At 64.7% G+C, this 111,626-nt stretch carries 113 protein-coding genes, 1 tRNA gene and 1 other RNA gene (1 of these 115 running past the window's edge); 55 read left to right on the top strand and 60 right to left on the bottom strand.

Annotated elements, in window-relative coordinates:
- Nucleotides 1-1,314: the beginning of a DEAD/DEAH box helicase family protein gene (locus ABIB56_RS08845; RefSeq protein WP_354568824.1), read on the bottom strand. Its footprint begins 1,623 nt before the window's first position; the window shows 1,314 of its 2,937 coding nt (coding positions 1-1,314); its start codon is at nt 1,312-1,314; its stop codon lies off the left edge, out of view.
- Complete coding sequence (locus ABIB56_RS08840) at nt 1,311-3,221, bottom strand: site-specific DNA-methyltransferase (RefSeq protein ID WP_354568822.1); 1,911 nt, start codon at nt 3,219-3,221, stop codon at nt 1,311-1,313. Before ABIB56_RS08840 ends, ABIB56_RS08845 begins: the two co-directional genes overlap by 4 nt.
- A gap of 127 nt (nt 3,222-3,348) precedes the next feature.
- Between ABIB56_RS08840 and ABIB56_RS08835 the strand changes: the two genes are divergently transcribed.
- Nucleotides 3,349-3,660, top strand: a complete 312-nt coding sequence (locus tag ABIB56_RS08835; RefSeq protein WP_354568820.1) for a helix-turn-helix domain-containing protein — start codon at nt 3,349-3,351, stop codon at nt 3,658-3,660.
- Here the strand turns inward: ABIB56_RS08835 and ABIB56_RS08830 are convergent.
- The 5 genes from ABIB56_RS08830 to ABIB56_RS08810 all read right to left on the bottom strand — a co-directional run bounded on the left by ABIB56_RS08830 (nt 3,657) and on the right by ABIB56_RS08810 (nt 7,142).
- Nucleotides 3,657-3,953, bottom strand: a complete 297-nt coding sequence (locus ABIB56_RS08830; protein WP_354568818.1) for a hypothetical protein — start codon at nt 3,951-3,953, stop codon at nt 3,657-3,659. The two genes, ABIB56_RS08835 and ABIB56_RS08830, sit on opposite strands and share 4 nt — an antisense overlap.
- 107 nt (nt 3,954-4,060) lie before the next feature.
- Nucleotides 4,061-4,837, bottom strand: a complete 777-nt coding sequence (locus ABIB56_RS08825; protein WP_354568816.1) for a hypothetical protein — start codon at nt 4,835-4,837, stop codon at nt 4,061-4,063.
- Complete coding sequence (locus tag ABIB56_RS08820; RefSeq protein WP_354568815.1) at nt 4,834-5,592, bottom strand: ABC transporter ATP-binding protein; 759 nt, start codon at nt 5,590-5,592, stop codon at nt 4,834-4,836. Before ABIB56_RS08820 ends, ABIB56_RS08825 begins: the two co-directional genes overlap by 4 nt.
- On the bottom strand, nt 5,592-6,407 hold the full coding sequence (locus tag ABIB56_RS08815; protein WP_354568813.1) for an ABC transporter permease: 816 nt from the start codon (nt 6,405-6,407) through the stop codon (nt 5,592-5,594). The genes ABIB56_RS08820 and ABIB56_RS08815 overlap by 1 nt, the downstream gene beginning before the upstream one ends.
- A 42-nt stretch (nt 6,408-6,449) precedes the next feature.
- On the bottom strand, nt 6,450-7,142 hold the full coding sequence (locus tag ABIB56_RS08810; RefSeq protein WP_354568812.1) for a phosphocholine cytidylyltransferase family protein: 693 nt from the start codon (nt 7,140-7,142) through the stop codon (nt 6,450-6,452).
- A 254-nt stretch (nt 7,143-7,396) separates the two neighbouring features.
- On the opposite strand from ABIB56_RS08810, the gene ABIB56_RS08805 reads away from it, so the two are divergent.
- From ABIB56_RS08805 to ABIB56_RS08785, 5 genes are all read left to right on the top strand, one after another.
- Entirely contained in the window at nt 7,397-7,864 is a 468-nt protein-coding gene (locus ABIB56_RS08805) for a hypothetical protein (RefSeq protein ID WP_354568810.1), read from the top strand.
- A 19-nt stretch (nt 7,865-7,883) separates the two neighbouring features.
- Nucleotides 7,884-8,861, top strand: a complete 978-nt coding sequence (locus ABIB56_RS08800) for an ATP-binding cassette domain-containing protein (RefSeq protein ID WP_502917585.1) — start codon at nt 7,884-7,886, stop codon at nt 8,859-8,861.
- A complete protein-coding gene (locus ABIB56_RS08795; protein WP_354568808.1) occupies nt 8,837-10,408 on the top strand; it encodes a hypothetical protein in 1,572 nt (523 codons plus the stop codon). Before ABIB56_RS08800 ends, ABIB56_RS08795 begins: the two co-directional genes overlap by 25 nt.
- 88 nt (nt 10,409-10,496) lie before the next feature.
- Nucleotides 10,497-10,757, top strand: coding sequence for a DUF3039 domain-containing protein (locus ABIB56_RS08790; protein ID WP_354568806.1), 261 nt, complete (start codon nt 10,497-10,499; stop codon nt 10,755-10,757).
- 208 nt (nt 10,758-10,965) lie between these two features.
- Nucleotides 10,966-11,943, top strand: a complete 978-nt coding sequence (locus ABIB56_RS08785) for a hypothetical protein (RefSeq protein ID WP_354568804.1) — start codon at nt 10,966-10,968, stop codon at nt 11,941-11,943.
- Nucleotides 11,944-11,997: 54 nt separating this feature from the next.
- Here ABIB56_RS08785 and ABIB56_RS08780 read toward each other — a convergent pair whose 3' ends face one another.
- Nucleotides 11,998-13,299 (bottom strand): nicotinate phosphoribosyltransferase, encoded by a 1,302-nt coding sequence (locus tag ABIB56_RS08780; RefSeq protein ID WP_354568803.1) that lies wholly within the window; start codon nt 13,297-13,299, stop codon nt 11,998-12,000.
- Between the two features lie 62 nt (nt 13,300-13,361).
- Between ABIB56_RS08780 and murI the strand changes: the two genes are divergently transcribed.
- The 5 genes from murI to ABIB56_RS08755 are packed head-to-tail and all read left to right on the top strand — an operon-like array spanning nt 13,362 to nt 17,419.
- Nucleotides 13,362-14,234, top strand: coding sequence for a glutamate racemase (gene murI / locus ABIB56_RS08775; protein ID WP_354568802.1), 873 nt, complete (start codon nt 13,362-13,364; stop codon nt 14,232-14,234).
- On the top strand, nt 14,234-14,968 hold the full coding sequence (gene rph / locus ABIB56_RS08770) for a ribonuclease PH (RefSeq protein WP_354568801.1): 735 nt from the start codon (nt 14,234-14,236) through the stop codon (nt 14,966-14,968). Before murI ends, rph begins: the two co-directional genes overlap by 1 nt.
- Nucleotides 14,965-15,591 (top strand): RdgB/HAM1 family non-canonical purine NTP pyrophosphatase, encoded by a 627-nt coding sequence (gene rdgB, locus ABIB56_RS08765; protein ID WP_354568800.1) that lies wholly within the window; start codon nt 14,965-14,967, stop codon nt 15,589-15,591. The genes rph and rdgB overlap by 4 nt, the downstream gene beginning before the upstream one ends.
- 20 nt (nt 15,592-15,611) lie before the next feature.
- Entirely contained in the window at nt 15,612-16,844 is a 1,233-nt protein-coding gene (locus tag ABIB56_RS08760; RefSeq protein ID WP_354568799.1) for an Nramp family divalent metal transporter, read from the top strand.
- Nucleotides 16,845-16,873: 29 nt separating this feature from the next.
- The gene (locus tag ABIB56_RS08755) at nt 16,874-17,419 is read left to right on the top strand and encodes a HEAT repeat domain-containing protein (protein ID WP_354568797.1); all 546 of its coding nucleotides are present in this window, start codon (nt 16,874-16,876) and stop codon (nt 17,417-17,419) included.
- On the opposite strand, the gene ABIB56_RS08750 is transcribed toward ABIB56_RS08755, so the two are convergent.
- From ABIB56_RS08750 to ABIB56_RS08740, 3 genes are all read right to left on the bottom strand, one after another.
- The gene (locus ABIB56_RS08750) at nt 17,416-18,138 is read right to left on the bottom strand and encodes a DedA family protein (RefSeq protein WP_354568796.1); all 723 of its coding nucleotides are present in this window, start codon (nt 18,136-18,138) and stop codon (nt 17,416-17,418) included. The genes ABIB56_RS08755 and ABIB56_RS08750 overlap by 4 nt on opposite strands.
- 80 nt (nt 18,139-18,218) lie before the next feature.
- Nucleotides 18,219-18,300: transfer RNA gene (locus ABIB56_RS08745), tRNA-Leu, on the bottom strand.
- A gap of 108 nt (nt 18,301-18,408) precedes the next feature.
- The gene (locus ABIB56_RS08740; protein WP_354568795.1) at nt 18,409-19,605 is read right to left on the bottom strand and encodes an MFS transporter; all 1,197 of its coding nucleotides are present in this window, start codon (nt 19,603-19,605) and stop codon (nt 18,409-18,411) included.
- Between the two features lie 63 nt (nt 19,606-19,668).
- Between ABIB56_RS08740 and ABIB56_RS08735 the strand changes: the two genes are divergently transcribed.
- From ABIB56_RS08735 to ABIB56_RS08675, 13 genes are all read left to right on the top strand, one after another.
- Complete coding sequence (locus ABIB56_RS08735) at nt 19,669-20,340, top strand: GntR family transcriptional regulator (RefSeq protein ID WP_354568794.1); 672 nt, start codon at nt 19,669-19,671, stop codon at nt 20,338-20,340.
- 109 nt (nt 20,341-20,449) lie between these two features.
- Nucleotides 20,450-21,655: a cytidylyltransferase domain-containing protein gene (locus ABIB56_RS08730; protein ID WP_354568792.1), complete on the top strand. Its 1,206-nt coding sequence runs from the start codon at nt 20,450-20,452 to the stop codon at nt 21,653-21,655.
- Entirely contained in the window at nt 21,625-22,497 is an 873-nt protein-coding gene (locus tag ABIB56_RS08725; protein WP_354568790.1) for an N-acetylneuraminate synthase family protein, read from the top strand. Before ABIB56_RS08730 ends, ABIB56_RS08725 begins: the two co-directional genes overlap by 31 nt.
- Complete coding sequence (locus tag ABIB56_RS08720; protein ID WP_354568789.1) at nt 22,494-23,741, top strand: DUF6716 putative glycosyltransferase; 1,248 nt, start codon at nt 22,494-22,496, stop codon at nt 23,739-23,741. Before ABIB56_RS08725 ends, ABIB56_RS08720 begins: the two co-directional genes overlap by 4 nt.
- 93 nt (nt 23,742-23,834) lie before the next feature.
- Nucleotides 23,835-25,067: a TadA family conjugal transfer-associated ATPase gene (locus tag ABIB56_RS08715; RefSeq protein ID WP_354568787.1), complete on the top strand. Its 1,233-nt coding sequence runs from the start codon at nt 23,835-23,837 to the stop codon at nt 25,065-25,067.
- Nucleotides 25,064-25,930, top strand: coding sequence for a type II secretion system F family protein (locus ABIB56_RS08710; protein WP_354568785.1), 867 nt, complete (start codon nt 25,064-25,066; stop codon nt 25,928-25,930). The genes ABIB56_RS08715 and ABIB56_RS08710 overlap by 4 nt, the downstream gene beginning before the upstream one ends.
- Nucleotides 25,918-26,865: a type II secretion system F family protein gene (locus ABIB56_RS08705; protein ID WP_354568783.1), complete on the top strand. Its 948-nt coding sequence runs from the start codon at nt 25,918-25,920 to the stop codon at nt 26,863-26,865. Before ABIB56_RS08710 ends, ABIB56_RS08705 begins: the two co-directional genes overlap by 13 nt.
- A gap of 20 nt (nt 26,866-26,885) precedes the next feature.
- The gene (locus tag ABIB56_RS08700) at nt 26,886-27,062 is read left to right on the top strand and encodes a hypothetical protein (RefSeq protein ID WP_354568782.1); all 177 of its coding nucleotides are present in this window, start codon (nt 26,886-26,888) and stop codon (nt 27,060-27,062) included.
- Between the two features lie 4 nt (nt 27,063-27,066).
- On the top strand, nt 27,067-27,468 hold the full coding sequence (locus tag ABIB56_RS08695; protein WP_354568781.1) for a TadE/TadG family type IV pilus assembly protein: 402 nt from the start codon (nt 27,067-27,069) through the stop codon (nt 27,466-27,468).
- Complete coding sequence (locus ABIB56_RS08690) at nt 27,440-27,895, top strand: hypothetical protein (RefSeq protein ID WP_354568779.1); 456 nt, start codon at nt 27,440-27,442, stop codon at nt 27,893-27,895. Before ABIB56_RS08695 ends, ABIB56_RS08690 begins: the two co-directional genes overlap by 29 nt.
- Complete coding sequence (locus tag ABIB56_RS08685) at nt 27,892-28,347, top strand: pilus assembly protein TadG-related protein (RefSeq protein ID WP_354568778.1); 456 nt, start codon at nt 27,892-27,894, stop codon at nt 28,345-28,347. Before ABIB56_RS08690 ends, ABIB56_RS08685 begins: the two co-directional genes overlap by 4 nt.
- Nucleotides 28,348-28,396: 49 nt before the next feature.
- A complete protein-coding gene (locus tag ABIB56_RS08680) occupies nt 28,397-29,533 on the top strand; it encodes a geranylgeranyl reductase family protein (RefSeq protein WP_354568777.1) in 1,137 nt (378 codons plus the stop codon).
- Between the two features lie 44 nt (nt 29,534-29,577).
- On the top strand, nt 29,578-31,554 hold the full coding sequence (locus ABIB56_RS08675; protein ID WP_354568776.1) for an acyltransferase family protein: 1,977 nt from the start codon (nt 29,578-29,580) through the stop codon (nt 31,552-31,554).
- Here ABIB56_RS08675 and ABIB56_RS08670 read toward each other — a convergent pair.
- Nucleotides 31,547-32,791 carry an MFS transporter gene (locus ABIB56_RS08670; protein WP_354568775.1) on the bottom strand — a complete coding sequence of 415 codons (1,245 nt, stop codon included), beginning with the start codon at nt 32,789-32,791 and terminating at the stop codon, nt 31,547-31,549. The genes ABIB56_RS08675 and ABIB56_RS08670 overlap by 8 nt on opposite strands.
- 75 nt (nt 32,792-32,866) lie before the next feature.
- Between ABIB56_RS08670 and prfB the strand changes: the two genes are divergently transcribed.
- Nucleotides 32,867-33,982 (top strand): peptide chain release factor 2, encoded by a 1,116-nt coding sequence (prfB, locus tag ABIB56_RS08665; RefSeq protein ID WP_354568774.1) that lies wholly within the window; start codon nt 32,867-32,869, stop codon nt 33,980-33,982.
- Between the two features lie 36 nt (nt 33,983-34,018).
- Here prfB and ABIB56_RS08660 read toward each other — a convergent pair whose 3' ends face one another.
- From ABIB56_RS08660 to ABIB56_RS08650, 3 genes are all read right to left on the bottom strand, one after another.
- Nucleotides 34,019-35,029, bottom strand: a complete 1,011-nt coding sequence (locus tag ABIB56_RS08660) for a LacI family DNA-binding transcriptional regulator (protein ID WP_354568773.1) — start codon at nt 35,027-35,029, stop codon at nt 34,019-34,021.
- A gap of 99 nt (nt 35,030-35,128) precedes the next feature.
- Nucleotides 35,129-36,370 carry a Gfo/Idh/MocA family protein gene (locus ABIB56_RS08655; protein ID WP_354568772.1) on the bottom strand — a complete coding sequence of 414 codons (1,242 nt, stop codon included), beginning with the start codon at nt 36,368-36,370 and terminating at the stop codon, nt 35,129-35,131.
- 327 nt (nt 36,371-36,697) lie between these two features.
- A complete protein-coding gene (locus tag ABIB56_RS08650) occupies nt 36,698-37,648 on the bottom strand; it encodes a sugar kinase (protein ID WP_354568771.1) in 951 nt (316 codons plus the stop codon).
- Nucleotides 37,649-37,799: 151 nt separating this feature from the next.
- On the opposite strand from ABIB56_RS08650, the gene ABIB56_RS08645 reads away from it, so the two are divergent.
- From ABIB56_RS08645 to smpB, 4 genes are all read left to right on the top strand, one after another.
- Nucleotides 37,800-38,465, top strand: coding sequence for a bifunctional 4-hydroxy-2-oxoglutarate aldolase/2-dehydro-3-deoxy-phosphogluconate aldolase (locus tag ABIB56_RS08645; protein WP_354568770.1), 666 nt, complete (start codon nt 37,800-37,802; stop codon nt 38,463-38,465).
- 149 nt (nt 38,466-38,614) lie between these two features.
- Nucleotides 38,615-39,394 carry a cell division ATP-binding protein FtsE gene (gene ftsE, locus ABIB56_RS08640; RefSeq protein WP_354568768.1) on the top strand — a complete coding sequence of 260 codons (780 nt, stop codon included), beginning with the start codon at nt 38,615-38,617 and terminating at the stop codon, nt 39,392-39,394.
- Nucleotides 39,391-40,305, top strand: coding sequence for a permease-like cell division protein FtsX (gene ftsX, locus ABIB56_RS08635; protein ID WP_354568767.1), 915 nt, complete (start codon nt 39,391-39,393; stop codon nt 40,303-40,305). The genes ftsE and ftsX overlap by 4 nt, the downstream gene beginning before the upstream one ends.
- 122 nt (nt 40,306-40,427) lie before the next feature.
- Nucleotides 40,428-40,904, top strand: a complete 477-nt coding sequence (gene smpB, locus ABIB56_RS08630; RefSeq protein WP_354568766.1) for an SsrA-binding protein SmpB — start codon at nt 40,428-40,430, stop codon at nt 40,902-40,904.
- Here the strand turns inward: smpB and ABIB56_RS08625 are convergent, their stop codons facing one another.
- Nucleotides 40,905-41,582 (bottom strand): SIMPL domain-containing protein, encoded by a 678-nt coding sequence (locus tag ABIB56_RS08625; protein ID WP_354568764.1) that lies wholly within the window; start codon nt 41,580-41,582, stop codon nt 40,905-40,907. It lies immediately after the preceding gene.
- Between the two features lie 204 nt (nt 41,583-41,786).
- Here ABIB56_RS08625 and ssrA point away from each other — a divergent pair.
- Both ssrA and ABIB56_RS08615 read left to right on the top strand, forming a co-directional pair.
- Nucleotides 41,787-42,196, top strand: a transfer-messenger RNA (tmRNA) gene (gene ssrA / locus ABIB56_RS08620).
- Between the two features lie 237 nt (nt 42,197-42,433).
- Nucleotides 42,434-42,730 carry a hypothetical protein gene (locus ABIB56_RS08615; RefSeq protein WP_354568763.1) on the top strand — a complete coding sequence of 99 codons (297 nt, stop codon included), beginning with the start codon at nt 42,434-42,436 and terminating at the stop codon, nt 42,728-42,730.
- A 20-nt stretch (nt 42,731-42,750) separates the two neighbouring features.
- On the opposite strand, the gene ABIB56_RS08610 is transcribed toward ABIB56_RS08615, so the two are convergent.
- The 6 genes from ABIB56_RS08610 to aroA form a co-directional block, all read right to left on the bottom strand.
- Entirely contained in the window at nt 42,751-43,113 is a 363-nt protein-coding gene (locus ABIB56_RS08610; RefSeq protein ID WP_354568761.1) for a hypothetical protein, read from the bottom strand.
- Nucleotides 43,114-43,314: 201 nt separating this feature from the next.
- Nucleotides 43,315-43,890, bottom strand: coding sequence for a septum formation family protein (locus ABIB56_RS08605; protein ID WP_354568759.1), 576 nt, complete (start codon nt 43,888-43,890; stop codon nt 43,315-43,317).
- A 138-nt stretch (nt 43,891-44,028) separates the two neighbouring features.
- The gene (locus tag ABIB56_RS08600) at nt 44,029-44,523 is read right to left on the bottom strand and encodes a DUF2781 domain-containing protein (RefSeq protein WP_354568758.1); all 495 of its coding nucleotides are present in this window, start codon (nt 44,521-44,523) and stop codon (nt 44,029-44,031) included.
- 56 nt (nt 44,524-44,579) lie between these two features.
- Nucleotides 44,580-45,407, bottom strand: coding sequence for an inositol monophosphatase family protein (locus ABIB56_RS08595; RefSeq protein ID WP_354568757.1), 828 nt, complete (start codon nt 45,405-45,407; stop codon nt 44,580-44,582).
- 72 nt (nt 45,408-45,479) lie between these two features.
- Nucleotides 45,480-46,505, bottom strand: a complete 1,026-nt coding sequence (gene rsgA / locus ABIB56_RS08590; RefSeq protein ID WP_354568756.1) for a ribosome small subunit-dependent GTPase A — start codon at nt 46,503-46,505, stop codon at nt 45,480-45,482.
- 2 nt (nt 46,506-46,507) lie between these two features.
- Entirely contained in the window at nt 46,508-47,911 is a 1,404-nt protein-coding gene (gene aroA, locus ABIB56_RS08585) for a 3-phosphoshikimate 1-carboxyvinyltransferase (RefSeq protein ID WP_354568754.1), read from the bottom strand.
- A 122-nt stretch (nt 47,912-48,033) separates the two neighbouring features.
- Here aroA and ABIB56_RS08580 point away from each other — a divergent pair, with 122 nt between their 5' ends.
- Nucleotides 48,034-48,702: a sigma-70 family RNA polymerase sigma factor gene (locus ABIB56_RS08580; RefSeq protein WP_354568753.1), complete on the top strand. Its 669-nt coding sequence runs from the start codon at nt 48,034-48,036 to the stop codon at nt 48,700-48,702.
- Nucleotides 48,699-48,941 carry a zf-HC2 domain-containing protein gene (locus tag ABIB56_RS08575; protein WP_354568751.1) on the top strand — a complete coding sequence of 81 codons (243 nt, stop codon included), beginning with the start codon at nt 48,699-48,701 and terminating at the stop codon, nt 48,939-48,941. The genes ABIB56_RS08580 and ABIB56_RS08575 overlap by 4 nt, the downstream gene beginning before the upstream one ends.
- 27 nt (nt 48,942-48,968) lie before the next feature.
- On the opposite strand, the gene ABIB56_RS08570 is transcribed toward ABIB56_RS08575, so the two are convergent.
- A complete protein-coding gene (locus tag ABIB56_RS08570) occupies nt 48,969-52,805 on the bottom strand; it encodes a multifunctional oxoglutarate decarboxylase/oxoglutarate dehydrogenase thiamine pyrophosphate-binding subunit/dihydrolipoyllysine-residue succinyltransferase subunit (protein ID WP_354568750.1) in 3,837 nt (1,278 codons plus the stop codon).
- 152 nt (nt 52,806-52,957) lie between these two features.
- On the opposite strand from ABIB56_RS08570, the gene guaB1 reads away from it, so the two are divergent.
- From guaB1 to ABIB56_RS08555, 3 genes are all read left to right on the top strand, one after another.
- Nucleotides 52,958-54,397, top strand: coding sequence for a GMP reductase (gene guaB1 / locus ABIB56_RS08565; protein WP_354568749.1), 1,440 nt, complete (start codon nt 52,958-52,960; stop codon nt 54,395-54,397).
- Between the two features lie 120 nt (nt 54,398-54,517).
- Nucleotides 54,518-55,837, top strand: a complete 1,320-nt coding sequence (locus ABIB56_RS08560; RefSeq protein ID WP_354568748.1) for a hemolysin family protein — start codon at nt 54,518-54,520, stop codon at nt 55,835-55,837.
- Nucleotides 55,834-56,871, top strand: coding sequence for a hemolysin family protein (locus tag ABIB56_RS08555; RefSeq protein ID WP_354568746.1), 1,038 nt, complete (start codon nt 55,834-55,836; stop codon nt 56,869-56,871). The genes ABIB56_RS08560 and ABIB56_RS08555 overlap by 4 nt, the downstream gene beginning before the upstream one ends.
- Nucleotides 56,872-57,096: 225 nt before the next feature.
- Here ABIB56_RS08555 and ABIB56_RS08550 read toward each other — a convergent pair whose 3' ends face one another.
- A complete protein-coding gene (locus ABIB56_RS08550) occupies nt 57,097-58,182 on the bottom strand; it encodes an NADH:flavin oxidoreductase/NADH oxidase (protein ID WP_354568745.1) in 1,086 nt (361 codons plus the stop codon).
- A 2-nt stretch (nt 58,183-58,184) separates the two neighbouring features.
- Nucleotides 58,185-58,805 (bottom strand): HAD family hydrolase, encoded by a 621-nt coding sequence (locus ABIB56_RS08545; protein WP_354568744.1) that lies wholly within the window; start codon nt 58,803-58,805, stop codon nt 58,185-58,187.
- A gap of 39 nt (nt 58,806-58,844) precedes the next feature.
- On the opposite strand from ABIB56_RS08545, the gene ABIB56_RS08540 reads away from it, so the two are divergent.
- Genes ABIB56_RS08540 through ABIB56_RS08525 form a run of 4 tightly spaced genes read left to right on the top strand, consistent with a single transcriptional unit; the run spans nt 58,845 to nt 62,636 of the window.
- The gene (locus tag ABIB56_RS08540) at nt 58,845-59,663 is read left to right on the top strand and encodes an ADP-dependent NAD(P)H-hydrate dehydratase (protein ID WP_354568743.1); all 819 of its coding nucleotides are present in this window, start codon (nt 58,845-58,847) and stop codon (nt 59,661-59,663) included.
- A 43-nt stretch (nt 59,664-59,706) separates the two neighbouring features.
- Nucleotides 59,707-61,065, top strand: coding sequence for a hypothetical protein (locus tag ABIB56_RS08535; protein ID WP_354568741.1), 1,359 nt, complete (start codon nt 59,707-59,709; stop codon nt 61,063-61,065).
- Between the two features lie 10 nt (nt 61,066-61,075).
- A complete protein-coding gene (locus ABIB56_RS08530; RefSeq protein WP_354568739.1) occupies nt 61,076-61,384 on the top strand; it encodes a thiamine-binding protein in 309 nt (102 codons plus the stop codon).
- A gap of 19 nt (nt 61,385-61,403) precedes the next feature.
- On the top strand, nt 61,404-62,636 hold the full coding sequence (locus ABIB56_RS08525) for an MFS transporter (RefSeq protein WP_354568738.1): 1,233 nt from the start codon (nt 61,404-61,406) through the stop codon (nt 62,634-62,636).
- Between the two features lie 35 nt (nt 62,637-62,671).
- Here ABIB56_RS08525 and ABIB56_RS08520 read toward each other — a convergent pair whose 3' ends face one another.
- The 11 genes from ABIB56_RS08520 to ABIB56_RS08470 form a co-directional block, all read right to left on the bottom strand.
- Nucleotides 62,672-63,343, bottom strand: coding sequence for a response regulator (locus ABIB56_RS08520; RefSeq protein WP_354568736.1), 672 nt, complete (start codon nt 63,341-63,343; stop codon nt 62,672-62,674).
- Nucleotides 63,344-63,379: 36 nt separating this feature from the next.
- Nucleotides 63,380-64,645, bottom strand: coding sequence for a hypothetical protein (locus ABIB56_RS08515; RefSeq protein ID WP_354568734.1), 1,266 nt, complete (start codon nt 64,643-64,645; stop codon nt 63,380-63,382).
- Nucleotides 64,642-65,820, bottom strand: a complete 1,179-nt coding sequence (locus tag ABIB56_RS08510; RefSeq protein WP_354568733.1) for a sensor histidine kinase — start codon at nt 65,818-65,820, stop codon at nt 64,642-64,644. Before ABIB56_RS08510 ends, ABIB56_RS08515 begins: the two co-directional genes overlap by 4 nt.
- 124 nt (nt 65,821-65,944) lie before the next feature.
- Nucleotides 65,945-66,946: a sodium:calcium antiporter gene (locus ABIB56_RS08505; protein WP_502917584.1), complete on the bottom strand. Its 1,002-nt coding sequence runs from the start codon at nt 66,944-66,946 to the stop codon at nt 65,945-65,947.
- 337 nt (nt 66,947-67,283) lie between these two features.
- A complete protein-coding gene (locus ABIB56_RS08500; RefSeq protein ID WP_354568730.1) occupies nt 67,284-67,952 on the bottom strand; it encodes a response regulator transcription factor in 669 nt (222 codons plus the stop codon).
- Between the two features lie 93 nt (nt 67,953-68,045).
- Complete coding sequence (gene metX / locus ABIB56_RS08495; RefSeq protein ID WP_354568728.1) at nt 68,046-69,251, bottom strand: homoserine O-acetyltransferase MetX; 1,206 nt, start codon at nt 69,249-69,251, stop codon at nt 68,046-68,048.
- Nucleotides 69,252-69,322: 71 nt separating this feature from the next.
- The gene (locus ABIB56_RS08490) at nt 69,323-70,360 is read right to left on the bottom strand and encodes a hypothetical protein (RefSeq protein WP_354568727.1); all 1,038 of its coding nucleotides are present in this window, start codon (nt 70,358-70,360) and stop codon (nt 69,323-69,325) included.
- Nucleotides 70,350-70,982 carry an ATP-binding cassette domain-containing protein gene (locus ABIB56_RS08485; RefSeq protein ID WP_354568725.1) on the bottom strand — a complete coding sequence of 211 codons (633 nt, stop codon included), beginning with the start codon at nt 70,980-70,982 and terminating at the stop codon, nt 70,350-70,352. The genes ABIB56_RS08490 and ABIB56_RS08485 overlap by 11 nt, the downstream gene beginning before the upstream one ends.
- On the bottom strand, nt 70,973-72,079 hold the full coding sequence (locus tag ABIB56_RS08480) for a peptidoglycan-binding domain-containing protein (RefSeq protein WP_354568724.1): 1,107 nt from the start codon (nt 72,077-72,079) through the stop codon (nt 70,973-70,975). Before ABIB56_RS08480 ends, ABIB56_RS08485 begins: the two co-directional genes overlap by 10 nt.
- A complete protein-coding gene (locus tag ABIB56_RS08475) occupies nt 72,072-72,593 on the bottom strand; it encodes a hypothetical protein (protein WP_354568723.1) in 522 nt (173 codons plus the stop codon). Before ABIB56_RS08475 ends, ABIB56_RS08480 begins: the two co-directional genes overlap by 8 nt.
- Nucleotides 72,594-72,650: 57 nt before the next feature.
- Nucleotides 72,651-73,979 (bottom strand): bifunctional o-acetylhomoserine/o-acetylserine sulfhydrylase, encoded by a 1,329-nt coding sequence (locus ABIB56_RS08470; protein ID WP_354568722.1) that lies wholly within the window; start codon nt 73,977-73,979, stop codon nt 72,651-72,653.
- Nucleotides 73,980-74,131: 152 nt separating this feature from the next.
- Between ABIB56_RS08470 and ABIB56_RS08465 the strand changes: the two genes are divergently transcribed.
- The 3 genes from ABIB56_RS08465 (at nt 74,132) to ABIB56_RS08455 (ending at nt 77,164) form a co-directional block, all read left to right on the top strand.
- On the top strand, nt 74,132-74,704 hold the full coding sequence (locus ABIB56_RS08465; protein ID WP_354568721.1) for a PadR family transcriptional regulator: 573 nt from the start codon (nt 74,132-74,134) through the stop codon (nt 74,702-74,704).
- Nucleotides 74,704-76,266 (top strand): MFS transporter, encoded by a 1,563-nt coding sequence (locus ABIB56_RS08460; protein ID WP_354568720.1) that lies wholly within the window; start codon nt 74,704-74,706, stop codon nt 76,264-76,266. Before ABIB56_RS08465 ends, ABIB56_RS08460 begins: the two co-directional genes overlap by 1 nt.
- A gap of 121 nt (nt 76,267-76,387) precedes the next feature.
- On the top strand, nt 76,388-77,164 hold the full coding sequence (locus tag ABIB56_RS08455; RefSeq protein WP_502917583.1) for an SDR family oxidoreductase: 777 nt from the start codon (nt 76,388-76,390) through the stop codon (nt 77,162-77,164).
- Here ABIB56_RS08455 and ABIB56_RS08450 read toward each other — a convergent pair.
- A complete protein-coding gene (locus ABIB56_RS08450) occupies nt 77,148-78,383 on the bottom strand; it encodes a M20 metallopeptidase family protein (protein WP_354568718.1) in 1,236 nt (411 codons plus the stop codon). The genes ABIB56_RS08455 and ABIB56_RS08450 overlap by 17 nt on opposite strands.
- A gap of 10 nt (nt 78,384-78,393) precedes the next feature.
- Nucleotides 78,394-79,869 carry an MFS transporter gene (locus ABIB56_RS08445; protein ID WP_354568717.1) on the bottom strand — a complete coding sequence of 492 codons (1,476 nt, stop codon included), beginning with the start codon at nt 79,867-79,869 and terminating at the stop codon, nt 78,394-78,396.
- 189 nt (nt 79,870-80,058) lie between these two features.
- Here ABIB56_RS08445 and ABIB56_RS08440 point away from each other — a divergent pair, with 189 nt between their 5' ends.
- Genes ABIB56_RS08440 through ABIB56_RS08430 form a run of 3 tightly spaced genes read left to right on the top strand, consistent with a single transcriptional unit; the run spans nt 80,059 to nt 81,826 of the window.
- Entirely contained in the window at nt 80,059-80,535 is a 477-nt protein-coding gene (locus tag ABIB56_RS08440) for a phosphoribosyltransferase (protein ID WP_354568716.1), read from the top strand.
- A 9-nt stretch (nt 80,536-80,544) separates the two neighbouring features.
- A complete protein-coding gene (locus ABIB56_RS08435; RefSeq protein ID WP_354568715.1) occupies nt 80,545-81,228 on the top strand; it encodes a uracil-DNA glycosylase in 684 nt (227 codons plus the stop codon).
- 19 nt (nt 81,229-81,247) lie between these two features.
- Complete coding sequence (locus ABIB56_RS08430; RefSeq protein WP_354568713.1) at nt 81,248-81,826, top strand: GNAT family N-acetyltransferase; 579 nt, start codon at nt 81,248-81,250, stop codon at nt 81,824-81,826.
- A gap of 218 nt (nt 81,827-82,044) precedes the next feature.
- On the opposite strand, the gene ABIB56_RS08425 is transcribed toward ABIB56_RS08430, so the two are convergent.
- Nucleotides 82,045-82,842 (bottom strand): SDR family NAD(P)-dependent oxidoreductase, encoded by a 798-nt coding sequence (locus ABIB56_RS08425; RefSeq protein WP_354568712.1) that lies wholly within the window; start codon nt 82,840-82,842, stop codon nt 82,045-82,047.
- A 31-nt stretch (nt 82,843-82,873) separates the two neighbouring features.
- Here ABIB56_RS08425 and ABIB56_RS08420 point away from each other — a divergent pair, with 31 nt between their 5' ends.
- Complete coding sequence (locus tag ABIB56_RS08420) at nt 82,874-83,239, top strand: hypothetical protein (RefSeq protein ID WP_354568711.1); 366 nt, start codon at nt 82,874-82,876, stop codon at nt 83,237-83,239.
- Here the strand turns inward: ABIB56_RS08420 and ABIB56_RS08415 are convergent, their stop codons facing one another.
- The 3 genes from ABIB56_RS08415 to ABIB56_RS08405 are packed head-to-tail and all read right to left on the bottom strand — an operon-like array spanning nt 83,240 to nt 85,095.
- Nucleotides 83,240-84,466 (bottom strand): LCP family protein, encoded by a 1,227-nt coding sequence (locus tag ABIB56_RS08415; protein ID WP_354568710.1) that lies wholly within the window; start codon nt 84,464-84,466, stop codon nt 83,240-83,242.
- 9 nt (nt 84,467-84,475) lie between these two features.
- The gene (locus ABIB56_RS08410) at nt 84,476-84,742 is read right to left on the bottom strand and encodes an ATP-binding cassette domain-containing protein (protein ID WP_354568709.1); all 267 of its coding nucleotides are present in this window, start codon (nt 84,740-84,742) and stop codon (nt 84,476-84,478) included.
- Nucleotides 84,739-85,095 (bottom strand): GntR family transcriptional regulator, encoded by a 357-nt coding sequence (locus tag ABIB56_RS08405; RefSeq protein WP_354568708.1) that lies wholly within the window; start codon nt 85,093-85,095, stop codon nt 84,739-84,741. Before ABIB56_RS08405 ends, ABIB56_RS08410 begins: the two co-directional genes overlap by 4 nt.
- Before the next feature lie 131 nt (nt 85,096-85,226).
- Here ABIB56_RS08405 and ABIB56_RS08400 point away from each other — a divergent pair, with 131 nt between their 5' ends.
- The gene (locus ABIB56_RS08400) at nt 85,227-86,645 is read left to right on the top strand and encodes an amidase (RefSeq protein WP_354568707.1); all 1,419 of its coding nucleotides are present in this window, start codon (nt 85,227-85,229) and stop codon (nt 86,643-86,645) included.
- Nucleotides 86,646-86,658: 13 nt separating this feature from the next.
- On the opposite strand, the gene ABIB56_RS08395 is transcribed toward ABIB56_RS08400, so the two are convergent.
- Nucleotides 86,659-87,036, bottom strand: a complete 378-nt coding sequence (locus ABIB56_RS08395; protein WP_354568706.1) for a hypothetical protein — start codon at nt 87,034-87,036, stop codon at nt 86,659-86,661.
- Between the two features lie 13 nt (nt 87,037-87,049).
- On the opposite strand from ABIB56_RS08395, the gene ABIB56_RS08390 reads away from it, so the two are divergent.
- Entirely contained in the window at nt 87,050-87,193 is a 144-nt protein-coding gene (locus ABIB56_RS08390; RefSeq protein ID WP_354568705.1) for a hypothetical protein, read from the top strand.
- A 168-nt stretch (nt 87,194-87,361) separates the two neighbouring features.
- A complete protein-coding gene (locus ABIB56_RS08385; RefSeq protein ID WP_354568704.1) occupies nt 87,362-87,718 on the top strand; it encodes an SIP domain-containing protein in 357 nt (118 codons plus the stop codon).
- Between the two features lie 11 nt (nt 87,719-87,729).
- On the opposite strand, the gene ABIB56_RS08380 is transcribed toward ABIB56_RS08385, so the two are convergent.
- Genes ABIB56_RS08380 through ABIB56_RS08370 form a run of 3 tightly spaced genes read right to left on the bottom strand, consistent with a single transcriptional unit; the run spans nt 87,730 to nt 89,857 of the window.
- On the bottom strand, nt 87,730-88,569 hold the full coding sequence (locus ABIB56_RS08380) for an SDR family NAD(P)-dependent oxidoreductase (RefSeq protein ID WP_354568703.1): 840 nt from the start codon (nt 88,567-88,569) through the stop codon (nt 87,730-87,732).
- A 17-nt stretch (nt 88,570-88,586) separates the two neighbouring features.
- On the bottom strand, nt 88,587-89,429 hold the full coding sequence (locus tag ABIB56_RS08375; protein ID WP_354568701.1) for an SDR family NAD(P)-dependent oxidoreductase: 843 nt from the start codon (nt 89,427-89,429) through the stop codon (nt 88,587-88,589).
- Nucleotides 89,426-89,857, bottom strand: coding sequence for a hypothetical protein (locus ABIB56_RS08370; protein ID WP_354568700.1), 432 nt, complete (start codon nt 89,855-89,857; stop codon nt 89,426-89,428). Before ABIB56_RS08370 ends, ABIB56_RS08375 begins: the two co-directional genes overlap by 4 nt.
- 122 nt (nt 89,858-89,979) lie before the next feature.
- Between ABIB56_RS08370 and ABIB56_RS08365 the strand changes: the two genes are divergently transcribed.
- The gene (locus ABIB56_RS08365) at nt 89,980-91,209 is read left to right on the top strand and encodes a glycosyltransferase (protein ID WP_354568699.1); all 1,230 of its coding nucleotides are present in this window, start codon (nt 89,980-89,982) and stop codon (nt 91,207-91,209) included.
- 91 nt (nt 91,210-91,300) lie between these two features.
- On the opposite strand, the gene ABIB56_RS08360 is transcribed toward ABIB56_RS08365, so the two are convergent.
- The 9 genes from ABIB56_RS08360 to ABIB56_RS08320 form a co-directional block, all read right to left on the bottom strand.
- Nucleotides 91,301-92,707 carry a dihydrolipoyl dehydrogenase family protein gene (locus ABIB56_RS08360; protein ID WP_354568697.1) on the bottom strand — a complete coding sequence of 469 codons (1,407 nt, stop codon included), beginning with the start codon at nt 92,705-92,707 and terminating at the stop codon, nt 91,301-91,303.
- A gap of 97 nt (nt 92,708-92,804) precedes the next feature.
- Nucleotides 92,805-93,608, bottom strand: a complete 804-nt coding sequence (locus ABIB56_RS08355) for a crotonase/enoyl-CoA hydratase family protein (RefSeq protein WP_354568696.1) — start codon at nt 93,606-93,608, stop codon at nt 92,805-92,807.
- Nucleotides 93,609-93,692: 84 nt separating this feature from the next.
- Nucleotides 93,693-94,514 (bottom strand): arginase family protein, encoded by an 822-nt coding sequence (locus ABIB56_RS08350; RefSeq protein ID WP_354568695.1) that lies wholly within the window; start codon nt 94,512-94,514, stop codon nt 93,693-93,695.
- 36 nt (nt 94,515-94,550) lie between these two features.
- Nucleotides 94,551-95,192, bottom strand: coding sequence for an NADPH-dependent F420 reductase (locus tag ABIB56_RS08345; protein WP_354568694.1), 642 nt, complete (start codon nt 95,190-95,192; stop codon nt 94,551-94,553).
- Nucleotides 95,193-95,254: 62 nt separating this feature from the next.
- Nucleotides 95,255-95,992, bottom strand: coding sequence for a PspA/IM30 family protein (locus ABIB56_RS08340; RefSeq protein ID WP_354568692.1), 738 nt, complete (start codon nt 95,990-95,992; stop codon nt 95,255-95,257).
- Nucleotides 95,993-96,031: 39 nt separating this feature from the next.
- Nucleotides 96,032-97,948 carry a TPM domain-containing protein gene (locus tag ABIB56_RS08335; protein WP_354568691.1) on the bottom strand — a complete coding sequence of 639 codons (1,917 nt, stop codon included), beginning with the start codon at nt 97,946-97,948 and terminating at the stop codon, nt 96,032-96,034.
- A 158-nt stretch (nt 97,949-98,106) separates the two neighbouring features.
- The gene (locus ABIB56_RS08330) at nt 98,107-98,865 is read right to left on the bottom strand and encodes a hypothetical protein (RefSeq protein ID WP_354568690.1); all 759 of its coding nucleotides are present in this window, start codon (nt 98,863-98,865) and stop codon (nt 98,107-98,109) included.
- Nucleotides 98,849-99,409: a sigma-70 family RNA polymerase sigma factor gene (locus tag ABIB56_RS08325; protein WP_354568689.1), complete on the bottom strand. Its 561-nt coding sequence runs from the start codon at nt 99,407-99,409 to the stop codon at nt 98,849-98,851. Before ABIB56_RS08325 ends, ABIB56_RS08330 begins: the two co-directional genes overlap by 17 nt.
- Before the next feature lie 76 nt (nt 99,410-99,485).
- Nucleotides 99,486-101,354 carry a phosphoenolpyruvate carboxykinase (GTP) gene (locus tag ABIB56_RS08320; protein WP_354568688.1) on the bottom strand — a complete coding sequence of 623 codons (1,869 nt, stop codon included), beginning with the start codon at nt 101,352-101,354 and terminating at the stop codon, nt 99,486-99,488.
- Between the two features lie 119 nt (nt 101,355-101,473).
- Here ABIB56_RS08320 and ABIB56_RS08315 point away from each other — a divergent pair, with 119 nt between their 5' ends.
- Nucleotides 101,474-102,904: a helix-turn-helix domain-containing protein gene (locus tag ABIB56_RS08315; protein WP_354568687.1), complete on the top strand. Its 1,431-nt coding sequence runs from the start codon at nt 101,474-101,476 to the stop codon at nt 102,902-102,904.
- 121 nt (nt 102,905-103,025) lie between these two features.
- Here ABIB56_RS08315 and ABIB56_RS08310 read toward each other — a convergent pair whose 3' ends face one another.
- Together ABIB56_RS08310 and ABIB56_RS08305 are read right to left on the bottom strand one after the other, a co-directional pair.
- Nucleotides 103,026-104,129, bottom strand: coding sequence for a glycerate kinase family protein (locus tag ABIB56_RS08310; protein ID WP_354568686.1), 1,104 nt, complete (start codon nt 104,127-104,129; stop codon nt 103,026-103,028).
- 7 nt (nt 104,130-104,136) lie between these two features.
- Nucleotides 104,137-105,147 (bottom strand): LacI family DNA-binding transcriptional regulator, encoded by a 1,011-nt coding sequence (locus ABIB56_RS08305; RefSeq protein WP_354568685.1) that lies wholly within the window; start codon nt 105,145-105,147, stop codon nt 104,137-104,139.
- Between the two features lie 156 nt (nt 105,148-105,303).
- On the opposite strand from ABIB56_RS08305, the gene ABIB56_RS08300 reads away from it, so the two are divergent.
- Genes ABIB56_RS08300 through ABIB56_RS08290 form a run of 3 tightly spaced genes read left to right on the top strand, consistent with a single transcriptional unit; the run spans nt 105,304 to nt 108,493 of the window.
- The gene (locus tag ABIB56_RS08300) at nt 105,304-106,446 is read left to right on the top strand and encodes a Gfo/Idh/MocA family protein (RefSeq protein WP_354568684.1); all 1,143 of its coding nucleotides are present in this window, start codon (nt 105,304-105,306) and stop codon (nt 106,444-106,446) included.
- Nucleotides 106,443-107,609: a dihydrodipicolinate synthase family protein gene (locus ABIB56_RS08295; protein WP_354568682.1), complete on the top strand. Its 1,167-nt coding sequence runs from the start codon at nt 106,443-106,445 to the stop codon at nt 107,607-107,609. Before ABIB56_RS08300 ends, ABIB56_RS08295 begins: the two co-directional genes overlap by 4 nt.
- Nucleotides 107,606-108,493 carry a sugar phosphate isomerase/epimerase family protein gene (locus ABIB56_RS08290; protein WP_354568681.1) on the top strand — a complete coding sequence of 296 codons (888 nt, stop codon included), beginning with the start codon at nt 107,606-107,608 and terminating at the stop codon, nt 108,491-108,493. Before ABIB56_RS08295 ends, ABIB56_RS08290 begins: the two co-directional genes overlap by 4 nt.
- Here ABIB56_RS08290 and ABIB56_RS08285 read toward each other — a convergent pair whose 3' ends face one another.
- The 3 genes from ABIB56_RS08285 to ABIB56_RS08275 all read right to left on the bottom strand — a co-directional run bounded on the left by ABIB56_RS08285 (nt 108,494) and on the right by ABIB56_RS08275 (nt 111,517).
- A complete protein-coding gene (locus ABIB56_RS08285; protein WP_354568680.1) occupies nt 108,494-109,504 on the bottom strand; it encodes an N-acetylglucosamine kinase in 1,011 nt (336 codons plus the stop codon).
- The gene (locus ABIB56_RS08280; protein ID WP_354568679.1) at nt 109,492-110,751 is read right to left on the bottom strand and encodes a 6-phospho-beta-glucosidase; all 1,260 of its coding nucleotides are present in this window, start codon (nt 110,749-110,751) and stop codon (nt 109,492-109,494) included. The genes ABIB56_RS08285 and ABIB56_RS08280 overlap by 13 nt, the downstream gene beginning before the upstream one ends.
- 259 nt (nt 110,752-111,010) lie before the next feature.
- Nucleotides 111,011-111,517, bottom strand: coding sequence for an ROK family protein (locus tag ABIB56_RS08275; protein ID WP_354568862.1), 507 nt, complete (start codon nt 111,515-111,517; stop codon nt 111,011-111,013).
- Nucleotides 111,518-111,626 lie beyond the last annotated feature (109 nt).

Below are 111,626 nucleotides of genomic sequence, written 5' to 3'. Positions count from 1 at the left end.
TTCGAACTGCTCCTCGAGCATCTTCAGCTTGGTAAGGCCTGCCCGTATCATGATGCGCTGACCTTCAGAAAGCCCGGTAACCTGCCCCCTGTCATCGCGCTCGGCGCGGAAGTCCAGATCATCGTTCGCTAATGCGGCTATCTCTTTTCGTTTGTCCAGCGCGAGGGCCTTGACGAGCCCTTTGCTCATGGCCTCTTTGAGATCGAAATCGACAACGATGTGCGGGAAGAATTTCTTTCCCCGATTCTTGCCTGAGCCGCTTTCGTTGTAGGGCGTGGCCGAGAAGTCGATCTGCACGAAACGTCGACCCTTGGTCAGCGCGATCTCGCTCAGGCTCTTCTGCCATTCGACCTCAGAGCTCTCCTGCCCCTTTTTGAGACTGTGGATGTGGTGCGCTTCGTCATTGAAAACCAGCAGATGCGGTAGATCGACAAGCCACTGAAGCGCCTCACCTCGTCGAAAGCGGCGATCGAGTACATCAAGCGAATTGCCGGTCGAGGTTCCAGGAGTGAGGGGGACGAAGCTCGATGCAGCGGCTGCGGCGTCGATTTCTTGACCAGGAGCTTCGGTATCGTCCTCGTCAACAAACAGCGGGTCTTCGACCCCGGCGAGCAGATGCCAGTTGGTGATGGCGACTATGCCGGAGCCGGTTACCTTATTGCCGATATCGCTCTTGGTGACGATCGACGACTGCAGGAATCCGAAAACCTGTTGACGGTAAGTGTCAGGGATGAAGAGCTCGCGTTGCGAATAAATGTCGCTCGTCTGGAAGTCGCGTTGCTCGCCTCCTCGGCGCTTGCCCTGGAAAGAGTCGAGCAGCCGGTCGTAGACGATGAGTCCTGGGGCGACGACGAGGAAGTTACTGGTGAAGCGCCCATCGTCGGTGTTCGCGATGTGATTGAGGTACTGCCAGACGAGCAGGGCGTTGAGTACCCAGGTTTTGCCGGTTCCCGTAGCCATTTTGGCGGCATATTTCGGGTGTGCGTTGCGAACATTGCTGACTTCGCCGAGCAATTCGCCTTCGAGCATCGCTTCAAGCGCGACTTTCTGGTAGAGGTCAAGGAGGCTCGTACTGCCGAGCACCTCGTGTGCATAGATGATCGAGAGGATGGCATCACGCTGGCCGTCATGGAAGTTCAGCGGTCGAACGTCGCAATAGTCGTCTTGGAACCACCATCTGAGCAGTTCGGCAGTGATGGTCGTGACCTTTTCGGCCAGGGCGTTAGGGGCTCCTGCGCGGAGGGCTGGAACGTCTTCGATGTAACGGAGAGCGAGATTCTCGGCGAGAGGGAAGACATCGCGCAGGATGCTCATGCTTGCATCGCAGGAAGATCAAGCACGACTTCGGATTCGAACCCGAATACGTCAACTGCGCGAACGCATACGAGACGCGCATCGTCGTGCCGAACCGTTGTGAGATGCGCGCGAGTTACCGTGCGGAGTTCGTCGCTGTCGTTGGCCGTGTTGCCGCGGTAATCCTGCCAGGTCGAACGAAATACCACTCCGTCATAATCGGGATCGATTGCCCAATACTCGATGAGGGCGAGGGGCTCACGATTCATCACCTCAATCACCGCTGGTCGATCCTCTTCAGTGAGGCTGATCGCATCCGGCGAAAGCAGCACGTAGTTGTCGAGCACGATTTCCAGTTCTTCGCCATCCGCATTTTGGTGCCGAGATTCGATATGTGCCTCGAGGTACTGCAAGGTGGAGAATCGGATATTGCCAGCCAGGCTCTCTTTGCCGCGCTTCTTGAGGCGGTCGAGTAAGTCTGGTGGAATGACTCGGACATCGAGTTTCTCGTCGTTCAAAGCGGTGAGGTCGTGGCCGATGCTCGCCGAAAAGTTCCAACCGAGCACGATCACCTTGTCGAAGCCGCCGAGCTTGCTATCGCGGTAACCCTGTGCGCGCAGCAACGTCGAGGTGGAAGTCAGACGCGATGGGCTGTCGACGTAGATCAGAGTCTTCTGGTTTGTCAGCCGCCCGAGTGAACCGTTCACGTTCTCCTCGGGTGGCAGGGGAAGAGCGCCGTAGATGCCGAGCACCGTCTGCGCGAGTTCGCCGACCCTAAATTTACGTCCTAGGGTGCTGCGCGCCTGTTCGACTTGATAGTCACCGATCGCCTGATAGAGGAACGGCTTCGCATTCTGATCAACGAGTCGCTTTCGCGTGATCATCACCGCGGGCTTACCGAGATCAGTAGTAATCCATCGACGGCCAATGCGTTCCGCCGTTGCAGCGGTAGTGCCTGATCCAGCAAAGAAATCAGCCACCAGACCCCCTTCTGGCGCGGAGGCATTAATTATTCGCTCCAATAGCTGCTCGGGCTTTTGCGTGCCGTAGTCGAGACGTTCTTTAGCCATTGGGTTCACTGGAGGTATGTCGTCCCAATATGAGGGGACGATGTCGCCGGCGACATCATCGAGGTAGATCTTGCGGGTACCTCCACCGCTGGGATTGACATCCCCGCGATAGAGACGGCCGCTTTCATCTCGTTTGAAACGCTTGAGATAGTCAGGCGAGTGAGGGCGATACTGCGTTCGCCAGTAGTGGTTCGGCGCCTTCCTGTAGATGAAAATGTTGTCGTGTTTGCGTGGAAAATTGGACGAGGTGGACCGTTTGAAGCCGAAATAGGTCCAGATTGCTTCATTGACGAAGTTCGATCCTCCAAACACATCGTCAAGCACTATGCGTATGTAAGGCGAGACGTGCCAATCGAGATGAACATAGATCGACCCGGTCTCAGCGAGCAACTCACGCATAAGCACGAGTCGGGGAGTGATCATCTCCAGATAGGAGGCGGTGCCATTTGCCCAGGCGTCGGAATAGGCGAATTGTTCGGCAACGGTCGGACGTTGATCGACGGTTGCCCCTGGCAACGTGATCTTCGTTCGATAATCCGCCTTGGAGTCGAACGGCGGGTCTATATAGATGAGATCGACCTGGCCACGCAGGCTTGGCGTCTGCTCATCGCCCGCGAGCAGCGCTGCCATTGCGAGCAGGTTATCGCCATAGATGAGACGGTTGGGGGCATCCGGAATGCTGGCTGAGTCGTTCGCCCCGTACAAATCGAAACCTGCGGTGTCGCGTGCAGGTATGACCAATTCGCGCGTCTGCAGGGACACCTTGTTCGGTCCCTCAAGTTGTTCGAGGATCTGCTGGGCCTGCCTCTTGCCTGCGGCGACGATACCGGGAAGTTGTTCGAGCAGGGATCTTGCCATGCGAGGGTTTTCCGTTCGTCCACAGGAGGCTTGCATGATCGCAAAACAAAGCATTAACCCCTGAGGCATTTATACCTCACTGCTCTGACATCTGGTCGTTCGACGATGGGGCAAGTAGCAATGAGGGATGTCAGAACCGATCTCAGATGCCGCCCGGATACTGGGCGAACGCCTCCAGGATCGCCGAAACAAGCTGGCTCTCAGCCAGGAAGAGATCGCCAATCTGGCAGGAATGAATGTTTCGAATTACGGCAAGATCGAACGTGGCCTTGGCAACCCAAATTTTCATACTCTAGTGCGAATCGCATCCGTGCTCGGGGTTGATCCGGGGAACCTGATCGCGAATATTGAGGCGAGTTCGTTGCCCGAGCGACGAGAGGTCTTCACCGCCGCCGACTTCGTGCGCGAGCGGCGTGCCCGCGAATCGCGGGACCGTTAGAAGCTCACCCGCCAGAGATACTCTTCCCCACCCGGGCGAAACCAGCGCACCACCAGAATGGTGCTGCGCGCCAGGTCGCGGCCTGAGATCACCACCTCGAGAGTCTCACCCGGCTGGAGGGTCGACGGTGCGCTGGCGGGCATCACACCGGCGCCCAGCAGGTTGAGCGTTACGCCGTCGACTGTCTCGCTGCCGCGATTGGTGAGCAGGTATTTACGCGGCCCGGCATCCCTCTCGACATGGAAGGGCACGGGGTAGGCGGAATCGAATGAGGGGGAGCGTGGGCCGGTCATGCCCGAAACGTAGCGAGCGCGACCGACTATTCAGGCCGAGAAATTCCGGCAATGGCCTCACCTGTCAGGAGGTCGGGGGATCAGCGGGTGTGGAGGGGTGGAGCGGGCTATTCCTTAGGCACCTTACTGATGAAACGCGGCAGGCTGATCCGCGCACGGGCGGTGCGCACCTTCACTGGATGGATGACCGGTTCGAGTACGAGGGGGAAAGCCTCCGGGGCTGGCCCGAAGGCTTCACGTGAGCTCGACACCACCTTGCGACCGAGCATATGGTTGCCGGTACCGCCGATCACGGCGCCGATGCCGAACGGAATTGCACGCCCGATGATGCTCGCACCCTGCGTCGTCACGAATCGCTTGACGAAGGCACGCTTCACGCGGTCCCCGATCTGCCCCATCGCGGCCTGCGGCAGACTCTTGGTGACGAGTTCGCCCCAGAACCGCCCACGGGTGGGACCGACGCCGGCCGCCTGACCAGCGAGCTGCTTCACCAGGTCCGAGCCTGCGGTACCCAGCATCATCGCCATCACCAGGGTCCTGGCACGCTCCGGGTCTTCGACGGCGATCCCGTGCACCTCGGTGACCGACTGCGCGAAGAGGGCGCTGGCTTCCAGGAATCCGGCCGTCTCGACTCCGGAGAGGGCCAGCGAGATCCCGACCCCGACCCCGGGAATGACTGCGCTGGCACCTACAGCCGCTCCGCCCGTGGTGACGGCAGTGAGGTAGTGACGCTCGAGGATCGTGATGACCTGGGCCGGCGTTGCATCCGGATGTCGGCGACGGATGCTGCGCACCTCTGCCAGTACTACGGGCCGCTGCACAGACAGCAGCCTCTCGATGCCCTTCTCGACCTGGATGGGAGTCTTGCCACGGACCAGCGTCATGACTTCACGCCGTACTGCGCGTTGTACCGATCGAGCACCTGATCGATCGGGGCATCGAGCACGAGCGCACCCTTATCGAGGTAGAGGCCGCGGGTGCAGAAACGTCTGAGGTCTTTCTCACTGTGTGACACAAAAAACAATGTACGCCCGCCAGCCAACAGCTCCTCGATGCGTCGGTAGCACTTCTCCCGGAAGGCCTTGTCGCCCACAGCGAGCACCTCGTCGACGAGGATGACCGGCTCTTCGAGGCGGGAGATCACGGCGAAGGCGATGCGCACCTTCATTCCGCTCGAAAGGTGCTTATAGGGGGTATCGAGAAAGTCGCCGATCTCGGAGAAGGCGATGATCTCGTCGAACCGCGCGTCGATCTCCGAGCGCTTCATTCCGTGAAGACCCGCGGTGAGGTAGACGTTGTCACGCACGGTGAGGTCATCGACGAAACCTCCGGTGATCTCGATGAGGGGGGCAACGCCGGCGTTCACGGCGACTCGGCCTTCGTCGGCGAACACCACCTCGGCGACGAGTTTCAAGAGGGTCGACTTGCCCTGGCCATTCCGGCCGACGACGCCGATTGCTTCTCCAGGCTGAACCGAGAACGAGACGTGGCGCAGCGGCCAGAACTCGTCAGGCCTGCTGCGCCGCTGGGAACCGGCGAAGAGGTCTTTGAAGCTGCGATGCGAACGGCGGTTGCGCTTGAAACGGATGCCGGCATCCGTGACGGTGATGACCGGCGCGACGATGCTCTGGTCGGCCATCAGATCTCCTTCAGCACGGTCTTGATGGTGCGCTGGAAGACGAGCAGGCCGATCCCGAGGATGACGACGCACATGACGGCGCTCACAGCGACATTGAGCCATTGGAGCTCACTCGGAAAGAAAGCTGCTCGGTACAGCGACAGGATGCCGGAGAGAGGATTGAAAGCGAGTATGGGGCTCAACCATCCGGGCACGTCGGTGAGGCCGTAAACGATCGGGGAGGCATAGAAGAGAAAACGCAGCGCCAGTTTCACCGCGCGTTCAAGGTCGCGGAAGAACACGACGAGCGGAGCAACGATCAGGCCAACGCCAAGAGTCAGTATCGCCTGCATCACGATGGCCACCGGAATGAAGATGGCCTGCGGGTGAATCTGTGCGGGGTCTGGAGTCGCCAGGGAGATCAACGCGAAGAAGATGATCACCGGCAGGCTGACCACGAACTCGATTCCTTTGGACAAGACGAGACGTGCAACCCAGATGGTGCGCGGGATCTTGGTCGACCGGATGAGCTTCGCTTCTTTGCTGAAGGCTCGCGTGGCATCCGAAACTGCACCGTTGAACCAGGTCCACGGGAGCAGCGCCGTCAACAGGAAGACAATGTAGGGCTGTTCGCCCACATGGCCTCGCTGGAAAATTTGGGTGAAGACCACCCAGTAGATCGAGGCCATCACCAGCGGGTCGAGAATCGACCAGAAGTAGCCGAGGAACGATGTCGAGTACCGAACCCTGAGGTCACGCGTCGTCAAAAGCCAGAGCGAGTGGCGGTACTGGGCAAATGCCGAGCGCGCAGGACGAACCTGAATAGCTGCACTCACGCGATGGGGTCCTTAACCGTCAAGCATCCCCGGTGCGACGCTTCAGACGAAGAGGTTTGCCCGCTCAAGGTCTTCGGCGAAGTCGATCTCCACGGCGTAGAGGTCGGAGATGTCTACCGGCTCAAATCGTAGCTTGTCCTGTTCGATTGCCAGTTCAATGCCGCGCTCGAAATAGTCCTGATCGCCGACACGGTTCAGCTGGCGCACCAGCGCCGCCTTATCGTTGCGTGCCACGTAGTTGATGCCGACAGCCTCACCGAGACCGCCCTTGACGGTCTTGGAAAGTTCATTGATGAAGCCCTCGGCGTCGACGGTGTACTTGACCTCTTCATCCGAAACCTTCGCGGTGTTGACCGAGACGAAGGACTGGTCGCGGGCAACCATCTTGGCTGCGCGGTCGAGAGCTTCTGGGTCGAAGACGACGTCACCGTTCATCCAGAGCACGCCGCCGTTGCTCGACGCACGCAGGGCGCGCATGAGGCTCTTGGAGGTGTTGGTCTGGTCGTACTGCTCGTTATAAACATAGGAAGCGTTGGGGAAGGCCTCGATGATGTGCTCGAGCTTGTAGCCGACGACGATCGTCACCCTGGCGTCTTTGCCAAACGCGTGATGGATGTTGTCGAACTGCTGCTGCATGATCGTGCGGCCGTCGCTGAGTTCTGTCAGCGGCTTCGGCAGCGAGCGGCCAAGTCGGCTACCCATGCCAGCGGCAAGAATTACGATCTGCGTGCTCACGATTGGTCTCCCTGTTTGACTATGGACGGACTGGGGTTCGATGACCGTTTTCGGATCATATTCGGCACTCAATTGCTGTGAGGCGCGAAGGTTCATCGTCTGTTAATCCCCAGACTCTTGTCTGGACACATCGTTGTGCTTCCACAACCTTACCCGGCGCCCCCTTTTCGGGACAGGGAGATTCCTGTTGATGTTCTCAATTCGTGATGGAACGTAAAGGTTCTGTACAGGCCCGGCGACAGGGATTGGTACGGTTGACGCGTGGATTCAGAACCCGAGGAGAAGCCAGTACCAGCCCGCAGGGCACCGGTCCGGAAGACACCAGCGAGCACCGACGGAACAGCCGCCAAACCCGCTCCGAGAGCCACAGCTCCGGCTTCCGCTACAACCTCCGCGACGGCCTCGAAATCGACGGCCAGGACACAACCAGCGGCGCGTACGAAGCCCACGACGGATGCCGCTGCAACTCCGCAGGCGCAGCCTCCCGCGTCCAGGCCGGCACCTCGAACCGGCGCCGCCGCCGGGCAGAGCAAGGCCGGTACGGCCGCGAGCAAGCCGACATCTGCAGCTGCCAAATCAGCGGCAACGCCCAGCAAATCGGCAGTGCCCAGCAAATCGGCAACGCCGGGAAAATCTGCCGTGCGGCGCCGGCCTGCCGCTCGCAAACCGACAGTTCGATCGACCCGTGCGGCGTCGGCAGGGGCTGCCGAAGCCGTTCCTGAATTCGCATCGTTGCCCGACCTGGTCGTCGAACCTTCCGCCGAGGTCGTGCTCGAACCACAGGTTGCGATCGCGACCCAACCGGTCGTCGCCCCCGAACCGGTTGCGGTACCCGGGCCCGAGGTAGAGGCCCCTGCATCGACGGCGCGCCCCACCCCAGCCGTGCCAAAGATCCCGCGCAAGACCCCCGCGCGAAAACCGATCGAACGCACGACACCGGCCGCCGCGCCCACCGAGCGCGAGACCGTGCTGGTGATCAAGGACCTGGTCAAACGCTTCGGCGATACCGTAGCGGTCGACCACATCAGCCTTTCCGTTCCCGCCGGCTCGATCTTCGGGATCGTCGGCCCCAACGGCGCAGGCAAGACGACAACTCTCTCGATTGCGACGGGCCTGTTGCGTCCCGACGCCGGGACGGTGACGGTGCACGGTGCGGATGTCTGGACCGACCCGGTCGTGGCCAAGCGCAATATGGGTGTGCTGCCCGACCGGTTGCGGCTGTTCGATCGGCTCACCGGCAACCAACTCCTCTACTACGCGGGAACCTTGAGGGGGCTCGACGCGAAGACCGTCAAACAGCGCTCCGCCGATCTCGCTGCGGCCTTCGGACTCGAAGACGCTCTCGATCGTCTGGTCGCGGACTACTCCGCGGGCATGACGAAGAAGGTCGCGCTCGCCTGCGCCATGATCCATTCGCCTCGGGTGCTCATCCTTGACGAGCCGTTCGAATCTGTGGACCCGGTCTCCGCAGCCAACGTCACCGAGATCCTGCAGAAGTATGTGGCCGCCGGCGGCACCGTCGTGTTGTCCAGCCACAGCATGGACCTCATCCAGCGCATCTGCGATTTCGTCGCGATCGTGGTGAGCGGCTCCGTTCTCGCGTCAGGCACCATGGACGACGTCCGTGGTGTCGGCTCCCTCGAAGAGAAGTTCGTCGAGCTCGCCGGCGGACGCAAGACCGCGGAGGGCATGGAGTGGTTGCACAGTTTCTCGGACTGAAGCTCCGCCTGCTCGCGAACACGTTCCGGCGCAGCCCCATTCAGGTCGTCGGGATCGTCATCGGTCTCATTTACGGCCTCGGTGCGGCAATGGTCGCCGTGATCGGCCTGGTCGGATTGCGTTTCATCGAGGTCGGCCTGGCCGGGAGCATCACAGTGACGCTCGGGGCGGTGATCGTTCTCGGCTTTCTGCTCGTACCGCTCGCCTTCGGTGTCGATGACACCCTCGACCCGCGCGCCTTCTCCCTTTTCGGTCTTTCCACGACGAAACTCGCAACCTCGCTGGCCATCACCGCCCTGATCGGAGTGCCGGCGCTGGTCATTGCGATCATCGCGGTGGCGCAGGTGTTCACCTGGGCGAGAAACCCGCTGGCTGTGGTGCTGGCGGTGATCGGAGCGGTGGTGATCGTGGCGACCTGCGTGCTCGGTGCGCGAGTCACGACATCCGTTGCCGCTTTCCTGTTGGCTACCCGACGGTCGCGAGAAATCACGGGACTGATCGCGCTGCTCGTGGTCGTGTCCCTCTCACCGTTCGCAGCAGTTCTCGCCACCATGGACTGGGGAAAGAACGGCCTGAAGGTTCTCGCGTCCATCGGCGGGATCCTCGGTTGGACTCCGCTGGGTGCCGTCTGGTCGGCCCCCTTCGAAGCTTCAGCCGGTTCGCCAGGACTCGCGGTTCTCAAAGCACTCATCGGTATCGCGTTCGTGCTCCTGCTCTGGGTGGTCTGGCGGGCACTCGTCGGACGGATGCTGGTGACGCCCCAGCGCGAAGGACGACGCAAGAGCTACGCCGGCCTCGGCTGGTTCCGGTTCGTGCCGCACACTCCCGCCGGAGCCGTTGCGGCGAGAAGCCTCACCTACTGGCTGCGCGACGCGAGGTATCACACCTCGCTCGTCGCTATCCCGATCGCACCGTTCATCTTCGTGATCGCGCTGGCCGTCGCCGGCGTACCCGGAAACATCCTCGCGCTCATCCCGGTGCCGGCCATGTGCCTGTTCCTGTCGTGGTCGGCGCACAACGATATCGCCTACGACAATTCGGCGATCTGGTTGCATCTGGCATCCAACACGTCAGGACGCGCGGATCGCTTCGGCAGGCTGGTGCCTGCCCTTATCCTCGGAATCCCACTCGTGATCGTCGGATCGCCGATCTGTGCCTGGCTCTACGGGGACTGGGCGGTGCTGCCATCCATCATCGGGGTGAGCTTCTGCCTTCTCCTTGCCGGACTCGGCCTCTCGAGTGTGATCTCCGCCCGCTTCCCCTATCCCGCCGTTCGCCCCGGTGATAGTCCATTCGCGCAACCCCAGGCCAGCGGCACGGCGGCGGGCCTCATCCAGTCCCTGTCGTTCTTCGCGGCGATCGTGATCGCTGTGCCGCCTCTGGGCCTGGCGGCACTGGGTCTTCTGTTCGGTGGCGGCTGGAACTTCGCAGCTCTCATCGCCGGGGTGGTGCTCGGGATCGCCGATATCTACCTCGGGGTGCTCTGGGGTGGTGCGATCTTCAGGCGGAGGGCGCCGGAACTGCTGGCTTTCACTCTGAGGAACTAACTTTCACTCCCAGGACTTAGCCTTCGCTCCCGGGACTTAGCCTTCGCTCCCGGGACTTGGATTGGCCCACAGGAACTAAAATCGAAACATGAGCGGTGACACACAGCAAGGCGGCGGCACAGACACCCTTGAGCGCGAACTCGAGGAACTCCTCAACCAGGAGCAGCTCGAAGACGGCGACCACGAGCGCTTCTCGCATTACGTTCAGAAGGAAAAGATCCTCGAATCGGCGCTGAGTGGGAAGCCGGTGATCGCACTCTGCGGCAAGGTCTGGACGCCAGGACGCGACCCGGAGAAGTTCCCGGTCTGCCCGACCTGCAAAGAGATCTACGACGCGATGACGAAGTAGGCTCTCACCCTCGATCGGCTGGTCGGCTGGTCGGTGGCCAGCTGATCGGCTGGTCGGCTGCCGGCTGATCGGTGGCCGGTCCGGTGGCCGGTGGGGTGGCGAAAGTCGCCAAGTTGCCCTTCAGTCGGCCTGGACAGGGCCATTTGGCGACTTTCGGCGGTTGTGGATGATGTCCACGGGATCAACGCGCTATTGGCAGGGTTGACGGATGCCGAAACGTGCACCACTTCCTGAAGCGTTCCAGGGCGTTCCGTTTTCTCGCCAGGCGGCACTTGAGGGCGGGATCAGCGCCAAACGGCTCCGCGGACGCGACCTGCGCGCCGAATTCCACGGTGTGCGCGCCCAGCAGGGCGTCGCCACCGACCTGAGCTGGAGATGTTTCGCCTATACACGGCGGCTCCGCCCCGGCAATATGTTCAGTCATCTGACGGCCGCGCGTCTGTACGGTCTTCCGCTGCCCCTGTATGTGAGGCCCGATGACGCGATCCAGGTCTGCTCGCCGGCCGCGATTACCCCACCGTACGGTGTCGGCATTCGGGGCCACCGACTCGCGGGCGAGAAGTGGCGAGTGCGCGACCTGGTGATTCGTGATACCTCCACCGGGGAGATGTTCGTATTGCCGGTCGCCTCGCCTGAACTCGTCTGGGCGCAGTTGGCATCCACCCTCGACATCGCTGATCTGATAGCGGTTGGCGATGCGATTCTGGCTGGGGGAATGCCTCTGGCGACGATCGCGGACCTCACATCCATAGCTGGGCTGTTCGCCGGAAGTCGCGGCTCGGCCCAGATGACCGCCGCGCTGCCAAGACAACGCGTGGGGTCGCGTTCACGTACGGAGACGCTCACCAGGCTGATGATCGTCGATGCCGGACTTCCTGAACCCGAGCTCAATATCGGCGTGCACGATCTGCAGGGCGGAGAGATCGCGACCGCCGATCTCGTGTGGCGGCGCTATCGGACACTGAGCGAATATGAGGGCAACGGTCACCGCTCGCCGGGCAAGTTCAGATCCGATATCACCCGCTTCGAGCGTTACGCCGATAACAACTGGTCAGCGCTGCGCGTGCATGCCGACGACCTGTTTGTCGATCCGAACCTCTATTTGGCGCGCCTCGGACGCCGTTTGAGTTCCCGGGGATGGCCAGGCCAGGTCGAAAGTCGCCATATTGCCCCTGCGCGCCGCTGATAAGGGCCATTTGGCGACTTTCGTGAGGCGCGGGCGCGCGGCGCGGCGCGGCGCTCAGGCGTAGCGGGTCGGGATGACCGGGTCGCCACGGCCCAGACGGAACGCCTCGGCAGGTAGCTCGGCGATCGCGGCGGCGCGGTGCTCACGGGCGAGAACTGTTCCGGCGGCGCCGCGGAAGCGATCAACCAGGATACCGTCAGTCACCAGCGGGACGAGCAGTGGGCGGTGCTGCTGGGTCGCGGTCTCCGGGTCGCCGACATGGATGACCTCCGCGATGGCCTTTCCGCTGTCGTCCAACTCGCGGACGGGAAACTTACGACCGCCTACGGAGACCTTCTGCGGTGACTTCTTGGCCACCGAAACCCAGGCGCCCGCGGCATCCTTTCTCGCTACGAGCTTGTAGACCATGCCGGCCGCAGGGGAGCCTGAGCCGGTGACGACCGAGGTGCCGACACCGTAGGAATCGACGGGGGCGGCGCGAAGGGCCGCGATGGTGAACTCGTCGAGGTCGTTGGTGACGGTGATCTTCGTGTCGGTGGCCCCAAGGCTGTCGAGCTGCTTGCGAACTGCCGCAACCTGCTCCGGCAGGTCACCGCTGTCGATGCGCACGGCACCGAGCTTCGTGCCCGCAACCTTGATGGCGAGATCGACGGCTGTCGGCACGTCGTAAGTGTCGACGAGGAGGGTCGTCTCCGGGCCGAGGGCTGCGACCTGGGCGCGAAAGGCCTCCTCCTCGCTGTCGTGCAGGAGGGTGAAGGAGTGCGCGGCGGTACCCATGGTCGGGATGCCCCAGCTGCGTCCAGCCTCGAGGTTGCTGGTTGCACCGAAACCGGCGATGAAGGCAGCCCGCGCGGCGGCGACGGCGCTCCGTTCGCCGGTGCGGCGCGAACCCATCTCGGCGAGCGGCCTGCCACTCGCCGCGGAGACCATCCTGGCCGCCGCGCTGGCGACCGCACTGTCGTAGTTGAGCACGCTGAGCACCAGGGTTTCGAGGATGACAGCCTCGGCAAAGGTTCCCTCGACGATGAGGATGGGGGAGCCAGGGAAGTACAGCTCGCCCTCCTGGTAGCCGGTGATGGTTCCGGTGAAGCGGTAGTCCGCCAGCCAGTCGAGGGCCTTGTCGTAGACGACGTCGTTGTCTCTCAGCCAGCCGAGTTCGGCATCCGTGAACCGGAAATCGGCGATGAGGTCGAGCAGGCGGCCGGTGCCTGCCACGACTCCGTAGCGACGGCCGCCCGGAAGGCTTCGCGCGAAGACCTCGAAGACGCTCTGCCGATCGTGGGTGCCTGCGCGGATGGCGGCGTCGATCATCGTGAGTTCGTAGCGGTCGGTGAGCATCGACGACACGGTTGTCATGCACCGAGCCTAGCCAGCGGCGTCGCCGCTGTGCGCGGTGGGCGGGACTAAACTCGACTCCCGTGACTGACGCCCCGATTGGAATCTTCGACTCAGGGGTGGGTGGGCTCACGGTGGCCCGTGCGGTCATCGACCAGCTGCCGAACGAGTCGATCCTGTACGTGGGTGACACGGCGCATTCGCCCTACGGGCCGAAACCCATCGCCGACGTACGTCGCTACACTCTCGCCGTGCTCGACGACCTGGTGGCCCAGGGCGTCAAGATGCTCGTGATCGCCTGCAACACCGCATCCTCGGCGATGCTGCGCGATGCCCGCGAGCGCTACACCCAGGCGCTCGGTATCCCCGTGGTCGAGGTGATCCAGCCGGCTGTGCGCGCGGCGGTGCGACAGACCCGCAACGGACGGATCGGCGTGATCGGCACCGCCGGCACCATCAGTTCGAGCGCCTACGACGACGCGTTCGCCGCGGCCACCCACCTCTCCATTTTCACCAAGGCCTGCCCTCGGTTCGTCGAATTCGTCGAAGCCGGCGTGACCAGCGGGGATGAGCTGTTCGCCGTCGCGGAGGAGTATCTCTCGCCGCTTCGTGAGGCGCAGGTCGACACCCTTGTTCTTGGCTGCACCCACTATCCGCTCATGTCGGCCGCCATCCAGTACGTGATGGGCGAGGATGTGACGCTCGTCTCGAGTGCCGAGGAGACGGCGTTCGACGTGTACCGCACACTCGTGAAGTACGGCATCCAGCACGGTACGACCGCTCGCCCGACCTACGTGTACGAGGCGACGGGCGAGAGTAAAGCGGAGTTCACCTCCCTGGTGCGACGCTTCCTCGGGCCGGATATCGAGACCGTTGAACTCGTCGAGACCGGAACGCTGACACTCATCGAAAATCCGGCATTCATCGAAAATCCGGCACTACCAGAAGGGCGATAATGACCGACATCACGCGCAAGGACGGCCGGACGGTCGACGAACTGCGTCCCATCACGATCGAACGTGGCTGGAGCGAGCAGGCGGAGGGCTCGGCCCTGATCTCCTTCGGCCGCACCAAGGTGCTGTGCACCGCATCCTTCACCAACGGCGTGCCGCGTTGGATGGCTGGCAAGGGCAAGGGCTGGGTCACCGCCGAATACTCGATGCTTCCGCGCTCCACCAACGACAGGATGGATCGCGAAGCGGTCAAGGGCAAGATCGGCGGCCGCACCCACGAGATCTCGCGCCTGATCGGGCGTTCGCTGCGTGCTGTGGTGGATATGAAGTCGCTCGGCGAGAACACCATCGTGCTCGACTGCGACGTGCTGCAGGCCGATGGCGGCACCCGCACCGCGGCGATCACCGGCGCCTACGTGGCGTTGGTCGACGCGCTCGAGTGGGGCCGTTCGAAGAAGTTCATCGGCCAGAACGCGAAGCCACTCATCGACAGTGTGTCCGCTGTGTCCGTCGGCATCATCGACGGCGTTCCGATGCTCGACCTCGCCTATACCGAGGATGTGCGGGCCGAAACCGACATGAACGTGGTCGTCACCGGTCGCGGACTCTTCGTTGAGGTGCAGGGAACCGCCGAGGGAGCACCGTTCGACCGCTCCGAGCTCAACTCGCTGCTCGATCTCGCGCTCGGCGGCACTGAGGATCTGGCTCGGTTCCAGACGGAGTCGCTCAGCGCATGAAACTCGTGCTCGCCACCCACAACGCGCACAAGGTCGAGGAGCTGCGTCGTATCCTGGGCGACCAGTTGGAGGGGATCGAACTCGTCGGCTACGACGGTCCTGAGCCTGTCGAGGATGGCGACACCTTCGAGGCGAACGCCCTGATCAAGGCGCGGGCGGCGGCAGAGCACACCGGCCTTCCGGCGATCGCGGATGACTCGGGGATCAGCGTCGATGCGCTCGACGGTGCGCCGGGCATCCATTCTGCGCGCTATGCGGGCACTCGTGACGATGAGGACAACCTGCGCCTGCTGTTGACGAACCTCGAGGGCACGGATGACCGCGCCGCTCGTTTCGTCTGCGCCGCGGCCCTCGTGGTGCCGCCGCCGGTTGGCGCGCTCGGGCCGGACGGCCCACCCGACGCGGCGGAGAGTTTCGAGCATGTCGAACAGGGAAACTGGCCGGGCACCGTGCTGCGGGAAGCTGTTGGTGGGGGAGGGTTCGGCTACGACCCGATCTTCAAGCCTGCTGGCTACAGTGTGTCGGCGGCGGAGCTCACCCCGGACGAGAAGAACGCTGTCAGTCACCGCGGTCTCGCCTTCGCTGCGCTGATGCCCGTTGTGCGCGAGCAGCTGCTGGGCTGAGCTCCGCGTAAAGTTTGGGTGTGACCACAACCGCCGGGACCAAGCGCCCGGCGGCTCGGGGCCTGCTGCTGCTCGGGCCTGCTCTGGTCGCGGCGATCGCCTATGTGGATCCGGGTAATGTCGCGGCGAATCTCACCGGCGGCGCTCGTTACGGCTATCTGCTCGTCTGGGTGCTCGTTGCGGCCAACCTCATCGCGGGACTCGTGCAGTACCAATCGGCGAAGCTCGGCCTGGTGACCGGGCGCACGATGCCCGAACTGCTCGGCGATCGCCTGCGCCCGGCAGCACGACGCGCCTTCTGGGCTCAGGCGGAACTGGTCGCTGCGGCGACCGATCTCGCCGAGGTGATCGGCGGCGCGATCGCCCTCAACCTGTTGTTCGGGCTCCCGCTCTTTCTCGGCGGGATCATCGTCGGCGCCGTATCGATGGGCTTGCTCGCCATGCAGAGTCGCTTCGGCCAGCGACCGTTCGAGCGGGTCGTCATCGGGCTGCTCGCGATTGTGGCGATCGGGTTCGTGGCCGGCCTGTTCGTCAATCCGCCCGACGCTCTCTCCATTCTCGAAGGATTGGTTCCGCGGTTCTCCGGCAGCGGGTCGGTGCTTCTCGCGGCCAGTATGCTCGGCGCGACGGTGATGCCCCACGCGATCTATGTCCACTCGGCTCTTGCCAGGGACCGTCACGGTCGTGCCGAGACCGCGAATGACCGCACCCGTCTCTTGAAAATCACCAAGATCGACGTGGTCGTCGCCCTCGGTATCGCCGGCGTCGTCAACGTCGGAATGCTGCTGCTCGCCGCGGTGAACCTTCGCAACGTCGATAACACGGACTCGATCGCGGGAGCGCACGCCGCCATCGGCGCTGCCCTCGGCCCCGGTATCGCCCTCGTGTTCGCGATCGGCCTGCTCGCTTCCGGACTCGCCTCCACCTCCGTGGGCAGCTACGCGGGAGCCACCATCATGGCGGGGCTTCTGAAGCGACGCATCCCGGTATTTCTGCGGCGGTTCATCACCCTGATCCCGGCGCTGGTCATTCTCGGCCTCGGGGTTGATCCGACCTGGGCCCTGGTGATCAGCCAGGTCTTCCTGAGCTTCGGCATCCCCTTCGCACTGGTGCCGCTGCTACGGCTCACCAACGATCGGGCCGTGATGGGCGACCAGGCCAACGGCGGCTTCGTGCGCTGGGCGCTCGGTGTGATCGTGGTGCTTGTCGTCGTACTCAACGTCGCGCTCATCGCGCTCACGATCCTCGGCTGAGCGACAACCGGGGTACGGTTGAGCACGCTATGAACCCCGAACCTGACTCCGCCGTATCCATCGACGACTCGCCCTCCGAGAGGATCGCAGACGCCGTCGCGCGGTTCGGCGAGCAAATCGTCGCCGAGCGCGCCGCGTCGCTGCTGATGGGCGGCAATGAGGGCGATGAGTTTCTGCTCTACGTCGGTGGTCGGCACGCGCAGGGAGTGCTCGATGGGGCACCGCCGCTGTACTGGCCTGAGGTGTGGGGCGCGCGGGCGTTGACCTTCGCCTGGGATGAGTCGGCGACATCCGCTGTCCATCGCGGACTCGGTGACCAGGCCTGGCGCGTGCGCGAGATGTGCGCGCGTGTCTGCTTCATGCGAAGGCTCCCCGAGACGGAGGCCCTGATCGCGCTGCTGGCGGATGAGGTCGCCAGGGTACGTGCGGCCGCAGCACGGGCGCTCGCCGAGATCGGTGATGTCAGCCTCACTGAGGCGCTGACGGCGCTGCTGCAGGATCCGGAGAAGGAAGTACGGCGTGCAGGCCATGACGCGATGGTGCGCATCGCCAAGCGGGCTGGGAACGCTCGTTAGTCTTTCTTCTGGTCGAAGTACTTCTGATCGACGGTGACTTCGGCATCCGTCGGAACCGGCGCCGGTGCGGCGCCTGACCTGCTCGCCTTGATGCGCGTGCGTACGTAGTGGAAGACGGTGGGGATCAGCGTGAGCAGAACCACGCCGATCAGGATCACGTCGATGTACTTGACGACGAAATCGGCGACCGGAGTGATGTTGCCGAGCAGGAAACCGACCAGCGTGACACCGGCACCCCAGATGAACGCCCCGATGGCGTTGTACAGCGAGTACTTGCGGTAGTTCATCTTGCCGATGCCGGCGGCGATCGGAGCGAAGGTGCGAACAACCGGTACGAAGCGCGCGATGATCACGGCCAGGCCGCCGTACTTCTTGAAGAACGAGTTGGTCTTTCGCACGCTGTCCATGCTGATGATGCCGGTCTCTTTGCGCTCGAAGATCGCCGGGCCGCTCTTCTTACCGATGTAGTAGCCCACCTCACCACCGAGGAAAGCCGCAAACCCGATGGCCAATCCGACCCACCAGATGTCGACCTGGATCACGTGCCGGAAGGTGAGGAGCCCGGTGATGAGAAGCAGGGTGTCGCCGGGGAAGACGAATCCGATGAGGAGTCCGGTCTCGGCGAAAATGATGGCGCACACCAGCAGAAGCGCCCACGGACCGGCGCCCTGGATGAGGGCATTCGGGTCGAGCCAGGGGATCAAGGCGAGGTGGGTCACGAAGCAGCTCCAGTTGTCTGTTGTTGACAGGCTAGCCGGTGGACTTTGCCGAAAGTATGGGGATAGCCCCCCAAAACTCGTGCGGAAGAAGGGACTTGAACCCTCACGCCTTGCGGCACAGGAACCTAAATCCTGCGTGTATACCAATTTCACCACTCCCGCGAGTGCGGCTCAATTGTAGCGGGGACGGCTCCGGCTGGCAGATTCCTGCGGCGTCATCTGAGAACTAGTTAAAGGACAGGCTGGTAGAAATCGCTCGGACGCACTGTGTCAGAGGTGGTCTCGCTCCGCGGCCCTGTTAGGGATGAGGGGGATAGCCAGTGCCGGGAAGATCGCCACAACCACGAAGGCGAGCGGGTAACTGGCCACGCCGATGAGGGCACCGAGCAACGGACCCACCGCGGATGCCGCGATGTACTGCCCGGTGTTCTGTACGCCGAGCGCCCGCCCCGCCCAACTCGGACCGGTCATTTCGGCGATAGAGGTGAAAGCGAGTCCGTTGTCTGCCACGGTCACGGTCATCGCGATGAGGAGGACTAACGCGCCGGCCTGCCAACCCTCAGCGCCGAAGGCCGCGAGCAGCAGCATCACCGCGCTGGCCGAGACGGCGACCCAGCGCAGTGGTCGCACACGGCTTCCCACCCGGTCGCTCAGCACGCCCATGCCGATCCGTCCGACGGCACCGACGAACTGGGCCACACCGACGACGACACCCGCTCCGAGTGCGGGAAAGTGCAGTTCGGTGACCAGCCAGACCAGCCCGAATGTGGAGAGGGTGAACTGGGGAACGACGAGCAGGATCGAGACGAGGTGGATGCGCCAGAGGAATCCGCTCGCCCGGTACGGATTGCGCGGTGCTGCAGCCGTCGTCGATGCCGCCGGTCGCGGTGGGTTGACGATGCCGATGGCGCAGGCCACGGCGAGCACAGCCGTGAGGATGAGCGGAACCAGCAGGGCGGCACCGATCCCACCGGCGCTCGCCAGCGAAGGGATGGTCAGGGCCGCGACGGTGATGCCGAGCGGCTGCGCCATTTGCCGCACGCCCATGGCCAGCCCGCGGCGATCCTTGGGAAACCAACCGACGACGACCTTGCCGCTCGCCGAGTTGGTGCTGGCGGACACCATCCCGCCGAGCAGGAAGAAGATGCCGAGGGCGACGTAGCCCTGCGCCGCGATCGCACCGACGGTGGCGAGCGCGGTGAGAGCGAGACCGCCGGCGATGACCCATTTCTCGCCGAAACGGTCGGCGAGAGCGCCCCAGAGCACGAGGGTGACAACAAGTCCCATAGTCGGGGTCGCCGCAAGAAGGCCAGCCTGCGCGAGGCTCATGCCGCGCTCAGTGTGGAGCAGCGGAATAAGGAAGGCCGGAGTGGCCACGAACACGGTGCCGGAGGTCTGGGCAGCCACACCGAGGGTGAGAGCGGTCCAGGCCTTGGTGGCGTTTGGAAAAGGCGCCGTGGCGGTCATTTCGCTCTCCTTCACGATCGGTTACTATCTCGGTATACCAAGACGGTATCCCAAAATGAAAGCATGGTTGACATGTCGCAGACCATCCAGCTCTACGACCGGGTGCGGGCGGCGATCCTCGCCCTCGACCTGGCCCCGGGAGAGCGGCTGACCGAGCGCGGTCTCGAGGCTGAGTTCGCGGCATCCCGCACGCCGGTGCGCGCCGCGCTGATGCGCCTCGACTCCGAGGGACTCGTGCAGCGCGAGGGGCGAGGCTGGATCGTCGCTCCCATCGACACCGCGGAGATCAGCGCGCTGGCCGAACTGCGCGAGGCTGTCGAGTCGGCAGGGGTCCGTCTCTCGGTGCAGCGGGCCTCGGACGCTGATATCGAGGCGATCGCCGAACTCCTGAATGCGGGCCGTCCAGCCGCCGATGAGGAGCAGGGTGTGAGGGCCGGCGGCGATTTCCATATCGAGCTCGCCCAGCTCTCCGGTAACGAGTTCATGGTGGACACCGTACGTAGTGCGATGACCCGACTGTCGCGTACCCGGTGGCTCGAGGTGCGCACTTCAGAGGCCCGGGAGCAGGCCTGGCGGGAACACCGGGAGATCGTGAGGGCGATCGCCTCGCGCGATGCCGACAGTGCTTCGTCCCTGGTCATGCACCATATCCGCGGAACCAATGAACGCCTGCTCGACTCCCTCGCGGCTGACCGACAGCGCCTGCGTGGGCATGGTATGTCGATACTGCAGTAGAGCGCCGTTTCGTCAGCCCCCGGACGACCGCCGTTCACCCATCGTCCAACTGCCTGCCGTTTCGACTTCCTAACCTCGCTAGAACGCGTGGCAGGGAAGGGGGCAGATGATGAGTGTTGTTGCGATCATTCCTGCCAGGGGCGGATCGAAGGGTGTGCAGGGCAAAAACCTGCGCCGGGTCGGCGGTGTTCCGCTCATCGTGCGTGCGGTGGATGCCGCCCGGTCGAGCAGGCTCGTCGACCGCGTGATCGTCACCACCGACGACGCCAGGATCGCAGCGGCCGCCCGCTCCGCCGGAGCCGAGGTGATCGACCGCCCGGTTCATCTCGCCGGAGACCAGGCCACCTCAGAGTCGGCACTGCTGCACGCGCTCGACCATCTGAACGGCGACCCTGACGTGCTGGTCTTCATCCAGGCCACCTCGCCGTTCGTCAACGCCGCCGAATTCGACGAGGCCATCGAACGGGTTCGCAGCGGATGGGAGGACGTGGTCTTTTCCGCCACGGAGACCTACGCGTTCCTCTGGCAGCTCTCGGACACCGGAGCCTCCGGTGTCAACCACGACGCCTCGGTGCGGCCACGCCGCCAGGATCGCGAGCCGCAGTACCAGGAGACCGGCGCTTTCTATGTAATGCGCACGACGGGATTCCGTGAGGCGGGATTCCGGTTCTTCGGACGGGTGGGCGTCACCCTCGTCGATGAGCGAACAGCGATCGAGATCGACACCCAGGACGAACTCGAGGTGGCGAACGCTCTCGCGCCGCTTCTCGATCCGAATCTCGACGACCATGCGATTACCGTCGACGCCGTCGTCACCGATTTCGACGGCGTGCACACCGACGATCGCGTGCATGTTGCCGCCGACGGTTCTGAGTATGTGACCACCAGTCGCGCTGACGGTATGGGCGTGCGCTTGCTGCGGGAGGCCGGAATGCCGGTGCTCATCCTGTCAACCGAGACGAATCCTGTGGTCTCCGCACGGGCGGCCAAGCTGCGTGTTGAAGTGCTTCAGGGGATCAGCGATAAGGCGGCAGCGCTGGTTGCCTGGGCCGATCGCGAGGGCATCGAGCTCGAACGCATCGCCTATCTCGGCAACGACGTGAACGATCTCGGATGCCTGGAGATCGTCGGTTGGCCGATCGCCGTCCCCGGCGCAGTGCCAGAGGTCATCGCCTCCGCACGAGTCGTGCTTGAGACCCCCGGCGGCTATGGAGCGGTGCGCGAACTGGCGGAACGAGTTTTACGGTCCAAACGATCACGGAATGAAGAAAAGTGGGAGGAACCATGGCTGTATCCATCGGTCACAATGAGATAAGCGATGGCGACCCGGTCTACGTAATCGCCGAGATCGGCCTCAATCACAACGGCGACGTCGATCTCGCGATGCAGTTGATCGACGTCGCGGCGGATGCCGGTGCGCAGGCCGTGAAGTTCCAGAAGCGCACGCCCGCGATCTCAACCCCCGAGCACATGAAGAACACGCCACGGGACACCCCGTGGGGCCAGATGACCTACCTCGAATACCGCTATCGCGTCGAGTTCAACCGCGAGCAGTACGTGGAAATCGGTGACTACGCCACCCTGCGCGGACTCGACTGGTTCGCGTCGCCCTGGGATGTACCATCCGTCGACTTCCTCGAAGACCTCAACGTCTCCGCGCACAAGGTGGCGTCGGCGTCGGTGACCGACATCGAACTGCTGCAGGCTCTCGCCGAGACCGGTAAGACCGTGATCCTCTCGACCGGGATGTCCACTCTCGAGCAGATCGACGCGGCGGTCGAGGTACTCGGTACCGATCGCCTGGTGATCCTGCACGCGACATCCACCTATCCGCTGCCACCGGAAGAGGCCAACATCAGGATGATCACCACCCTGAAGGAGCGCTACACCGGCGTGCCGATCGGCTACTCCGGTCATGAGCGCGGCCTGCAGATCTCCCTCGCCGCTGTCGCCCTCGGCGCCACCGCGGTCGAGCGTCACATCACCCTCGACCGTGCGATGTGGGGTTCCGACCACGCGGCATCACTCGAGCCTGAAGGTTTCACGCACCTCGTGCGTGACATCCGCGTGATCGGCGAAGCCATGGGTGATGGGGTGAAGCGGGTGTTCCCCGGTGAGCTTGCACCACTGGCCAAGCTGCGCCGTGTTCCGGCGTGAATGCGCCAGTCCGGATCCTCACCGTCGCGGATTCGGATTCGTACGTCAAGTGGGGCGCGGCCCTGCTCGAACGAGCGCCGGCCGACTGGGAGAAGTCGCTCCTGGTGCTCGCCACGCCGGTGCTTCCGAGTGCCGAGCAACTCAACGCCGCACTTGTCGGGATTGACCCTCAGTTCGCTCAGCCTTCGATCGTGGACCTCTCGGCGCTCGCGGTGCGTATTGCCAGCATGCAGCCGGATGTCGTGATGCTTTCGGTGCGCGGCCCACTGGTCAAGGTGGTCTTCCGCGCCGTCCTCGGGGCGGCCGCGCGTCGTCCGGTGATCATGACCGGACTGCCGGGGATCTCGATCCCGGCCAATCGCCGGGCCATCGCCTACCGGATGCAGGCCGACCTTTTCGTGCTGCACTCGCGGAGGGAGATCCGCGAGTTTGCCGGTCTCGCCGAGGTGATGGGTGTTGAGCAACGTTTCGGGCTCGCGACCCTGCCATTCCTCCCGCACAAGAACCCCTCGCAGGGCCAGGATGGCGACGTCATCTTCGCCGCCCAGGCGAAGGTACCGTGGGAGAGAACTGACCGGCTCGCACTGCTGAGTTGGCTTGCCGAGTCTGCGCGCCGGCATCCGTACCGCCGTGTGGTGGTCAAGGTACGCGCGGCCCGCGGGGAGCAGCAGACCCACGCAGAACGACACGACTACGCGGACCTCATCGGCGATCTCGACAGGCCGGCGCCGCACAACCTCGTCATCGCCGGCGGTGCGATGGCCGACCATCTGGCTGGCGCTGCAGCGCTGGTGACCATCAGCTCCACCGCAGCCATCGAGGCGATCGCGCTCGACATGCCGGTGCTGATCGTCGACGATTTCGGCGTGAGCACGAGGCTGATCAACACGGTGTTCGAAGATAGCGGACTGTTCGGTAACAGCGGCGATGTCGTGGAGGGTCGGTTCAAACATCCTGATCCCGCCTGGCTCGCTGACAACTACTTCCACGCCGTCGAGCACGATGACTGGGTGTCGGGGCTCGAGCAACTCCTGGTGCTGCGTGAGGCCGGCCAACTCGCGGTCAAGAAGCAGAAACAGGGGGCGTTCGGAGGCATACTGCGTCGCGCCTGGGACCGCAAGCGGGCGCTCGGACGTTTCGACCGCTCATGGACAGGTTCTCTCGCGCTTGCTGTCGGCACCCCGGCGCGATGGGTGTTCATGGCGGCACGGCGACTACGACGGATGCTGCTGCCATCGACCTGAGGCACGCTATGCGCGCCGCATCCCGCGGGGCTGTTCGAGCTGGCCTGTGGATAACCGCCGGGGGAGTCTCTCGATCTGATCGATGATTGCCGCATGTCGCGGGCTTTAACGATCATCACCGAGCGGGTGCGCGAGCGTGTGCGCCTCGACGGCATCGACCTCGGCAATGATCGTGCGCTGGCCGATCGTTACGTGCGCGACGAGGTGCAGCGCTACAGCGAGCGTGCACTCGGCGGCTCGCTGCCGATGCTGCCAGACGAACACCAGGCGGCGCGCGAAATCGTCGCATCGATCACCGGGTTCGGCCCTCTGCAGCCGTTCTTCGACGATCCGGAGATCGAGGAGATCTGGATCAACGGTCCGGCGAAAGTGTTTGTGGCTCGAAACGGCGTGTCAGAGCTGACGACGATCACCCTCAGCGACACGGAGATCCGTGACCTGGTCGAGCGGATGCTGCAGTCATCCGGTCGTCGCGTCGACCTCTCGTCTCCCTTCGTCGATGCCTCACTGCCCGATGGGTCTCGGCTACACGTGGTGATCCCGGATGTGACGTTGCGGCATTGGTCCGTGAACATCCGCAAGTTCACCAAGCGCATCCGCGACCTGCAGAAACTCGTGGCGCTCGGCTCGCTCACGCAACAGTCGGCGGAATTCCTGCGGATGTGCGTTCTGAGCGGGCAGAACATTATCGTCTCGGGCGCCACGCAGAGTGGCAAGACGACCATGCTCAACACCCTGCTCTCGGCGGCGCGACCGGGAGAGCGTATCGTCACGGTTGAGGAGACTTTCGAACTCGACCTGTCCGCCAGGGACACCGTTGCGATGCAGTGTCGTCAGTCGAGTCTTGAGGGCACGGGGGAGATAACGCTGCGCCGGTTGATTAAGGAGGCACTGCGGATGCGCCCCGACCGCCTCGTCGTCGGTGAGGTGCGCGAGGCGGAGTCACTCGACCTGCTGATCGCGCTCAACAGCGGGCTGCCAGGGATGTGTTCGATCCATGCCAACAACGCGAGGGACGCCCTGGCAAAACTCTGCACACTGCCTCTTCTGGCTGGGCGCAATATCGACGCATCCTTTGTGGTGCCGACAGTCGCGGCATCCGTCGATCTCGTGGTGCACTGCGAACTCGCGCGCAACGGCCATCGCAGGGTGACCGAGATCGTGGCGCCGAGCGGACAGGTCACCGCGGGGATCATCGAGGCGAGTCCGATCTTCTTGACGCAGCGCGGCGGGCTCGAGCCGACAGGCAGCTATCCGAGTAAGACGGCCAAGTTTCGCGCGGCGGGTTTCGACCTGTCCATCGTGCTCGCCGAGGGGGCAGCATGACTCTCCTGGTCGGGCTGGTGCTGGGTTTCGGGCTGGTGCTCTGCGCCTCCCCGTTCCTGTGGCCGGCATCCGCTGCTCGTGTGCAGAAGCCCAACCTCTGGCCGGTCGACAGGCTTCGTGAGCGTCTTGCCCAGGCGGGACTTGGCTCCGTGTCCGTTCCTGCCCTCGTGGTGGTGTCGATCCTGGCGGCGATCGTCGCCGTCGGGGTGACCTTCGCTCTCGTGCCGGTCGTCGCGATCGCACTGATCGCAGGCATCGTGGCGCTGGCGCTTCCGATGTCGATCGTCGGGTGGCGCGCCCGCACGCGTCGTCGCGCAGCGCGGGTGCTCTGGCCCGATGTCGTCGACCACCTCGTTTCGGCCGTGCGATCCGGCCTCGCGCTTCCGGACAGCGTCGTAACACTGGCTCATACGGGGCCGACCCCCACCAGGGAAGCGTTCGCCGGGTTCGAGCGGGAGTATCGCGCCACCGGCAATTTCGCTCTCTGCATCGATGGACTCAAGTCTCGTCTCGCTGACCCCGTGGCGGATCGCATTCTCGAGACACTGCGGATGTCGCGAGAGGTAGGCGGCAGCGAGCTCACGACGGTGCTGCGCAATCTCGCGACCTATCTCCGCCAGGAGGCTGCGATCCGTTCGGAGGTCGAGGCCCGGCAGTCCTGGGTTCTGAACGCGGCCAAACTCGGCGTTGCCGCACCGTGGGTGATCCTCCTGCTGCTCGCGACGCGACCCGAGGCTGCAGCCGCCTACAACTCGTCGGCCGGTGTGGTGCTCATCGTCGTCGGCCTGTTCGTTACCGCCGCCGCCTACCGCATTATGTTGGCTCTCGGTCGCCTTCCGGAGGAGCGCCGATGGTTCAGCTGAACGCGCTCTCCGGTTGGTCGCTGCTCTGTGGTGTCACGCTGGGGATCGGCCTGTGGTCGTTGGTGAGCCTGATGCCCCGACTGAGCCGGCCGCGACTCGTCAATCGCGTGGCGCCCTATCTCGTCGACGTGTCACCTGGCGCCCGCGAGTTGCTCTCGCGGCGCACCGTGGATCCGCTGCCGGTGATCGGCGCGCTGTTCGGTGAGCCGTTGGCACGTCTGCGCTCGCTGTTGGGTCGCGTGCTCGGTGGTGCTGCGACGGTAGAACTTCGACTGCGGCAGTCAGGCAGTGTTGTCACTGTCGAGGCTTTCCGCGGCCAGCAACTGCTCTGGGCGATCGCCGGTGTGGGAGGCGGCGTTATCGGGTCTGTCCTCTTGGCGCGGGTACAGCCGCTGTCTGCCCTGTTCTCCGTGGTCGTGGTCGCTGTCTTCGGGATCATCGGGGTGGTGCTGCGCGACTACCTGCTACAGCGGGCGGCGAAGGCGCGGCTGGCGCGCATCTCCAGCGAGTTGCCGACCGTTCTCGAGTTCCTCACCCTGAGCCTGTCGGCGGGCGAGGGCATCCTCGACGCGCTTCGTCGAGTCTCCCGGGTGAGCCATGGCGAGCTCGCTGCGGAGCTCGCGCGGGTCGTTTCGGCCGTCAACACCGGCGTGCCGCTGGCTGAGTCGCTGGCCGCGCTCTCCCATGGCATCCAGCTCGCAGCCCTCACTCGCTGCACCGAGCAGATCACCGGTGCGCTCGAGCGCGGTACGCCGCTCGCCGAGGTGTTCCGCGCCCAGGCGCAGGATGCCAGGGACGAGGCGAAGCGCGAACTGTTGGAAGTGGCGGGCAAGAAAGAGGTCGCGATGCTCGTGCCGCTCGTGTTCCTCATCCTCCCGGTGACCATATTTTTCGCCATCTTCCCGGGCTTGGCTGTACTGCAACTCGGACTGTGACCAGCACGAAAGGAATACTCATGACCAGGATCAAGGGATGCATCCACCGCCTTCGACAGGAGGATCGAGGCGACGTGCCCGGTTGGGTGCTCATCACGTTAATGACGGCGGGGCTCGTAGTCATCATCTGGGGTCTCGCCGGACCAGCGCTCAGCAGCGTGTTCCAGCAGGCGATCGAACGCGTCACCAGTTTCTGAGGCCATGCGATTCCTCCGCACGGTCGCGCGGCGTGACGATGGGTCCGCTGCGGCCGAGTTCGTAATGGTCGGCGCACTGCTGACAGTACTGACGCTCTCGGTACTGCAGCTCGGGCTGGCACTGCACATCCGCAATACTGTGCTCGACGCGGCATCCGAGGGCGCACGGTTCGCCGCACTCGCGGACAACGGTCTCGGTGACGGTGTGGGCAGGGCTCAGGATCTCATCACCGTCACGCTCGGGTCGGGTTATGCGTCCGACGTTACCGCGGCCTACGGCTCCTACCTCGGGCATCCCGCGGCGATCGTGACAGTGCGCACACCGCTGCCGCTGATCGGCCTGGTCGGCATCGACGGTGGATTGGAGGTGGCGGGCCATGCCTCAGTGGAGACGCTGGACAAGTGACGAGGAGGGTTCCGCTTCGCTCGAGTTCATCACCGCGGGGATGATCCTGTTGCTGCCGATCGTCTATCTCATCCTCACCATGGCGGCTGTGCAGGCCGGCGCTCTTGCCGTGGAGGGCGCAGCACGGCAGGCTGTGCGGGTTTTCGTGCAGGCCGACGACGAACGGTCGGCGCAGCTCCAGGCCGAGCGCGCCGTGGAGTTCGCGCTCGCCGACTACGGGTTGGATGCGGATGCGGCGGAGATTTCGGTGACCTGCAGCCCGAAACCCGGCGACTGCCTGCATCGCACCGGCCGCGTCACGGTCACGGTCGGTGTCTCGATCGCCCTGCCCCTCGTGCCTGCCGCGTTGACGGTGAATGCACCGGTGAGCGTGCCCCTGCAGGCGACCGCGACGCAGCGGGTGTCCCGATTCTGGGGTGCTCAATGAGGCCGTTCGACCTGGCGAAACGGCTGAAAGATGAGGAGGACGGCTCCATGCTCCCGCTCGTCATCTTCTACGGTTTCCTGTCCCTCGTGCTGGTTCTGCTCGTGGTCGCCGCGACCTCGCTCTACCTGGAGCGCAAGAGGCTGTTCACCATCGCGGATGGCGCCGCGCTGGTGGGAGCCGAGGCTTTCGACCTGGACGAGATCTCACTCGACGGTGGCAGTCCACGACCCACGCTGGACTCGACGGATGTCGCCACCGCCGTCAACGACTACCTGGACACCGCGCCTCTGGGCGACTTCGAATCCCTCAGCGTGGAGCGGGCCGAAACCGCGGACGGACGCAGCGCGACGGTCGCCCTCTCCGCTTACTGGCGGCCGCCGGTGTTGTCGCTACTGGTCCCCGAGGGCTTTCGTCTGGAGGTGACGGCGGTGGGGCGATCGGTGTTTTCCTGACCGGAGGCAGCAGTACGCCTCCTCCTGCGGCGAAGTAATCTGTAGGCAAATGTCTGCGGTTACCGATCAGAGTGTGTGGGATGTCGTCGTGGTGGGCGCCGGCCCGGCTGGATCGTCGGCCGCTCGGGTGGCCGCGGAGCGCGGCTCCACCGTGCTATTGGTCGATCGGGCGCGATTTCCGCGATACAAGACCTGCGGCGGCGGGCTCATCGGCCTCTCGATCGACTACGTTCCGGCATCCATTCTGGCGACAGTCGAGCAGCGCGTCGACACCGTGAGGTTCACGCTGCGTGGAGGCTCTGCGACATCCCACACCGAGAGCCAGTCCTTCCTGTCGATGGTGCAGCGTGAGAGATTCGACGACGCACTCGCCTCAGCCGCCGTCGCGGCGGGCGCCACCTTCGTCGACGGTGTGCAGGTCAAGTCGCTGCGGGAAGACGAGTTCGTGGTACTCGACACCAGCCATGGCGAGATCAGCGCCCGCACGGTGATCGGCGCCGACGGCACGAACGGTCGGTGCGGCCGGTACGTCGGAGTGACTCCGGGCGGCGTGGATCTCGCTCTCGAACTCGAGATCACCACGCCGACAGCTCTTCGCAGATGGAACGACGAGGTCTTCTTCGACTGGGGAGAGGATGCCGGAAGCTACGCCTGGATGTTCCCGAAAGACGACATCCTGACCGTCGGGGTCATCCAGGCGAAGGGTTCGCCCGACGCCACGAGACGCTACCTCGATCGCTGGGTCGGCCAGCTCGGGTTGGCCGGCGCCACCGTTGAGCGCTCCTCAGGCCACCTGGCCCAGTGGCGCACGGATGACTCCCCACTGCGCAGAGGACGGGTGATCGTGACCGGTGATGCGGCAGCGTTGCTCGATCCATGGACTCGCGAGGGGATCTCGTTCGCGCTGCGCTCCGGAACCTGGGCGGGCGAAGCGGCTGCGGGCGGCGGCGAGGAGGCACTCGACGGCTACGTCGACCGGGTGCTCGCCGACCTCGCACCAGACATCCGGGCTGGCTCCCGCCTGCTCAGGGTTTTCGAACGGCATCCGCGGCTCGTGCACCTGGTGATCGCGAACTCGGCCGTCGGTTCGCGACTGTTCATCGCGGTCTGTCGGGGAGAGAAGACGCTGGCGAGCATCATCCGCAACCGCTTCGCACGGTTCGCACTGCGACTGGTGCGCGCCTAACCGCGTTAACCCCCGATTCAACAGCGGATGTTACCGTCACGCCCGTGGCGCGCTTTCGAAACGACATCCAGGGGCTCCGAGCCGTCGCTGTCGGTCTCGTCGTTCTCGGCCACGTCGGCGTTCCCGGCTTCGGCGGCGGTTTCGTCGGTGTCGACGTCTTTTTCGTGATCTCCGGCTTCCTCATCACGGGGCACCTTGTCTCATCCCTTCGCGAGCGTGGTCGCATCGACTTCGGCAGTTTCTACGCTCGCCGCGCCCGCCGAATCCTGCCTACGGCGCTCGTGGTTCTGGTGCTTACGGCGATAGCCGCCTTTTTCCTCGCCTCGCCGTTGCGGGTCGCCGACATCCTGAAGGATGCCGCGGCCTCAGCGCTCTACGTGCAGAATATGTACTTCGCGGTGCAACAGACCGACTACCTGGCCGGCACTTCGCCGTCGCCCTTCCAGCACTACTGGTCTCTCGGCGTGGAGGAACAGTTCTACCTGTTTTGGCCGATTCTTCTACTCGCCGGCTTCTGGATCGTGCGGCGATCCTCGAAACTGTTGATCATCGTGATCGCGGCTATCGCCGTGCTCTCCTTCGCCGCCTGCCTGGTGCTGATGCCGATTTCGCAGCCCTGGGCGTTCTTTTCCCTGCCGACCAGGGCCTGGGAGCTTGCCATCGGTGGCCTCGTGGCCTTCGCCGGACCGCTCGTTTCACGCCTGCATCCACTGCTGACGACGATTCTCGGATGGCTCGGCCTGGCGTTGATCATCGCCTCCACGGTGCTCTTCACCGACGAGACCTCCTACCCGGGATTCGCGACACTCGTGCCGACGGTTGGAGCGGCGATGCTCATCGCCTGCGCGGCGGAACGGGGTCCGTCGCGCCTGCTCAGCCTCCCTCCTCTGCAGTTCCTCGGTCGCATCTCGTATTCGATCTACCTTGTTCACTGGCCGCTCCTCGTGCTCGCCAGGGAGCGGGCAGGGCTTGCAGAGACGATTCCGCTGCCATTCGGAATCCTGCTCGGCGTCGCCTCCGTTCCCCTTGCCTGGCTGCTTTACCGCTTCGTCGAGTCGCGTTTCCGCGTTCCTCGCGGTCGTCCCCGCCGCGTAGCGCTTGTGGCGGCGGTTTCGTCACTCGCCGTGGCCGCCAGCGTTCTGCTCGCCGGCGGGGCGGTAGCTCAACTTCCGCTTCACTCCAAGCGGCCGGCCGCTGCCACCGTGCTCGCTCAGGGGCCGAAAGGCACGGCATTCGTGCCGGTGAACCTCGCCCCGTCGCTCGCCGCCGCCACCGCTGATACCGGGGAGCTCTACTCCGATACCTGCCAGCAGGGGATCTCCGGAACAGCGCCGCTCAGCTGCAGTTTCGGCCCGTCAGATGCGCCATTCGTGGTCGCACTGTTCGGGGATTCCCACGCCGGCCGATGGTTTCCCGCCCTCAAAGGGATCACCGAGAAGCAGGATGTGCGTCTCGAGACCTTCACAAAGTCGGGATGCCGCTCCGAGGACACCGATGTGAAGTGGCATGGATCGGCGAACGCCTCCTGTTCCGCGTGGCGCGACAACGTCCTCTCGGTGCTCGGGGCGAACCCGCCAGACCTCATTGTGCTGACGAACCACCTCGGCCCGACACCGAATCAATCCGCGAGCAGGATCGAGAAGGACTGGAAGGCCGGCGCCATGAGTACGCTCGAGCGACTGCCTTCGATCTCGCGAGTCGTGACCATCGCCGATACGCCGGAGTTCCCGACATCACCGGTCACCTGTCTCTCCGCGCATCTCGACGACACTCCGCTCTGCGCTGCCACCCGTGACACGGTATTCAATCCCTCGATCGCAGCGGCGCAGCGAGCGGTCGCAGAGAAGACCGGATCGGGATACATCGATCTCGGCGACTACTTCTGCGACGCGACATCCTGTCCACCGATCATCGGTTCGACGCTGGTCTACTCCGACGAGCACCATATGACCGCGACCTTCAGCAGCCTGCTCGCGTCACCCCTCGGAAAAGCGCTCGCGCCGTTCCTGCCTGCTACTTAGGGCGTCCCGGGGAGTAGCGCGGCACATAGCGGAGCAGAAGTGCGGCCCCGAGGAGCCCGACGATGCCGATTACACCGCTGGCGAACGCGATAGAGACGACGGCGGTCATGGCGGAGAGTGCGATAGGTGCCGCGGCGCTTCCCGCATCACCGGTGAATCGCCAGGCGCCGAGGAAAGAAGCCGGATTTCGCGGGTCGGCGAGGTCCGCGCCGAGCGTCATGAGTATGCCGCTTCCGATGCCGTTCGCCACCGACAGGAACATCGCGGTGGCGATGAACCACACGATCGACCCCTGGACGTCGTGCGTGAACGCCAGGATCAGGTGGCCAACCCCGAGTCCGATCATCGAGGGCACGGCGCTCCACAGGCGGCCGAAACGGTCCATGATCTGGCCGCTCGCGTAGAACAGGGCGAAGTCGACGGCGCCGGCGACACCGATGATGAGCGCGGTCTGCGCCTCGGGAATGCCGATGCTCACCGCCCAGAGCGGCAGTATCACCTGCCGACTCGCGCGCATCGCACCGATGAGCGCAGCACCGGTTCCGAGCCTCGCCAGTACGGCGCGGTTCAGCCAGATGGTGTGGAAGAGTCCGTGGGCTTCTTCGGCGACGAGTTCTTCTCCTTCGCGCAGGCCAGATGGGGCACGGTTTGCCGCCAGCGCCGCGGTGGGATCGCGCAGCACCATCAGCAGAACGGCAGCGCTCACACATCCGATGATCTGCACCCAGAACGCCGCCTGCGTGTTGCCCGTCAGGTTGATGACGCCGACCGTGATGAATGGCCCGATGAAGTAACCGAGCCGGAAGGTGCCGCCGAGCGTTGACAGCGCGCGGGCGCGATACTCTCGCGGCACGAAGCTGGTCATGAACGCGTGCCGAGCGAGCGCGAAGACGGCAGTGGCCAGGCCGATGAGCAGGATGCCGGCGCCGAGCACCAATGGATTCGGTGCGACGATCGCCATGATGAGCCCGACGACCGCTACCAGGGCCGCGTAGATCATGGCCGTGCGTTCACCGATGTGAGAGACGATCCAGCCACTGGGGATGTCACCGAAGAGCTCACCGAGCATGATCATCGATGCGATGAGGCCGGAGACAGCCAGTGTCGCACCGAGGTTGTTGGCGACCACCGGGATGATCGGGATGATGGCGCCCTCACCGATCGAGAAGAGCAGCGTCGGCAGCAGTGCGGGTAGGGCGATAGAGCGAAAGCTGAAGCTCTGCTCTGCGTTGCTCATTCTTGTGATGCTATCGCGCCGGCTGCTCTTCTCTTGCCGGGCGTTCGGCCGCGCTCCGGTAGTCTTGACGGCGACATGGACGAGCTCGATTTTTCTGAACAGATCGCTGCGCTTCGCTCGACCTTCGCGGACATTCGTTCTGTCGTAGATGTCGACAGGCTCTCGGCGGAGATCGCCGACCTGAGCGAGCAGGCGGGTGTACCCGACCTCTGGGACGACACGGACAAAGCCCAGAGGATCACCTCGAACCTCAGCCATCGTCAGGCTGAGCTCGCCAAGATCACCAGCATCCAGTCGCGTCTCGACGACCTGGAGATCATGGTTGAACTGGCCAACGAGGAGTCGGATGCCGGCGCCGCGGCCGAGGCCCGCACCGAACTGACCAGCATCCAGAAACTGCTCGGCGAGCTGGAGGTGCAGACCCTGCTTAACGGCGAGTTCGATTCGCGAGCAGCAGTCGTCACCATCCGTGCGGGCGCCGGGGGTGTAGACGCCTCGGATTTCGCTGAGATGTTGATGCGCATGTACCTGCGCTGGGCTGAGCAGCACGGTTGCCCGGCCACGGTGCTCGACACAAGCTACGCGGAGGAGGCCGGCATCAAGTCGACCACCATCGAGATCGATACCCCCTACGCTTTCGGCACGCTCAGCGTCGAGGCCGGCACTCACCGCCTGGTGCGCATGAGCCCCTTCAACTCGGCTGGCAAGCGTCAAACCAGTTTTGCGGCGGTCGAGGTGATTCCTCTCATCGAGCAGACGGATGTCATCGATGTTCCGGAAAGCGACATCCGTGTCGATGTCTTCCGCTCGAGTGGCCCGGGCGGCCAGTCCGTCAACACCACGGATTCCGCGGTGCGCATCACCCACATTCCCACCGGCACTGTCGTGTCGATGCAGAACGAGAAAAGCCAGATCCAGAACCGTGCGGCCGCCATGCGCGTGTTGCAGTCGCGGCTTCTGCTGCTCGAGCGTGAGCGCGAGGCGGCCCAGAAGAAGGAGCTCGCCGGTGTGATCACCGCGAGCTGGGGCGACCAGATGCGCAGCTACGTGCTGGCGCCGTATCAGATGGTCAAAGACCTGCGCACCGACTACGAGGTCAACAACCCAACCGCCGTGTTCGACGGAGACCTCGACGGTTTCATCAACGCTGGCATCAAGTGGCGAAAACGGGATGTCTCGGCCGACAGCTAGGGTCGTGCGGCAGTCGATCGCGGGCGACCAGCGGATTCAGCTCTGCAGGTGTCCGCATCCGCAGCTCTGCCGGATGAGCAGGGTCGTCGCGTACTGCACGAAGCGCGTCGGGGCGTTTGGCTGTACGAGGCGTTCGAGCGCGTCCATGGCCATGTCGCGTACCGGCTGAACGACGGTAGTGAGCGCGGGCCAGCTGTATTCGGCCTCAGGGGAACCGTCGAGTGAGACGATCGCGATGTCGGCGGGGAGTGACAGACCGCCCTCATGGAAGGCGCGCAGAACACCCACCGCCTGCTGGTCGGAGCTCACGAAGACAGCTGTCGGTCGCTGTTCGAGCGTCAGGAGGCTCTGTCCTGCCGCATAGCCACTCTCCCTGGTGAACTCGGCCGCGGCGATCGGGCCTAATTCGAGGCCGGCAGCGGCGAGGGCGTCACGCCATCCGCGTTGACGTTCCTCGCTCGGGTCGGACTCGCCCACGAAGGCGACGGTGCGGTGACCGTGCTCTATGAGGTGGCGAACGCCCTGGCGCGCGCCCTCGTAGAGGTCGGATCCGATGGTCGGCAATCCGCTCACCGCGTCGGACTGGTTGAGCAGCACGGCCGGCGTTCCCGACTCTCCGAGAGCGGCGAGGTCGGCCATACCCAGCTTGACAGCGATGAACATGCCGTCGACCTGACGGGAGGCGAGGCGGCGGATGCCCAGCGCCAGATCCTTGGTATTGCTGACGTTCACGACAAGCAGCGCATACCCGCTCGCAGCCGCAACGTCCTCGAGCGCATGCCCGAACTGGGCGAAGAATGGGTTACTCGAATCGGGAACGATGAGACCGAGCATCGTGGTCGAACCCACCTTGAGGGTTCGTGCCGCCGCGTTCGGACGATAACCCAGCACGCGGATGGCGTCCTGCACACGAGCACGCGTGGCGGCCGCCACCGGGCGTGGGCCCGCATTCACCGTATAGCTGACGACGGCAGGGCTCACACCGGCATAGCGCGCGACATCGGCGCGTGTGGCACGTCGTTTCGGAGCTTCCCCGTCGGGAACCATGCTGGCCTTCCTCTTCCTGCTGTCGTCCCATCCGCGAGAGACTGGTGCGACCGCCGGGAGACTGGTCTGGTCGCCGGGAGGGCCGATTCGCTCCCGATGCTATCGGGCCGTGCCCTTCGCATCACTGAGGTTCGAGGTGCCGACCGGTCCCGGCGCGTCGCCGAAATCGGGCACGACGAGACGTTCGCCGCCCTGCAGCGCGGACTGGTGCGCGATGATGCCCGGAAGGGTGAACCGGGCCGCGACCCAGGCGTTGACCGGCGGCAGTACGCGGTTGTTGACGGCCGTGACGAAGTCATCGGCAAGGAAGTGGTGGCTGCCTTCATGGCCGTCCGGTGCTCCGAGGAAAGACTCGGGCAGGCGAGAGACGTCGTGCACGGCCGAGTGCCCGGAGACGAAAGCATTGCGCAGCTCGGGAGCCACGTGCGCGAGAGCCGGATCATCCGCGTCCATCGTCGCGTCCGTCGCCAGCAGGGCGGAGACGTCTTCGACACCCTCCTTGTTCTGCCAGACCGAGACCTCCGCGAGCTGCTCGAAGCTGCCCTCGGTGCCAAAGAAACGGAAGCGCGACTCCCGGATGTGGGAGGGATAGCCGACCCGGCGCATCTCGTTGATGCGCATCGAGCCGCCACCAGCGAGTTCGAACAGCGCGGTGGCGTTGGAGAAGTCGTTGGCGAACATGCTGGTCTCGCGGTCGAAGACGCCATCACCACGATCGTCGTGCACGCCGATGCAGCTGACGCTGACGGCGTGGGTCGGCAGGGCTCCGAGAACACCGCCGATCGAGTGTGTCGGATAGAGCATCGGCGGGTAGCTCGCTGTGCGCTTCCACTCCGCACCGCCGCTGTATTCGTAGGCGGCGTAGAAGCCGAGGTCCATGTCGTGCACGTAGTCGCCCTCGGCATAAAACACCCGGCCGAACTTACCCTCGGCGAGCTGCTTGCGTGCGAAGACGGTCGCCGGGTTGTAGTAGCTCGTCTCACCCATCATGTAGGTCAGTCCGGTCTCGCGAACCGCCTCGATGATCGCGGCGATCTCATCCTCGGAGATGGCCATCGGCACCGCGGAGTAGACGTGCTTGCCGGCTCGTAGCGCCTTCACCACGAGGGGGCCGTGGGTCCAGCGCTGGGTGAAGATCGCGACGGCATCCACATCGGATGCCAGCATCGCATCGAAATCCGAGAAAGTTCCGTCCAGGTCCTGGAGCTCTTTCAACTCCTCAGCCCGCTCCGGGAGCAGGTCCGTCACGTAGACGCGAGAGACGCCCGGGTGGAGTTTGAATAGCGTGGAGAACTGGCCGGCGAACTGGCCCGCGCCCACGACGCCAATGGAAATCGGCATGTTGAACCTTTCTGGAGTGCTCGTATTCACACAGCGCTGAGCGGCCGTATCGTCGGCCAAAATCCAGCAGCAGCAAGAAGTTTCACATCGAAATCTACACGAGTCAATGCCGCATTCGACAGCACTGCCGCTTCATTCATTGCTGGGGAATGAATGGTTACTTTCGAGAATCTACTCGTGTAGTTCTTGGCGAAAGGCGCGCGACCGGCTCACCCTCATCCGCGCGGTGTTGTGTTATCAGCGCGCGAGTTACAACGTGCGCGCTGATGACAAAACGGCGCGCGGATGGATGCGAGAGTGCGCGGGGATGCGAGAGTGCGCGGGGAGTCAGGCCTGCGCGAGCAGTTCGGTGACGAAGCGAGAGGCGTCATCCGCCGTGGGGAGTCCTGCGGAGTCCCCGGGCGTCGCGACGACTCCCGCCGCGAGCCAGGAGCCGAGAACGGCGGCGCGGCGTGCGTCAATACCCTTGAGCCGTGCCCAGAGGTAACCGCCGGTGAACGCGTCCCCAGCGCCCACGGTGTCAACGACGTCGGTGGCGATCGACGGGAGGTGCTGTGGACTGCCGCCCTCGTCCATCCAGTGGGAGCCTTCGGCGCCGTCTTTGACGACGACCTCGGCAGCTCCTTCATCGAGCGCCGCTCGCATGATGCCGGCGACGTCGCTGTGCCCGAAGAGCAGCTCACCCTCATCGCGCCCGAGCACGAGTATCCGGGTCTGCGGCAGGATCTCGTGGATCGTGCGCATGCTGACGTCGAGGTTTCCGAGGGTGGGTCGCAGGTTCGCGTCGACCACAAGCCAGCTGTCGGTCTTCGCGACGCGTTCGGCCACCCTGCGCAGCATCCTCGCTGGAGTGTCGCCAAGGGCTGCAGTGAGGCCTGAGACGAGCACTGAGCGTGGATGCAGATCCATGGCGCGATCGGCGTCGGACTCCGAGAGCGCGGATGCCGCCGAGCCTGCCCGGTAGTAGAAAACCCGACGTTCGTCGGTGACCGTCAGGTCTTTGAAGAAGACACCGGTCGGGCGGGTGAGGTCGATCTCAGCATCGATCACCACATGGAGATCCCCTGCTGCGGTCTGGATCTGCGACGCGAAGGGGTCATTGCCGAGCCTGGTGAGATAGATTGCTGCGCCTCCGAGGGAAGCGACCGCCGCGCACGCATTGAGCTCGGCTCCCGCGACATGTACGTCATAGGAGCGCGCGCCTGCGAGCAAATCGCCTTCTGGAGCCTGCATGAGCACCATCGCTTCGCCGATGCCCACAACGTCTGGACGGTTCATAGCCCGCGTGACCCTGGATGAATACGGTCGAGCGGGTAGTGGTGTCGCGCCAAAAATCTCATCGCGCTGATGTTACCGGTTGCGACGGCGTCGACAGTCGGCTCGCCAGATCGTGGCACGATTCCACACTTCCGTGCGGAAGGATTGCCCTATGAACTCGCCCGTCGCAGAAGACCGTCGCATCGCCCTCGAACAGGCACTCGCCCGCGTGCCCCTTGTCGGCATTATCAGGCTCGGAGTTCCGGGAGGTGCAGAGCCGGCCGCTCGCGCACTCCTCGCCGGAGGGTTGACCGCCGTCGAAGTCGCACTCACCACCCCGGACGCGGCAGCCGCCATCAGCGCTGTCCGTTCCACCGCAGAGTCGGATGTCGTGATCGGGGCAGGCTCCGTGCGCACCGTCGACGATGTCAGGGCAGTGTCCACGGCCGGAGCCGACTTCATCGTCACCCCGACCTTCAATCGCGAGGTGCTGGCTGCGGCGATCGCAGCCGGCATCCCTGTGCTCTGCGGTGCGTTCACGCCATCAGAACTCGATGCGGCGCAGAACGCAGGCGCGACATTCGTGAAACTCTTTCCCGCCTCGCAGGGCGGCCCTGGCTATCTCCGTGAGGTTCGTGCGCCCATGCCCGACCTTCGTATCATCCCGACAGGCGGCGTGAACCTGGACAACCTCACCGAATGGTTTCGCAGCGGCGCCCATGCCGTCGCCGTGGGCAGTGCGCTCGTCTCCAACGCGGATGCAGATGCAGCGGACTGGGCGGCGGTCACCATCCGCGCAGAGGGCTATGTGGCTGCCGTCGCGAAGGCTCGCGACTGACGGCTCGGCCCGAATCGCTCTCCTCGGCATCCAGGTCGCGGGTCACCCGTCCTGCCGGGCGCGGTGATTCAGATGCAGAGGGATTTCGCAGGCTGATCGGGTGAGTCGCTCCGTTCATCCGCTGGATGGCTGCCTAGGCTCATACCGTCATGATTCGGTTTGATCAGGTAACCAAGCTCTATAAGGGGAACGCGCGACCGGCGCTCAATGCGGTGACGCTTGAGATCCTTCGCGGAGAGTTCGTCTTTCTCGTCGGCGCGTCCGGAAGCGGCAAGTCCAGTTTCCTGAGGCTTGTGCTCAAGGAGGAGAACCCCAGTCGTGGGCAGATCCACGTCCTCGGGCAGAATATCGGCAGCCTCAGCAGTCGGAAGGTGCCGTTCTTCCGCCGCAATCTCGGCGTCGTATTCCAGGACTTCCGTCTGTTACCGCAGAAGAACGTGTTCGACAACGTCGCCTTCACCCTCCAGGTGATCGGCAAGTCGAAAGGATTCATCCAGGAGGCGGTTCCCGACGTTCTCAAGATGGTGGGGCTCGCCGGCAAGACCAACCGGCTGCCCCATGAGCTCTCCGGTGGTGAGCAGCAGCGCGTGGCCATCGCCCGCGCCATCGTGAACAAGCCGGCCATCCTGCTCGCCGATGAGCCGACAGGTAACCTCGACCCCTCGACCAGCGCCGGCATCATGACCCTGCTCGAACGCATCAGCCAGAGCGGCACGACGGTAATCATGGCTACGCACGACGCCGGCATCGTCGACCAAATGCAGCGCCGCGTGATCGAACTGGTCAGCGGGCAGATCGTGCGCGACGAGCGCCAGGGCGGATACCAGACCCAGACGATTCCGACCCAGGGTTTCCCGGCCACGCCGCGAACGGCCCCGGTAGCGCGCCAGGATCTCGGTATCGCCGGACAGTCGGAGGTCGCACCGTGAGATTCGGACTGATCATGTCGGAGGTCGGCAACGGCCTGCGACGCAACATCTCCATGGTGGTCTCGGTGGTTCTCGTGACCTTCATCTCGCTTACATTCGTGGGCGCGGCGATCCTGCTGCAGTTCCAGATCGGCCAGATGAAGGGCTATTGGTACGACAGGGCCCAGGTCGCGATCTACATGTGCACGGAGACCTCCACAGACGGCAACTGCAGCCAGGTCGAGGCAACCAAAGACCAGAAAGACCAGGTGAAAGCCGCGCTCCAGGCGCCGGCCCTCGCCAGCCTCATCAAGAGCGTCAGCTTCGAGAACCACGACCAGGTCTATAAGCGCTACAAGCAGCAGTTCAGTGACACCACCGGGTCGGACTTCGTTTCTCCGGCATTCCTGCCGGAAACCTTCTGGATCAACCTCAAAGACCCCAACCAGTCCGCTGTCATCGGTGAGAGCATCGCCGGTCTCACCGGGGTCGAACAGGTGGTCGATCAACGGAAGTACCTCGATCCGATCTTCTCAGCGCTCAACGCCGCGAGCCTCACCGCGGTCGGCGTGGCGGTGCTCATGCTCGTCGCCGCCGTGCTGCTGATCGCCACCACCATCCGTCTGTCCGCTTTCTCCAGACGGCGAGAGTTGGGGATCATGAGGCTGGTCGGGGCGTCGAACCGCTTCATCCAGACCCCGTTCATTCTGGAGGGGGTGATCGCCGCGCTCATCGGATCGGTTCTCGCGGGCGGCGCCATCGTGCTGCTCGTGAAGTACTTCGTGCAGGGTTATCTCGGCGGTCAGGCGACCGATACGCCGTTCATCGGGATGACGGATGCCCTCATCGTCGTGCCGATCCTGCTGGTCGTCGGAGCGGTGCTGGCTGCGTCCTCCGCGAGCTTCGCAATTGGCCGCTATCTCAAGGTGTAGTCGCCCTCGCGGCAGGTTAGACTGTTGGGCTGCGCGCTGCAGCTATGAAGATTGCGAAGCAATCTGCGACGCGAGTGCCGACCGAGCATGCGAGGTCGGTTCAACCTGAGAGAGGACAAGCATTGCCCAGGGAACGTGGCCAGAAGGTTGTGGCCACCAATCGCAAAGCTCGCCACGACTACACCATCGAAGACACCTATGAGGCCGGACTGGTTCTCACAGGTACCGAGGTGAAGTCGCTGCGGGCTGGTCGTGCATCCCTCGTGGACGGTTACGCATTCGTGGAGTACGGCGAAGCATGGCTGGATGCCGTGCACATTCCCGAATACAACGAGGGCACCTGGAACAATCACCCTCCGCGCCGCAAACGCAAGCTGCTCTTGCACAAGGCCCAGATCCTCAAGATCCACAACAAGACGAAGGAGGGCGGCTACACCATCGTGCCGCTCTCGATCTACTTCAGCGACGGCAAGGCGAAGGTCGAAATCGCCGTGGCGAAGGGCAAGCGCGAATACGACAAGCGGCAGGCCCTCCGTGAGCGTCAGGACACTCGCGAGGCCCAGCGCGCGATGTCAACCCAGCGCAGCCTCGGCGACTGACTAACTCGCAACGAACCGCGCATCCACGACGGCGTTGACTTCGATGTCTTCGGGCTTGAGCGAGAGCGCGGGTGCCGCACTATCTGTGGCCGATGCCATGCGCATCGAACCGTAGGACTGTGGGGCGGATGCCGCTGAGCCGACCTGGTCTCCGAGCATGCCTGGATCGGCGATCGCGATCGCACGTACGGAGCCGAGTCCGATGCTCTGGGCGTAGACGCTCGCCTTGGCCACGGCATCCTTCACGGCGCGGGAACGGACCTCCGCCGTCACGCCGTTCTTGCGCGCCTCGGTGAGGTCCCAGTCGATGCCGCCGACCGAGACGCCGGAGATCGCCGCCACCCGCTCGACCCAGGCTGAGAGTTCGGTGAAGTCGCTGAACTTGGCGGTGAATCCGATGCGCGCGTGGAAGACCGGCGCCAGCTGCTTGCCGTCTTTGTTCCACGGCTTCTCGCTCCACACCTGCACAGCGTCGCTCGACCACCAGGTGATGGGGCCGTTGCTGGGGGAGTGCCTGGTCACAATCTCCCTGCGGAGTGAGTCCGCCGAGGTCGTGACGGCCGCGAAGACGCTGTTCCTCTGTGCTCCCTCGAGGTGGATAGTGACGACCACCGTGGCCCGTTCTGCCGGATAGAAGGCGGAAAATCGGCCATGCACGGTGATGATCGTGTCGGTCATGATGGCTCCCAGCGTCCGTCGAATTCCCCTGAATCCTCTCATCTTCGCCGCGTCGTCCGAAGCGATTATTGGTTTTACATTGGTCACGCCCAGGCCGCTGGTGGCGCACGCCGGGCATCCGTCGTAGACTAGAGGGCTGCCTCCGGGCGGCATTTGATAACTCAACAGAGCGCGATAGCGACCCGTTCCGTGAGGAACGCGCATGGGGATGATCGGTTTCGACATTGCCTGCGCAAATGTGAGAAGCGGGTCGAGGATGCAGGGTTATCTCGTTAACGATCTCTGCAAACTATAAGTGCCAATTCAAACCGCACTGTCTCTGCTAAGGCAGACTTCGCCCTCGCGGCGTAAGTTCTTCCCAAGCAACTTATAGAGACCGTCAGTCCGGGAATGCTCTCTACCCGGGTTCTGGCGTAATCAAGAGAGATTGCTGCAGCGACGTGTCGCAAGACACACGTCTTAGGGCGCTGCGGGACTCAAACTAAGGCTGGGCTTGTCGGATTAGATGCCAGTGGCACATTCCGGAGCCGAGCAGAACGCTTTCACTGGCTACACCCGTAGAAGGCACATGACCACAGCAGTGGACGGGGGTTCAATTCCCCCCATCTCCACCATCGGTCGCTATCGCGCGCTGTGAGGCCATCCAACCGGGTGGCCTCACCTGTTTGTTCGGCTGCTCCAAGTGCCGGTGCTGCTCCAAGTGCCTTGTGCTTTTGTGCCAAATGAAGGCCTCGTGGACCGTCGGTCCCGGTTTTCTGGGGTCGCACACACGGTTTAGGCCGACAATGCCTTCATTTGGCACTTAAACGCGAGCGGATGACCCTCATTGGCGCTGACCATAGGCTGTCATGGTGGCCTCTCCCGCATCCGCATCCTCCCGCCGTTTCGAGCTGACGCTGCGCAAGCCGTGGCTTGGCTGGTTTCCGAAGCCCACGGTGGTGTTCGACGGCCGCGGGCAACCAGCGCAGTGGGGCACAGAAACCTGGCAGGCATCCGCTGAAGGTCCGACGGCCGTCAGCATTTTCCTGTTCAACCGACTGTGGAAGTTCGGTGCTGCGGAGTTCGTTCTCGACGCCGACAAGCCTGTGGCGCTCGTCTACTCCGCGCCGTGGCTGCCGTTTCTGCCGGGAAAACTTGTCGCGGCCTGAGAGTTGCGGCAGTGGCGGCGTTACGCGAAGATCTTGATGCCGTTCAACAGCTTGTTAAGCGGGGTCAGCAGTGCGATGAACGGCACGAGCAGACGCAGGCCGTAGACGAGGCCGGTGAGCTCGAGATAGCCGGCGAAAGCGAAGAGCGCGACGGCGATCAGGCTGAGGATCATCGCGGTGAGAAAGCCGGATTTGGTCATGATGGCCGGTGCGATGAGTCCGACGGAGGCGAAGACGATGCCGATGTCTGCGACGAACCCGCGCGTGGCATGGCCGGTGAAGCTGCCGACGAAGCACCAGAGCACGATGGCGATGGCCCAGAACAGGACGAAAATCAGTCCAGCGATCGGTCGGGGGACGTCATTGCTGCCCGTGGCGGCCATCTGAAGGCTCCTCTGTGATCGGTGAAAGGTCGAAATCGCGGATGCTGCGCCCGCACGACCCGAACAAATTCTATTCGCACCCGAGCCGTCGCCGCTGCACCGCACCGATGAGGGCAGGCGGACCGCTCAGACGACCGGCTGCTGCCGCCGTTCCTGATGTGCTCATAGACCGTAGACGGGATCGTCCGGCGACTGTCGCTGTCATGATCCGGCTGGTCCGGTCGTCTTCGGGTACTTCGGGCCCAGGTCCTTGAGCGTGCCTTCGACCCCTCCATCCGGGTTGTAGACCACGCAGAGAATCTCGCGGTCGCCCGTGCTCCAGCTGTCTTGTGAGGGAAAGTAGTAGGTGTAGTCGAGGCCGGTCGTGTCGAGCGTCGCCCCGACGAACTTCTCGAACGGCGCGTTGCACTGCGTGTCGGCATCCGCCTTGACCTTGTCATCGCCGGGGAAGTCGCCGTCGCCCTCCGCGATTTTCTTGCTGGCGATCACCTCGCTGTCGTGAGAAACGGCGCATTCGACGATCGGGACCTCGGTGACCTTGCCATTGTCATCCACTGAGCTCTCGTCGTTGAGGCAGTCACCGACCTTGATGCTGAACACGTCGGACTTCGGACCGCCCGTGGCGGAGCTTGAACTCGAACCCGGCTTGGAGCTGGAGTTGGATCCGACGTTCGCGAGGTTACCGATGAGACTGCAGCCGGAGAGCAGCACCGCGGCCGCGCCGACCGTGATAACGGTGAGCGCGCGCGCCCAGGTTTTCGTGGACGTGGCGGGCATGGCACTTCTTTCTCGCGGGCAAGACACTGTTCAAGCACTAATGCTCGCGTTTACCTTAGCGAAAACTGTGATCAGTTCGGGGAGTGCGCTTTGCTGCAACCTTCTGGTCGTCGAAAGTTCATCCCTGGATCGAAATGGTCAAAACTTGCGGGTGAACGGCTTCTCCTTACGCATTCGGATGAGCAGGAGCAGCGGCACGAGCACATATGGGCCGTTGTAGAGCACAAAGACCAGAGGATTCGGTGTGCGTTCGCCCGGGCCGCCGAAGAACTCGACACCGAAGATCGGGATCGCGGTGAGGCTGATGATCATGGTCGCGTAGATCACTGCGAACAGCTGGATGCGGTTCCAGCCCTTGGCGAGGGAAATGATCAGGATCACGTAAAACGGCAAGTAGATGAAGGCCGAGGTTCCGCTGATGAATCTCAGCCAGAGCGGATGGGCCTGGTAGAGCGGGTCGAAGTTCGACGAGTAGGTGAAATTCCACTGCACCAGAAGGTTGGTCGAGTCGGCCACCTGGTCGAGGCCGAGGCCCTCGACGGAGTCGCTGATGATACAGGTCACGATGAACACCGAGAAGATGCAGATAAAGAAAATGTCGATCGGGCGTTGACGCAGTGGAAGCGATTTCACGGCTCCATGCTAATGATCGGCAGCCGCCGCGGAGCAAGATTCGGATGCCGCGTGTCTCAGCGAATGGCGTCCAGGACCGTCTCGTGCAACAAGCCGTTGGTTGCGACGGCAGAACCGTTCCATGGCCCAGGTTCTCCGGTAGCCGAGCTGAACCGTCCGCCCGCCTCCTCGACAATCGGAATGAGCGCCGCCATATCCCACGGCTTGAGGTCGTACTCGCCGGCGATCTCCACGAGGCCCTCGGCAACCATCATGTACGGCCACATGTCCCCGTAATCGCGCGTGCGCCACACGCGCCGCGCCAGGCCGAGGTACTCCTCGAGTTTGCCGGCCTGCTCCCAGCGAGTCAGCCCGCTCGAGCTCATGGAGGCGTCAGCGAGGTCGGCGATCTGAGACACGTGGATGCGGCGTTCGCTGCTCATTGGCGTGGAGGAAAGTTGCTCATCGACGAAGGCGCCGAGACCCTTCGCGCCCCACCAGCGCTTGCCGAGGGCGGGAGCGCTCACCACGCCGACCACCGGCTCACCGTCGATCGCGAGGGAAATGAGGCTTGCCCAGACCGGAACGCCCCGCACGTAGTTCGCGGTGCCGTCGATCGGGTCGATGATCCACTGGCGGTGCGATCCGTCGCTGCCGGCCTCCTCGCCGGCTTCTTCACCGAGTACGGAGTCGTCGGAGCGGCTGTCGTGAAGCGCACCGCGGATGGCGGCCTCCACAGCTTTGTCGGCATCTGTCACGTGGGTCATGTCCGGTTTCATCGATACCAACAGGTCATTGGCTCGAAAACGGTCCATCGAGATGGCATCGGCCATGTCCGCGAGCTGGCGGGCGAGTGCCAGGTCGGACTGCAGGGAGTAAACGGCGGGCGCGGCGTTGTCGGTCACGGTTCCAAGGTTAGGGGAGCGAGGTGAACACGGTGTGCGTCGACCGGGGCCGTTCGGCCTGGCCTGCGCCTCTCAGGCGAGCGAGGCCAGCAGTCGCTGGAACGAGTCCAGCCTCAGCTTTCCCGTTTCGCCGAGCCTGCCCTCCTCCACACCCTCCATAATCGCGCAGTCGGGCGCATCAGGCAGATGAGTGCAGCCTCGCGGGCAGTCCATGGCGAGCACTGCGAGGTCGGTGAAGGACTTGAGGATGTTGTCGGGGTTGACGTGTCCGAGCCCGAAGGAACGCACACCGGGGGTGTCGATGATCCAGCCGTCGCCCACGCGATAGGAGATCGTGGATGACGACGTGTGTCGCCCCCGCCCGGTCACCGTGTTCACCCGGCCGATGGCGCGATTCGCGTCGGGCACCAGAGCGTTCACCATGGTCGACTTGCCGACGCCGGAATGCCCGACGGCGACTGTCGTATGGCCGGCGAGCAGGGCCGCGATCTCGTCGGTTGGCATGGCTCCGAAGCCGCTCGTCACGACGGTGATGTCGAGGCCGGCGAAGTTGGCGAGAAAGCTCGCCGGATCGGCCAGGTCGGTCTTCGTGATGCAGAGGATCGGCTCGAGGCCGGCATCGAAGGCGGCCACCAGGTAGCGGTCAACCAGCCGGGGGCGTGGCTCGGGGTTCGCTGCGGCGACGACGATCAGCATCTGGTCGGCGTTGGCGACGATGATGCGTTCCACCTCGTCCGAGTCATCGGCGCTCCGTCGAAGGATCGTGCTCCGCGGCTGGATGCGCACGATGCGGGAGAGGCTGCCCTCGTCACCGGAGGTGTCGCCGACCAGGTCGACATAGTCGCCGGTCACGATGGCCTGCTTGCGCAGCTCGCTGGCGCGGGAGGCCGTCGCCTCGTGCTCCTCCGGAGTGCCCTCGCCGACGAGCACGGAGTAGCGACCGCGATCGACGGTGAAGACGCGACCGGTTACGGCGTCGTTGTGCTCCGGCCTGATCTTGGTGCGCGCGCGGTTGCCCTTGGGATTGGGGCGGGAGCGGGCCTCGTAGTCGGCGTATTTATCGTCGTCATCGTCGTCGACATCCGTCAGCCAGCTCATCGTCAGTACATTTCGAGAGGGTTCGGCGCAGTTGTCGCGACCTGCAGCGTGGAGCCGAGCCAGAGTTGCGGGAACTGGGGGAGTGTCTTCGCGGTCGTCGCGATGTCGTCGATCTCGAGCCCAGGAACGACGAGACCGATGATCGCGCCCGCCGTGGCCATTCTGTGGTCTTCGTAGCTGTGCCAGAGCCCGCCATGGAGCGGACGCGGACGGATGACGAGCCCGTCATCCGTCTCGGTCACGTCTCCGCCGAGGGCATTGATTTCGGTCGCCAGGGCCGCGAGACGATCGGTCTCGTGACCGCGCAGGTGAGCGATGCCGGTCAGCACCGTCTCGCTGTCGGCGAGGGCGGCGAGGGCGGCGATAGTCGGCGCGAGCTCACTGGCGTTGTCGAGCCGAATGCCGTGGAGGGCGCCGGTACCTGTCGCGGTCAGATCGCCGAGGCCTTCACCGGTCTCGGTGAGAGTCACTTCGGCGCCCATATCGCGTAGGATCCCGGCCAGTTCCGCACCCACCTGCGTAGTCGACGCCGGCCAGCCGGTAATCGTGACGCTTCCTCCCACGACCGCGGCGGCAGCGAGGAAAGGTCCTGCGTTGGAGAGGTCGGGTTCGATGTCGACCTCGATGCCGGCGATCGGCCCGGCTGGCACGATCCACAGCCCGGGCTCCGGATTCTCGACCACGACGCCCCGACGAGCGAGCGTCGCGACGGTCATTTCGATGTGCGCGAGGCTCGGCAGGTGCTCGCCGGTGTGGCGAAGTATGAGTCCCTGCTCGAAGCGCGGCGCGGCCAGCAGTAGGCCGGAGACGAACTGGCTCGACCCCGACGCGTCGATGGAGAGCTCACCGCCGCGCACGGTACCCAGCCCGTAGAGGCTGAACGGCAGCTTGCCTCGCCCGTCGTCATTGACATCCACTCCGAGGGCACGGAGCGAGTCGACAGTCGTGCGCATCGGACGCTTACGGGCCGATTCATCGCCGTCGAAGGCTACGGGTCCGAGGGCGAGCGCGGCGACCGGAGGAAGGAAGCGCATCACCGTGCCGGCAAGACCGCAGTCGATCTGGTTGCCGCCGGCGAGTTCGCCGGGTGTGATCCGCAGGTCTGGTCCGTAGTCGCCGTCGCCTGGGATCTCTTCGATAGTCGTTCCGAGCGAGCGGAGTGCCTGGATCATGAGCGCGGTATCGCGCGAGTGCAGCGGACGACGGAGCGTGGACGGCGAATCGGCGAGAGCGGAGAGCACCAGTTCGCGATTGGTCAGCGATTTCGACCCGGGAAGCGTCATTACTGCGGCCAGCGGAGCACTTGCCACCGGCGCCAGCCATGGACCGCCGATGGGGTCGGGAGGGGAGGCGACATCGTCGCCGAAAGGATTGAACTCCGGCCCGGAATACTTGAATACCTGCATCGGTTACTAAGGGTATCGCCACTACACATGTTGAAACGGAACCGCCAGTGACTCTTCTACTCGATCGACCTGAGGTCAGCCGTCGGGCGACCCTCCGGCGCGGAGAAGTAAGCTTGGCGACGATGACCACTTCTACGGATGACACGACCGCCCCGGAGCCAGACGCTCCGGAAATCGAGGCGGTTCCGGATGTCCGCTCCCTCTTCGAGGAGCAGGCAATACCGTTCATGGACCAGCTCTACGCGGCCGGACTGCGAATGACGCGCAACCCCGCGGATGCCGCGGACCTCGTGCAGGAGACCTTCGTCAAAGCCTTCGCGGCTTTCGCGCAGTTCCAGCAGGGCACGAACCTGAAGGCCTGGCTGTATCGCATCCTCACCAACACGTTCATCAACAACTACCGCAAAAAGCAGCGGGATCCCTACCAGGGCACGATCGACGATCTTGAAGACTGGCAGCTCGGCGGCGCCGAGTCTGTCACGCAGGCACGTTCGACCCGTTCGGCCGAGGCCGAAGCGATCGACCACCTGCCCGACAGCGCTGTGAAAGACGCCCTGCAGGCGATCCCCGAGGATTTCCGCATGGCCGTGTACTTCGCCGACGTCGAAGGCTTCTCCTACCAGGAGATCGCCGACATCATGAAAACCCCCGTGGGAACCGTTATGAGTCGTCTGCATCGTGGCAGGCGCATGCTTCGGGACCTGCTGGCCGATTACGCGCAGGAGCGCGGGATCTCTGCCGCCCAGGGCCGAGCCTCGCAACCTGCCACTGCTGGGAGTAAGAAGAAATGACCGACTGCGGTTGTGACAAAGCCAAATCCGAACTCGAAGAGTATCTGCGTCGCGAGTTGAGCGAGCGAGACTTTCAGGACGTCTCGGACCATCTCGCCACCTGCGACGACTGCAGCGAGGAGCACCTGCTCGGCATAACGCTGACCCAGAAGGTGCAGAAGGCATGCCAGGAGAAGGCTCCTGAGCAGCTGCGCGACCAGGTGCTACTCAAGCTGCGCCAGGCAGCATCCGCCCACTAGGGCAGCATCGCATCGACCGATACGGCCCTAGCCGGTCGTCAGCGCCTTATTGATCAGTTCCACCTGCTCCTGCGCGCTGCGCTTGTTAGACCCGCTGGCCGGTGAGGCGGATGCCGGGCGCGACGCGACCGAGATCGTGCGGCCGTTGAGGCGCTTGACCAGTTCGAGGCCGAGGAACGGCCAGGCACCCATGTTCTCCGGCTCGTCCTGCGCCCAGACCAGTTCGGCGTTCGGATACTCGGCGAGTACGGCGTCCAATTGCGCCTGGGGCAGCGGGTAGTACTGCTCCAGCCGTACCAGTGCGACATCCGTCTGACCGCGCTTCTCGCGCTCGGCCAGCAGGTCGTAATAGATCTTGCCGGAGTTGAGCACCACGCGCGTGATGGCCGACCTGTCCGTCACAGTCGTATCGTCGATCACCGGTTCGAACTTGCCGCTCGTGAACGCCGAAACATTGCTGGTGGCTCCACGCAGTCGCAGCATCGCCTTCGGCGTGAAGACGATCAGCGGACGACGCGGCCGGGCGTAGGCCTGGCGACGCAGCAGGTGAAAATAGGATGCCGGGGTCGACGGGCGTGCGACAGTCATGTTGTTCTCCGCACAGAGCTGCAGGTAGCGCTCGATACGCGCCGACGAGTGGTCGGGACCCTGGCCCTCATAGCCGTGCGGCAGCAGCAGCACGACGCTCGAACGCTGGCCCCACTTCTGCTCGGCGGCGGAGATGAACTCGTCGATGATGATCTGGGCGCCGTTGGCGAAGTCGCCGAATTGCGCCTCCCAGAGCACCAGGGCGTCCGGACGCTCAACCGAATAACCGTATTCGAAACCCACGGCCGCGTACTCGCTCAACAGCGAGTCATAGATCCAGAATCGGGCCTGGTTGTCGCTGAGATTGCCGAGCGGCAGCCACTCCTGGCCGTTCACTCGGTCGTGGAGCACAGCGTGGCGCTGCACGAAGGTGCCGCGCCTGGTGTCCTGGCCCGCCATCCGAACCGGCGTTCCCTCGACAAGCAGGGAGCCGAGCGCCAGCAGCTCTCCGAAGCCCCAGTCGATCGAGCCGTTGCGGCTCATGTCGAAGCGCTTCTTGAGCAGCTGCTGCAGCTTAGAGTGCACGGTGAAACCGGCGGGCGGGTTGTCATGGGCGTCGCCGATCAGCGAGATGACGCTCTCCGCGACGGCCGTACTCTCCGGTTCGCCCGTGCGGTCATCCTGCTGGGATTCCGGACGCTCGAGGTCGGAGACCGCGTTGCCGTCCTGCACGATGATCGGCATCGAGCCGGTCTGTGCGGCGTGCGTCTCGGCGAAAGCGCGCTCCAGGCGGTCCTGGAAGTCGGCGTGTGCCGCTTCGTATTCCTCCTGTGTGATGTCGCCGCGACCGACGAGAGCCTCGACGTAGAGCGTGCGCACGGAGCGCTTGGCCTCAATGAGGTTGTACATCAGCGGCTGCGTCATCGACGGGTCGTCGCCCTCGTTGTGACCGCGGCGGCGGTAACAGATCAGGTCGATCATCACGTCGCGGTGGAACTGCTGGCGGAAGGCGAAGGCGAGTTCCGCCACACGCACGACGGCCTCAGGGTCGTCGCCGTTCACGTGGAAGATCGGCGACTGGATGGTCTTCGCGACATCCGTCGAATAGATCGAGGTGCGGCCCTCACCGGGAGGCGTGGTGAATCCGACCTGGTTGTTGATGTTCACGTGCACGGTACCGCCGGTGCGGTAGGCGCGGAGTTGCGACATCTGCAGGATCTCGGCCACGATGCCCTGGCCGGCCAGGGCTGCGTCGCCGTGAACCATAACCGGGAGTACACCGAATGTACCGATCGGCTTGCGGTCCTGCTTGGCGCGCACGATACCTTCGAGCACGCCATCGACGGCTTCGAGATGTGAGGGGTTGGCAGCCAGGTAGACCGGGATCTGGTCTCCCGTCGCGCTGGTGAAAGTGCCCTCGGTGCCGAGGTGGTACTTCACATCGCCCGAGCCCTGCACTGTACGCGGGTCCTGGGTTCCCTCGAACTCGCGGAAGATCTGGCCATAGGTTTTGCCGGCGATGTTGGTGAGCACGTTGAGACGACCGCGGTGCGCCATACCGATCGCGACCTCGTCGAGGTCGGCTTCGGCAGACCCCTGCAGGATGGCGTCCAGCAGCGCGATGGTTGACTCTCCGCCCTCCAGGCTGAAGCGCTTCTGGCCGACATATTTCGTCTGCAGGAAGGTCTCGAAAGCCTCAGCCTCATTGAGCTTGCCGAGGATGCGCAGCTGCTCGTCCTTCGTCGGCTTCGTGTAGGGCTTCTCCACGTGGTCCTGGATCCAGCGACGCTGCTCAGGGTCCTGAATGTGCATGTACTCGATGCCGATGGTGCGGCAGTAAGAGTCACGCAGCACCCCGAGGATGTCGCGCAGCAGCGCTGAACGCTTGCCGCCGAATCCGCCGGTCACGAATTCGCGGTCGAGATCCCAGAAGGTGAGGCCGTGGCTCGCGACGTCGAGGTCGGGGTGAGAACGCTGGCGGTACTCCAGCGGATCGATGTCGGCCATGAGGTGGCCGCGCACCCGGAACGAGTTGATCAGCTCCTGCACGCGAGCGGTCTTGTCGACCTGGTTCGCCGGGTCGACGTGGATGTCGGATGCCCAGTGGATTGGGTCGTAGGGGATGCGGAGGTCGGAGAAGATGCCCTCGTAGAACCCGCGCTGCCCGATGAGCAGTTCGTGCACCTTCTTGAGGAATTCGCCGGAACCCGCACCCTGGATGACGCGATGGTCGTAGGTCGAGGTGAGGGTGATGGTCTTGCCGATCCCCAATTCGGTCAGGTTCGTGAGTGACATGCCCTGGAACTCGGCCGGGTACTCGAGAGCGCCGGCGCCGATGATGCTTCCGGCTCCACGCATCAGACGGGGCACGGAGTGCTCTGTGCCAATGCCGCCAGGGTTGGTGAGCGAAATGGTGTTGCCCTGGAAGTCCGCTGCGGTGAGCTTGTTGCCGCGTGCTCGCGCCACGACATCCTCATAGGCGACGAGGAAGTCGCCGAAGCTCATAGTCTCTGCACGCTTGATGCCGGGAACCAGCAGCGAGCGGGTGCCATCGGGCTTCGGAAGGTCGATCGCGATGCCCAGATTGATGTGCGCGGGAGAGACGACGGACGGCTTGCCGTCCACTTCTTCGTAGTAGACGTTCTGGCTGGGAAACTCGGTGAGAGTCCTCACCATCGCCCAGGCGAGCATGTGGGTGAACGACACCTTCCCGCCGCGTGCACGCTTGAGGTGGTTGTTGATCACGATGCGGTTGTCGATCATGAGCTTCGCCGGGATCGTGCGAACACTGGTGGCGGTGGGGACCGTGAGACTGGCGTCCATGTTGGTGGCAAGTGACTTCGCCATGCCCTTGAGGGTCGACACGACATCCTGGGCCTCGGCGGGCTTGGTTTCGTCGTCGGTTGCCGTCGGGCCGGATGCGGCAGGAGCGTCAGCCGGGATCGGCTGGGGTCGCGGCTGGATCGAGGTGGTGCGGGCGACAGGCTGGCTGCCGGTGACAGGAGCCGGTTCGGCCGGAGCCTCCGCCGGAGCTGCGGGAGCCTCTGCAGCTGGGGTCGCTGGGGTCGGAGCTTCGGCCGCGGGAGCCTCTGCCGCCGCATCCTGTTCAGCAGAAGCCTTCTCCGTGGCGGGTTCTGCCGACTCCGTCGCAGGAGCCTGCTTCGCCGACTCGCTCGCGGTCTGGTGGTAGCTCTCCAGAATCGGCCACCATGACTGGTCAACCGAATTCTTGTCCACAAGGAATCGCTCGTACATTTCATCTACGAGCCACTCATTGGCTCCGAACTCGCCAGAGGATCCATCCTCTGGCGCCAGTCCGGTCACTTGGCTAGACACGGCCTACCGCCACCCTCGTTAAAATTTGTACTGCCCGTTATCGCTGGTTTGGATCTCATGCGCGGCGTCGAAACGGCCACGCACACCCGTCAAGCTTAATCGTTTTCGAACGGCCGTATCGACCTGACTGCCGAGGGATTACCTTTAAAAACATGGAATTCTACGACACCGCGCCGAGTCACGATCTGACCTACTCCGACGTGTTCCTGGTGCCCAGCCACTCAGAGGTCGGCAGCAGACTTTCGGTCTCCCTCGCCCCGCAGGATGGCACAGGCGCAAGCATCCCGATCGTCTCCGCGAACATGAATTCTGTCACCGGGCCGCGTCTCGCTGCGACGCTGGCCAGACGCGGCGGACTCGGCGTGCTGCCGCAGGACCTCCACCTGCAAGATCTGGATGCCGCCATCCGCTGGGTCAAAAACCAGCCGGTCGCTTTCGACACCCCCCTCGTGCTCGGGCCGGAGCAGACTGTGGCCGATGCGCTCAGACAGATTCCGGCCATCGAAGGCCACGGCATCGTGATCAACGACCAGCACGGCGCCTTCCTCGGCTGCATCTCCGCCGCGAGACTCGGCACCGCCCTGGCCGATGCGCGCCTCGGCGACCTGCTGCACGGTCGCCTGGCCTCGATCGATGCGGACGATGTCACTGATCCGCGGGCGGCCTTCGATCTCATGGTCGCTGCCGACCTGGAGTTCGCGCCCGTGCTTCACCACGGCGAGGTCGTCGGCACACTGAGCCGCACGAGTGCATTGCGCTCCACCCTGTACCAGCCGGCCCTCGACGCCTCCGGTCGGCTTCGCGTCGCGGCGGCACTCGGTATCAACGGTGATGTCGCAGGCAAGGCCACAGCCCTCACCGCCGCAGGCGTCGACGTGCTCGTACTCGACACCGCGCACGGCCATCAGGACGGCATGCTCCGCGCCATCAAGACGGTGGCCGACCTAGGCCTCGGGCTTCCCATCGTGGCGGGCAACGTGGTCACCGCGGCGGCAGTGAAAGACCTGGTCGCAGCGGGCGCCACCATCGTCAAGGTCGGGGTGGGACCGGGAGCCATGTGCACCACCCGCATGATGACGGCCGTCGGTCGCCCGCAGTTCTCCGCGGTGCTCGAGACCGCAGACGCCGCGCGGCAGCTCGGTGCCCACGTCTGGGCCGACGGCGGAGTGCGGTATCCACGCGACGTGGCGCTCGCGCTCGCCGCCGGGGCGGCATCCGTCATGATCGGCTCATGGTTCGCCGGCACCATCGAGGCGCCGGGAAGGCTGGAGACGGATGCCACCGGTCGCCTGTACAAGGAGAGTTGGGGCATGGCGTCCACTAAGGCGGTGCACGACAGGTTCGACCGCCTCGACCCTTACGAACTGGCCCGCAAGGAGCTGTTCGCCGAGGGTATCTCGTCGTCGAAGATCTACCTCGATCCGCTTCGGCCGTCGATCGAAGACCTGCTCGACATGATCACCTCGGGGGTGCGCAGTTCGCTCACCTACGCGGGAGCGTCGAACCTCGCGGAATTCCACGAGCGTGCGCTGGTCGGCATCCAGTCGGCGGCCGGTTATGAAGAGGGTAAGGCGCTGCCGGTCTCCTGGTGACCCCCGATTTTTCCTGACCGTCGGGGCTTTCTCACAGCCGTGCTTTCAGTAGACTCGATCAGATAATGGACGACCCTCCCTCTAGGCGCCGTGCCGGCCAGAATCCTGTCGAGCATCCGCATGTATGAGTTCATCATGTTGGGTGTCGGCATCATCCTGACCATTGGCACGGGATTCTTCGTCGCCTCCGAGTTCTCACTCGTCAACCTCAACCGCTCTGACCTCGAGTCTCGCTCCGCGCGTGGTGAAAAAGGCTTCGGCCTCACCATCGGCGCCCTCAGGGTCACCTCGACCCATCTCTCGAGCGCGCAGCTCGGCATCACCCTCACCACGCTGCTCACCGGTTACACGATGGAGCCGGCGATCAGTTCGTTCCTGTTGGCCCCGCTCGCCGCCATCGGCTGGCCACAGGCCGTGGTCACGACGCTGGCCTCGATCATCGCGGTGATCATCGCCACCCTGCTGTCGATGATCATCGGTGAACTGGTGCCGAAGAACTTCGCGCTGGCACTTCCGTTGCCTACGGCGAAGCTCGTCATCCCCTTCCAGGTCGGGTTCACGATGGTGTTCAAACCCTTCGTCTCCCTGCTCAACAACACGGCCAATGTCATCCTCCGCGCCGTCGGTATCGAGCCGAAAGAAGAGCTCTCCTCCGCGCGGACGGCGGAGGAGTTGCGTTCGCTCGTACGTCGTTCGGCCACCGAGGGCAGTCTCGATCGCGACACGGCGACGCTGCTCTCCCGCACCCTCGTGTTCAGCGAACACATCGCCTCCGACGTGATGACGCCGCGTCCCCGTGTGACCAGCGTCGATCGCACCGCCTCCGCGCAGACGGTGCTCGACCTCGCCAGGCAGACCGGATACTCGCGGTTCCCGGTGATCGACGACGGAATCGACGACGTGGTCGGCCTCGTGCACGTGAAACAGGCCGTGGCTGTGCCTCGCGAGAAGCGGGCGGATGTGCCGGTCGGAGCCCTGCAGAGCGACGCCCTGCGCGTACCGGAGACCATGAAACTCGACCTGCTGCTCGGCGAACTGCGCGGACGCGGCTACCAGATGGCTGTCGTCGTCGACGAATACGGTGGAACGGCAGGCGTCACGACGCTGGAAGACCTGGTCGAAGAGCTGGTCGGCGAGGTGGCCGACGAACACGACCGCACCCGCGCAGGAGTCGTGCGGTCCCGTGACTGGCTGACCTTCCCCGGCATGCTGCGACCCGACGAGCTGCTCGAGCGAGCCGACGTGACGGTGCCGGAAGACGGTCCGTACGAGACCGTCGGCGGTTACATCATGAGCGAACTCGGGCGCCTGCCCGTGGTTGGCGACACCGTCACTATCGAGGCCGGCGAATTCCGTGTCGAACGGATGGACGGCCGCCGAATCGACCGCGTGCGCTTCACCCCGGCACTCGACGACAGCACCGGCGGTGATCGCTCATGAGCGACTGGTCGGGGATCGCATGGCTCGTCGTGCTGTTGCTCGTCAACGCCTTCTTCGTCGGTGCCGAGTTCGCCGTCATCTCTGCGCGACGCTCGCAGATCGAACCGAGGGCCGAAGCCGGCAGCCGAGCCGCGAAAACCACGCTGTACGCCATGGAGCACGCGACGATGATGCTGGCGACCAGCCAGCTGGGCATCACCGTCTGCTCGCTGCTCATCCTGAACGTGTCAGAACCGGCACTGCACCACCTGCTCGAGATACCGCTGCATCTCACTGGCTGGCCGGAAGAAGTGCTCGGCACGATCGCGTTCATCATCACCCTCGTCATCGTCTCCTTCCTGCACGTCGTGATCGGCGAAATGGTGCCGAAGAACCTCTCTTTCTCGCTGCCGGATCGCGCCGCGCTCATCCTCGCTCCGCCGCTGGTGTTCGTATCGACCGTTTTCCGCCCGATCATCATCGCGCTGAACGCCACGGCCAATGGATTCCTGAGGCTGTTCCGCGTCGAACCGAAGAACGAGGCGAACAGTTCCTTCACCGTCGACGAGGTAGCGAACATCGTCGCCCAGTCGACGAAAGAAGGCGTGCTCACCGACAACATCGGCGCGCTCAACGCCGCCTTCGAATTCAGCGCCAAGAAGGTGCAGGACATCGCCGTCGGGATGCCCGACCTTGTCAGCCTGTCAGAGGCGGCGACACCCGCGGATGTCGAACGCGCCGTCGCGCAGAACGGGTTCTCCCGCTACGTGCTCGTCAACGATGAAGCGGAGCCCACCGGATATCTGCACCTGAAAGACGTGCTTGACCTCGAAGATCCGGCAGAATTCACCGAACCGGTGCCGCCGAAGCGTATCCGACAACTGATCTCCATCTTCCGGGGCACCGACCTCGAAGATGCCCTGGCCGCGATGCGCCGGTCAGGCGTGCACCTCGCGCGGGTGTTCGACGAGAGCGGGGCTACCAGGGGGGTGCTGTTCCTAGAGGACATCATCGAAGAGTTGGTCGGCGAGGTCCAGGATGCTACCCGCCGGTAGTGAGCGGTGGCGTCGGTGGGTCGCCGTGCCAACGGCCTGCCCAAAGATGCTCGCCGAACCCGGTGTCCTTGCCATACGGCCCGCGCCCCGGTAGCACGACGGGCAGCCGACCAGGCCCTCGCAGCAGGGTTGCGCCGTTCCACAGGACGGAATGCGGTGGAGAGCCCGTCGACAGGATGAGCGGGCCGGACTGGTCGGGTGCGTCCTGTTCGCGGAGCCGGCCTGCTACCGGGGGAGTTTGGCTCTCAGGTACTGCTGCGGCCAGTAGGGGGGGTCGTAACCCAGAGCGTGAGCGGCTCGCAGCGGGAAGTGCGGATCGCGCAGGAGTTCACGGCCCAGCATGACGGCATCCGCCCTACCGGAGGCGACGATGTCCTCCGCCTGCTGCGGCTCGGTGATGAGACCGACGGCGGTCACCTCGACGGATGACTCGTGCTTGATGTAGTCCGCGAAGGGCACCTGGTAGCCGGGGCCGACGGGAACGGTCGTGCCGGCCACGAGACCACCGGTGGACACGTCGAAGAGGTCGGCGCCGGCATCCTTTGCCCAGGCGGCGACGGTGGCCGTCTGCTCCTGGTCCCAGCCGCCCTCCGCCCAGTCGGTGGCGGAGAAACGCACGAAGAGCGCCACCTGGTCGCCGGCTTCGGCCCGCACGGCCCGCACGATCTCGAGCAGCAGACGCGCCCTGTTCTCCAGGCTTCCGCCGTACTCGTCGTCGCGCTGGTTCGACAGGGGAGAGAGAAACTGATGCACGAGGTAGCCGTGCGCTGCGTGCAGTTCGAGCAGGTCGAAACCGGCGTCGATGGCGCGACGGGCGGCCGCGGCGAAGTTCGCGACGATCGTGGCAATGGCCGCCCGGTCGAGGGCGATCGGATCGGCGTACCCGGTGAACGCGACGGCCGACGGCGCGACGCTCTGCCATCCGCCCTCAGCGACCGGGATGGTGCCGTGCTTCTCATCCCACGGCCGGTAGGTCGATGCTTTACGACCGGCATGGGCGAGTTGGATCGCCGCGGCAGCACCCTGCGAGTGGATGAAGTCGACGATGCGCGACCAGGCGTCGCGCTGTTCGTCACTGTAGATCCCGGTGTCCTGGGGCGAGATGCGCCCATCCGCGCTCACCGCCGAGGCCTCGGTCATCACGAGTCCCGCGCCGCCGCGAGCGAATGAGCCGAGGTGCACGAGGTGCCAGTCGGTCGGCACGCCATCCGCCCTCTCCACCGAGTATTCGCACATCGGCGCGACCCAGATGCGGTTGCGGAAAGTCGTGGAACGAACGGTGAGCGGTGCGAAAATCGCTGGTGTGGTCACTGTTACCTGTCTGTGAGCGATTCGAGAAAGGAGCGCAGTTGCCGGTGGCCGACGAAAAGGTGACCGATGATGCCGAGCGCTTCAGCGCCGTCGACGTTCTCCTGCTTGTTATCGATAAAGATCATCCGGGCCGGAGATATTCCGAGCTCGCTCGCCACCTCGAGGTAGATGTCGGCGTTCGGCTTCAGCTTCGACATCTCCGCGCTGATGAACATGCGTTCGAAGTACTGGGCCATCGGTGAGAAACGGAAGGGGCTCGCGAAATCGAAACCGGCGTTCGAGAGCAGCGCGATACGGGTGCCACCCTCGTGCAGGTCGGCCAGCACATCGAAAGTGCCGGGCTCGACACTCAACCAGCCGGTGAAGTCCGCCACCCAGAGTTCGTGGATCTTCGACTCCGGCCACTGCACCTCGACGTCGGCCGCGACCAGTTTCCAGTACTCGCGAATACTCGTGGTGCCCTCATCGAGTCCGTGTCGGTGTGCCCAGTAGGACGCCCAGAAGGCTTCAGCGTCCACTCCGGCGACCTCCAGGAGGTCGGCGCGGGCACGTTCGCTTGGACTGCGGGAGATGACCTCGCCGTAGTCGAAGACCACGACGCGATCGGAAATAGTCAGTGGCATGGGGGTCGCCTTTCTGACATCCAAACTATCGTGAGAGCCATGAGCAGCTTTACGCCATGGACCCCGGACGACGCACGCGAGTACATCGCGGTGCCGGGCGCCGACGACGACAAATACTCCCGCGGCGTGCTTGGCGTTATCACCGGCTCGACGGCGTACCCCGGAGCCGCCGTGCTCGGCGTGGAGGCCGCGCTGCGCACCGGCGTCGGAATGGTGCGCTACCTTGGCGACGAGCGGCCGAGCGATTTTGTGCTGCGACGCAGGCCGGAAACGGTGACCGCACCGGGACGCGTACAGGCCTGGCTGCTCGGTTCGGGAATGGATGCCGCCACCCGCGACCCGGCGACGGCGAAGCGTCTCGGTGACGCGATCGCGCAGGGCCTTCCCGTGGTCATCGATGCCGGGGCACTCGACCTGGTGGGCAACGCCACCGGCGCGGTGATCATCACCCCGCATTTTCGTGAGCTCGCACGGGTGACCGGTGCCGAGACATCCGATATCGCTGCCGACCCCGGAACCTGGGCCGCGCGCGCGGCAGAGGAACTCGGCGTGACGGTGCTTCTCAAGGGCCACAAAACCTACGTCGCCAGCCCTGACGGAGCGCGGCTGGTGGCGTCTTCCGCTCCGCCATGGTTGGCCACCGCCGGCGCGGGGGATGCGCTCGGGGGCATACTGGGCGCTATCGTCGCGACCCATGCGGATGCTGCCGCAGACAGTGGGACCCTCGCGCGGCTTGCGGCGACGGCATCCGTCGTCCACGGGCTCGCCGCTGAGCGCGCCGGTCACGGCGGCCCCTTCACCGTGCTCGACCTGGCGGAGAACGTCTCGCCGGTGATCGCGGAGTTGCTCAGCCGGTAGCTGGCGCAGGTTCGGCGATGAGCCTCGGATACGCTGGACAACGATGAGTGCCACCGTTCCCCGCCGAGTGTCGTGGCCCACATCCGCCAGGGCGATCGTGGGGAACCCGATAGTGCTCTGGGGAGCCTTCATACTCGCGCATTTCTGGCTCGGAATGCTCAACCTCTACGCGCCTGGCTACCCGCTCGGCGATGTGAGCTTCGTCTACAAGTTCTGGACCGACCAGGCGATCGTCGCGCACTTCTGGGTGGGCATCGACAGTTCATGGGTCTACCCGATCGTGGCGCTGGTGCCGATGCTCATGGCCAGGGTCTTCGGTCCGGAGCTGTATTCGAGCACCTGGCTCAGCCTCGTGATGCTCCTCGACGCAGTGGCGCTCGCCTTCCTGACCGGATGGGGCCGGGGCCGCCAGAACATTGCGGTCGGCTGGTGGTGGGTCGGCTTTCTCGTGCTCCTCGGCCCCATCTCGCTCGGTCGGATCGACTCGATCACCGTTCCCATTGCTATCGTCGGGGTGTTGCTGATCGCGTCTCGTCCGCGGGCTGCGACGGTAATCCTGACGGTGGCGACCTGGATCAAGGTGTGGCCGGCGGCGATCATCGTGGCCATGGTGATCACGCTGCGGGACCGCGGGCGCATCATCCTCACCGGCCTGATTTTCAGCCTGGCCATTATCGCCGTGGCGCTGGCCCTCGGCAGTGGGCTCAATGTCTTCAGCTTCGTGACAGAGCAGACCGGAAGAGGGCTGCAGGCCGAGGCGCCGATCTCGAACATCTGGCTCTGGCAGGCCTTCGCGAAGGTCCCGAACACCGTCGTCTACTACGACAGGGCGCTTCTCACCTGGCAGGTCAGGGGAGTGGGGGTCGAGTCCGCCAGCAACCTCATGACACCGTTGATGCTCCTGGTGTCACTCGCCATCGCCGTGTTCGCCGTTCTGGCTATGCGCAACGGCGCGACGGTCGCGAACCTGCTGCCCTCGCTCTCGCTGGCTTTCGTCACGGCGTTCATCGCGTTCAACAAAGTCGGTTCACCGCAATACATGACCTGGCTGGCCGTGCCGGTGATCCTGGGGTTGGTCGCGAATGTCGCCGGCCACGGGAGGCCGTTCCGCACTCCGGCGATCATTGTGCTCGTGCTCGCCGGCCTCACGCAGGCGTTCTATCCCTACCTCTACGGCTACCTTCTCGGCCTCAATGTCGTGATGCTCACCGTGCTGTCGGCCCGCAATCTGCTACTTTTCGTACTGCTCGGCTGGACGATCTTCTCGCTCTGGCAGGCCGGACGTGAACGCGCAGAGAACATTCCGCTCGCCGACGAATCGACCTGGCTGCCGGCAGCGTGGCCGTTCACCACGGCGACGACTCCAGACCCAGAACTCGATTCCGACCTCGCCAAGAATTGAAGGAGAAATCATGCTTGTGGCATTTTCTGTAGCACCGAGCGGTGCAGACAACGGCGGAGATTCCGTGCACGACGCGGTCGCGGCAGCGGTAACTGTCGTTCGGGACTCCGGTCTTCCGAACCACACCGACGCTATGTTCACGACGATCGAGGGCGACTGGGATGAAGTCTTCGACGTGATCAGGCGAGCGACGGATGCGGTGGGCACCTATGGAACGCGCGTGTCGCTGGTCTTGAAGGCCGACATCCGTCCTGGACACACTGGCGAGCTGACCGGCAAGCTCGAGAGGCTCGAGAAGGCAATCACCGAGGGAAGCTGACGCCGATCGCTGCTTCCCTGTGACAACGCTCTCGCCGGTTCGCGTGCGACTGGCGCTGTTCGCCCTGGCCCTCGGCGGCTTCGGCATCGGCTCGACCGAGTTCGTCGCTCTCGGGCTGCTGCCGAATATCGCGCACGACCTGCTGCCCGCCCTCTATGCGCACTCACACGAGGAGGCGAACGCTCAGGCCGGCTGGCTCGTCTCGGCATATGCTCTTGGCGTCGTCGTCGGTGCACCGACCATCGCGGCATTCTCCGCGCGCTTCCCTCGCCGAAACCTCCTAATCGTGCTCGCCGCGGTCTTCACCGTCGCGACCATCGCCTCCGCCGTTCTGCCGACCTTCGGACTGGTCCTCGCTGCCCGTTTCGTTGCCGGGTTACCGCACGGTGCTTACTTCGGCATCGCCTCCCTCATGGCCGCGAGTCTTCTGGGCCCCGGCAAACGAGGCGCCGGTGTCGCCTTCGTGCTGTCCGGCCTCACCATCGCCAATGTGATCGGGGTGCCGGCCATCACCGCGCTCGGGCAGGTGGCCGGATGGCGCATCGCGTACCTGGCCGTCGCCTCCATCTTCGCCATCACGTTCGTAGCCCTGGTCGTCGTGCTGCCCCGGCAGGCTGGTAACCCGGAGGCCACGATGAAGCGCGAACTCGCCGCCTTCGGTCGTTCACAGGTCTGGCTCACGTTGCTCACCGGCGCTGTAGGTTTCGGCGGCTTCTTCGCCGTCTACACCTACATCGCACCCATCGCGACGGATGTCACCGGGCTCACGCCAGCGCTGGTTCCGATCGTGCTGGTGGTGATCGGCCTCGGCATGACCGTCGGCAATTTGCTGGGCGGCCGGCTCGCCGACCGCAGCGTGATGCGCACGATCTTCGGCTTCTTCGCACTCTTCGCCGTATCGCTGGCCGGCCTCGCGCTCACCGCACAGACCATCGTCGGTTTGTTCATCTTCGTCTTCCTGGTCGGACTCGCCGCAGCAGGCATTTCGTCGGCCATCCAGACCAGGCTTATGGATGTCGCGGGGGACAGCCAGACGCTGGCCGCTGCCGCGAACCACTCCGCTCTGAACCTCGGCAACAGCATGGGCGCCTACCTCGGCGGTCTCACCATAGCGGCAGGCCTCGGATATATCTCACCGGTGTGGATCGGCCTGATGCTCTGCGGCCGGGCATCGCTCTCGCGCTCTGGAGCGTACTCCTGCAGCGCAGCCGTGGTGGCAGTCTGGAGAGCGGCCGCCGACGTGAACCGATAGCGCCCCTCAACGCCGAGTAGCCGTCCCTCTAGGTTCTAGAAACTGTTCGGGGCGTCCGTGGAGAGCAGGATGCCGTCCTGGATGGCCCGCTTACGCAGTGCCACCTTGGTGCCGACGTCGATCCCGGCCACCCGATACTTCTCACGGATGCGCTTGAGGTAAGACTTCGCGGTCTCCTCGGAGATGCCGAGCTGGTACGCGACAGCCTTCACCGGCTCCCCGCCGCCGTACAGGGCCATGACACGGCGTTCCTGTGCGCTGAGCTTGGGCGACCCGCCGACATCGCCCGCGTTGAGCGCCAAGTCGAGCTCAGCAGAGATATAGGATTCGCCCTTCGCCGCGGCACGGATCGCTTCGACGATCATCTCGGCATCCTCACTCTTCACCAGGTACCCGAGAGCCCCGGCGGCGAGGGCCTCGCGCACGACGTTCGGCTCGGAGTAGGTGCTCATGAGCACCGTCTTGACCCCGGTGGTCTTGAGCGTCGAGATCTTGAGCGAGATCGGGATGTTGTCTTTGAGGTCGAGGTCGAGAAGCACCACGTCGACGGGGAACTCGGGATGAATGAGCAGCTCCGGCCAGGTGGAGAGCGCCGCGACCATGTTGATGTCACTCGCGGCATTGCGAATCCACTCGGTCAACGCCCCGAGAAGCATCTTGTGGTCGTCGACGAGGGCTAGGCGGATGCGGTTGTCTGCTTCGGTCACTGGTCATTCCATTCTCTGGACTACTTGTCCAGCATGCTATTGGTCTGCCGGATTGTTCACTCTGCACTCGATCTCGACACGCAGGCTCGAGTTGTGGGTCGAATCGATGAAGCGTCCCACCTTTCCGATCGCGTCCCAGGTTGCTGGATCGACGCGATTTCGCGAAATCGCTGTGGTGGTGATCACCAGCGGCACCGTGATGGTTCTGGAGCCCGGTTCCGGCGCGGTGGTGACCGGCCCGAGGGTGAGCGATGCTGTCGGGTTCGACTTCTGGTCGTTCACGAGCAGCCAGACGGCGGCGAGGAGGCCGTCACGTTGTTGGGGTGCGAGGAGGCCGGCGAGGCTTCCTCGGTCGACCAGTGTCACCGATTTGCCGAGCTGTTCCGACTCGGTGATCGCGTGATAGAGCCAGGTTTCCCGGCGGCCCTCGATCAGGTGCAGTCGCAGCTCTGTCGCGAGCGAGGCGGCCACCGACGCGGTGCGCGGTGTGAGCGGCAGACGAATGCGGCCCATGGCTACGGAGTCGAGCAGTTCCTCGGCGGCGAGGTCGAGTCTCGCGAGTTCCTCAGAGGCGAGCATGCCCACCGCGAAACGCGGGGCGGAGACCGTACTCTGCACAAGCACCCTGTCCAGTTCGAGCTGGACGATGCGGCGGAACCGACGCACGATATAGAGCCCGACGAGAGCAGGCATTACGGATGTCGCCACCAGCAGCAACTGCGCCGGGATCGTCTCTGCGGTGAGGGGTGTGGTCATCACGACCGCTACGGTGAGAACCACGCCGAGCACGATCGCGGCCACGAGGATCTCCCACTCCCGTCGCAGGGTGAGGGCTGCGAGAAGTCCGAACCCCGCAGATGCCGAGGCTGTGGCGTATCCACCAATCTCGTGCAACGGCCAGATCGCGACGAGGTCGAGGGCGACCACGCCGGCGAGCATAATCAGGAAGGCCGCGAAGAACAGATTCGACATTCGTTCACCGCGGGCAGCGATGGACACGGCAACGCCGACGAGGGTGAGCGCGTAGAGCAGCCAGGCGACCACAACCGGCAGCAGGCTGGGATAGGTAGCGGCATGGCCGGCGAAGGCCAGTAGGCCGTATATCGCCTGGACAGTAGCGATCACACTCGCTCCGACGCCGAGATATCCGGTGCCGAGGCTGCCGCCGCGCGCACTGGCCTGCCGCATCGCGCGCCCGGCGGTCGATCCTGCCGGGACACCCGCACGGTTGCGCTTGCCGAGGATGACGCCGAGAGTGTTCTCGTCTGGCCTTGAGTACCCGCTCACCTGGCTACCGCTCATTTCGGCACTTCGAGTACAACAGTCGTTCCGGCGCCGGGGGAGGAGAACAGGCGGGCGTTCCCGCCGACATCCCTGAGGCGCGCGACGACCGAGTCTTTGAAGCCAAGGCGCGCCTCGTCGATGTCTTTCAGATCGAAGCCGACACCGGCATCCGTGACCATCGCGCGCACTGTCGTTTCGTCATCCGTGATGGTGACGTGGGCGTCGGTCACGCCGGCGTGACGGCGCACATTCTCGAGACATTCGGCCAGCGCGAGCAAGAAGGCGTCGAGCACTTCGCTCGGCAGCAGCACCTGCCCCGTGCCGTGCCAGCTGACTTCGAGCCCCATACGACCGAAGCGCTGTTTCACCGACTCGAGGGTGGTTCCAAGTGCCGACTCCTCGACAGGTTCGAGGTTGTAGTCACCGGATGACTGCGGCATCGGCGTGCCACCGAGCCGGAGTTGCCTGAGGAGGCGGGCATCCTCGCCGGCCTGTTGCTGCATGGCCGATACCGTCACGCCAACGCCGGAGTGGGCCAGGAGGGTAAGGGTGGCCAGCACGGTGTCGTGCAGCAGGCGGGCGCCCTGTCGCCGCTGGGCCTCCGTCTCACTCGCCTGACGCTCAGCACGGTGGGCGCGTCCGATGCTGTAGATGCGGCGTGCTGCGCGCGGAATGCTGGCCGACAGCCAGTAGCCGAGCACGGTCGCGAGGATCCAGCCGAGCACCACGGCCGCACCCTCCATCGACACCAGGAAAGGGCCGGGAATCGCCAGTTCGGTGAGCACCACGGTCACGACGAATCCAACGGCCAGAATCACAATGCGTGATACCGCTGTCGTGAGCACGATCGCGAAGGATCCGATCGCTCCAGCGGCCAACGGAATGAGAGCGGCACCGATAGCCGGCCCTGGTGGGTCTCCGACGGGAACCTGTACGACGACGAGGATTCCGAGGCCGGCAGCCATGCCGAGGCACACCCAGACCACCGACTGGTTGATGCCGAGCCGGAACAGGCTGAAGGCGAGCACCACGAACAGCGGCAGTGTTGCGAGGTACGTCGTCCCGTCCAGCACCCCCGGCACGCTGAAACAGGCAAGAGCGATTACCGTCGAGCCGAGCCCGATCACCCGGGTGGAGCGCTGGAGAAGTCGATCGCGCTCTTTGGCGATGAGTTCCACGCTAGTAATAGTCACACACTGTGACCTTTAGTGGGGGTGCAACACTGCTGCTGTTCCGACAGGCCGTCACTGTCGGAGACGAGAAACCACCCTCGATTCCGGTTGACTTTCCGCCGCGGGCGGCTTCTTTGGCACTAGTTCACCGACTGATCGCGAAGAGCCCTCCGATGCCTATCAGGTACAAAATGACTACGGCAATTGAATCGATGCCCATGCCCAGCACTCGTCGCTTGGGTCGAAAAAGCAGTCCGAATGCGTAGACGGCGGTGAGCAGCGCGGCGATCGCGGTGAGATAAATGTCGGCCGATCCCGCTTGGGGAAGTACCGCCTGACCGCTTATCAAACCGGCAATCAGAAACAGCACGGGCAAGAAAGCGTTCCCCCCAAATATGTCGCTGATGGCCAGGCTTTCATCGCCTTGACGCATGGATTGCAGGCCCGTCGAGATTTCGGGAAGCGAGGTCGCTAATGCCAGCACGGTCGCGCCAAACAAAATACCGGACAACCCAATCTGGGAGGACGCCGCGTCCCCGCTCTGTTCCAGAAAGAAGCCAGCCACCAGTGTTGCGCCAGCCGCGCCGAGGAAGATCCCGACAGTGGCGGCGAGACTGTGCTGTTGCTTGCGTTCACCGGTCTGAGGGGCCTGTTTCGGAGGCCCGGCATCGGGGGCAGCCCCATCCCGATCCCACGGCAAGTGTCGCCCTGCTTGACGGACGAGGAGCAGTCCCAACACCCAGGCGGCAACAATGAGAAGTGCTTGCGGGGTGACTCGGAACAGATCCAAGGTCTTTGGCAGCTGTGTCCCCGCAACGACTAGCGCCAAAATTGCGACCACCGTTAGCGCCTCAACGACGAGAGTCAATGATGCCGCCCGATATGTGAGCGGGGGCGCACCTTTTTCTCGTTTCCCGAATCTGTCGAGGACCGCGATCACCACGGTTTGTATCGCGATTCCACCCAGGATATTTCCGACCGCGATTCCGACCGCCCCACTGGCGGCAGCCGTTACCGTGATCGCGATCTCGGGGAGATTCGTGGCAATCGCAAGCAATATCAGGCCACCCAGTGCGCTGCCGAGGTGTAAGCGTTTATCGAGCCGATCAGTCGACTTCGACAGCTGGATTCCGGCAAACCAGATCACCGCGCCCGAGACGACGAAAACGAGAACGAGCAACCATAGAGGCAAGTGAGTGAGCACAGTCCATTTAAGCGCTCACACACCGTTTCTGGGAGGGCAGCCTTCGAAATCGATAAGCGCCACAAATCTGTCTCCGTCAATATCGTCAAGTTGCTCCGGCGATGATCGTCCCTCTCTCGGGCGGCTTTAGGTCTCCCGCCGCATAGCGACTCGTTCGTCTACGGCTTCCCGGATCGCGCGGCGGATCTCGTCCGCAACGACGTGCTGGTCGCTCCCGAGTGGCTGGACGGCCGCTGGACACGTCGGTCGAGCTGTCCGGACGGGATGACGCGGCAACGCCTTACTCCGGCGTCAGCCATCCCTCGCGGATACCGTGACGGCGCAGCAGGATTTTGGTGCCGAGGTCGATCCCGATCTCCCGGTACTTGCGTCGTCCGCGCTTGATGTAGGACTTCACTGTCTCCTCGGTCGTTCCCATGTCGCGGGCGACTTCGCGGATCGAGCGCCCTGAGGCGTAGAGCACGAGTGCGCGGCGCTCCTGTTTGCCGAGGCCGGGATTCTCTGAGGCGGTCGGTTCCGACAGCGCGCGCAGCAACGGGCCATTCTCGTACCGCTTGCCTGCGGCAGCCGCCTGGATCGCTTTGACGAGTTCGTCGGCAGGTTCCGTCTTGGGAACGAAGGCGAGGGCCCCCGCTTTGAAAGCGCCCTGCACGGACGAGGGGTCAGCGTGCCTGCTCATCACGATGGTGCGCGTTCCGGCCGCGTTCAGCGCACGAACCTTCGTATCGATCGCGATGCTGTCGTCAAGGTTGAGATCGAGAACCGCCACATCGACAGGAAACTCGCTGTGGGAGAGAAGCCCGACCCAGGTGGGTTCGCCGATCACCACTTCGATACCGTGGCGGCGGGCAGCGAGGTGCGCAACGAGTCCATCGATGACGAGCCGGTGGTCGTCGACGATCGCTACGCGGATGGCGCTCGGGCGCGCCCGTTTGGTCGTGACAGTCACCGCATCCCCCCGAATGGATCCTTCGACCTAATTGCCGTAACAGACCACTCTGTGCACCAGCATATCCAAGCTGATAGGAACTCGCGTGTACGGTTACGAATTGAGAAGGCGGGCGAGCTGCGGTCCGACGAGATCATCCTCAATGAGAAACCCGTCGTGACCGAACTCCGAATGAATAACGACGACCTCGCCGTCGTCGATATTGTCGTCGAGGCGGCTGGCGATCGCCGCCTGCTGTGCCACAGGAAAGAGCCTGTCGCTATCGATGCCGAGAACCAGGCTCTTCGCCGTGACACTCGCGAGGGCCGCAGCCACTCCGCCACGGTCCCGACCGATGTCATGGGAGTCCATCGCCTGCACGAGTACTACGTAACTGTTGGCATCGAAGCGCCTGGTGAACTTGTTGCCGTGAAAGTCGAGATAGCTCTCTACCGCGAATTTTCCCGATGCTCCGAGCGGGCTGATACTGCTCTGCCAACTGCGTTCGAAGCGGTCGTTCAATTCGCCGGGCGAGCGATAGTTGAGCAGCGCCATGCGCCTCGCCAGTGACAGGCCACGGTACGGCCCTTCGCCATCCGCTGCCTCGTAATAGTCGCCGTCCGCGAACTGTGAGTCCATGCGAATTGCCTCGATCTGCACAGAGTTCAGGGCGATCTGGTCGGCATTGCTGGTTGAGGGTGCGGCGAGAATAGCAACACGCTCCAGGCGATCAGGATGCCCGATGGCCCACTCGAGCGACTGCATGCCACCCATGGAACCGCCAACCACGGCCGCCCACCTGCCGATGCCGATGGCATCGGAGAACGCCGCCTGCGCCGCGACCTGGTCGCGGATCGTCAGGTAGGGAAAGCGTGGACCCCACTCGCGGCCGTCAGGAGCGAAGGAGGCCGGACCCGTAGTTCCCTGGCAACCGCCGAGCATGTTGGGTGCGACGACGAACCAGCGATCGGTGTCGATGTGTTTGCCTGCGCCGATGATTCCGGACCACCAGCCGGCAGTCGGATGCCCAGGCCCCGGTGCGCCGATCAGGTGGCTGTCACCGGTCAGGGCGTGCAACACCAGGATGGCGTTGCTGGCGTCGGCGTTGAGGGTGCCCCAGGTCTCGTAGGCTATGCGCACCGAAGGCAGCGAGCCGCCACGTTCGAGATCCTGTTGGCCGATCGATACGAAGAGGCGATCCCCCGGATTATCACCCTCACGCCAGGCCCCTGTTGCTCGGGGTTTGCCGATGATGGCTCGCGCGTTGGCCTCGGTTACGAAGCTCGACGGGACCGTGTCCTCTGGTGTCTGCCAATCCATCTCTAGGCAAGTATCTCAAGATCGCGAGTGACCCGACGCGATTGTTACACTCTCTCCCGATCAGCGCAGCATTAACGGTCTTTCGCAAGGGTGGTCGGTGTGCGAAAGGGGATGTCGATACACACCAGGACCGACACGACTACCCACAGGGCGCCGGCCGCCACAGCTTCGAGCACCGTCGACAGTGGGCTGACCATCCGCGGCCAGACGATGGCCGTGGTCAGGCTGGCAGTGACGACGAGGCAGCCGGCGATACTCGCCTGTTCGAGCAGCTGGATGATGAGAAGCGATCTGCTCGACGTTCCAGACATGCGGTAGGCGGCCCACTCACCGGTACGGAGGCGTCCCATCGCCCCGGCGGTGATGGCCCCGGCGAATGCGAGGAGAAGAGGAAGGAAGCGGTCAGGTCGAACGAGGTAGGTTTCGATAGGGTCGCGGGGTTCGGAGAACTGATCATCGGCTATCAGAGCGCCGCCGGTCGATTCCAGTTCTGCGACGAGACGGTCGGAGACGGCGGCTGCCCGGGCCAACGGATCGAGGACGACGAAACACCGCGTGGACTCCGTGACATCCGGTGAGAGGCCCACGGCAACGCTCGAAGCGGTGCCGATCACGTCTGGCTGGGTAGTGCCGACCGCCGCGGTCTGTACTGTGCCATCTGGCATCACCAGGTGGAAGGGTGGACCGGTCTTTCGGATGGCGTTCCCGACGACCGCGCCATAGTGGCCGAGTTCGGGTAGCAGCGTCACGCTCACGGCCGTGACGGGAATCAGGGTGCCCAGTTGAGAAAAGTCACTCGTGCCCTGGCTCTCACGTACTCCTGCCCGGAGTACATCCGAATCATGCGTCAGGCCCTCACACGACCTGCGGCTGATCTCGGCTGGCGACTTCTGATCCAGAGCGGAAATGGTGAGTACGTTGCGGCCCTGGTTCGCTTCCTCGTGAAGTTGGGTGAGTAGTTGTCCGGATTCCCAGGCCGAGTAGAGCGGGATCGCAACGCCGATGAGCACGGCGACGACGAGCAGACCATAGAGACGGGAGTGCGTATCGAACACGTTCTTCGTCGCCTCGCGCGCCAGTTGCGGAAACACCCAACGGTCACGGTGCATGAATGTGTTCCGATCGCAACCGGACGACCGCTTCGGCCGCGTCGATGAGGATGGGGTCGTGCGTGGCGACGACGATCGTCGCGTGCGAACTCAACCCGGCGAGCAGTGCGCCAAGCAACTCGGTGTTTGCCCCGTCGAGACCCGCCGAAGGTTCGTCGGCGAAGATAATCGGTTTGGATGAGGCGAGCGCTCGCGCAAAGCTGACCCGCTGCAGTTCTCCTCCAGATAGTTGCCGCACGCGTTGGTCAGCGCGGTCGCCGAGGCCGACATCGACGAGGGCTCGTGTGGCGACTTCGCGCGCGTCATCCGGCGCACGACCCTCGCTGAGCGGGGCGATCATCACATTATCCAGCGCGGTGCGGGTGCCAAGCGCGTTCGAGCCCTGCGGAACCCAGGCGATCAATCCGGAATCCGGGGAGAGCGAGCGTTCGCCGTTTCGGTATGAAATGTCACCCCTGTCGAGTTGCTGGTATCCCGCCATAGCTGCCAGCAATGTCGATTTGCCGCTCCCGGATGGTCCGACGAGAGCGGTGATCACACCGGATTCGAAAGTCGCCGTCATCCCGGTGAACACGACTCTGCTGCCGAACGAGACGCGTGCGTCGCTGATGTCTATTTGCACGACCGAAGTGCCTTCGAGGAGAGCGCCGTCGGATCGCGCACAACGGACTTGCCGACGAGGGATGACGGTACCGATACGGAACCGAGTTCGCCGGTGATGAGCTCGGGGTGCGGAAGGGTCACCGCCCTGAAGCCAGCCCGCGATGCGGTGAAGACACATGTGTGGCCACCCGCGGTCGCGTAGAGCGCACTACTCGGTACAACGGCAACTTTCGAGGGTGCGGCAGCCGAAAGGATAGCGCCCGTATAGGTGATCGTCCCAGTGTCCGCCGTTGTCTGCTTGGCGGTGACGCCACCGGCGGTGACGGCAGCAGTGAGGAAAGCCTGGATGCTTCCCCCCTCGTCGGCGGTGAGCGTGAGGGACGCGAAGTCGACCTGCGCTTTTCCGGAACGAAGGCGAAGTACACCCTTCGGAGCTACCGGGCGCCCGCCCGTGTCGCCGGTACGGACAAACGTGACTGATGTCGATGCACCGCCGCCAAGCACGAGTGCCGCGCCTGCGGCCAGGCTGTCGCCAACGCTCACCTTCACCGTTCCCACCGCCGCTGTTCCGGGGGGCACCCACGCGACGAAGCCGACTTGGAACACCCCATCCACGCCGGCTCCGATGCGTTTTTCCAATGCAGAAACCGCTTTGGCGAGAACTGGCCCGTAAACCGAGCTGACATCGCCCGCTCTCAGCAGCCCAATGTCCCTCAGATATGTGGAGAGCGCCTCGACATCAGCACCTCGAATGCCCGCACCGAGATCGCGGTACAGCGGTGACGGCGCGGCGTATGCGAGGATTGCAACCCCATTCACCGAAGCCAGCTTGGTACCGCTAGCGATGGGGCTGCCCGCTTTCACATCTACGGATGTGACCAATCCCGATGCCGCAGACTTCACCTCTGCGGGGGGAGGGCCCGTCAGCGTCACATCGACCGCCTGAGTTGCGGAGTCGAGACGCGAACCAACCGATACTGTGCGCACTGCGCCAGGCTGCAGGCTAATCGCTTCCTGGCTTTGTGCGGCGGGCACAAGTAGGACGAAGATCGCCACTGGCACGATCCACAGTGCGAGGAGGGGCAGGACGAAGAGGAATCCCGGCCGTCTAACCATGCGGGTAGAGCCTAACGTAGCAGTCCGAAGGATCGATGTGCGCCGCCTCCAACTGGGCGTATTTGGCATCTTCGGTCTTCTTCGGCGTGATTCCTTTTTCTTTCAGGCACACTGCATAGGCCTTCGCCTGGTTGGACGTATCAGCGCGGCTGAGCTGCCAAACCGTTTCCACCCACTCGAACTCTCGGCTAAGACACTTCTCGTACAGATCGCCCGCTTCGGCGGGAACTCCATATTGGAGAACTTCGTTCTTGTCGGGTAGAGCCATGACGGTATATCCGCCTTTGGCCAGGCACGCGGAGAATCGACGAAAGCCTTCGTGATACTCGGCGCTCGTGACCTTGCCGTCCGCCAAGGCGGACCGCTGCGCGGAAGCCATCTTCGTGCCTGCCGGAATCTCCAGACCCCACAGCGGCTGGGAAGACCTCGGTTTATCTGACACCGATGACTGCGAGCAGCCCACGACAAAGAGCAGCGTCAACATTGACGCGGAAATCGCGAGAAACCTTCGCATGCGATGACGCTAGCACTGCCCTCCTAGTGGGGCCCGGTGGTGCCCGGTGGTGCGGAGCTAGGCGCCTTGCGACGTTCTTGTGACCCGCTGCGCGGCGGCGAGACCGGAGCTCAGGTCGGCGAGGATGTCGTCGATGTTCTCGAGGCCGACCGAGAGACGCACCAGACCCGGCGTGACACCGGAGGTGAGCTGCTGCTCGGGAGTGAGCTGCGAGTGCGTGGTCGATGCGGGATGGATGATCAGGCTCCGCACATCACCGATGTTGGCCAGGTGGCTGAACAGCGTCACGTTGTTGACCAGGGCGCGCCCGGCATCCACACCGCCCTTCAACTCGAAGGACAGCACGGCGCCGACACCCTTGGGCGCGTACTCGTTGGCCTTGGCGTACCACGGGCTCGAGGGGAGCCCAGAGTAGTTGACCGAGGCGACATCCTCATGGTTGTCGAGCCATTCGGCCACGGCCTGGGCGTTCTGCACGTGGCGCTCGATGCGCAGGCTCAGCGTCTCGATGCCCTGGATCAGCTGCCAGGCGCTCGCCGGGGCGATGGAGGAGCCGAGGTCGCGCAGCAACTGCACGCGGGCCTTGATGATGTAGGCGATGCCGTCGCCGAGCACCGTGGTGTAGCTCGCGCCGTGGTACGAAGGGTCGGGCTCGGTGAGGCCGGGGAACTTCTCGACGTTCTTCGACCACTCGAACTTGCCGCCATCGACGATCACCCCGCCGATGACTGTTCCGTGGCCGCCGAGGAACTTGGTGGCCGAGTGCACGATGATGTCCGCTCCGTGCTCGAACGGACGGATCAAATACGGGGTGGCGATGGTGTTGTCGACGATCAACGGGACACCGTTTTGGTGCGCGACATCCGAAACGCTCGTGATATCGAGGATGTTGATCTTGGGGTTGCCGATGGTCTCGGCGAAGAAGAGCTTGGTGTTGGGGCGTACCGCGCGTGCCCACTCTGCAGGGTCGTCCTGGTTCTCGACGAAGGTTGTCTCGATGCCGAGCTTCGCCAGCGTGTACTTGAAGAGGTTGTAGGTACCTCCGTAGATCGACGAGGAGGAGACGATGTGGTCGCCGGCCTGGGCGATGTTGAGCACGGCGAAGGTGGAGGCCGACTGGCCGGATGCCACCAGCAGGGCCGCAGTGCCGCCCTCGAGCGCCGCCACGCGCTCCTCGACGACGTTCTGCGTCGGGTTCTGGATGCGGGTGTAGATATTGCCGAATTCGGCCAGTGCGAAGAGATTCTTGGCATGGTCGGCGTCGTTGAACACATAGGAGGTGGTCTGGTAGATCGGGGTGGCGCGGGCATTGGTGACCGGGTCGGGAGAAGCGCCGGAGTGGATCTGCTTGGTTTCGAACTTCCAGGTTGCAGCGGCATCGCTCATGGCGTGGTTCTCCTCGTGAAAATCGGGTGCGGGCGGGGCGTTCGCCCTCGTTCAAACGAGCCTAGGCAGCGGACCTGCGAGAGGCAATGGCGCACTGACATATGGCGTAATGGCAGGTTGACACACAGAACTAGTCATGCAAGAGTAGTCGCGTGTCATCCATTCGTCTCTTCATTCTCGGCTCACTCGACCAGCGGGGCCCCATGCACGGTCATGGTCTGCTGCTGCTCGCCGAAGAAGAGCACATCGACCTGTGGACGGACTTCGCCGCGAGCGCCGTCTACGGGGCGATGAAACGGCTCGCCGCTGAAGGACTCATCGTCGAAGACCGGGTCGAGAGGCAGGGCAACTATCCGGAACGCCAGGTGTACCGCATCAGCGACGCCGGGCGTATCGCACTCCACGATTTGCGCAGGCAAGGCCTCGTCGAAATCGTGATCAAGCCCGACCCTGTCGACCTCGCACTCGCCAGGCTCGACCCTGAGGGGCTCGACGAACTGCCGGTCATCATCGAGGAACGTCTCGCACGACTGCGTACCCATCTCGAGGAGTACACCACTCACCTCGAAGAGGTCGACAAATACCTGTCGGTCGCTGAGGTTTGGTCGATGCGGCATCAACTCTCGCGCTGGCGTGGCGAGGTCGCCTGGCACGAAGAACTTCTCACCGCACTTCCCGACATCATCACCGACGAAAAAGAATTGTCCACGAAAGGACACGACTAATGAGCGATCAGGCACAGGCCAGGGTGGGGCAAGCACCCGCGTGGGTGGCCCCAGAGGGCGTCACCGACAAGCGGGCATGGGGAACACTGGCGGTGTTGCTTATCGGCATGTTTATGTCGCTGCTCGACACCACCATCGTGAACGTCGCACTGCCGACGATTCGCGACAGCATCCATGCCGACGAAGCGACCCTCGCCTGGATCATCTCCGGATACGCACTCGCCTTCGGCCTCGTACTCATTCCTGCCGGCCGCATCGGTGACCGTTTCGGTCACAAGTGGGTCTTCTTCACCGGTCTCGCGATCTTCACCGCAGCGAGTCTTGCGGCAGGTTTCGCCCACGACCCGACCCAGCTGATCGTGGCCAGGGTCGTGCAGGGCCTCGGTGGCGGAATCTTCTTCCCGCCGGTGACGGCATTTATCCAATTGCTCTTCCCGCCGATGAAACGGGGGAAGGCCTTCGGCATCATGGGTGCGGTCCTCGGCGTCTCCTCGGCGGCGGGGCCGGTGGTGGGTGGCCTCATCATCCAGGCATTCGGTGAGAGCAATGGATGGCGCTACATCTTCTTCGTCAACATACCGATCGGTGCCATCGCGCTGGTCGCCGCAGCCATCGTGCTGCCCAGGGTTGTCGCAGGGCAGAAGGCCACGATGGACGTCGTCGGCCTCATTCTGCTCGCGGGCGCCCTGGTCGCGATCCTCGTTCCACTAATCCAGGGACAGGATCAGGGCTGGCCGCTGTGGACCTACCTGTCGCTCGCCGGCGGTGTGGTCCTGCTCGTGCTGTTCGCTCTCTGGGAGCGGTTCCTTGCAGCACGCGGTTCGTCGCCGCTGGTGCCGCCGCACCTGTTCTCGCACCCGGCCTTCACCGGGGGCACCATCCTCGCGCTTGTCTACTTCGCGGCCTTTACGAGCATCTTCTTCACGATCTCACTACTGTGGCAGGCCGGTCTCGGGCATACGGCGCTGGAATCGGGCCTGGTGTCGATCCCCTTCGCCATCAGCAATATCATCAGCGCATCCCTGAGCGACCGCCTCGCGCAGAAACTCGGTCGAACGGTGCTCGTGCTGGGCACGGCCATGGTGACGGTGGGGTTGGTCGGACTGTGGTTGATCCTGCTCAATGTGGCACCGACCGACCTCAACAACTGGATCCTGCTGGCACCACTCGTCGTTGCAGGCTTCGGTAACGGCCTGTTCATCGCACCGAATGCGCGCTTCATCGTCGCCACCGTCGATCGTTCGGAAGCCGGTGCGGCCAGCGGCGTCATCGGCACCATGCAGCGCATCGGCAGCGCGATCGGTATCGCCGTGGTCAGCAGCGTGCTGTTCGGCATCGCCAACCTCAACGGACTGAAGGGCGAGGTCTCCACCAAAGTCGCCGCTGCGATGAAGGACGGGTTGTACAACTCGCCGGAACTGGCGGCCAAGGCGATCTCGAAGGCATCGCTCGCCACTCACTTCGGTGATGCGGCGACGATGGCGCTTCTCGTCAGCGCAATCTTCGCGGTGGTATCCCTCGCGCTCGTCTTCACGCTGCCGAAGCGGGTCAACCTGCACTAGTCAGCTGCGTCGTGAACCGGTCGGGTCTATTCGTGATCGCATTCTGGGCTGCGGGCAGGGTCGTCACGCGTCCACCATAGCCGCGCTACGGTTGATGCAGACTGGACTGAGGGAGTGGAACGTGGGAGCAAGGCGTGTCGTCGTGACCGGGGCGAGTTCGGGAATCGGAGCGGCGACCGTGCGGCTCTTCCGCCAGCGGGGCTGGGATGTGGTGGGCGTCGCTCGCCGCGCCGGCAGGCTCGAGGCGCTCGCCGCCGAGACCGGCGCGGATGTCTTCGCCGCCGACCTCACCGACCAGGCCGAGGTGGATGCCTTGCGCGACTACCTCGCCGATCTGGGGCCGATCCATGCCCTGGTGAACAACGCAGGGGGAGCCTTCGGTCTCGCCTCGGTCGAGGAGAGTTCCGCCGACGACTGGATGCGGATGTACGACATCAACGTCGTCGCCGTGAAGCGGGTGACGAGCGCGCTGCTCCCGTTACTGCGCGCCGCATCGGAGGATGACGGCCACGCCGACATCCTCACTGTCACCTCGATCGCGGGACACGTCGCCTACGAGGGCGGCGGGGGATACAACGCCGCCAAGTTTGCCGAGCACGCTCTCGTCGCCGTACTGCGACTCGAGCTCGCCGGAGAGCCGATCCGCGTGCTCGAACTCGCGCCGGGCATGGTGAAGACCGAAGAGTTCTCCTTGGTCCGTCTGGGCGGCGATCAGGAGCGGGTCGACGCGATCTATGACGGCATCCCGAATCCGCTCTCGGCAGAGGATGTGGCGGAGAGCATCGTGCACACGATCGAGCTGCCCGGGCACGTGAACCTCGACCTGGTCACGATCAAGCCGGTGGCCCAGGCTGCGCCGCACAAACTGGTGCGAGGCGAGCTCAGACCGAAGGCCTAGTCGTCCCCGCGCGGGACGCCTCGTCGAGGCGGGCGAAGGCCAGCGCGGCGAGGTAAGCCGCTGCATCCGGCAGCACGCTGTCGTCGAAGCGTGCGAGGTTGGAGTGGTTGTAGGGTGCGGTGCGCGGGTCGAGCTCGGGCGGGCAGGCACCGACGAAGACGAAGCTGCCCGGCACCGCACGCAGGATCGCCGCGAAGTCCTCCGCGCCGCCAATCGGGGTCGGCATGGTCATGAATCGCTCCGCACCGAACATGCCGGTGGCTACAGCCTCGGCGCGCGCGACGTGTTCCGCGTCGTTGATGACCGGCTCGGTCACCGAAAGGAAGGTCACGTCGGCAGTGAGACCGTGAGCTGCGGCGATCCCCTCGACGAGTTCGCGGCTGAAGCGTTCGACATCCGCGAGGCTCTCGTGGGAGAAGGTGCGCACAGTCGCCCCGAACGACGAGGTGTTCGGGATGACGTTGTTCGTGCCCTCCTGGCCACCGCGAATCCAACCGACGGTGATGATCACCGGATCGAAGGCGCTGAAGCGGCGGGTGACCATCGTCTGCAGGCCGGTGATGATTTCGGCCAGGGCCTGGTTGGGGTCCAGTGCGAGTTGCGGCGCCGAGCCGTGACCGCCCGCGCCACGCACCGTGACATCGAGGGTCGCAGAACCGGCCATGAGTGCGCCTGGCCGGGTCGCGAAGACGCCGAGCGGCATAGACGTCGTCACGTGCAGCGCGTAGGAGCCGACGAGGTCGCCGCTCGCCAGGTCGAGTGCGCCCTCCTCCAGCATCAGGTCGGCGCCGTTGTCGCCCTCCTCGCCGGGCTGGAACAGGAAGAGCACTTCACCCGCCAACTGGTCTCTGTGCGTCTGGAGGAGGTGGATGGCGCCGACGCCGATCGCGGCGTGCAGGTCGTGGCCGCAGGCGTGCATCCGGTTCGGGATCTCCGAGCTGAACTCCTCGCCGGTGTCTTCCTGCAGGGCGAGCGCGTCGAGGTCAGCGCGCAGCACGACAGTCGGTCCTGGCAGATCACCGGTGATACGCAGCACCGCCGATGAGATGGTGTCGGAGAGGTGAGTTTCGAGTCCGAGTTCGCTGATCGAGGCCAGAACTCGCTGAAGCGTATTCGGCAGCTGGAGCCCCAATTCGGGCTGCCGGTGGATGTCGCGGCGAACCCCTCGCAGCACGTCACGGTATTTCGCAGCCTCGCCGGCCAACTCACGCAGATCCATGAGTCCAGTCTCAGGCCTGAGGCTCGGAGGAAGAAACCGGGGCCTCCGTCTCCGGCTCGACCACATCGGCGAAAGCGAGCTTCGGCACGAAGAAGAGCAGTACCGCGGCGGCGAGCGCGCCCGCTCCGCAGATGATCCAGACTGTCAGATATCCGCTGAGGCTCGAGGCGGTGCTCGCAGTGGCAGTGACCACGCCCATGGCCAGCACGATGCCGAAGATGGCCGAGGCAAATGAGCCGCCGATGGTTTTGGTGGTGTTGGTGAGTCCGGTCGCGATACCGGTCTGCTCTTTCGGAGCGGCGGCCGCAGCCGCGGCGGGCAGTGCCCCGACGAGCGCGCCCGATCCGAGCCCGACGATGAACATGTTCATGAAGACCTGCCAGGTCTCGAGGTGGAACGGCAGGAAGAGTAGGAATCCGATCGCAACGAAGAAGGCCGCGATGATCAGGGCCACGCGTGGCGACCTCCATTTGGAGATCAGCGGGAAGAGGAGAGCCCCCGCGATCATCGAGATCAGGTAGACGCCGATCAGTGTCGAGCGGTCGCCGGAGTCGAGTCCGAGGCCGTAACCGTTGCTCCGCGCGGTGCCTGCGTAGGCACTGAGCGGTGCCTGCGCTCCGAGCAGGCTGATGCCGATGAGGCCCGCGGTGAGTTGCACAGGCCACATGTTGGGTTGCCGAAGGACGCGCAGGTCGATGGCCGGATCCTTCTGTTTCAGCTCGTAGATGCCGAAGGGGATGAAGACCAGCAACCCTGCGACGATCAGGATGTAGACCCACCACGCGCCGAGCCCGTTGAGCCGCAGGAAGGTGAGACCGGAGGTGATCAACAGCAGTCCGATGGTGAGGATGCTGAAGCCGACGATGTCGAGGGAACGTCCGCGCATCGGCGTCGACTCCGGTACGCCGAAGAGGATCACGAAGAACGCGAGCGTGACGGCGATGGCCGGGACCGCGAGGGTGAGGGGAACATTCTGGCCGAGCCATCCGAAGACCCGTCCGCCGAGGAGCGCTCCCACGATCGCCCCAGCTTCGAGGGCGACGACGAGGAACCCAGCAGCCCGTCGGGTCTGGGAGGCGCCACGGCCGGTGCGACGTCCACGATCGAAGATGAGCGCGACCTCAAGCGGCAGCCAGACGACGTAGAAACCCTGCAGCGCCCAGGCGATGAGAAAGAGCGCGAAGTTGTCGGCGAAGACGAGACCCCAGCTGGCGAGCGCCGTGAGCACCGTGGAGATGAGCAGGATGCGCTTGTGCCCGAACATGTCGCCGAGCTTGGCCAGCACCGGCACCACCAGCGCCGAGAGAAGCAATTGAGCGGCCTCGAACCAGTTGAAGTCGGCATCCTTGATGTGCAGGTATTTCACCAGGTCGCTGATCAGCGGAACGTAGTAGCCCTGCAGAATCCCGCTGACGATCTCGACGAGGAAGAGATAACCGATGAGGCCGAAGGTGATCGCGCCAGCTTTGCCGCGGAGTGTCGTCATGAACGGATGCTAGTGGCGTTCTTCGGCGGATGCGCGATGCTGCGTTGCTCTCGTGCCGCGTTGCGCGAATTTCGCGTCCCATTCTCTGACGTGGTGGCGTCATGCGCTATCGCGACGGGTCGTTGCCGCGGGATCACCGCGACTCTGCGGCGAGTAACTCCGTGGCGGGTAATTGGCTAGCGTTGGGGCATGGCGGATGAGAAGCAGGAGATTCTGGGCTGGGACGAGTTCGGTGGTGCCGCGCGGGAGTTGGCTGCGTCGGTGCACGGAAGCGGATTCACTCCGGATGTCGTGGTCGCGATCGCCCGTGGCGGCCTGCTGCTCGCCGGTGCCATCGCCTACGCACTCAACGTGAAGAGTTGCGGCGCCCTGAACGTGGAGTTCTACACCGGCGTTGACCAACGACTCGAAGCGCCGGTGATCCTTCCGCCGATGCTCGACGTACCGGCGATCGCTGGCAAACGCGTACTGCTGGTGGATGACGTATCCGACTCCGGACGCACCCTTGCGATGGTGCTCGAACTGCTCACGCGCACCGGCGCCGAGGTGCGCACGGCGTGCCTCTACTCGAAGCCCGCGACCGTGCTCGAACCCGACTACATCTGGCGCAAGACCTCGAAATGGATCGCGTTTCCCTGGTCGTCGCAGCCGCCCGTGACTCTCTAGGCTCAGTGCATGAGCGCGCCCAAACCTCTCACCGAACTGATCGACCCCGGATGGGCGAAGGCCCTCGAACCGGTAGCCGGCCAGATCGCAGCCATGGGTGATTTTCTGCGGGCCGAGGTCGCCGCGGGCCGAGGCTACCTCCCCGCCGGGCAGAACGTGCTGCGCGCCTTCATGCGTCCGCTCGCGGATGTGCGGGTGCTGATCGTCGGCCAGGATCCGTACCCGACGCCCGGGCACCCCATCGGCCTGTCTTTCGCCGTCGAGAAGCACGTGCGGCCGGTGCCGCGCAGCCTGCAGAACATCTACAGGGAGTTGGGCGACGACCTCGGCGTCGTGCCTCCGCCGCACGGTGACCTGAGCGCGTGGTCCGATCAGGGTGTGATGTTGCTCAACAGGGTGCTCACGGTGCGGGCGGGCGCGTCGGGCTCGCATCGCGGCAAGGGCTGGGAGACGGTGACCGAGGCGGCCATCCGTGCGTTGGTTGCCCGTGGTGGTCCTCTGGTCGCCATCCTCTGGGGTAAGGATGCGCAGTCACTTCAGCCGATGCTCGGCACCACGCCGAGCGTGAAGTCGGTACATCCGAGCCCGCTGTCGGCATCCGGTGGGTTCTTCGGGTCGAAGCCGTTCAGCCGATCGAACGCTCTCCTGGTCGAGCAGGGCGGAGAGCCGATCGACTGGTCGATCGCACCGTAGTCGAGCGTAGGCTTGGCGCATGCTCGAGGAGGAATACCAGGCCACTCATCGTCCGCGTGAGGCGCAGCGCAACCTGCCCCCGCTCGAGACGCCCTTCGAGTACTCGATTCGGGATGCCAGGCTGCAGGATATGCCCGACGTGCGAGAGATCTACAACCACTACGTCGCCAACTCCACGGTGACCTTCGACGAGGTCGCCATGAGCCTCAAAGAGTTGCGCTCGAAATTCCAGCACGTGACCAAACTGGGCATGCCGTTCATCGTCGCCGAGAGCGCCAGCGAGCAGATCCTCGGCTACGCCTATGTGTACCCGTGGAAAGAGAAAGCCGCATACCGCTTCACCGTGGAAAACTCGATCTATCTTCGGCCGGCGTCCACTGGCAAGGGGCTCGGCAAGGTGTTGATGGCCGAACTCATCGCCCGCTCGAAGGCGGCGGGCCTCAAGGAGATCATCGCCGTGATCGCCGACAAGGGTGCTGAGGCATCCATCCAGATGCACAAGAGCTTCGGGTTCAAAGAGATCGGCCATATGGGAAAGGTCGGGTTCAAGTTCGACCGCTGGCTCGGCACCGTGCTCATGCAGAAGTCGCTGAAGTAGCGGACCGGCTGCGACTCACAGCTGACTGCTAGGTGTCGACTGCGCGGCGTTTTGTTATCCGCGCGCCAGTTGTAACCTCCGCGCGGATAACAAGAGCCCGCGCGGATGCGGCAGGGACGACCTCAGCCCAGGATGTCGCGCAGGTCCGCTTCGATGTCGGTCACGGTCGAGGGCTCGCCACGCCACAGCATCCACAGGAGCAATACTGGCGCGATGTCTCAGCGCTTCTTGGGCGCCCCGCCGCGTCCGACGATGTCGAGCACCAGCCCGCGCGGCGCGAAACCCACGCCTTTCGCCTGCACCGCGTTCATCCTGCCGCTGATCACGCTGGCCGGCGACCGGCGGCGATCAAGAGCCTTCATGGCTGTGGCGATCACCTGTTCTGCGGTTTCGAATTTGCCGAAAACGGCGTCCTCGTTGTGGGCCACATCGAAGAACTCGGTGGAAGCCGGGCCGGGGCACAGGGCGAGCACCTTCAGCCCTGTGCCTTTCGTCTCGTACCAGAGCGCCTCGGTGAAACTCAGCACGAAGGCTTTGGTCGCTCCGTAGACCGCCATCCGCGGTATCGGCTGGAACGCCGCTGTGCTGGCGACGTTCACCAGTGCACCGTTGCCGGCTTCGATGAGTTGCGGCAGAAAAGCTCGGCTGAGGGCGACCAGCGCGGCGACGTTGAGCTGGATCTCCGCCAGTTCGCGCTCCGGGGCGAGCTCCGCGAAGAATCCGTGGGTTCCGAACCCAGCGTTGTTGACCAGGGTGGAGATACGGATGTCCGCGTCGGTGAGTTTCCTCACCAGCATGGCCACGGCATCCGGCCCGGTGAGATCGAGGGGTATCACCGTGCACACGGTGCCGTAGCTGGTGCGGAGTTCTGTCGCGAGCGCTTCGAGGCGATCCTCGCGGCGTGCGACGAGCACCAGGTCCGCACCGCGTTCGGCGAGTCGATGAGCGAACTCCACGCCGAGTCCGCTGCTCGCTCCGGTCACGAGTGCTGTGGTGCCCATGGGTTCAAAAGTCATAGCTCGAGGCTACCGGCGCTACAGTCGTTGCATGCCTGAAGCACCTCGCGAGCGCCCAGGGAACCACACTCTGTTGCACTCCTTCGCCGGTCACGTGCTGGCACGGCCGAAGGCTGTCTTCGACGCGATCGACGGAAGGCTTCGCCCCTCGGAGGGCTCGGAGAGCCTCTACACCGCTGACTCCTCGGCTTTTTTCATCATCTCGCAGGGTGGCTGGTGGTATCGCGGCGAGTACCGGATCGTGCCCGACGAGAAGGGTTCGAACATCGAGCACTACATCGTCAACGTCGCCCAGAAGGCCCACAGGCTCGGGCCGGTAACCGGTCGCAAGGTACTCAGGCACGCTCCGCTCGCATTCGAGCGCCTACTGAGGCAGCTTCGGGCGGAACTCGAGTAGCTAGTGCGCGCTGGCGCGCTGGCCCTTGGTGCAGGTCTGCTGTGCGGCGGTCTGGCCATGCACGGTGCTCGGCAGCTGCACCGTTGCGTCGCCGGTCGCGTTCGGATTCGGAGTCGCACTCGGGACGGTGACCGGCGGCGGGGCATTCGGATCGCTCTCCGTGCCTTCGCCCGTCGTACCCGTCAGCGCGATCGGCTGGTCGGCCTTGATCGCGGTGAACAGTGTGTCTGCCGCGCTGGTGATCGGCACCACGCCATCCAGCCCGTTCTTCGAGCCGTAGCTGTTCGGATACTGCACGAACACGACCTTGTCGAAGGAGATATCCTTCACGGCCAGCGCCATTGACGCCATCGTGTTGATGTTTTTGAGGCTATTCGACAGAGACATGTTCTTTACCACGGCCTTGGCGAGTTGGTAATCCGTGACCGGGTTGCCGAGTGTCTCCGGCGTCTTGATCTTGCGCACGAGGGCGGAGAGAAAGAGCTGCTGGTTGCTCACCCTCGCGAGGTCACTCCCGCCGTCGAGACCGTATCGCGAGCGAAGGAACTGCACGGCGTCAGTTCCGACGAGAGTGTGCTGCCCGGCTTCCAGGTCGAAATGGATCTGCTGGTCGTGGATAGCCTTGGCGACGCAGACCTCCACGCCCCCGACAGCGTTGGACATGCCGACCACGCCCTGGAACTCTGTCAGCGCCGCGTAAGGAATCGTCATACCGGTGAGATTCGCGACGGTCTTGACGATGCAGGGGAGCCCGCCGTAGGTGAGAGCGGTGTTGATTTTGTTGATCTGGGCCGGGTAGTTGCCACCCTTGCCGTTGGGGCAGGAGGCGATTGGAACGATGAGGTCGCGCGGAAAGCTAATGACAGTCGCCTGTTTGTGATCGGCCGAGACATGCAGCAGCATCGTGACGTCATTGAGGCGCTCGCCGCGCTTGCCGTAGGTGGCCACGTCGCCGCCGCCGCTGTCGCTCGCCGCGACGAGCACGTTGATCTCGCCCTCGGCGGCCGAAAGGGTAGGGGGCTTGCTCGAACCATCGGCGGCGGGGAGGAGGTCGACACCGCCGTTGGCGCTGCTGGCGACATCCCACACGGCCACCGCAGCGATGGATCCGGTGCTGACCACGGCGACTGCGACGATAGCCGCGAGGAGCTTGGCAATCGTCGCCCACGGGCCTGAACGGCGGAGTCGGCCGTGTCGGGCGAGAGGTTTCGGAGCAGTGCTGGGCATCAGGGGATACTAACCGACGTTGGTGAAAGAGTCGTGAAACAGATGTTGTGAAGAACGCCGACGTTCTCTACGGGGGAGGCGCCGAAGACGTTGATGCTGCCGGAGCTCAGGAAGTCCCAGGCCGGCGAGCAACTGCATGAGCGTCGTCTTGCCTGCCCCGTTGCCTCCGAGCAGGCCGTAGATTCTGTTCTCTTCCACGGTGAACGACACATTGTCGACCGCTGCGAGGTTTCCGAACTTCTTGCTGAGGTTCTGTACATCCACGACGTTGGTCATGACCTGTCCTCCCTGGTGATCATGTCCGACAGCTGCGCCTGGGAGATGCCGAGTTTCGCGGCTTCGGTAACGAGCGGTCGTACGAATTCTGTCTGGAACTTGTCGCGACGTTTCGCGACAAGCGTGGCCTGTGCCCCTTCGGCGACGAACATGCCGATCCCTCTCTTCTTGTAGAGGATTCCCTCGTCGACGAGCAGGTTGACACCTTTGCCCGCCGTGGCCGGGTTAATGCGATAGAACGACGCAAACTCGGTGGTCGAGGGAACCTGGGTTTCTTCGGGTAGCGCGCCGCCGATGATGTCGTTCTCGATCTGTTCAGCGATCTGAACGAAGATCGGCCTGCCCTCATCCATGGAAACCTCCGTTCGTTGGCTAGTTACTCAGTTGGTTCATTACTTGTGTAACTAACCAACCAGCATTAGCCGGTCATGTCAAGCCCGATGTGGAAATTCGATCGGTTCCCGGCGCCGCGTAGGCTCGACCCGTGGCTTTCGAACTGCATCACCTGACCGCGCACGAGCAGTGGGATTGGCTGCAACGCGGCAAGATCACCCCGCTCGAACTGACAGATCATTACCTGTCACGCATCGAGCGACTCGATCCGAAACTCGGGGCGTTCGTCACCGTCACGGCGGATGCTGCGCGCGCCCGTGCGACCGATCTCGCGACGATCATGCCGAAGGCCGCCGCTCTCTGGGGACTCCCGATCGGTGATAAAGACCTCACAAATCGCGCGGGAGTGCCGACCGGCTACGGTTCGCGACTCATGACTGGCTTCGTGCCGGAGGAGTCCGACGACCTCGTCACCGTGCTCGATGACGCGGGGGTGGTGAGCCTCGGCAAGACGAACGCACCGGAATTCGGACTGCCGTCCTACACCGAGACGCTCGTCGCCCCGCCGGCCAGGACACCATGGGACACCTCCCTCGGTGCGGGCGGATCCAGCGGGGGAGCTGCGGTCGCTGTTGCCGCAGGCCTGCTGCCGTTCGCGCCAGGATCGGACGGCGGGGGATCGGTGCGCATCCCCGCCGCGGCCTGCGGACTGGTCGGCATCAAGCCATCGCGCGGTCTCGTGCCGAGCGGTTCAGGGGTCGACAAGCTCGCCGGTCTCGTCGTGCCCGGCCCGCTCGCCAGGACAGTGGCGGATGCCGCGATGATGCTCGACGCGATGGTGGCCGGTGGCGATTATCCGTTCACCCTGCGCGCTCCACGATGGGATGGTGGCGCGCTCCTCAACGCGGCCGTGCGCGGCGAAGGCCGCTTCCAGCTGGGAATGATGACCACCTCGCCATGGGATGACGCTTACGACATCGAGATCTCGGAGGAGGCATCCGCCGCCCTGGCGCTCGCCGTATCGGAACTTGATGCGATCGGCCATGGCATCGAAGAGATGGCCCTCGAACCGGATGCCAGCTACGGGCCGAACTTCCGCACGATCTGGCAGGCCAGCGCCGCCGGGATCCCTGCCGAGGGCGAGGATCTGGCCAAACTCGAGCCGCTCACCCGCTGGCTGGTCGAACATGGCCGTGAGATATCGGCGCTCGAACTCATGCGCGCGCTCGCGGCTCTCAGCCTGTTCGAGCGATCCGTCATCCGTCAGTTCAGCCGCTTCGATGCGGTGATGACGCCGTCGCTCGCCATGACCCCGCGTCCGATCGGCTGGTACGACAACACGGATGCCGAACGGAATTTCGAGCAGCAGGTGCAGTACACGCCGTTCACCTCCTTCGCCAACGTGTCGGGGTTGCCTGCAGTCACGCTTCCCGTCTACCAGACCGATGGGGGGCTACCGATGGGAGTGCAGCTGATCGGCCGACCTGGCGGCGAGGCGACGCTGCTCGCCATCGGTGCGCAACTGGAGCGCCGGTTGCAGTGGCAGCGACGGCACCCGCCGCAGTGGTGAGTGCGGTGCTGGGTCAGTTGGCGTATTTGGGGAGATCGCCCACATCGCTCGCGTAGCGCCAGCTACCGGATTCGAAGATATAAACCGGTGTCAGGCCGAGATAGCCCTCGAGATCGACGGGGCTCCAGCGTTCTTCGCCACTACCCGATTTCGTCATAGCCCAGCCGGATCCACTCAGTTGCTGCTTCTGAAGCGTGCTGTCAGAATCGGTGATCGTGGAGTAGGCGAGCACCAGCCCGGTGTCCGTGTTCGGGCGACCCCACTGGCAGAGAACGCCTCCGTAGTCAAGGAACGCTTCCAGGCTGTCGTGCGATTCACGCATTCTGTCGGCAAAATTCGGGAAGTAGATCGAGCCGTCCGACGTCCAGGCGACCGACGCTTCCGTCGTCATGAGGTTGTCGCAGGTGACAGGTCTTGTTGTCGGCGTGCTCGAGGGAGCGGTCGAGGAACTGGAGGGTGACGGAGTTTTTGCTGTCGGCGTGAGCAGTGTGCATCCGCTGAGCCCGATGGTCGCCGTAGACAACGATGGCCGACATCCTCGTAATTGATCTCACAGCAACTCCCGACTCGACAGTGAGAATAAACCTACTGTGGGTGGCGTCCTTCTCCGGTCGTCGTTATCACACCGATAGGTCGGCCTGATCCGTCGGCGTACTCAGCATGATCACAGCCATGCGGGCTGGTTGAACTTAGGTAAGGCATGCCATACTTGATCTGTGGCAACCTCCGACTCCCTCACCGCTTCGATCGCGTGGAATCCCGGTGTCAAAGATCGCCTGCTCATCGCGGGTGACGAGTCGAGTCTTCCCGCCATCCAGACGCTCCTCGCCACGCTTCCCTCCGCAGCCCGCGGCCAGGTCTTCGTCGAGGTCGAGACCTCGGATGACGTCGCGACCCTTCTGGCTCCCGGTCGCGTGGCCATCTGCTGGCTGGTTCGCGATCGCGGACAGTCGCTTCGCCGCTCACTCGACGCATGGCTGAGCGAGATGCTCCCGACGGACATCACGCAGCAGCACACCGTCTACTCCTGGATCGCCGGCAGCGGCGCCGCCCGCGCCCTCAGCTCGGACTAGAGAAGCTCGGACTAGAGCCAGGGGCCGAGCAGCCCGACAGTGTTCTCCCAGAGAGTCCGTGCGGTCGCCTCATTGTTCGCCAGGGGATGCGTGCGCCCGTTGGGCCGACTGCGGCTGAAGTAGGCGCCGCTCGGCGCGCCGACATCGTTCGTCGATGCGAGGAAGACCAGTGGCTCCGCGCCCTGTTCCGGCCTGAGCCCCAGATGACCCGCGCTGATGAACTGCGCGAAATTCATGATTGGGATGTTTACTCCGAAGTTCGACGCGACATAGCCGGGGTGGAAGGAATACGCGTCGACTCCGCTGCCCACCGTGCGGCGGGCCAGCTCGCGGATGAAGAGGATCGTCTCCAGCTTCGTGGTGCCATAGGCGCGCCATCCGCCCATCCACGGTTGATGCGCGAAGTCGAGGTCGTTGAGATCGAGGTGGGCGATGGTGTTGGAACTGCTCGCCGTGGACAGGACGCGGCCGCGACTCTCGGTGATCCGGGGGAGCAGCAGATCGGTCAGCAGGAACGGCGCGAGGTAGTTCGACTGGAAGGTGCGCTCAAAGCCATCCTTCGTCGTCTCACGACGGCTGACCAGGCCGCCGGCGTTGTTGGCGAGAACGTCGATCCGATCGAAACGGGAGAGCAGGGCATCCGCCAACTCGCGAACCTGGTCGAGATGGTCGAAGTCGGCGACGAAGGCCGTGCCGCGCGCGAGCTTCGCGACATCAGCGGTTCGTTCGGGATTGCGGCCCACGACTGCCACGAACGCGCCTCGTCGTCCGAGTTCGATGGCGGCTGATCGGCCGAGCCCGGAACTCGCGCCGGTGATCACGATCGACCGGCCCTCGAGCGTGCTCTCCACCTGGAACGAACCCTTCGTCAGAGTCCGACCAACTCGGTGCTCCTCGTCCACAATCTAGCGGCGACCTCTTCATCGTGCGCGACGGCCGGGGTGCGTCCGTTCGGTTTCAGGCCGTCGAAGTAGGTGCCGCTCGGCGCGCCGACATCCTCGGTGGACGCCAGGTGGATGAGCGGTGCCGCACCCTGCTCAGGGCTGATGCCGAGACTGCCGCGGCTCAGAAATTGGGCGAAGCGGAACATCCCGGAATCGGCGCCGAAACCTGTCGAGACGAGGCCAGGGTGGAAGGCGAAGGCGTCGATGCCCGTGCCGTCAGTTCGCCTGGCCAGCTCCTCGATGAACAGGATGGTCTCCAGCTTGCTCGTGCCGTAGGCACGCCAGCCGCCCGCATAGACATGCCTGGTTCGATCGAGATCGTCGAGGTCGAGTTTGCCGAACAGGTTGGCGGCACTCGCGGTGGAGATGACCCGACCGTTGGCCGCGGTCAGCCGGGTAAGAAGCAGGTTGGTGAGTAGGAACGGTGCGAGATGGTTGTGCTGGAAAGTACGCTCGTGGCCGTCTTCGGAGAGTCCGCGTTTGCTGACAAGACCGCCGCCGTTGTTGGCGAGAACGTCGATGTGGTCGTAGACGGTGAGCAGGTCATCCGCGAGTCTTCTCACGTCGTCGAGGCGGTCGAAGTCGGCGAGGAACATCCGGCCGCCCACCTGGGCTGCCACCGCGTTGGTGCGCTCCGGGTTGCGGCCGACCACCGCGATCTCGGCTCCGCGATCGGCGAGAGCGACGGCTGCGGCTCTCCCGAGGCCGGAACTCGCACCGGTGATCACGATGGTTGCGCCATCCAGATCTTTATTGCCTTCGGTCATACGTAGCCGCCATCCTCTAGTCCTGCCTCTACTTCGAAGCGATTGAGTTGTGCGAAGGCCCCCGCAGCCAGATAGAGCGGGATGAAGGCCAGCCCGTAGTGTTTCCACTGTGCCCGGTGCACGGCTTCGTGCCGCAGAACGGGAAGCGAAACGTTATCGTGCGTGAGGTAGACGGCACCGATGGTTGTGCCGCCGCGCCCGAAGGCCCAGCGTGGGCAACCCTGGGCAACCACGACTCCGCCCTCGCTGCGCAGTTGTCCACGGCTGAGGATACCGCCCCAGACGACACCTGAGACCGTCGCAAACCAGTATCCGGGGCGCGCGATCACGGCGGAGATCAGTATGCGACGGAGACCCGGGACGGCGGAGCCCCAGTGCACGAGACGCTGCATGCCACGATCCAGGCCGGAAGAGGGTTCAGCGGGCATGACGCGAGGCTATGCGATCCCGGTCGGATTTCCCAGGAATCGATCGCGGACCCACCTGACGAACACGGCCTCGAGTGGGGAGCGCTCAGCGGCCGCAGGGGATGTGCCAATACAGTGGCAGCATGGCGAGTGCGCTGGAGCGAGTTGCGATGGTGTCCATGCACACCTCGCCGCTCGCCGCACCCGGCACGGGGGATTCCGGCGGCATGAACGTCTCTCTGCTGTCGATGGCCGCCGAGGTGGCCAAGCGCGGCGTCGAGGTCGACCTGCTGACGCGAGCCACCGGTGCACCCGGCATGCGGGAGATCGGTGATGGCGTGACGCTGCACGAACTGGCGGCCGGCCCACCGGGGATTCTTGAGAAGGAGCGCCTTTTCGAGGTCGCCGACGAGTTCGGTGAAGCGGTGGCAAATCTCGCCGGACGCCTGCACCCGCGCTACGGACTCATCCACGCCCACTACTGGCTGAGCGGCCTGTCTACCCTTCCTGTCGCCCTCGAACTCGGACTGCCTTTCGTGCAGAGTTTCCACACCGTGGCGGCGATGAAGAACAGCGCACTGGCTCCCGGCCAGGCGCCGGAGCCCGAGCAGCGCGTTCGCACCGAAATGTACCTCGCCAACCAGGCCAGCGCGATGGTGGCGGGGTCGGCGGCCGAGGTGGGCATGCTCATCGACGAGGTGCGCGCTCCGGCCGATCGCATCTGGGTGATCCCGCCCGGCGTCGACGTCGACCTCTTCACCCCGAGGCGAGCGGATGCCGCTGGCGCTCGTTTGCGCGACGAACTCGCGATAGCCCCTGGACGCCCCATCCTCGCCGTCGTCGGCCGGATCCAGCCCCTCAAGGACCAGGAGCTTGCCATTCGTGCGCTCGCCGAGTTGCACGCCCTGCGCGGGTGGGCACCAGTGCTCGTCATCGCGGGCGAGGCCACACCGGGCGAGGACCAGTACGCCGTGTCGTTGCGCACGACCGCCACCGAGCTCGGGGTCTTTGCCGATGTTCGCTTCGTCGGTGCCCTGTCTCGCGAACGGCTCGCCGACCTGCTGGCGGCGGCGACAGTGACGCTCGTGCCTTCACATTCCGAGACCTTCGGTCTCGTTGCTCTCGAGTCGGCATCCAGCGGAACACCGGTTGTAGCATTCCGCGGGGGCGGGCTCGTGGAGTCGGTGTCGGCCGGCGTCTCAGGCCAGCTCGTCGATTCGCGTGATCCGCGGGCCTGGGCACGCTCCATCACCGAGATGCTCGACGACAGCGCGCGGCTCGAACAGTTCTCGGCCACGGCGCGGCATTACGCAGAGGGCTACACCTGGGCGGCTACCGCGACGGCGCTGCTCGGGGTGTACGCGGGCCTGTAGTGGTTGCGCTCAACCGTCGGTTGCGCTGTTGTTTCGGCGTACCGCTGTCGTAATTGCGCCAGCATTAGGCCGAAACGACAGCGCACGCGGGCTAATCCGGGCGGCCGTAGGTCTCCAGCAGGCGTAGCCATATCTCGTTCATCGTCGGGTAGGCGGGCACGGCGTGCCAGAGCCTGTCCAACGGCACCTCGCCGACGATGGCGGTGGTGGCCGCATGGATGAGTTCCGACACATCCTGGCCGACGAAGGTGACCCCGAGGATCACCGTGCGCTTCTCGTCGACGATCATGCGGGCCTGACCTTCGTAGCCGTCCGCCTGCAGCCCGGCACCGGCGACCCAGCCGAGGTTGTAGTCGATGACGCGGGTCTCGTAGCCCGCCTTCTGCGCGGCGGCGGCGGTCAGTCCGACGGATGCCACCTCCGGATCGCTGAAGGTGACCTGCGGAACCACCTCGTGGTCGGCGGTCGCCACGTGCGTGCCCCACTTGCCGTCGGAGACCGGCTTGCCGAGCGCACGGGCGACAATAACGTCGCCAGCGGCGCGGGCCTGGTATTTGCCCTGGTGGGTGAGCAGGGCTCGGTGGTTGACGTCGCCGCAGGCGTAGAGCCAGTCGAAGCCCTTTACGAGGAGAGTGTCGTCGACATCGAGCCAGTCACCGGGGGTGAGGCCGATCGCGTCGAAGCCGAGGTCCGACGTGCGCGGAACCCGCCCCGTTGCGACCAGCACCTCCTCAGCCGTGAGGGTGGAGCCATCGTCGAGTTGCAGTTCGACGCCGGCATCCGTGCGCTTCGCGGAAGTGGCCGAGACGCCGACCTTCACCGTGGCGCCGAGCTTCTCCAGCGAGGCGGTCACGGCCTCGCCGGCGAACGGTTCCTGGTTGCCGAGCAACGCGGTGCGAGCGAGCACGGTGACCGCCGTACCGAAGCTGGCGTAAGCCGTGGCCATCTCGACGCCGACCACTCCACCGCCGATGATCGCCAGGCTCTTCGGCGCGACCTTGGCGGATGTCGCGTGCCGACTGGTCCACGGACTCACATCCTTGAGGCCCCGGATGTCGGGCAGCAGCGGGTCGGATCCGACACTCACTGCGATGGCGTGACGCGCCGTGTAGACGGTGTCGTCGACGGTGAGCTGTTTCTCGCCGGTGATACGGGCGTGACCGCGAACCAGGTCGATGCCCGCACCCTTCACCCAGTCGACCTGGCCCTGGTCGTCCCAGTCGCTGGTGAACCCGTCGCGGCGCTTGAAGGTGGCTGCGACATCCAGGTCTCCGGTGACAGCCTCGCGTGCACCGCCGACGGCTTTCGCGGCCCGCAGGGCTATTCCGCTGCGCAGCAGTGCCTTGGAGGGCATGCAGGCCCAGTATGAACACTCGCCGCCGACCAGTTCACTCTCGACCAGCAGCGCAGTGAGGCCTCCTTGCACCGCCCGGTCGGCGATGTTCTCGCCCACCGCACCTGCGCCGATAACGATGAGGTCGTAGGTTGTCTCGGTCATCTCTGCTCCTCGTTGTTGTGCATACGGTTCTCGAACTCGGGGGACGCAAACGGCTGGCTGTTGCGCGTCGGACGGACCATTCGTGCCCCCTCAGGCATCAGCGGCCGACGAACGTCGCCGGCTGGCGGCTGATGAAGGATTCCATGCCGATCCGGGCATCTTCACTCGAGGCGAGCGCCACCAGATTGGGCTGCAACGATGCTTCCGCGGCCTGGTCGCCGTCTCGTACGGCGAGGCGCGCGTTGGCGAGTGCCGCTTGCACGGCGAGCGGCGCCTGGGAGGCAACCCGGTGCGCGAGCTCAAGACCTCGTTCGTACTGAGCGCCATCCGTGACGACCTCCTGCACGAGACCGATGCGATGCGCTTCCGTAGCATCGAAGCTGTCGCCGGTGAGGATCCAGCGCATGGCATTGCCCCAGCCGACAGCGCGGGGAAAGCGGATGGTCGCGCCGCCGAACGGTAGGATGCCGCGAGCAACCTCGATCTGCCCGAAGGTCGTCGACTCCGCAGCGACGGCGATATCGCTGGCGAGGATCAGTTCGATGCCGAGGGTAAGGCAGGTGCCATGCACCGCGATGACCACTGGCTTGCTGAGTTGTGTGCCGGAGACCTGCCACGGGTTGATTCCGTCCTCCGGCGCGATCTCCAGACCTTCGGGGCCGATCCGCGGGCCGACGTCGGCGAGGTCGAGTCCGCCTGTGAAGTGGTCGCCGTGGGCGAAGACGAATCCCACACGCAGTTCGGGGTCGCGTTCGAGCTCCCCGTATGCGAGCGAGAGCTCCTGCAGCATCCGGAAGTCAGCGGCGTTGCGCTTCTCTGCGCGGTTGAGACCGATAAGCAGCACGTGCCCGTCACGCTCGACGGTGACTCGCGGGCTGGGAGATGCTTCGGTATTGGTCAACGCTGGCCTTTCCTGGCGGTCGGGGACGTCTCCATGCTACGACCACGCCGCCGGCGAAACCTCGGCGGTTTCAGCTGCGCGGGTTCAGCTACTCAGCGCGCCGATGATGCGCAGGATGCTGCCGAGGTCGTCGCCGGCGGCCGCGGGTGACGCAGGAGCGAAACCGGTGATTCCCGCCCCCGCGAGCGGTAGCGCGGCTTTGGCGGCAGCGATGGCCTCGAGGAGGGTTGCCAGCGGAAGGCCGAAGGGCATCGGGTCGCCGACGCCGTCGAACTCCGAGGGGTCGAGCACATCCAGGTCGATATGCACGTAGACGGATGTCGCCCCGCTCGACGCCAGCACCTCGCCGATCGATTTCGCACTCACGTCCTGTGCGTCGAGCGCACGAACCGCGCTTGACTCCAGGTACTCGTTTTCGCCATCGTCGGTATTGCGGATGCCAACGAGGATCGTGCGCGACGGCTCCAGGGGCTTCGCCGGCACCAGGGTTGGGGTTCCCTCGCCGATCAGGGTGCGCAGGACCATGCCGGTGAAGGCGCCGGACGGTGACGACTCCGGTGTATTCATGTCGGGGTGGGCATCGAACCAGAGCACAGCCATGGCGTCCTGGGAGAGATTCGCGTGTTCGATCGCGGCCAGTTCCACGCCGCAATCCCCGCCGATGGTCACCGCGAGCCCGGAGGCGGTCGCGAGAGCAGCCAGTTGCGCGTCACGCACCGTTTGCAGCGAACTCAGCCGCTGTACGGTGGTTCCCTCGTCGCTTCCCGCACCGAGAGGCACGTCAACGGTCACGGTCGCGACGCTGGGAAGGTCGCCGCGAATAGCCTCCGCTCCGTCGACGAGGCGCATCGCACGAGAGGAGCCGGAGCCCTGCCATTGGGGAACGACGAGAAAGGTGGCAGCCACAGGTCAATTATGGCCGCCACCGGAGGTCGAGGTGACTCAGATGGTGCGCGGCGCCTTCGCCAGGTTGGCCTCAAGCTCCGCAACGTTCTGACGTATCCCATAGGCCGGGCGGTCGCGCTCGACCCGCCAGCTCTCGGAGAGCGGACCGATGTTCACGGTGTCGAAGCCGAACTCGTCGTAGAGCTTGGTCACGTACGCGGCCGCTTCGTCGCTGTCCGAGGCGGTGGCGAGTGCGCGGCGGCGGGGATCTCCCGCTGGATGGCCATCGTCGGTGATATCGCCGGACTGGATGTGATTGAAGCCCTTCGCTACCTTCGAGGTCGGCAGGTGGCCTTGCAGCTTGCCCGAAACGGTCGCGGTGCCGTTGTCGAGATCCTCGTAGTGGCCGTCACGTTCGAAGTAGTAGTTGTTGGTGTCGATCACGATTTTGCCGGCCAGAGGTTCAACGGGGATCGTGTCGAAGGCCTTGAACGGCACAGTGACAACAGCAACGTCGGCAGCCTGAGCGGCCTCGATGGCGGTCGCCGCCCTGGCCTTCGGGCCGAACTCGGTCACCAGGTCCGCGAGGGTCTCGGGCCCGCGCGAATTGCTGATCACCACGTCGTATCCGTTTTCGATCGCTTTGCGTGCGACCTGGCTGCCAATGTGTCCTGCACCGATGATTCCGATAGTTGTCATGGCTGACCTAACGACAACGGGGCCTCGGATGTTCCGAATCCCTGCTGTGATTTGGGTGGGAGTTACTGGTTGATCGCCGGCGGGGTGGGAGCGCCCATCTTCAGGGCGGCGAGGCGCGCGTCGAGCTCCACGGCGTTATCCGAGGCATCCAACTGCTCGAACTGGGCGTCGAGGCTGGATGCCGCGAGCTCCTGCTGCCCCAGAACCGTGGCCTCCTGACGCCGGATCTTGTCTTCGAAGCGGCTGATCTCGCTGGTCGGATCGGTGAGGTCGATCGTCTTGACGGCATCCTGCACCTGCTTCTGGGCATCCGCAGTCTTCGAGCGAGCGATGAGCTCGTCACGCTTCGATGAGAGCTGCGCCAGCTTGGTGCGCATGGAGTCGAGCCCTTTCTTCAGCTGGTCGACCACACCGGTCTGCGAGGCAATGGTCGGCTCGGCCTCTTTCGCCTCCTTCTCGGAGGCGATCTGGCGACCGATGGCGACCTTGGCGAGGTTGTCGAACTTGTCGGCGTCGGCGGTGTTGCCCGCGGCTCGCAGCTCGTCGCCTTTACGGCTCGCGGCGAGTGCCTTGTTGCCCCAGTCCGAGGCGTTGGCAACATCTTCCGTGTGGTCCTGTTCGAGCAGGCGCAGGTTGCCGATTGTCTGCGCCACTGCACTCTCCGCCTCGGCGATGCTGTTCGTGTAGTCACGAACCATCTGGTCGAGCATCATCTTCGGGTCCTCGGCCGAGTCGAGGAGTGAATTGATGTTGGCCTTCGCCATCTGCGCGATCCGCCCGAGGATTGACTGCTTTGCCATTGTTCTTCCTTCCGTTGTGGAACCTGACTGATGAGAAAACTAGAACCTGCCGCCGCTGCTGGTGCGGCCGCCGCCGCCCGATGAGCCGCCTCCGCGGGAACTGCCGCCGAAACCTCCGCCGCCGAATCCGCCGCCCCCGCCTCCGAAGAGACCCCCGCTGCTGCGGCCGCCTCCACCGCTGAGGAGGCCGCCGATCAGGCCGCCGAGTACGGCGCTTCCGATGCCATCCATGCCGCCGCCTCCGCCGATGCCGCCACCTCCGCCGCCGAAGCCCTGCACGTCGTTCTGTGCAGCGGAGAGTGCCTGAGCGGAGAGCGTCTGCGCGGCGTTGGCCTCGGTGAGCGCCTGCACGGGATCGCTACTGGCTAGTGACACGGCCAGCTCCAGATGACGGGTCGCCTCGGAGACTCGCGTGCGGGCTTCTCTTCCGACGCCGCCACGACGGGTGGTGATGAAATCGTTGGCGGCCGAGATTTGGCTGCTGGCGGCGCTGATCGCGCCGTGCAGCTGGGATGTCGCGACCCGCACCTTCTCTTGCTCATCGCGCGCGTCATCCAGCACGCTGTCGAGCCTGGTGTTGGCCTCACTGAGGTGGGCGAGCCTGGCCAGCGGATCGCCGCCGTCCGTCGTATTCGTGGCCGCGGCCAGCGCGGACTCCGCGGCGGCGATCGTGGGCGCCAGTTCTGCCGACGCACCGGCCGGCAGTGCCTTGGCCGCCGCGAGGTCCTGTCGCGTGTCGGCCACGGCGGCGTCCAGCTCAACACCCGCCTTGGAGAGGTTCGCAGCGACCGAGTCGATGGCGTCGAGTAGTTGCCCTGCCTGAGCGATGCTCGCCTGCGCCGCCCTCACGTTGATCGCGGCGGTGCCGGACTCGCCACTTGTGATGGCGGCATCGGCGGTGCCGCCGGCGGCTCCGACGAAGGCGAGAAGCTTCTCCGCCTGATCGGCGTTCTCGGCGACCGAGGAGATGGCGGATGCCGAATACGACGACTGCAGGCCGGCGATGGTCTGCTTGGCCGCGGCTAGCCGCGCCTTCACTGCCTCAGCATCCGAGACGACGGTCACGAGCGCCTGTGGTGCCGTCTTCTCGAGCTCTCGCAGGTCGTCGAAAGCGTCGGCCTGCTCGTCGAGACCCTTGTCGGCGGCCTCGCACAGCTCGATGATCCTGATCGTCATCGCACGCTTCTCTTCCGGCGTCTCCGGGATTGCGTCGTCGAGTTTCTGCCTCAGCTGGAACGCTTCGGCGACCTGCGCCTTGGCCGTGGCGAGCGTCGTGCTGAACGGCGTCGTCGACTCCGTGCCGAACTGGGCGATTGCAAAACCGAGTTCCTGCTCGCTGGTCTTGAGCGAGTCATCGAGCTGTACCAGCAGGCTTCCGGCTCGCTGGTCGAGCTGTTCCTGGGTCAACTTCTCGGGGGCGGTCGCGCCTGAACCACCGGTCTTCTTGCGGCGCGAACGCACCACCAGGAAGATAACCACGGCGATCACCAGGATCACCAGGATGCCGATCAGCACGGGTGCGACGGAGAATCCACCCCCGTTGGCCGCACTGTCGTAGCCGCGAGCCGCAGCGATGGCGGCATCGGCCCACTTGTTGTCACGGAGCGCCGGCACGATGTCGTTCTGTTCGACATCCTGTCTCTGGCCGGTGCTGAGTTGGGTGTCATTCGCGTAGGAGACCGTGTAGTTGCGATCCTTGGTCGCCACGGCGAGCAGGATGTCGTTCGCCCCGAGTCCGTTCTTGGTCGCTGTCTCGTTCGCCCAGTCCTGTGGGTCGGTCACACCGGTGAAGCTGTCGACGTAGACCACGAAGAGCTGGAGCTTCGTGTCGTCGTAGAGCTTGTTGACCGCGCTGGTGACCGCACTCTTCTGCGACCCGAGCACATTCGAGTTGTCCAGCACATAGGCGCCGTTCAGATCGACCGGCGGCTCGGCGAGAGCGGCTGATGGCGCCATCAGGGCGAGGATGCCGGCTACGGCAGCCGTCGCTAGTACGGCACGGATATGTGCGGCTGCTGAGTTACGAATTGCAGACTCCCTTGACCACTCCGGTAGTCCTCGGATTCTAGCGACTCAGGGTGTCGAGAGGGGAGTGCCGCTCAACGATGGCTTTGTCAACCGAGTTTCAGAGGCGCCACCGGGCCGCTCACGAGATCGTTCGACGCGAAGCTGCCGTCCGCATTCTCGCGCGTGAGATCGATCGCCGCCGAGACCTGGTACTCGCCGGGTTCCACGTGGGGAAGATCAGCCCGGAAGCCGTCGCCGGTCTCGTCCTCCGCGCCACAGGCCACCGGGGTCACAGACGCCTGGTAGGTCATCGACGCTCCAGGCGCGAGATCCACCGTCACCGCCATCATGATCATCGGGCCGTTGCTATGCCACAGCGTGACACCGCCCTTCGACAGGGTGATCGCGGGTATCGCGGCTGTCGTACCGACGATCCGCTCGCTGCCGGAGTTGGTGAGAGTGACGATTCCCTGGATGCTGGAATCGGATGCCGATGCGGCGGGGAAGTCGGCCGTCAGCGACAGCCCCTGAGGGTTCGGTGCAATCTGCGCGAGTTCGCCACCACAGAGGTTGATCTTCTCTGCCGGCGCGCGCTTCTGCCCATCCAACGGAGAATCCGACGCCTTCATCGGCCCGGCCGACGAGGCTGCGGGGCCGGCGGACATCGACTGCTGTCCGAGCCCGCGGACGCCGAACACACCGGCGACGCCGATTCCCGCAACGGCCAGGGTCGTGACCCCGCCGACAGCCACCTGGTTGCCCAGATGGCGACGTCGGCTGCGGCGGATCACCTTCGCGAGATCGATGCCATGCTCGCCGGAGACTTCGGCCTCGGCCAGTCGTTTGAATTCAGATTCGATGGACATGGGGGGATTCCTTTGGATCGGTGTCGTTGTCGGGCGCGAGTGCGACCGCCATCTTCGCCAGCCCGTCGCTCAGGTAGCGTTTGACGGCGCCCGCACTGATGCCGAGGGCGTCGGCGACGTCGTCGACTTTGAGATCTTCGTAGTAGCGCAGCACGAGACAGGCGCGTTCCCTCGGCGTCAGCTTCTTGAGCTCTTCGCGGAGGTCGAGGCGGCCGTCCGTGGCAGAAACCGCCGAATCCTCGGTCTCTGGAACCACCACGAGGTGCGCGATCCGGCGCCAGCGGCTCGACCTGCGTCCACCGTCCAGGTAGCTGTTGAGGATCGCCCGGCGCACATACGCTTCCCCGCTCGTGACGGTGAAGCCGTTACGAAGGCGACCGAAGGTCTTGACCAGGGCGTCCTGCACGAGGTCGGCCGCGTCATCCGCGCTCCCGCAGAGCAGCCGGGCGTAGCGCACGAGGGAGTCACCGCGCTCTTCGACGAGCGCGGTGACAACCGCCTGCCAGCTCTCGCCGTCCTGCCGTGCTGTCGCCTGCGCCGCCAATGGATTCCCCTCGTGCGTTCTTCTTTCTATCCTCTAAGACGCACGGCGGTGGCGAAACGTTGTGTCTGGCTGTGGACTAGTTCTCGATCGAGAGCTTAAGGCGACGACGGATGTCGGCCAGCTGGGTGGAGAGCTCGGCAGGGAGCTTCTCGCCGAAGCCACCGAAGAAGGTCTCGGTCGATTCGAGTTCTGCCAGCCAGGCGTCCGGATCGACCTCGAAGAGTTTCTCCCGCTTACGCGTGGTGATCTGCAGTCCTTCGAGGTTGATGCCGTCATCTGCGGGCTTCCAGCCGAGTGGCGTATCGACCCCGCGTGCCCGACCGTCCACCCTGTCGAGGATCCACTCGAGAACCCGCGAATTCTCGGAGAACCCCGGCCAGAGGAACGATCCGTCGTCGTCTTTGCGGAACCAGTTCACCTGGAAGATGCGCGGGGCCGTACCGAGATTACCGAGTTTGCGGCCGATGGAGAGCCAGTGCGACCAGTGGTCGGCCATGTTGTAGCCGCAGAACGGCATCATTGCGAAGGGGTCGCGGCGCAGCTCGCCCACCGTTCCCTCAGCGGCCGCGGTGCGCTCGGAGGAGACTGTCGCGCCGATGAAGACGCCGTGCTCCCAGTTTCTGGCCTCGACGACGAGCGGCACGTTGTGAGCACGGCGGCCACCGAAGATGATGGCGTCGATCACCACGCCGTTCGGGTCGTCCCATTCACTTGCGATGGTCGGGCACTGGCTGGCGGCCACGGTGAATCGCGAGTTGGGGTGGGCGGCGGGGGAGCCGGATGCCGGCGTCCAGTCGTTCCCCTCCCAGTCGACGAGATGGTCGGGCGCCGTGTCACTGAGGCCCTCCCACCACACGTCGCCGTCGTCGCGCAGCGCCACATTGGTGAAGATGGTGTTGCCCCAGAGCGTCTCGATGGCCGTGGCATTCGTCGCGGGACCCGTGCCGGGCGCCACTCCGAAGAACCCCGCCTCCGGATTGATCGCGCGGAGGCGTCCGTCGGCCCCAGGTTTCAGCCAGGCGATGTCGTCACCGATCGTCTCGACTGTCCAGCCAGGAATCGAAGGCCTGAGCATGGCGAGGTTGGTCTTACCGCAGGCGGAGGGGAATGCAGCGGCCAGGTGGAAGACGCGTCCGCGCGGATTGGTGACCTTGAGGATAAGCATGTGCTCGGCGAGCCAGCCTTCGTCGCGAGCGATGACCGATGCGATGCGTAGCGCGAAAGACTTCTTGGCCAGCAGCGCATTGCCACCGTAGGCCGAACCGAAAGACCAGATCTCCCTCGTCTCCGGAAAGTGCGAGATGTACTTCGTGTCGCTGCACGGCCACGGCACGTCCTTCACGCCGTCCATCAACGGTGCCCCCACGCTGTGGACGGCCGGGACCCATTCGGTGTCCGCCGTGATGAGGCGCAGGGCATCCGTTCCCATTCGCGTCATGGTGGTCATGTTCGCGACGACGTATGGCGAGTCGGTCACCTGCACGCCCAGCTTCGACATGGGGCTACCGAGCGGGCCCATCGAGAAGGGGATGACGTACATGGTGCGCCCGCGCATGCTGCCCGCGAAGAGCTCACCGAGGGTGGAGCGCATCTCGATGGGATCGCGCCAGTTGTTGGTCGGCCCGGCATCGTCCTCATTGATCGAGCAGATGAAGGTGCGGGCCTCGACCCTGGCGACGTCGCTGCTGTCGCTACGGGCCAGAAAGCTGTAGGGGCGGTGCTCCGGATTGAGGCGGATGAGGGTGTCGCTCTCCACCATCTGGCGGGTGAGTCTGTCGTATTCGGACGGCGATCCGTCGCACCAGACGATCTTGTCCGGAGTGGTCTGTCGAGCGATCGACTCCACCCAGTCCGTGACACGTGGATCGGCTCCGTCCGGTACATTGCCGCCTGTCGGAGCAGGTGCCGGAGCCGAGGAGGTGGTTCGCGTGGGGGTGATAGTCATGGTTCATCCGTCCTCGAGTGGGAAAAACTGCCGCTTGACTCCAGCATTGCCGTGATCTGACCGAATTTGTTTGACGGTTGGGTGGAAAAAATGGCTGATCTTTCACTAGTGTCAAATACATGACCGATCTCGCCACTCTTGGCCAGCGCATCCGCCACTACCGCAACGTCGCGGGTATCACCCTCGACCAGCTCGGCGCCGCGGTCGGGATCGCAGGCAGCCAGCTCTCGCTGATGGAGAACGGACGGCGCGAACCGCGGCTCTCGCTGCTGCAGGGGATCGCGAGTACTGTCGGTGTGCAGGTGTCGGAGTTGCTCGACGAGCAGCCGCCCACACCACGGGCCGCACTCGAAATCGAACTCGACCGGATGCAGAAAGCAGCGGTCTACCAGGGCCTCGGCCTGCCGGCCATCCGGCCATCACGCACCATTCCGGAGGACACTCTCGAATCCTTGGTCGGCCTGCACCGGGAGCTCGCGCGTCGTGCTCGCGAGGCGATCGCGACGCCGGAGGAGGCGAGGCGCGCCAACACGGAGCTTCGCCAGTACATGCGCACCAAAGACAACTACATGCCGGAGATCGAGGAGCTTGCGGAGGAGACCGTGCGCGGCGTCGGCCACGTCAATGGCGCCCTCACGCACCGCTCGGTCAACAGGATGGCGCAGAAGCTCGGATTCGAACTGATCTTCGTGAACGACCTTCCACACTCGACCCGCTCGGTGACCGACCTCGAGAACGGACGCATCTACCTGCCGCCATCCTCCATTCCGGGTGGCCACGGTTTACGATCGATGGCGCTGCAGGCGCTCGCCCACCGCCTGCTCGGCCACAAGGAACCGGAGAGCTATGCGGAATTCCTGCGCCAGCGCCTCGAGATCAACTACTACGCCGCAGCCTGCCTCATGCCACTCAGGCAGTCGGTCGACTTCCTCACGGCGGCCAAGTCCGACCGCAACCTCGCCGTCGAGGACTTCAGAGATGCATTCGGGGTGACCCACGAGGCCGCGGCCCTGCGCTTCACCAACCTCGCGACGTCACACCTCGGCATGACAGTGCACTTTCTGCGAGTGGGTGAGGACGGCGCCCTCTACAAAGGCTACGAGAACGACGGCCTGCAGTTGCCCACCGACGTCACCGGGTCAACGGAAGGGCAGCTGGTCTGCCGGCACTGGAGCGCGCGCAACGCTTTTACCCGCTCGAATCGCACCACCGAGTTCTACCAATACACCGACACCCCGACGGGCACCTACTGGTGTTCCACCCAGACCGGAAACGCGTCGAGCGAGGAGTTCTCCATCACCTTCGGCGTGCCGTTCGCCGACGCGAAATGGTTCCGCGGCAGGGAGACCACCAACAGGGCGACCTCACGCTGCCCCGACGAGAGCTGCTGCCGCCGGCCGGCCGGCGAGCTGTCGGACCGCTGGACCCACAAGGCATGGGCAAGCGCCAAGCTGCATGCCCACATCCTGTCGCCGCTGCCCTCCGGCACGTTCCCCGGCGTAGACGACACAGAGTTGTACGCCTTCCTCGACTCACACTCGGGGGAGTAGCCCCGGCTGTGTTTGGCCGGCGACTGTTCCCTTGTGCGACTTCTGTTCCCGCTCGACGACGAACAGAAGTCGCACAAGGGAACAGTCGCAGTGGAGCCGTCGCGGAGTGGTTCGGATGCCGCTACTCGCCCAGCGCGCGGGCGGCGGCGGCCCCCGCCTCGCGTAACCAGCGCGCGGGTTCGGCTATCGCGGCACCCACGGATCCGGCCAGGTCGACCAGCGCGGCGGACCAGAGCGGCGTTCCGTCGGACGAGACCGGCTGGGCGGTGACCTGCCCCGCGACGATGCCGATGCGTGCGTCATGCCTCTCGGCGAGGCCGATCAGCTGCCCGACGAGTTTGCCGGTGCCGGAGGTCGCATCGAAGCGTCCTTCGCCGGTGAGCAGCAAATCCGCCGACGCGATCGCCCCTGGCAGCCCGCTGAGCTCGGCCAGGTAGTCCGCGCCGGGTTCCACCTCGGCGCCCCAGGCGGCGATGAATCCGTAGCCGGCGCCGCCGGCCGCGCCAGAACCCGGCACCTCCGCCCCGTCACCGAGCAGGGACGCGAAGTGCGTGAGAGCGGCATCGAGCTGCTCGACCTGTTGGGGCGTGGCACCCTTCTGCGGGCCGAACACCGCGGCAGCCCCCGACGGACCGAGCAGGGGAGCGTCGACGTCGCTGAGCAGCACGACTCCTCCGGCTGGCGCGGCGAGCAGGTCGCTCCGGTCGAGGCCGCCGATGGTGCGCAGCGCGGCACCTCCGAGAGGAAGCTCCGACCCGTCCGCCTGTCGGAGTCCCAGTGCAGCGAGTGCGCCCGCTCCGCCGTCGGTCGACGCCGAACCGCCCAGCCCGATGACGACCCTCTGCGCGCCGGATTCCACAGCGGCGCGGATGACCTCGCCGAGTCCGTAGGTGCTGGCGCCGAGCGGGTCGAGGGTGTCCATCATCGGCAGCCCAGACATCTGCGCGAGTTCGACGACGGCGATGCGCCCTGGCAGCTCGAGCCAGACACCGGAAGTCGGTTTCCCGTCGGGGCCGCTGACCGGTCCGACCTCGTGGCGGATCGCCTCCGGCACGGCTGCCTCGATCGCGTCGAGAGTGCCCTCGCCGCCGTCGGCCTGGGGGAGCAGCGTGATGTCGTCGTCGGGGCGCACCGAGCGCCACCCCTCGGCGAGTGCTGCTGCGACATCCAGGGCCGCGAGCGATCCCTTGAACGAGTCCGGCGCGATGACGAGGGACGGGCTCATGGGTTCCTTAGCGTGGGGGGCCAGTTGATTCGCGCACGATGAGTTCGTGGCTGAAGGCTTTGCGACGCGGTCGTGATGCAGGATCGAGCATAGTCAGCCGCAGGGCGGCGGTACCGATCTCGGCCATTGGCAACCGTGCCGTCGTGAGCGCGGGGGAGAGGTCGGCGGCGACCGAAATATCGTCGAAACCGGCGACGGAGACGTCTTCTGGCACCCGGATGCCACGCTCTCGGAGCGTAGCGAGCACGCCGATCGCCATCACGTCGCTCAGCCCGACGATGGCAGTGACATTCCGATTGAGGGCGAGAAGTTCGGCGGCCCCGGTCGTGCCTCCGGCCCTACTGAAAGCCTGATGGCTCACCGAGACGACGGCGTCGCCAAGCACCTCTCGCAGTCCGGCAAGGCGGTCGGCCACGGTGTTCAGGGTGGCAGGCCCGGCGACCAGCGCTACCCGACGATGGCCGAGTTCGAGCAGGTGTTGGCCGATCGATCGCCCGGCGGCGACGTTGTCGGGCAGCACGGCATCCGCGGCGATGTGATGGCGGCCGACAACAGCGACGCGGCCACCGGATGCCTGGAAAGCTGCAAGCTCCGCGTCCGCCGCCGCATCCATGGTGGGGTCGATGTGACCGGACCCGGCGAGCACGATCGCGCCCACCCGGTAGGCACGCAGCAGACGGATCTGGGCGAGCACGGCCGCCGGATCGGCGGCATGGCTGATCTGCACCATCCGCTGGTGTTCGGCCGCCACCCCGATCACCCCGCTCGCGATCTCGGCGAAGTACGGGTCGCCGATCTCGCTCACGATCAGGCCGATCGAGGATTCTCCTCCGCCGGCGAGCGACCTGGCGTGCATGTTGGTGACGTAACCCATGGAGGTAGCGACCTCGCGCACGTGCTCCGCGAGTGTGACCGAGACACCCCTGGTCCCGGTGAGAGACCGCGATGCTGTCGCGAGGGACACCCCCGCGCGCTCCGCGACGTCGGCGAGACGGATGGTCGTGCCACGCGCGGCCATGCTTCCCTCTCGTTGCTCGCGGAACCGCCAGTCGCTTGCGGAATCGTCTTCTCGCACTATAGATTAACGTAAGCGCTTACGTAAACGCTTTTGCCTGTGCTGCAACGCGTGCCACCACGGGTGTGTGTATCTGCTCGCCAATCGAAGAGGACCGCCATGGCCGCCCGCACCGTACGAATCATCATGAACGGCGTCACCGGTCGCATGGGCTACCGCCAGCACCTCGTGCGATCGATCCTTGCGATCAGGGCCGACGGCGGCATTCTCATGCCCGACGGCTCACGCATCCAGGTCGAGCCGATCCTGGTCGGCCGCAATGCGGAGAAGATCGCGGAGCTCGCCCAACTGCACGATGTCGCCCAATACACGACTGATCTGGATGCCGCACTCGCCGATACCACTGCGACCATCTACTTCGACGCCGCACTGACCAGCGCCCGCAAGGAGGGCATCCTCAAGGCGGTCGCCGCGGGCAAGCATGTCTATACAGAGAAGCCGATCGCCGAATCCGTGCAGGACGGTCTCGACCTCGCGCACGCCGCCCAGGAGGCAGGCGTCATCAACGGCGTCGTGCACGACAAGCTCTATCTTCCGGGGCTACTCAAACTCAAGCGCCTCATCGACTCTGGCTTCTTCGGCCGAATCCTCAGCGTGCGTGGCGAGTTCGGCTACTGGGTCTTCGAGGGCGACCTCATCCCCGCGCAGCGTCCGAGCTGGAACTATCGCAAGGAAGACGGCGGCGGCATGACCCTCGACATGTACTGCCACTGGAACTACGTGCTCGAGAACCTCTTCGGCACAGTGCGGGCGGTGACCAGCAAGTCGGTCACCCACATCCATGATCGTTGGGACGAGCAGGGCAACCACTACACGGCGACGGCGGATGACGCGGCCTACGGCATCTTCGAGCTCGAGGGCGACATCATCGCGCAGATCAACTCGAGTTGGGCCGTGCGGGTGGATCGCGGCGAACTGGTCGAGTTCCAGGTGGACGGTACGCACGGCTCTGCCGTCGCCGGACTCTTCGGCTGCCGCATTCAGCCCCGGGTCTCCACGCCCAAGCCGGTCTGGAACCCCGACCTCAAGACCGACCAGGATTTCCGCGCCCAGTGGAAGCAGATCCCCGACAACCAGGAGTTCGACAACGGCTTCCGCTCGCAGTGGGAGGAATTCATCACAGACGTGGATGCCGGTCGGCCGCACGCCTACGACTTCATGGCCGGTGTCAGGGGGCTTCAGCTCGTGGAAGCCGGACTACTCTCGAGCGATGAGGGTCGCCGGGTGGAGATCCAGCCATGACCATCGCTATTCCGACGGCCTCCGGCTGGGAGAGCATCGAGCTGAAGCCGGCGCGGGACTGGGTGCGTCATCCAGAGCCCTATTCGTCTCGCGTCGCCTTCGCTGCGGCGCATGTGGTGGCCGACCCGCGCGGTGAGAACGTGCCGGGCGCTCCTGCCGTGATCGACTGGGATTCGACCCTCGCTTTCCGTCGCGGCCTCTTCGAGTACGGCCTCGGCGTGGCCGAGGCGATGGACACCGCCCAGCGCAACATGGGCCTCGACTGGCCGGCCGTGCAGGAGCTCGTCTCCCGCAGCGCCGACCAGGCCAGGGACTTCGGCGCTCGTATCGCGAGCGGCGCTGGCACCGACCAGCTGACCTCTGTCTCGACCATCGACGATGTGACGAACTGCTACCTCGAGCAGGTCGCCTTCGTCGAATCCACCGGTTCCCAGGTGATCGTCATGGCCTCACGGCACCTGGCGGCCCTCGCCGCCGGCGCAGAGGACTACCGCGTCGTCTACGAGTCGATCCTGTCCCAGGTGAGCGAGCCGGTCATCCTGCACTGGCTCGGCGACGCCTTCGATCCGCAGCTCGCCGGCTACTGGGGCAGTACGGATGTCGCGGCAGCGACCGATACCTTCGTCGAACTGGTCGCGGCTCACGCCGACAAGATCGACGGGGTCAAAGTCTCCCTGCTCTCCGCGGAGCACGAGACCGGCCTGCGTGCCCGGCTGCCCGAGGGCGTGCGCATGTACACCGGCGACGATTTCAACTATCCGGAGCTGATCCGCGGCGACGACACGGCTGATGGCGACACCCATCATTCGGATGCGCTGCTCGGAGCCTTTGCGGCGATCGCGCCGGCGGCATCCGCGGCGCTCGCCGCCCTCGACGCCGGTGACCTGGCCGGGTACGACGCGGAGCTCGCGCCGACCCTCGCGCTGTCCCGGCACCTCTTCGAGAAGCCCACCTTCTACTACAAGACGGGGATCGCCTTCCTCTCCTGGCTGAATGGCTACCAGCCAGGGTTCACCATGGTCGGTGGCCTGCAGTCCGCTCGCAGCGTGGTGCATCTTGCCAGGGCCTTCTCGCTGGCCAACGATGCCCAGTTGCTGGTGAATCCCGATCTCGCGGCGAAACGCCTCGGACTGCTGCTCGGCACGGCCGGAGTGGAACGATGACCGCCGTCGATGTTCCGAGCGGTCTACCCGCACGCGTCGAGACTCCGGCTCCTGGTGATCCGCGCCTCGCGCGCCTCTCGCTCAACCAGCGCACCACGGCCAACTGGTCACTTCCCGAGGCCGTTGCGGGCACCGTGAAGGCGGGCCTCGGCTCGATCGGCGTCTGGCGCGAGCCACTCGCGGAATACGGTCTCGAAGCTGGCAGGAGACTCATCGCCGAGGCCGGGATACGGGTTTCGTCGATCTGCCGCGGCGGGTTCTTCACCGATCCGGCCACCATCGACGCGGCCATCGAAAGCAATCGCGCGGCCATCGACGAGACAGAGTTACTCGGGGCGAAGACGCTGGTGCTCGTGGCGGGAGGGTTGCCGGATGGGGACCGCGACATCGCGGGTGCCCGGTCCCGTGCCGTCGACGCGATCGCGCGCCTGGTGCCCTATGCGCGAGAACGCGGTGTCACCCTCGGCATCGAGCCGATGCATCCGATCTTCGCCGCCGATCGCGGGGTCGTCTCCACCCTGCAGCAGGCGCTCGCCATCGCAGAGCAGTTCGATTCCGCGGATGTCGGGGTCGTCGTCGACACCTTCCACGTCTGGTGGGAACCGGATGTACTCGGCCAGATAGCGCGTGCGGCAGGCCGGATCGTCAGCTACCAGTTGTGCGACTGGATCACCCCGCTGCCCGCCGACACGCTTCTCTCTCGCGGCATGGTGGGCGATGGACACATCGACTTCGCCTCGCTGACGGCCGCAGTCGCTGCCGCCGGTTACGCAGGCGATGTCGAGGTCGAGATCTTCAACGCCGAGGTCTGGGCGGCCGACGGCGACGCCGTCGTCGAGACCATGGCGAGGCGTTACGTAGAGCTCGTGCAGCCGTACCTGTAGCTACGCCCGGACTTCGTCCAACTGCGCGAAGGTGCTTGCAAGCGCGGCGCGGGCGGCATCCTCGTGCTCCGCGCTGGCTCCGGCGGCCTCGAGGGTGAGCAGGGCGGCACCCACGATCGGCCGCTCGCGCACGAGCGAGATGTGCGCTAGCGGTGCGACCTCGGCGAGACCGTTTTCGACCAGGGAGAGAAGACGCGCGTTGCCGGCCGCGAGAACACCGCCGCCGAGCACCACGGGAACCGGGGTGTCGAGAAGGTCGAGCCGGGTGATTGCCGCTCGTGCCAGCGCGACGATCTCCTGCGCCTGTCGATCCAGGATGCCGAGAGCCACCGCGTCTCCGCCGTCAGCGGCCTCGAGCACCACCGGAGAGAGTGTGGCCAGCGCCGAATACGGCAGTCGCCCGAAGTGGAATGCCTCGGTCACGGCCCGCACGTCGGGAAGGTCGAAGTGAGAGGGCACGGTGCCGGTGAACACCGTCGGATCGCCGCGTCCGTCCACGGCGCGTGCTGCGTACCAGAGCGCCTGCTCTCCGAGCTGCGATCCACCGCCCCAGTCGCCGGAGATTAGGCCGACCGCGGGGAAACGCGCTGTCGTGCCATCCGCTCGCACCCCGATCGCATTGATGCCCGTGCCGCAGACGACGGCGACCGCATTGGCCTCTGTCGTACCGCTGCGCAGGAGCGCCAGCATGTCGTTGTCGAAGACGACAGTGCCGGCCGAAGCCCACGGCAGGTCGGCCACCGCAGCGCGGAAGGCCGTGACCTCAGCTTCGAGGTCGAGCCCCGCCAGGAAGACACCGACTTTGGCAAGAGGGCGTGCGGTAGCTTCCAGTACCTCGGCGATGAGTGCATCCACCACGGCGACGGCCGGCGCCAGTCCCTGGGTCTGCGGGTTCGAGGCTGGGCCCCTGGCGTGGGCGAGAACGTGGCCGTCGAGGTCGACGGCCACGGCATCCGTCTTGGATCCACCGCCGTCGACGGCGACGATCCCGCCGGAGGTCACTGTGCCCATGCGAGATGCTTGCTGTTCTCGGCGAGCAGCAGGTCGGTGAGCTTCTCGGCACGGTCGTACTGCAGCACCAGCGGATGCGCGAGCATCGCGTGCAGCACCCGCTCGCGCCCGCCGTTGACGGCCGCGTCGAGGGCAAGCCGCTCGTATCCCGCGACGTGACCGATCAGGGCGGCCAGGTCGTCCGGTAGCGGCGCAATCGGCAGCGCAGTGAGCCCCGAAGCTCCGACGGTTGCCGGTACCTCGATCACGTGGTCGTCAGGCAGGAACGGCATCGCCCCATTGTTGCGGATGTTCACCACCTGCACGTCGCCGCGATCGGTGGTGAGCGAGGCGATCAGGTCGACGGCGGCCTCGGAATAGTAGGCACCGCCGCGCTTCTCGAGGATGGCCGGCTTGGTGTCGACGTGCGGGTCGGCGTAGAGCTCGAGCAACTCCGCCTCGACCTCCATGACGGCTTGCGCGCGGGTGGGGGAGCCGAGCTGCTCACGCAGCACCTCGTCGTGGTCGTAGAAGTAGCGAAGGTAGTACGACGGCACGGAGCCGAGCATCGAGAGAAGGGATGCGGGGAGCTCCACCTCTTCTGCCAACTCGCCGAGGCGCGATCCGAGGAGCTCAGGCAACACGTCGCGGCCATCGACGGTGACCCCGCGCTCCCAGGTCAGGTGGTTGAGACCCACATGATCGAGTCGCACGGTGCGGAAGTCCACGTCGAGCAGGTTCGCGAACCGACGCTGGAAGCCGATCGCCACGTTGCAGAGTCCGACGGCGCGGTGGCCGGCCTCGAGCAGCGCGCGGGTGACGATACCGACCGGGTTGGTGAAGTCAACGATCCAGGCGTCCGGCTTGGCGTGACGGCGCACCTGTTCCGCGATCTCCAGCACCACGGGCACCGTGCGCAGTGCCTTGGCGAAGCCGCCAGGTCCCGTCGTCTCCTGTCCGATCACGCCCGCCTCATGGGGCCAGGTCTCGTCACCGTGACGGGCGGCCTGGCCGCCGACACGAAGCTGCAACAGTACGACGTCGGCGTCCGCGACACCGGCCACGACATCCGAGGTCGCCACGATCTTTCCCGGATGCCCGGCGCGCGCGAACATGCGCCGCGACACCCCAGACACCAGTTCCAATCGCGTCGGATCGGGGTCGACGAGCCACAGCTCCTCGATCGGCAGCAGCTCGCGCAGCCGGGAAAACCCGTCGATGAGTTCTGGCGTGTAGGTCGAACCTCCGCCGACAACTGTCAATTTCATGTGTTTCCCTTTACTCCGGCTAGCCTGTGACGCCGGTTAGTGTGATTCCCTCGACAAAGACGTTCTGGGCGAAGTTCCACGAGTTGAAACAGTCTGGTCGCTCGAGTTGCCGCCGCTGCAGCCAGCCAGCGTGAAGACCGCGGCGGTGGTGATCGCGGCGAGGGCCGTGACACGACGCCTGGGGAGATGGTGTTCAACGTGCTACCTCACTGTTCTGAATGGTGCTGATGGAACTCTTCAGGCGGTGCAGTGGTGCCGACTAGGAAAACGAATCGATCTCAGTGAAGAGGAGGTCGCGCAGGCGGTGCATGAGCACCTCGCGCGCACCTCGGAGAACCGGATGACCCTCGACGGCGGATCCGGCGACGCGAGGCCGCCAGAGGTGGTCGCGCTCGATCTCCCGGCGCACAAGATAGGCGAGCGCGTCGCCGCCCGCAGCCCCGATCGGGCCTCCGAGCACGATGACCTCTGGGTCAAGGATGGCGAGCACCGGGATGACACCGTGCGCGATCCTCGGGGCGAGCTCTGCGAACACTTCGGCTCGCTCCGGGTGGCCGACCATGGCATCCGCGATGCTTCTCGCATCTGTGCCCTCGACACCGTGGCGGTGCGCGATGTCGACGACCGTCGAACCGCCGATGAGGTCCTGGAGGTCGGTGGCGTCGACGTCGATGCTGGATGCGGTCTTGGGAACGGGAAGGTAGCCGATCTCGCCCGCACCGCCAGATGCCCCGCGGTGCACGGTGCCCCCAAGGTCGAGTGCCAGGCCTAGGGCGTGTCTCCTAACGGTTTGAGCCAGATTGTGATGGCCCGAAGGACGACTCCGCCGCGGTAGGTGAGGGCGAGTTTGTCGTATCTGGTTGCGATGCCGCGCC

This window comes from Glaciihabitans sp. UYNi722, assembly GCF_040549465.1.
GTDB lineage: Bacteria > Actinomycetota > Actinomycetes > Actinomycetales > Microbacteriaceae > Lacisediminihabitans.
This window is presented reverse-complemented; position numbering and strand designations above follow the sequence as displayed.

Excerpts from the sequence above, each read along its gene's own strand:
- ftsE (WP_354568768.1), top strand. The coding sequence starts at position 38,615 with ATGATTCGGTTTGATCAGGTAACCAAGCTCTATAAGGGGAACGCGCGA.
- ABIB56_RS08705 (WP_354568783.1), top strand. The coding sequence starts at position 25,918 with ATGGTTCAGCTGAACGCGCTCTCCGGTTGGTCGCTGCTCTGTGGTGTC.
- rsgA (WP_354568756.1), bottom strand. The coding sequence starts at position 46,505 with ATGAGCTGGCTGACGGATGTCGACGACGATGACGACGATAAATACGCC.
- ABIB56_RS08650 (WP_354568771.1), bottom strand. The coding sequence starts at position 37,648 with ATGAACCGTCCAGACGTTGTGGGCATCGGCGAAGCGATGGTGCTCATG.
- ABIB56_RS08580 (WP_354568753.1), top strand. The coding sequence starts at position 48,034 with ATGACCACTTCTACGGATGACACGACCGCCCCGGAGCCAGACGCTCCG.
- ABIB56_RS08415 (WP_354568710.1), bottom strand. The coding sequence starts at position 84,466 with ATGCCCAGCACTGCTCCGAAACCTCTCGCCCGACACGGCCGACTCCGC.
- ABIB56_RS08690 (WP_354568779.1), top strand. The coding sequence starts at position 27,440 with ATGCCTCAGTGGAGACGCTGGACAAGTGACGAGGAGGGTTCCGCTTCG.
- ABIB56_RS08315 (WP_354568687.1), top strand. The coding sequence starts at position 101,474 with ATGACCGATCTCGCCACTCTTGGCCAGCGCATCCGCCACTACCGCAAC.
- ABIB56_RS08670 (WP_354568775.1), bottom strand. The coding sequence starts at position 32,791 with ATGAGCAACGCAGAGCAGAGCTTCAGCTTTCGCTCTATCGCCCTACCC.
- ABIB56_RS08450 (WP_354568718.1), bottom strand. The coding sequence starts at position 78,383 with ATGGATCTGCGTGAGTTGGCCGGCGAGGCTGCGAAATACCGTGACGTG.
- ABIB56_RS08310 (WP_354568686.1), bottom strand. The coding sequence starts at position 104,129 with ATGAGCCCGTCCCTCGTCATCGCGCCGGACTCGTTCAAGGGATCGCTC.
- prfB (WP_354568774.1), top strand. The coding sequence starts at position 32,867 with ATGGACGAGCTCGATTTTTCTGAACAGATCGCTGCGCTTCGCTCGACC.
- ABIB56_RS08545 (WP_354568744.1), bottom strand. The coding sequence starts at position 58,805 with ATGCCACTGACTATTTCCGATCGCGTCGTGGTCTTCGACTACGGCGAG.
- ABIB56_RS08645 (WP_354568770.1), top strand. The coding sequence starts at position 37,800 with ATGAACTCGCCCGTCGCAGAAGACCGTCGCATCGCCCTCGAACAGGCA.
- ABIB56_RS08575 (WP_354568751.1), top strand. The coding sequence starts at position 48,699 with ATGACCGACTGCGGTTGTGACAAAGCCAAATCCGAACTCGAAGAGTAT.
- ABIB56_RS08375 (WP_354568701.1), bottom strand. The coding sequence starts at position 89,429 with ATGACCGAAGGCAATAAAGATCTGGATGGCGCAACCATCGTGATCACC.
- ABIB56_RS08365 (WP_354568699.1), top strand. The coding sequence starts at position 89,980 with ATGGCGAGTGCGCTGGAGCGAGTTGCGATGGTGTCCATGCACACCTCG.
- ABIB56_RS08335 (WP_354568691.1), bottom strand. The coding sequence starts at position 97,948 with ATGGCGCCATCAGCCGCTCTCGCCGAGCCGCCGGTCGATCTGAACGGC.
- ABIB56_RS08555 (WP_354568746.1), top strand. The coding sequence starts at position 55,834 with ATGAGCGACTGGTCGGGGATCGCATGGCTCGTCGTGCTGTTGCTCGTC.
- aroA (WP_354568754.1), bottom strand. The coding sequence starts at position 47,911 with ATGCAGGTATTCAAGTATTCCGGGCCGGAGTTCAATCCTTTCGGCGAC.
- ABIB56_RS08820 (WP_354568815.1), bottom strand. The coding sequence starts at position 5,592 with ATGGCCGACCAGAGCATCGTCGCGCCGGTCATCACCGTCACGGATGCC.
- ABIB56_RS08735 (WP_354568794.1), top strand. The coding sequence starts at position 19,669 with ATGGTTGACATGTCGCAGACCATCCAGCTCTACGACCGGGTGCGGGCG.
- ABIB56_RS08825 (WP_354568816.1), bottom strand. The coding sequence starts at position 4,837 with ATGACGCTGGTCCGTGGCAAGACTCCCATCCAGGTCGAGAAGGGCATC.
- ABIB56_RS08610 (WP_354568761.1), bottom strand. The coding sequence starts at position 43,113 with ATGGCCGCCACGGGCAGCAATGACGTCCCCCGACCGATCGCTGGACTG.
- ABIB56_RS08305 (WP_354568685.1), bottom strand. The coding sequence starts at position 105,147 with ATGGCCGCGCGTGGCACGACCATCCGTCTCGCCGACGTCGCGGAGCGC.
- ABIB56_RS08835 (WP_354568820.1), top strand. The coding sequence starts at position 3,349 with ATGTCAGAACCGATCTCAGATGCCGCCCGGATACTGGGCGAACGCCTC.
- ABIB56_RS08490 (WP_354568727.1), bottom strand. The coding sequence starts at position 70,360 with ATGCACCGTGACCGTTGGGTGTTTCCGCAACTGGCGCGCGAGGCGACG.
- ABIB56_RS08695 (WP_354568781.1), top strand. The coding sequence starts at position 27,067 with ATGCGATTCCTCCGCACGGTCGCGCGGCGTGACGATGGGTCCGCTGCG.
- ABIB56_RS08320 (WP_354568688.1), bottom strand. The coding sequence starts at position 101,354 with ATGACTATCACCCCCACGCGAACCACCTCCTCGGCTCCGGCACCTGCT.
- ABIB56_RS08710 (WP_354568785.1), top strand. The coding sequence starts at position 25,064 with ATGACTCTCCTGGTCGGGCTGGTGCTGGGTTTCGGGCTGGTGCTCTGC.
- ABIB56_RS08660 (WP_354568773.1), bottom strand. The coding sequence starts at position 35,029 with ATGGTTCCCGACGGGGAAGCTCCGAAACGACGTGCCACACGCGCCGAT.
- ABIB56_RS08440 (WP_354568716.1), top strand. The coding sequence starts at position 80,059 with ATGGCGGATGAGAAGCAGGAGATTCTGGGCTGGGACGAGTTCGGTGGT.
- ABIB56_RS08360 (WP_354568697.1), bottom strand. The coding sequence starts at position 92,707 with ATGACCGAGACAACCTACGACCTCATCGTTATCGGCGCAGGTGCGGTG.
- ABIB56_RS08370 (WP_354568700.1), bottom strand. The coding sequence starts at position 89,857 with ATGCCCGCTGAACCCTCTTCCGGCCTGGATCGTGGCATGCAGCGTCTC.
- ABIB56_RS08300 (WP_354568684.1), top strand. The coding sequence starts at position 105,304 with ATGGCCGCCCGCACCGTACGAATCATCATGAACGGCGTCACCGGTCGC.
- ABIB56_RS08340 (WP_354568692.1), bottom strand. The coding sequence starts at position 95,992 with ATGGCAAAGCAGTCAATCCTCGGGCGGATCGCGCAGATGGCGAAGGCC.
- ABIB56_RS08280 (WP_354568679.1), bottom strand. The coding sequence starts at position 110,751 with ATGAAATTGACAGTTGTCGGCGGAGGTTCGACCTACACGCCAGAACTC.
- ABIB56_RS08535 (WP_354568741.1), top strand. The coding sequence starts at position 59,707 with ATGAGTGCCACCGTTCCCCGCCGAGTGTCGTGGCCCACATCCGCCAGG.
- ABIB56_RS08625 (WP_354568764.1), bottom strand. The coding sequence starts at position 41,582 with ATGACCGACACGATCATCACCGTGCATGGCCGATTTTCCGCCTTCTAT.
- ABIB56_RS08460 (WP_354568720.1), top strand. The coding sequence starts at position 74,704 with ATGAGCGATCAGGCACAGGCCAGGGTGGGGCAAGCACCCGCGTGGGTG.
- ABIB56_RS08420 (WP_354568711.1), top strand. The coding sequence starts at position 82,874 with ATGCCTGAAGCACCTCGCGAGCGCCCAGGGAACCACACTCTGTTGCAC.
- ABIB56_RS08395 (WP_354568706.1), bottom strand. The coding sequence starts at position 87,036 with ATGACGACGGAAGCGTCGGTCGCCTGGACGTCGGACGGCTCGATCTAC.
- ABIB56_RS08755 (WP_354568797.1), top strand. The coding sequence starts at position 16,874 with ATGAACCCCGAACCTGACTCCGCCGTATCCATCGACGACTCGCCCTCC.
- ABIB56_RS08425 (WP_354568712.1), bottom strand. The coding sequence starts at position 82,842 with ATGACTTTTGAACCCATGGGCACCACAGCACTCGTGACCGGAGCGAGC.
- ABIB56_RS08685 (WP_354568778.1), top strand. The coding sequence starts at position 27,892 with ATGAGGCCGTTCGACCTGGCGAAACGGCTGAAAGATGAGGAGGACGGC.
- ABIB56_RS08700 (WP_354568782.1), top strand. The coding sequence starts at position 26,886 with ATGACCAGGATCAAGGGATGCATCCACCGCCTTCGACAGGAGGATCGA.
- ABIB56_RS08655 (WP_354568772.1), bottom strand. The coding sequence starts at position 36,370 with ATGCCGATTTCCATTGGCGTCGTGGGCGCGGGCCAGTTCGCCGGCCAG.
- ABIB56_RS08715 (WP_354568787.1), top strand. The coding sequence starts at position 23,835 with ATGTCGCGGGCTTTAACGATCATCACCGAGCGGGTGCGCGAGCGTGTG.
- ABIB56_RS08410 (WP_354568709.1), bottom strand. The coding sequence starts at position 84,742 with ATGACCAACGTCGTGGATGTACAGAACCTCAGCAAGAAGTTCGGAAAC.
- metX (WP_354568728.1), bottom strand. The coding sequence starts at position 69,251 with ATGGATTGGCAGACACCAGAGGACACGGTCCCGTCGAGCTTCGTAACC.
- ABIB56_RS08840 (WP_354568822.1), bottom strand. The coding sequence starts at position 3,221 with ATGGCAAGATCCCTGCTCGAACAACTTCCCGGTATCGTCGCCGCAGGC.
- ABIB56_RS08405 (WP_354568708.1), bottom strand. The coding sequence starts at position 85,095 with ATGGATGAGGGCAGGCCGATCTTCGTTCAGATCGCTGAACAGATCGAG.
- ABIB56_RS08480 (WP_354568724.1), bottom strand. The coding sequence starts at position 72,079 with ATGGTTAGACGGCCGGGATTCCTCTTCGTCCTGCCCCTCCTCGCACTG.
- ABIB56_RS08345 (WP_354568694.1), bottom strand. The coding sequence starts at position 95,192 with ATGACAACTATCGGAATCATCGGTGCAGGACACATTGGCAGCCAGGTC.
- ABIB56_RS08785 (WP_354568804.1), top strand. The coding sequence starts at position 10,966 with ATGCCGAAACGTGCACCACTTCCTGAAGCGTTCCAGGGCGTTCCGTTT.
- rph (WP_354568801.1), top strand. The coding sequence starts at position 14,234 with ATGACCGACATCACGCGCAAGGACGGCCGGACGGTCGACGAACTGCGT.
- ABIB56_RS08445 (WP_354568717.1), bottom strand. The coding sequence starts at position 79,869 with ATGACGACACTCCGCGGCAAAGCTGGCGCGATCACCTTCGGCCTCATC.
- ABIB56_RS08515 (WP_354568734.1), bottom strand. The coding sequence starts at position 64,645 with ATGAGCGGTAGCCAGGTGAGCGGGTACTCAAGGCCAGACGAGAACACT.
- ABIB56_RS08605 (WP_354568759.1), bottom strand. The coding sequence starts at position 43,890 with ATGCCCGCCACGTCCACGAAAACCTGGGCGCGCGCGCTCACCGTTATC.
- ABIB56_RS08290 (WP_354568681.1), top strand. The coding sequence starts at position 107,606 with ATGACCGCCGTCGATGTTCCGAGCGGTCTACCCGCACGCGTCGAGACT.
- ABIB56_RS08475 (WP_354568723.1), bottom strand. The coding sequence starts at position 72,593 with ATGCGAAGGTTTCTCGCGATTTCCGCGTCAATGTTGACGCTGCTCTTT.
- ABIB56_RS08560 (WP_354568748.1), top strand. The coding sequence starts at position 54,518 with ATGTATGAGTTCATCATGTTGGGTGTCGGCATCATCCTGACCATTGGC.
- ABIB56_RS08470 (WP_354568722.1), bottom strand. The coding sequence starts at position 73,979 with ATGAGCGATGCCGCTGCAACCTGGAAGTTCGAAACCAAGCAGATCCAC.
- ABIB56_RS08780 (WP_354568803.1), bottom strand. The coding sequence starts at position 13,299 with ATGACAACCGTGTCGTCGATGCTCACCGACCGCTACGAACTCACGATG.
- ABIB56_RS08725 (WP_354568790.1), top strand. The coding sequence starts at position 21,625 with ATGGCTGTATCCATCGGTCACAATGAGATAAGCGATGGCGACCCGGTC.
- ABIB56_RS08295 (WP_354568682.1), top strand. The coding sequence starts at position 106,443 with ATGACCATCGCTATTCCGACGGCCTCCGGCTGGGAGAGCATCGAGCTG.
- guaB1 (WP_354568749.1), top strand. The coding sequence starts at position 52,958 with ATGGAATTCTACGACACCGCGCCGAGTCACGATCTGACCTACTCCGAC.
- ABIB56_RS08540 (WP_354568743.1), top strand. The coding sequence starts at position 58,845 with ATGAGCAGCTTTACGCCATGGACCCCGGACGACGCACGCGAGTACATC.
- ABIB56_RS08730 (WP_354568792.1), top strand. The coding sequence starts at position 20,450 with ATGAGTGTTGTTGCGATCATTCCTGCCAGGGGCGGATCGAAGGGTGTG.
- ABIB56_RS08285 (WP_354568680.1), bottom strand. The coding sequence starts at position 109,504 with ATGGGCACAGTGACCTCCGGCGGGATCGTCGCCGTCGACGGCGGTGGA.
- ABIB56_RS08530 (WP_354568739.1), top strand. The coding sequence starts at position 61,076 with ATGCTTGTGGCATTTTCTGTAGCACCGAGCGGTGCAGACAACGGCGGA.
- ABIB56_RS08330 (WP_354568690.1), bottom strand. The coding sequence starts at position 98,865 with ATGTCCATCGAATCTGAATTCAAACGACTGGCCGAGGCCGAAGTCTCC.
- ABIB56_RS08790 (WP_354568806.1), top strand. The coding sequence starts at position 10,497 with ATGAGCGGTGACACACAGCAAGGCGGCGGCACAGACACCCTTGAGCGC.
- rdgB (WP_354568800.1), top strand. The coding sequence starts at position 14,965 with ATGAAACTCGTGCTCGCCACCCACAACGCGCACAAGGTCGAGGAGCTG.
- ABIB56_RS08740 (WP_354568795.1), bottom strand. The coding sequence starts at position 19,605 with ATGACCGCCACGGCGCCTTTTCCAAACGCCACCAAGGCCTGGACCGCT.
- ABIB56_RS08830 (WP_354568818.1), bottom strand. The coding sequence starts at position 3,953 with ATGACCGGCCCACGCTCCCCCTCATTCGATTCCGCCTACCCCGTGCCC.
- ABIB56_RS08430 (WP_354568713.1), top strand. The coding sequence starts at position 81,248 with ATGCTCGAGGAGGAATACCAGGCCACTCATCGTCCGCGTGAGGCGCAG.
- ABIB56_RS08680 (WP_354568777.1), top strand. The coding sequence starts at position 28,397 with ATGTCTGCGGTTACCGATCAGAGTGTGTGGGATGTCGTCGTGGTGGGC.
- ABIB56_RS08435 (WP_354568715.1), top strand. The coding sequence starts at position 80,545 with ATGAGCGCGCCCAAACCTCTCACCGAACTGATCGACCCCGGATGGGCG.